Annotated in this window: 103 protein-coding genes and 4 pseudogenes (2 of these 107 cut by a window edge); 65 read left to right on the plus strand and 42 right to left on the minus strand. The window is 68.2% G+C overall.

Annotated elements, in window-relative coordinates; genetic code table 11:
- On the plus strand, positions 1–238 hold the end of the coding sequence (locus AC0685_RS15125; protein WP_478226054.1) for a hypothetical protein. It extends 392 nt beyond the left edge of the window; 238 of the gene's 630 nt are visible here — the last part of the coding sequence; its start codon lies off the left edge, out of view; it ends in the stop codon at positions 236–238.
- A 47-nt stretch (positions 239–285) separates the two neighbouring features.
- Here AC0685_RS15125 and AC0685_RS15130 read toward each other — a convergent pair whose 3' ends face one another.
- Genes AC0685_RS15130 through AC0685_RS15145 form a run of 4 tightly spaced genes read right to left on the minus strand, consistent with a single transcriptional unit; the run spans position 286 to position 4,831 of the window.
- On the minus strand, positions 286–1,689 hold the full coding sequence (locus tag AC0685_RS15130; protein ID WP_478226164.1) for a GH1 family beta-glucosidase: 1,404 nt from the start codon (positions 1,687–1,689) through the stop codon (positions 286–288).
- Positions 1,690–1,691: 2 nt separating this feature from the next.
- Entirely contained in the window at positions 1,692–2,549 is an 858-nt protein-coding gene (locus tag AC0685_RS15135) for a carbohydrate ABC transporter permease (RefSeq protein WP_034323760.1), read from the minus strand.
- Positions 2,546–3,526 (minus strand): carbohydrate ABC transporter permease, encoded by a 981-nt coding sequence (locus AC0685_RS15140; protein ID WP_125685060.1) that lies wholly within the window; start codon positions 3,524–3,526, stop codon positions 2,546–2,548. The genes AC0685_RS15135 and AC0685_RS15140 overlap by 4 nt, the downstream gene beginning before the upstream one ends.
- Positions 3,527–3,529: 3 nt before the next feature.
- Complete coding sequence (locus AC0685_RS15145; RefSeq protein ID WP_478226055.1) at positions 3,530–4,831, minus strand: ABC transporter substrate-binding protein; 1,302 nt, start codon at positions 4,829–4,831, stop codon at positions 3,530–3,532.
- Positions 4,832–5,055: 224 nt separating this feature from the next.
- Here AC0685_RS15145 and AC0685_RS15150 point away from each other — a divergent pair, with 224 nt between their 5' ends.
- The 15 genes from AC0685_RS15150 to AC0685_RS15220 all read left to right on the plus strand — a co-directional run bounded on the left by AC0685_RS15150 (position 5,056) and on the right by AC0685_RS15220 (position 27,856).
- Positions 5,056–6,102, plus strand: coding sequence for a LacI family DNA-binding transcriptional regulator (locus AC0685_RS15150; RefSeq protein ID WP_478226056.1), 1,047 nt, complete (start codon positions 5,056–5,058; stop codon positions 6,100–6,102).
- 108 nt (positions 6,103–6,210) lie between these two features.
- On the plus strand, positions 6,211–7,224 hold the full coding sequence (locus tag AC0685_RS15155) for a LacI family DNA-binding transcriptional regulator (protein ID WP_478226057.1): 1,014 nt from the start codon (positions 6,211–6,213) through the stop codon (positions 7,222–7,224).
- Positions 7,225–7,302: 78 nt separating this feature from the next.
- Positions 7,303–8,274, plus strand: coding sequence for an ABC transporter substrate-binding protein (locus AC0685_RS15160; RefSeq protein WP_478226058.1), 972 nt, complete (start codon positions 7,303–7,305; stop codon positions 8,272–8,274).
- 22 nt (positions 8,275–8,296) lie between these two features.
- Positions 8,297–9,799 (plus strand): sugar ABC transporter ATP-binding protein, encoded by a 1,503-nt coding sequence (locus AC0685_RS15165; protein WP_478226165.1) that lies wholly within the window; start codon positions 8,297–8,299, stop codon positions 9,797–9,799.
- Positions 9,796–10,833 carry an ABC transporter permease gene (locus tag AC0685_RS15170; RefSeq protein ID WP_478226059.1) on the plus strand — a complete coding sequence of 346 codons (1,038 nt, stop codon included), beginning with the start codon at positions 9,796–9,798 and terminating at the stop codon, positions 10,831–10,833. Before AC0685_RS15165 ends, AC0685_RS15170 begins: the two co-directional genes overlap by 4 nt.
- Entirely contained in the window at positions 10,830–11,813 is a 984-nt protein-coding gene (gene yjfF, locus AC0685_RS15175; RefSeq protein ID WP_478226060.1) for a galactofuranose ABC transporter, permease protein YjfF, read from the plus strand. The genes AC0685_RS15170 and yjfF overlap by 4 nt, the downstream gene beginning before the upstream one ends.
- Before the next feature lie 148 nt (positions 11,814–11,961).
- Positions 11,962–13,635 (plus strand): ribulokinase, encoded by a 1,674-nt coding sequence (gene araB, locus AC0685_RS15180; protein WP_478226061.1) that lies wholly within the window; start codon positions 11,962–11,964, stop codon positions 13,633–13,635.
- Positions 13,632–14,318: an L-ribulose-5-phosphate 4-epimerase gene (locus tag AC0685_RS15185; RefSeq protein WP_465364253.1), complete on the plus strand. Its 687-nt coding sequence runs from the start codon at positions 13,632–13,634 to the stop codon at positions 14,316–14,318. The genes araB and AC0685_RS15185 overlap by 4 nt, the downstream gene beginning before the upstream one ends.
- A complete protein-coding gene (gene araA, locus AC0685_RS15190) occupies positions 14,315–15,820 on the plus strand; it encodes an L-arabinose isomerase (RefSeq protein WP_478226062.1) in 1,506 nt (501 codons plus the stop codon). Before AC0685_RS15185 ends, araA begins: the two co-directional genes overlap by 4 nt.
- A gap of 26 nt (positions 15,821–15,846) precedes the next feature.
- Positions 15,847–16,974: a multiple monosaccharide ABC transporter substrate-binding protein gene (gene chvE / locus AC0685_RS15195; RefSeq protein ID WP_478226063.1), complete on the plus strand. Its 1,128-nt coding sequence runs from the start codon at positions 15,847–15,849 to the stop codon at positions 16,972–16,974.
- 4 nt (positions 16,975–16,978) lie between these two features.
- Entirely contained in the window at positions 16,979–18,502 is a 1,524-nt protein-coding gene (gene mmsA, locus AC0685_RS15200) for a multiple monosaccharide ABC transporter ATP-binding protein (protein ID WP_478226064.1), read from the plus strand.
- A gap of 3 nt (positions 18,503–18,505) precedes the next feature.
- Positions 18,506–19,753: a multiple monosaccharide ABC transporter permease gene (mmsB, locus tag AC0685_RS15205; RefSeq protein WP_478226065.1), complete on the plus strand. Its 1,248-nt coding sequence runs from the start codon at positions 18,506–18,508 to the stop codon at positions 19,751–19,753.
- A gap of 351 nt (positions 19,754–20,104) precedes the next feature.
- Positions 20,105–22,639 (plus strand): alpha-L-arabinofuranosidase C-terminal domain-containing protein, encoded by a 2,535-nt coding sequence (locus AC0685_RS15210; protein ID WP_478226066.1) that lies wholly within the window; start codon positions 20,105–20,107, stop codon positions 22,637–22,639.
- A 2-nt stretch (positions 22,640–22,641) separates the two neighbouring features.
- A complete protein-coding gene (locus tag AC0685_RS15215) occupies positions 22,642–24,099 on the plus strand; it encodes a family 43 glycosylhydrolase (RefSeq protein WP_478226067.1) in 1,458 nt (485 codons plus the stop codon).
- A gap of 22 nt (positions 24,100–24,121) precedes the next feature.
- On the plus strand, positions 24,122–27,856 hold the full coding sequence (locus AC0685_RS15220) for a glycoside hydrolase family 2 TIM barrel-domain containing protein (protein ID WP_478226068.1): 3,735 nt from the start codon (positions 24,122–24,124) through the stop codon (positions 27,854–27,856).
- Between the two features lie 70 nt (positions 27,857–27,926).
- Here the strand turns inward: AC0685_RS15220 and AC0685_RS15225 are convergent, their stop codons facing one another.
- Positions 27,927–28,562 (minus strand): hypothetical protein, encoded by a 636-nt coding sequence (locus AC0685_RS15225; RefSeq protein ID WP_478226069.1) that lies wholly within the window; start codon positions 28,560–28,562, stop codon positions 27,927–27,929.
- Positions 28,563–28,869: 307 nt separating this feature from the next.
- On the opposite strand from AC0685_RS15225, the gene AC0685_RS15230 reads away from it, so the two are divergent.
- A complete protein-coding gene (locus AC0685_RS15230) occupies positions 28,870–29,274 on the plus strand; it encodes a hypothetical protein (RefSeq protein ID WP_478226070.1) in 405 nt (134 codons plus the stop codon).
- A 26-nt stretch (positions 29,275–29,300) separates the two neighbouring features.
- Here AC0685_RS15230 and AC0685_RS15235 read toward each other — a convergent pair whose 3' ends face one another.
- Positions 29,301–29,837, minus strand: a complete 537-nt coding sequence (locus tag AC0685_RS15235; protein WP_478226071.1) for a hypothetical protein — start codon at positions 29,835–29,837, stop codon at positions 29,301–29,303.
- Between the two features lie 604 nt (positions 29,838–30,441).
- Positions 30,442–31,077, minus strand: coding sequence for a DsbA family oxidoreductase (locus AC0685_RS15240; RefSeq protein ID WP_478226072.1), 636 nt, complete (start codon positions 31,075–31,077; stop codon positions 30,442–30,444).
- A 285-nt stretch (positions 31,078–31,362) separates the two neighbouring features.
- Between AC0685_RS15240 and AC0685_RS15245 the strand changes: the two genes are divergently transcribed.
- Positions 31,363–31,500, plus strand: coding sequence for a winged helix-turn-helix transcriptional regulator (locus AC0685_RS15245; RefSeq protein WP_478226073.1), 138 nt, complete (start codon positions 31,363–31,365; stop codon positions 31,498–31,500).
- Positions 31,501–31,601: 101 nt separating this feature from the next.
- Positions 31,602–32,975 carry an MFS transporter gene (locus AC0685_RS15250; RefSeq protein WP_478226074.1) on the plus strand — a complete coding sequence of 458 codons (1,374 nt, stop codon included), beginning with the start codon at positions 31,602–31,604 and terminating at the stop codon, positions 32,973–32,975.
- A 231-nt stretch (positions 32,976–33,206) separates the two neighbouring features.
- Here AC0685_RS15250 and AC0685_RS15255 read toward each other — a convergent pair whose 3' ends face one another.
- From AC0685_RS15255 to AC0685_RS15280, 6 genes are read right to left on the minus strand one after another with little or no spacing between them, the layout of a single operon-like run.
- The gene (locus AC0685_RS15255; RefSeq protein ID WP_478226075.1) at positions 33,207–33,980 is read right to left on the minus strand and encodes an HpcH/HpaI aldolase family protein; all 774 of its coding nucleotides are present in this window, start codon (positions 33,978–33,980) and stop codon (positions 33,207–33,209) included.
- Positions 33,965–34,750: a 2-oxo-hept-4-ene-1,7-dioate hydratase gene (gene hpaH, locus AC0685_RS15260; protein WP_478226076.1), complete on the minus strand. Its 786-nt coding sequence runs from the start codon at positions 34,748–34,750 to the stop codon at positions 33,965–33,967. Before hpaH ends, AC0685_RS15255 begins: the two co-directional genes overlap by 16 nt.
- A 9-nt stretch (positions 34,751–34,759) precedes the next feature.
- Entirely contained in the window at positions 34,760–35,854 is a 1,095-nt protein-coding gene (hpaD, locus tag AC0685_RS15265) for a 3,4-dihydroxyphenylacetate 2,3-dioxygenase (protein WP_478226077.1), read from the minus strand.
- A gap of 31 nt (positions 35,855–35,885) precedes the next feature.
- Positions 35,886–37,391 carry a 5-carboxymethyl-2-hydroxymuconate semialdehyde dehydrogenase gene (hpaE, locus tag AC0685_RS15270; protein ID WP_478226078.1) on the minus strand — a complete coding sequence of 502 codons (1,506 nt, stop codon included), beginning with the start codon at positions 37,389–37,391 and terminating at the stop codon, positions 35,886–35,888.
- Positions 37,392–37,407: 16 nt separating this feature from the next.
- Positions 37,408–38,079: a GntR family transcriptional regulator gene (locus tag AC0685_RS15275; protein WP_125676801.1), complete on the minus strand. Its 672-nt coding sequence runs from the start codon at positions 38,077–38,079 to the stop codon at positions 37,408–37,410.
- Positions 38,061–39,542 carry a fumarylacetoacetate hydrolase family protein gene (locus tag AC0685_RS15280; protein WP_478226079.1) on the minus strand — a complete coding sequence of 494 codons (1,482 nt, stop codon included), beginning with the start codon at positions 39,540–39,542 and terminating at the stop codon, positions 38,061–38,063. The genes AC0685_RS15275 and AC0685_RS15280 overlap by 19 nt, the downstream gene beginning before the upstream one ends.
- Positions 39,543–39,689: 147 nt before the next feature.
- Between AC0685_RS15280 and AC0685_RS15285 the strand changes: the two genes are divergently transcribed.
- Positions 39,690–41,063, plus strand: a complete 1,374-nt coding sequence (locus AC0685_RS15285; protein ID WP_478226080.1) for an MFS transporter — start codon at positions 39,690–39,692, stop codon at positions 41,061–41,063.
- Between the two features lie 345 nt (positions 41,064–41,408).
- Here the strand turns inward: AC0685_RS15285 and AC0685_RS15290 are convergent, their stop codons facing one another.
- Entirely contained in the window at positions 41,409–42,098 is a 690-nt protein-coding gene (locus tag AC0685_RS15290; protein ID WP_478226081.1) for an IclR family transcriptional regulator, read from the minus strand.
- Between the two features lie 59 nt (positions 42,099–42,157).
- Here AC0685_RS15290 and AC0685_RS15295 point away from each other — a divergent pair, with 59 nt between their 5' ends.
- The 4 genes from AC0685_RS15295 (at position 42,158) to katG (ending at position 46,949) form a co-directional block, all read left to right on the plus strand.
- A complete protein-coding gene (locus tag AC0685_RS15295; RefSeq protein WP_478226082.1) occupies positions 42,158–42,691 on the plus strand; it encodes a flavin reductase family protein in 534 nt (177 codons plus the stop codon).
- A 31-nt stretch (positions 42,692–42,722) separates the two neighbouring features.
- Positions 42,723–44,180, plus strand: a complete 1,458-nt coding sequence (hpaB, locus tag AC0685_RS15300) for a 4-hydroxyphenylacetate 3-monooxygenase, oxygenase component (protein WP_478226083.1) — start codon at positions 42,723–42,725, stop codon at positions 44,178–44,180.
- Positions 44,181–44,250: 70 nt separating this feature from the next.
- Complete coding sequence (locus AC0685_RS15305; RefSeq protein WP_340681636.1) at positions 44,251–44,682, plus strand: Fur family transcriptional regulator; 432 nt, start codon at positions 44,251–44,253, stop codon at positions 44,680–44,682.
- Between the two features lie 32 nt (positions 44,683–44,714).
- Positions 44,715–46,949 carry a catalase/peroxidase HPI gene (gene katG / locus AC0685_RS15310; RefSeq protein ID WP_478226084.1) on the plus strand — a complete coding sequence of 745 codons (2,235 nt, stop codon included), beginning with the start codon at positions 44,715–44,717 and terminating at the stop codon, positions 46,947–46,949.
- 54 nt (positions 46,950–47,003) lie between these two features.
- Here the strand turns inward: katG and AC0685_RS15315 are convergent, their stop codons facing one another.
- The 4 genes from AC0685_RS15315 to AC0685_RS15330 all read right to left on the minus strand — a co-directional run bounded on the left by AC0685_RS15315 (position 47,004) and on the right by AC0685_RS15330 (position 49,895).
- On the minus strand, positions 47,004–47,393 hold the full coding sequence (locus tag AC0685_RS15315; protein WP_478226086.1) for a DUF4383 domain-containing protein: 390 nt from the start codon (positions 47,391–47,393) through the stop codon (positions 47,004–47,006).
- A 50-nt stretch (positions 47,394–47,443) separates the two neighbouring features.
- Complete coding sequence (locus AC0685_RS15320; protein WP_478226087.1) at positions 47,444–47,899, minus strand: ester cyclase; 456 nt, start codon at positions 47,897–47,899, stop codon at positions 47,444–47,446.
- Positions 47,896–48,792, minus strand: coding sequence for a hypothetical protein (locus tag AC0685_RS15325; protein ID WP_478226088.1), 897 nt, complete (start codon positions 48,790–48,792; stop codon positions 47,896–47,898). Before AC0685_RS15325 ends, AC0685_RS15320 begins: the two co-directional genes overlap by 4 nt.
- Before the next feature lie 92 nt (positions 48,793–48,884).
- Complete coding sequence (locus AC0685_RS15330; protein ID WP_478226089.1) at positions 48,885–49,895, minus strand: SdiA-regulated/phytase-like domain-containing protein; 1,011 nt, start codon at positions 49,893–49,895, stop codon at positions 48,885–48,887.
- Positions 49,896–50,087: 192 nt separating this feature from the next.
- Here AC0685_RS15330 and AC0685_RS15335 point away from each other — a divergent pair, with 192 nt between their 5' ends.
- From AC0685_RS15335 to AC0685_RS15350, 4 genes are read left to right on the plus strand one after another with little or no spacing between them, the layout of a single operon-like run.
- Positions 50,088–51,488 (plus strand): fatty acid desaturase, encoded by a 1,401-nt coding sequence (locus tag AC0685_RS15335; protein ID WP_478226090.1) that lies wholly within the window; start codon positions 50,088–50,090, stop codon positions 51,486–51,488.
- Positions 51,485–51,679 carry a ferredoxin gene (locus AC0685_RS15340; protein ID WP_007029462.1) on the plus strand — a complete coding sequence of 65 codons (195 nt, stop codon included), beginning with the start codon at positions 51,485–51,487 and terminating at the stop codon, positions 51,677–51,679. Before AC0685_RS15335 ends, AC0685_RS15340 begins: the two co-directional genes overlap by 4 nt.
- 2 nt (positions 51,680–51,681) lie before the next feature.
- Complete coding sequence (locus AC0685_RS15345; RefSeq protein WP_478226091.1) at positions 51,682–52,890, plus strand: NAD(P)/FAD-dependent oxidoreductase; 1,209 nt, start codon at positions 51,682–51,684, stop codon at positions 52,888–52,890.
- Position 52,891: 1 nt separating this feature from the next.
- Positions 52,892–53,518, plus strand: coding sequence for a TetR/AcrR family transcriptional regulator (locus AC0685_RS15350; RefSeq protein ID WP_478226092.1), 627 nt, complete (start codon positions 52,892–52,894; stop codon positions 53,516–53,518).
- On the opposite strand, the gene AC0685_RS15355 is transcribed toward AC0685_RS15350, so the two are convergent.
- Positions 53,492–54,073 (minus strand): AAA family ATPase, encoded by a 582-nt coding sequence (locus AC0685_RS15355; RefSeq protein WP_478226093.1) that lies wholly within the window; start codon positions 54,071–54,073, stop codon positions 53,492–53,494. The genes AC0685_RS15350 and AC0685_RS15355 overlap by 27 nt on opposite strands.
- A 101-nt stretch (positions 54,074–54,174) precedes the next feature.
- Between AC0685_RS15355 and AC0685_RS15360 the strand changes: the two genes are divergently transcribed.
- The gene (locus AC0685_RS15360) at positions 54,175–54,477 is read left to right on the plus strand and encodes a DUF1905 domain-containing protein (RefSeq protein ID WP_478226095.1); all 303 of its coding nucleotides are present in this window, start codon (positions 54,175–54,177) and stop codon (positions 54,475–54,477) included.
- A 3-nt stretch (positions 54,478–54,480) separates the two neighbouring features.
- Here the strand turns inward: AC0685_RS15360 and AC0685_RS15365 are convergent, their stop codons facing one another.
- Positions 54,481–55,461, minus strand: a complete 981-nt coding sequence (locus AC0685_RS15365) for an ArsR/SmtB family transcription factor (RefSeq protein ID WP_478226096.1) — start codon at positions 55,459–55,461, stop codon at positions 54,481–54,483.
- A 66-nt stretch (positions 55,462–55,527) separates the two neighbouring features.
- On the opposite strand from AC0685_RS15365, the gene AC0685_RS15370 reads away from it, so the two are divergent.
- A complete protein-coding gene (locus tag AC0685_RS15370) occupies positions 55,528–56,712 on the plus strand; it encodes an MFS transporter (RefSeq protein WP_478226097.1) in 1,185 nt (394 codons plus the stop codon).
- Here AC0685_RS15370 and AC0685_RS15375 read toward each other — a convergent pair.
- On the minus strand, positions 56,699–56,920 hold the full coding sequence (locus tag AC0685_RS15375; RefSeq protein ID WP_478226098.1) for a hypothetical protein: 222 nt from the start codon (positions 56,918–56,920) through the stop codon (positions 56,699–56,701). The genes AC0685_RS15370 and AC0685_RS15375 overlap by 14 nt on opposite strands.
- Positions 56,921–57,004: 84 nt before the next feature.
- On the opposite strand from AC0685_RS15375, the pseudogene AC0685_RS15380 reads away from it, so the two are divergent.
- Positions 57,005–57,761 (plus strand): annotated as a pseudogene (locus AC0685_RS15380) (MFS transporter); the annotation flags it as partial.
- On the opposite strand, the gene AC0685_RS15385 reads toward AC0685_RS15380, so the two are convergent.
- Positions 57,649–59,679 (minus strand): MMPL family transporter, encoded by a 2,031-nt coding sequence (locus AC0685_RS15385; RefSeq protein ID WP_478226099.1) that lies wholly within the window; start codon positions 59,677–59,679, stop codon positions 57,649–57,651. The pseudogene AC0685_RS15380 and the gene AC0685_RS15385 sit on opposite strands and share 113 nt — an antisense overlap.
- Before the next feature lie 106 nt (positions 59,680–59,785).
- Between AC0685_RS15385 and AC0685_RS15390 the strand changes: the two genes are divergently transcribed.
- Positions 59,786–60,259 carry a MarR family winged helix-turn-helix transcriptional regulator gene (locus AC0685_RS15390; protein ID WP_478226100.1) on the plus strand — a complete coding sequence of 158 codons (474 nt, stop codon included), beginning with the start codon at positions 59,786–59,788 and terminating at the stop codon, positions 60,257–60,259.
- A 12-nt stretch (positions 60,260–60,271) separates the two neighbouring features.
- Entirely contained in the window at positions 60,272–61,744 is a 1,473-nt protein-coding gene (locus AC0685_RS15395; protein ID WP_478226102.1) for an SDR family oxidoreductase, read from the plus strand.
- An 8-nt stretch (positions 61,745–61,752) separates the two neighbouring features.
- On the opposite strand, the gene AC0685_RS15400 is transcribed toward AC0685_RS15395, so the two are convergent.
- Positions 61,753–62,772, minus strand: a complete 1,020-nt coding sequence (locus AC0685_RS15400) for a LacI family DNA-binding transcriptional regulator (RefSeq protein WP_478226166.1) — start codon at positions 62,770–62,772, stop codon at positions 61,753–61,755.
- 90 nt (positions 62,773–62,862) lie between these two features.
- Between AC0685_RS15400 and AC0685_RS15405 the strand changes: the two genes are divergently transcribed.
- The 5 genes from AC0685_RS15405 to AC0685_RS15425 are packed head-to-tail and all read left to right on the plus strand — an operon-like array spanning position 62,863 to position 69,311.
- Positions 62,863–63,792, plus strand: a complete 930-nt coding sequence (locus AC0685_RS15405; protein ID WP_478226103.1) for a carbohydrate ABC transporter permease — start codon at positions 62,863–62,865, stop codon at positions 63,790–63,792.
- A complete protein-coding gene (locus AC0685_RS15410) occupies positions 63,792–64,655 on the plus strand; it encodes a carbohydrate ABC transporter permease (protein WP_478226104.1) in 864 nt (287 codons plus the stop codon). Before AC0685_RS15405 ends, AC0685_RS15410 begins: the two co-directional genes overlap by 1 nt.
- 23 nt (positions 64,656–64,678) lie before the next feature.
- A complete protein-coding gene (locus tag AC0685_RS15415) occupies positions 64,679–66,007 on the plus strand; it encodes an ABC transporter substrate-binding protein (protein WP_478226105.1) in 1,329 nt (442 codons plus the stop codon).
- 3 nt (positions 66,008–66,010) lie between these two features.
- Positions 66,011–67,555 (plus strand): alpha-N-arabinofuranosidase, encoded by a 1,545-nt coding sequence (locus AC0685_RS15420; protein WP_478226106.1) that lies wholly within the window; start codon positions 66,011–66,013, stop codon positions 67,553–67,555.
- Positions 67,548–69,311, plus strand: coding sequence for a glycoside hydrolase family 35 protein (locus AC0685_RS15425; RefSeq protein ID WP_478226107.1), 1,764 nt, complete (start codon positions 67,548–67,550; stop codon positions 69,309–69,311). Before AC0685_RS15420 ends, AC0685_RS15425 begins: the two co-directional genes overlap by 8 nt.
- Positions 69,312–69,483: 172 nt before the next feature.
- On the opposite strand, the gene AC0685_RS15430 is transcribed toward AC0685_RS15425, so the two are convergent.
- Positions 69,484–71,199, minus strand: coding sequence for a glycoside hydrolase family 6 protein (locus AC0685_RS15430; RefSeq protein ID WP_478226108.1), 1,716 nt, complete (start codon positions 71,197–71,199; stop codon positions 69,484–69,486).
- A gap of 196 nt (positions 71,200–71,395) precedes the next feature.
- Here AC0685_RS15430 and AC0685_RS15435 point away from each other — a divergent pair, with 196 nt between their 5' ends.
- The 3 genes and pseudogenes from AC0685_RS15435 to AC0685_RS15445 form a co-directional block, all read left to right on the plus strand.
- Entirely contained in the window at positions 71,396–72,073 is a 678-nt protein-coding gene (locus AC0685_RS15435; protein WP_478226109.1) for a response regulator transcription factor, read from the plus strand.
- Positions 72,066–73,460: an ATP-binding protein gene (locus AC0685_RS15440; RefSeq protein ID WP_478226110.1), complete on the plus strand. Its 1,395-nt coding sequence runs from the start codon at positions 72,066–72,068 to the stop codon at positions 73,458–73,460. The genes AC0685_RS15435 and AC0685_RS15440 overlap by 8 nt, the downstream gene beginning before the upstream one ends.
- A gap of 57 nt (positions 73,461–73,517) precedes the next feature.
- Positions 73,518–74,483 (plus strand): annotated as a pseudogene (locus tag AC0685_RS15445) (acyltransferase family protein); the annotation flags it as partial.
- A 165-nt stretch (positions 74,484–74,648) separates the two neighbouring features.
- Here AC0685_RS15445 and AC0685_RS15450 read toward each other — a convergent pair.
- Entirely contained in the window at positions 74,649–76,097 is a 1,449-nt protein-coding gene (locus tag AC0685_RS15450; protein WP_478226111.1) for a DHA2 family efflux MFS transporter permease subunit, read from the minus strand.
- A 220-nt stretch (positions 76,098–76,317) separates the two neighbouring features.
- On the opposite strand from AC0685_RS15450, the gene AC0685_RS15455 reads away from it, so the two are divergent.
- On the plus strand, positions 76,318–77,169 hold the full coding sequence (locus AC0685_RS15455) for a maleylpyruvate isomerase N-terminal domain-containing protein (RefSeq protein WP_478226112.1): 852 nt from the start codon (positions 76,318–76,320) through the stop codon (positions 77,167–77,169).
- A gap of 171 nt (positions 77,170–77,340) precedes the next feature.
- On the opposite strand, the gene AC0685_RS15460 is transcribed toward AC0685_RS15455, so the two are convergent.
- Positions 77,341–77,730, minus strand: coding sequence for a winged helix-turn-helix transcriptional regulator (locus AC0685_RS15460; RefSeq protein ID WP_478226113.1), 390 nt, complete (start codon positions 77,728–77,730; stop codon positions 77,341–77,343).
- Positions 77,731–77,828: 98 nt separating this feature from the next.
- On the opposite strand from AC0685_RS15460, the gene AC0685_RS15465 reads away from it, so the two are divergent.
- Complete coding sequence (locus AC0685_RS15465; protein ID WP_478226114.1) at positions 77,829–78,236, plus strand: RidA family protein; 408 nt, start codon at positions 77,829–77,831, stop codon at positions 78,234–78,236.
- A gap of 4 nt (positions 78,237–78,240) precedes the next feature.
- Here the strand turns inward: AC0685_RS15465 and AC0685_RS15470 are convergent, their stop codons facing one another.
- Both AC0685_RS15470 and AC0685_RS15475 read right to left on the minus strand, forming a co-directional pair.
- The gene (locus AC0685_RS15470; protein WP_478226115.1) at positions 78,241–78,813 is read right to left on the minus strand and encodes a cupin domain-containing protein; all 573 of its coding nucleotides are present in this window, start codon (positions 78,811–78,813) and stop codon (positions 78,241–78,243) included.
- A gap of 243 nt (positions 78,814–79,056) precedes the next feature.
- Entirely contained in the window at positions 79,057–79,488 is a 432-nt protein-coding gene (locus AC0685_RS15475) for a VOC family protein (protein ID WP_478226116.1), read from the minus strand.
- A 103-nt stretch (positions 79,489–79,591) separates the two neighbouring features.
- Here AC0685_RS15475 and AC0685_RS15480 point away from each other — a divergent pair, with 103 nt between their 5' ends.
- From AC0685_RS15480 to AC0685_RS15535, 12 genes are all read left to right on the plus strand, one after another.
- A complete protein-coding gene (locus AC0685_RS15480) occupies positions 79,592–80,248 on the plus strand; it encodes a GntR family transcriptional regulator (RefSeq protein ID WP_478226118.1) in 657 nt (218 codons plus the stop codon).
- 151 nt (positions 80,249–80,399) lie between these two features.
- Positions 80,400–81,713 (plus strand): ABC transporter substrate-binding protein, encoded by a 1,314-nt coding sequence (locus AC0685_RS15485; protein ID WP_478226119.1) that lies wholly within the window; start codon positions 80,400–80,402, stop codon positions 81,711–81,713.
- A complete protein-coding gene (locus AC0685_RS15490; RefSeq protein ID WP_478226120.1) occupies positions 81,713–82,669 on the plus strand; it encodes a carbohydrate ABC transporter permease in 957 nt (318 codons plus the stop codon). The genes AC0685_RS15485 and AC0685_RS15490 overlap by 1 nt, the downstream gene beginning before the upstream one ends.
- Positions 82,662–83,501, plus strand: a complete 840-nt coding sequence (locus tag AC0685_RS15495; RefSeq protein ID WP_478226121.1) for a carbohydrate ABC transporter permease — start codon at positions 82,662–82,664, stop codon at positions 83,499–83,501. Before AC0685_RS15490 ends, AC0685_RS15495 begins: the two co-directional genes overlap by 8 nt.
- A gap of 32 nt (positions 83,502–83,533) precedes the next feature.
- Positions 83,534–84,874, plus strand: coding sequence for a GH1 family beta-glucosidase (locus AC0685_RS15500; RefSeq protein ID WP_478226122.1), 1,341 nt, complete (start codon positions 83,534–83,536; stop codon positions 84,872–84,874).
- A gap of 291 nt (positions 84,875–85,165) precedes the next feature.
- Complete coding sequence (locus tag AC0685_RS15505) at positions 85,166–86,641, plus strand: amidohydrolase family protein (RefSeq protein ID WP_478226123.1); 1,476 nt, start codon at positions 85,166–85,168, stop codon at positions 86,639–86,641.
- Positions 86,638–87,780 (plus strand): M20 family metallopeptidase, encoded by a 1,143-nt coding sequence (locus AC0685_RS15510; protein ID WP_478226124.1) that lies wholly within the window; start codon positions 86,638–86,640, stop codon positions 87,778–87,780. The genes AC0685_RS15505 and AC0685_RS15510 overlap by 4 nt, the downstream gene beginning before the upstream one ends.
- Before the next feature lie 31 nt (positions 87,781–87,811).
- Complete coding sequence (locus AC0685_RS15515; RefSeq protein WP_478226125.1) at positions 87,812–88,696, plus strand: GNAT family N-acetyltransferase; 885 nt, start codon at positions 87,812–87,814, stop codon at positions 88,694–88,696.
- Positions 88,693–89,799: an o-succinylbenzoate synthase gene (gene menC, locus AC0685_RS15520; protein ID WP_478226126.1), complete on the plus strand. Its 1,107-nt coding sequence runs from the start codon at positions 88,693–88,695 to the stop codon at positions 89,797–89,799. Before AC0685_RS15515 ends, menC begins: the two co-directional genes overlap by 4 nt.
- Before the next feature lie 76 nt (positions 89,800–89,875).
- Entirely contained in the window at positions 89,876–91,546 is a 1,671-nt protein-coding gene (locus AC0685_RS15525) for a PucR family transcriptional regulator (RefSeq protein ID WP_478226127.1), read from the plus strand.
- Positions 91,547–91,687: 141 nt separating this feature from the next.
- Complete coding sequence (locus tag AC0685_RS15530) at positions 91,688–92,956, plus strand: MFS transporter (RefSeq protein ID WP_478226128.1); 1,269 nt, start codon at positions 91,688–91,690, stop codon at positions 92,954–92,956.
- 60 nt (positions 92,957–93,016) lie between these two features.
- The gene (locus tag AC0685_RS15535; protein ID WP_478226129.1) at positions 93,017–93,931 is read left to right on the plus strand and encodes a serine hydrolase; all 915 of its coding nucleotides are present in this window, start codon (positions 93,017–93,019) and stop codon (positions 93,929–93,931) included.
- Here AC0685_RS15535 and AC0685_RS15540 read toward each other — a convergent pair.
- Entirely contained in the window at positions 93,900–94,094 is a 195-nt protein-coding gene (locus AC0685_RS15540; protein ID WP_478226130.1) for a hypothetical protein, read from the minus strand. The two genes, AC0685_RS15535 and AC0685_RS15540, sit on opposite strands and share 32 nt — an antisense overlap.
- A 104-nt stretch (positions 94,095–94,198) precedes the next feature.
- On the opposite strand from AC0685_RS15540, the pseudogene AC0685_RS15545 reads away from it, so the two are divergent.
- Positions 94,199–94,595: pseudogene (locus AC0685_RS15545) on the plus strand (VOC family protein).
- Between the two features lie 739 nt (positions 94,596–95,334).
- On the opposite strand, the gene AC0685_RS15550 reads toward AC0685_RS15545, so the two are convergent.
- Both AC0685_RS15550 and AC0685_RS15555 read right to left on the minus strand, forming a co-directional pair.
- Positions 95,335–95,982: a response regulator gene (locus AC0685_RS15550; protein WP_478226131.1), complete on the minus strand. Its 648-nt coding sequence runs from the start codon at positions 95,980–95,982 to the stop codon at positions 95,335–95,337.
- Positions 95,970–97,169: a sensor histidine kinase gene (locus AC0685_RS15555; RefSeq protein WP_478226132.1), complete on the minus strand. Its 1,200-nt coding sequence runs from the start codon at positions 97,167–97,169 to the stop codon at positions 95,970–95,972. Before AC0685_RS15555 ends, AC0685_RS15550 begins: the two co-directional genes overlap by 13 nt.
- Positions 97,170–97,242: 73 nt before the next feature.
- Here AC0685_RS15555 and AC0685_RS15560 point away from each other — a divergent pair, with 73 nt between their 5' ends.
- Positions 97,243–97,569 carry a putative quinol monooxygenase gene (locus AC0685_RS15560; RefSeq protein WP_478226133.1) on the plus strand — a complete coding sequence of 109 codons (327 nt, stop codon included), beginning with the start codon at positions 97,243–97,245 and terminating at the stop codon, positions 97,567–97,569.
- Here the strand turns inward: AC0685_RS15560 and AC0685_RS15565 are convergent.
- Complete coding sequence (locus AC0685_RS15565; RefSeq protein WP_478226134.1) at positions 97,566–98,417, minus strand: alpha/beta fold hydrolase; 852 nt, start codon at positions 98,415–98,417, stop codon at positions 97,566–97,568. The genes AC0685_RS15560 and AC0685_RS15565 overlap by 4 nt on opposite strands.
- Before the next feature lie 121 nt (positions 98,418–98,538).
- On the opposite strand from AC0685_RS15565, the gene AC0685_RS15570 reads away from it, so the two are divergent.
- Positions 98,539–99,456, plus strand: coding sequence for an AurF N-oxygenase family protein (locus AC0685_RS15570; protein ID WP_478226135.1), 918 nt, complete (start codon positions 98,539–98,541; stop codon positions 99,454–99,456).
- Position 99,457: 1 nt separating this feature from the next.
- Positions 99,458–100,963 carry an FAD-dependent oxidoreductase gene (locus AC0685_RS15575; RefSeq protein ID WP_478226136.1) on the plus strand — a complete coding sequence of 502 codons (1,506 nt, stop codon included), beginning with the start codon at positions 99,458–99,460 and terminating at the stop codon, positions 100,961–100,963.
- Between the two features lie 7 nt (positions 100,964–100,970).
- Here the strand turns inward: AC0685_RS15575 and AC0685_RS15580 are convergent, their stop codons facing one another.
- From AC0685_RS15580 to AC0685_RS15615, 8 genes and pseudogenes are all read right to left on the minus strand, one after another.
- Entirely contained in the window at positions 100,971–102,200 is a 1,230-nt protein-coding gene (locus AC0685_RS15580) for a cytochrome P450 family protein (RefSeq protein ID WP_478226137.1), read from the minus strand.
- A gap of 148 nt (positions 102,201–102,348) precedes the next feature.
- A pseudogene (locus AC0685_RS15585) lies at positions 102,349–102,693 on the minus strand (hypothetical protein); the annotation flags it as partial.
- Positions 102,694–102,744: 51 nt separating this feature from the next.
- The gene (locus AC0685_RS15590; protein WP_478226138.1) at positions 102,745–103,698 is read right to left on the minus strand and encodes a PDR/VanB family oxidoreductase; all 954 of its coding nucleotides are present in this window, start codon (positions 103,696–103,698) and stop codon (positions 102,745–102,747) included.
- Between the two features lie 15 nt (positions 103,699–103,713).
- Entirely contained in the window at positions 103,714–104,463 is a 750-nt protein-coding gene (locus tag AC0685_RS15595; RefSeq protein ID WP_478226139.1) for an SDR family NAD(P)-dependent oxidoreductase, read from the minus strand.
- A complete protein-coding gene (locus tag AC0685_RS15600) occupies positions 104,460–104,954 on the minus strand; it encodes an aromatic-ring-hydroxylating dioxygenase subunit beta (RefSeq protein WP_478226140.1) in 495 nt (164 codons plus the stop codon). Before AC0685_RS15600 ends, AC0685_RS15595 begins: the two co-directional genes overlap by 4 nt.
- Positions 104,947–106,254 carry an aromatic ring-hydroxylating oxygenase subunit alpha gene (locus AC0685_RS15605; protein ID WP_478226141.1) on the minus strand — a complete coding sequence of 436 codons (1,308 nt, stop codon included), beginning with the start codon at positions 106,252–106,254 and terminating at the stop codon, positions 104,947–104,949. The genes AC0685_RS15600 and AC0685_RS15605 overlap by 8 nt, the downstream gene beginning before the upstream one ends.
- Before the next feature lie 5 nt (positions 106,255–106,259).
- The gene (locus AC0685_RS15610) at positions 106,260–106,631 is read right to left on the minus strand and encodes a hypothetical protein (protein WP_478226142.1); all 372 of its coding nucleotides are present in this window, start codon (positions 106,629–106,631) and stop codon (positions 106,260–106,262) included.
- Positions 106,632–106,669: 38 nt separating this feature from the next.
- Positions 106,670–107,809 carry an acyl-CoA dehydrogenase family protein gene (locus AC0685_RS15615; RefSeq protein ID WP_478226143.1) on the minus strand — a complete coding sequence of 380 codons (1,140 nt, stop codon included), beginning with the start codon at positions 107,807–107,809 and terminating at the stop codon, positions 106,670–106,672.
- 158 nt (positions 107,810–107,967) lie between these two features.
- On the opposite strand from AC0685_RS15615, the gene AC0685_RS15620 reads away from it, so the two are divergent.
- The 5 genes from AC0685_RS15620 to AC0685_RS15640 all read left to right on the plus strand — a co-directional run bounded on the left by AC0685_RS15620 (position 107,968) and on the right by AC0685_RS15640 (position 112,212).
- Complete coding sequence (locus AC0685_RS15620; RefSeq protein ID WP_478226144.1) at positions 107,968–109,455, plus strand: PAS domain-containing sensor histidine kinase; 1,488 nt, start codon at positions 107,968–107,970, stop codon at positions 109,453–109,455.
- A 70-nt stretch (positions 109,456–109,525) separates the two neighbouring features.
- On the plus strand, positions 109,526–110,041 hold the full coding sequence (locus tag AC0685_RS15625; protein WP_340681689.1) for a flavin reductase: 516 nt from the start codon (positions 109,526–109,528) through the stop codon (positions 110,039–110,041).
- A gap of 8 nt (positions 110,042–110,049) precedes the next feature.
- A complete protein-coding gene (locus AC0685_RS15630; protein ID WP_478226145.1) occupies positions 110,050–110,310 on the plus strand; it encodes a hypothetical protein in 261 nt (86 codons plus the stop codon).
- Positions 110,307–111,560, plus strand: coding sequence for an amidase (locus AC0685_RS15635; protein WP_478226146.1), 1,254 nt, complete (start codon positions 110,307–110,309; stop codon positions 111,558–111,560). Before AC0685_RS15630 ends, AC0685_RS15635 begins: the two co-directional genes overlap by 4 nt.
- Positions 111,561–111,570: 10 nt before the next feature.
- A complete protein-coding gene (locus AC0685_RS15640) occupies positions 111,571–112,212 on the plus strand; it encodes a response regulator transcription factor (RefSeq protein WP_478226147.1) in 642 nt (213 codons plus the stop codon).
- A gap of 236 nt (positions 112,213–112,448) precedes the next feature.
- Here the strand turns inward: AC0685_RS15640 and AC0685_RS15645 are convergent, their stop codons facing one another.
- Positions 112,449–113,012, minus strand: coding sequence for a nuclear transport factor 2 family protein (locus tag AC0685_RS15645; RefSeq protein WP_478226148.1), 564 nt, complete (start codon positions 113,010–113,012; stop codon positions 112,449–112,451).
- A complete protein-coding gene (locus AC0685_RS15650; RefSeq protein WP_478226149.1) occupies positions 113,009–114,331 on the minus strand; it encodes an MFS transporter in 1,323 nt (440 codons plus the stop codon). The genes AC0685_RS15645 and AC0685_RS15650 overlap by 4 nt, the downstream gene beginning before the upstream one ends.
- A gap of 160 nt (positions 114,332–114,491) precedes the next feature.
- Between AC0685_RS15650 and AC0685_RS15655 the strand changes: the two genes are divergently transcribed.
- On the plus strand, positions 114,492–115,343 hold the 5' portion of the coding sequence (locus AC0685_RS15655) for an amidase (RefSeq protein ID WP_478226150.1). It continues 621 nt past the right edge of the window; 852 of the gene's 1,473 nt are visible here — the first part of the coding sequence; the start codon lies at positions 114,492–114,494; the stop codon falls past the right edge of the window.

Below are 115,343 nucleotides of genomic sequence, written 5' to 3' on the forward strand. Positions count from 1 at the left end.
TTACGGAGGTCGAGGCGGCGGACTCAGCGTGTTCGATGACAGTCTCACGCTCGACGGCGGGACCGTCAGCGACAACGTCGCGGGCGAACCTGGGGCCGGGTTGAGTGGCAACCGGCCGGACAACTGCACTTCCACCGCGGACGTGCCCGGCTGCGTCAACGGGTTCCGGGCCGACGGGCAGGACCGGCGAGCCGCCGACCGTGTCTTCGCGGAACGCGCCGAGCGCTCCCGCGCGTAAAGGTCAGGAAAGGGTCGTCCTGAACGACCCTTTCCTGACACTTGCCCTCAGCCCAGCCCGTTGAGACTGATCGCCCGGGCGTACCAGAGCGCGCTCTGCTTCGGCGTCCGCCGCTGCGTCGCGTAATCGACGTGGACGAGACCGAACCGTTTGCCGTACCCCTCGGCCCACTCGAAGTTGTCGAGCAGTGACCAATAGAAGTAGCCGCGCAGGTCGACGCCCGCCTCGATCGCCTCGTACGCGGCACGCAGATGCGAGTCGAGGAAGGCGATCCGGTCGGTGTCCGCGATATCCCCGCCGATCAACGCGTCCGGATAGGACGCGCCGTTCTCGGTGATGTACAACGGGATCGGCCGATACTCGCGATGGACCCGGAGGAGGCACTCGGTGAGCCGCGATGGCTGGACCTCCCAGCCGGAGTCGGTGCGGGGCGCCGCTTCGTCGGGCACGAAATGGACGTCGGGGGAGCCTAGCCAGTCGGCGCCCGCCGGTTCACTGCCGGGCAGCGGGGTGCCCGCGACCTGGTAGCCGCGGTAGTAGTTGATGCCCAGCCAGTCGATCGGAGTGGCGATGGTCGCGAGGTCACCGTCCCGCACCAGCTCTCCGATACCGAGCGGCGCCAGGTCGGTCAGCAGGTCCTCGGGGTAGGAGCCACGAAGCACCGGATCCAGGAACAGCCGGTTCTGCAGGCCGTCGATCCGGCGCGCGGCTTCGGAGTCCACAGTGGACGAAGGATCGACCGCCGACACCGGGTACAGGTTCAGCGTTATCCCCGACGACGCGGCAGACGCGTGTCGCCGCAGGACGTCCATCGCCAGTCCGTGTCCCAGCAGCAGGTGGTGCGCGGCCGCGACGGCGGCGCGGGGTTCCTGCCTGCCGGGCGCGTGGATTCCGCGCGCGTAGCCCAGCATCGCCGCACACCACGGCTCGTTCAGGGTGGACCAGCGCGGTACCCGGTCGCCCAGGCGCGCCACGACCGTTTCGGCGTATTCGGCGAACCGGAAGGCGGTCTCGCGTGCCGCCCAGCCGCCCTCGTCTTCAAGCGACTGGGGGAGATCCCAGTGATACAGCGTCGCCCAGGGTTCGACTCCGGCCTCGAGCAGCTTGTCGACGAGCCGGTCGTAGAACGCGAGACCCCGCGGATTCGGCGCGCCGCCGCCGGGCCGGATCCGCGGCCACGACAGCGAAAACCGGTACGCGCCGAGCCCGAGCCGTCGCATCAGATCGACGTCTTCGGCATAGCGCCGGTAATGATCGGCGCCCGGCTCCCCGGTGTCGCCGCCGACGACGGCACCGGGACGGCGGGCGAAGACGTCCCAGATCGAGTCGGTCCGGCCGTCGGCGGCCGTCGCCCCTTCGACCTGGAAGGCCGCGGTGGCGGCGCCCCACACGAATCCGGGCGGGAACAGGAGCGCGGTCTTCGCCCGGACACTGTCGGGATGAGCGGACATGGTCACCCTTTCACGGCACCTTGCATGATCCCGGCCACGATCTGGCGGCCGAGGAGGAGGAAGACGATCAGGATCGGGATGGTGGCCAGGGTGGTCCCGGCCAGCACCAGCGAATAGTCGACGTAGTAACCGCTCTGCAGCTTCTCCAGCGCCAGCTGGACGGTGGGGTTGCCGGCGTCCAGCACCACGAGCGGCCAGAGGAAGTCGTTCCACGACGTCATGAACGTGAACATCGCCAGGATCGCCGCCGCCGGCCGGACCGCGGGCAGGCAGACGTTCCAGAAGATCCGGATCATGCTGCAGCCGTCGACGCGCGCCGCCTCGATCAGTTCGTACGGTACGGCGTCCACTGTGTACTGACGCATCCAGAAGACGCCGAACGCGGTCACCAGGTTCGGCACGATCACCGACTGCAATCCGCCTGCCCAGCCGAACTCCGACATCGCCATGAACAGCGGGATGATGCCGAGCTGGGTCGGTACGGCGAGGGTGATGACGATGAACACGAACAGCCCGTTCCGGCCGCGGAACCGCAGTTTGGCGAAGGCGAACCCGGCCAGTGACGAGAACAGCACCGTGGTGAGGGTGACCGTGCCGGACACGATCAGGCTGTTCGCGAGCGCCTTCCAGAACGGCACGGTGTCGAACACCCTCGCCGCGTTGGCGAAGAAGTTCCCGCCGGGCAGGAAGGGCGGGACCCGTTCGGTGAGCATCCCGCTGTCCCGGCTGGCGACCAGGAACGACCAGTAGAACGGGAAGAGCGAGCCCAGCACGAAGATGGTGAGCACGACGTAGGTCGCCCTGCGCGGCTTGCCCAGTGCCGAAACGCCTCGCTTGAGTCCACTGTGGATCACTGTCATTTCTTCTTCACCGCCGTGAGCCTGCCGGTAAGGAAGAAGTTCACCAGCGCGATGAGCACGATGATCACGAACAGCACCCACGCGATCGCCGAGGCATAACCGAGTTCGTAGTTCTCGAAGGCCGTTTGGTACAGGTACAGCGTCACGGTCTGGAACTGGTTGGACGAACCGCCGTTGTTCGAGCCCGGCATGGCGTCGAACAGCTTGGGCTCGGTGAAGATCTGCAGTCCGCCGATCGTCGAGGTGATCGTGACGAAGATCAGCGTCGGCTTCAGCAGGGGGAGCGTGATGCTGAAGAACCGGCGTGCGGCGCCCGCTCCGTCGATCAGTGCGGCCTCGTGCAGTTCCTTCGGGATGGCCTGCATCGCCGCGAGCACGATCAGCGCGTTGTACCCGGTCCAGCGCCAGTTCACCATGATCGCGATCGCGGCGTGGCTGCTGAACCGGCCTGCCTGCCAGTCGACCGGATCGAGCCCGATCGTCTGCAGCAGACCGTTGACCAGCCCGTACTTCGGCCCGAACAGATTCGCGAAGATGATCCCGAGCGCGACCAGGCTGGCGGCGTAGGGGAGTAGGACGCCGACGCGCCAGCCGGTCGCCCCGCGGAGCCTGGCGCTCAGCAGCGCCGCCAGGAGCACCGCGATGATCAGCTGCGGAACGCTGGAGAGCAGGAAGATGCTGACGGTGTTCTCGAGCGCGTTCCAGAACTGCGTGTCGGCGAACAACTCCTTGAAGTTGTCCAGTCCGATGAAAACCGGGTTGTCGTCACCCGCCTCCCAGCTGAACAGGGACACGTACGCCGTGTAGAGCAGCGGGAACAGCCCGACGATCCCGAACACGACGAAGAACGGGGCGATGTAGAGGTACGGCGAGACCTTGACGTCCCACCGGCTCAGCCGATGGCGGAGGGTGGGCCGGGGCGACGTGCGCACCCCGGCCTTCTCCTCGTCCGGCGCGATCTTGTCGACGACGGTCATCGGTCAGCGCGTGATCTTCTTCGCGGCGTCGAGCAGTTGCGTCCAGCCCTCGTCCGCCGACTTGCCCTGTTCGACGGCCTGCAGCGCCGGGCTCGACGCGTTCTCCTGGATCTGACCGTCGCCGGGGCCCTTGTACTGGGGCTTCGCGACCTTCTTCGCCTGCTCAGCGAACAACTGGCCGATCTTGGCGCCGCCGAAGTAGGCGTCGGTCTCGCTCAGCAGCGCCGGGTCTTCCAGTGCCTTGACCTGGCTGGGGAACGTGCCCTTCGCCTTGAACGCCTTGATCTGCTGCTCGGGCGCGGTCAGCCAGGCGGCGAGTTCGGCCGCCTCCTTCGGGTGCTTCGACTGCGTGGGCACGGTCAGGTACGAGCCACCCCAGTTCCCGCCGCCACCGGGGAAGGCGGCGGTGACCGCCCATTTGCCGGCGTTCTCGGGACCGGAGTGCTCCTCGATCACGCCGAGCATCCACGCGGGGCACACCTTCGTGGCGAAGGCGCCCTGCTTGAATCCGGAGTTCCACTCGTTGCTGAACGCGGTCAGCTTGGCCGACTGTCCCTTCGCGACGGCGCCGGTCACCTTGGTCCAGGCGTCCTTGATGCCCTGGTTCGATTCCAGCGTCGGCTTGTCGTCGTTGCCGATGTAGCCGGTGGGGAGCTGGTTGACCATGGCGTTGAAGTTCTGCGCGGCCGAGTCGAACCACGCCTTACCGCCGGTCTTGGTGACGTACTGTTCGCCGGCGGCGAAGTAGCTGTCCCAGGTCGCGAACAACGGCTTGACCGCTTCGGGATCGGACGGCATTCCCGCCGCTTGGAGCATGTCCTTGCGGTAGCACATGGCCAGCGGGCCGATGTCCGTTCCGTAGCCGATGACCTTGCCGTCCTTGGTCTTCGCCGCGTCGTACTTCCAGCCGAGCCAGCGGTCGGGGGACGCCTCCGCCGGGCCGATCTTGGGCAGGTCGTTGAACTTCGAGCCCTTGTCGAGGACGTTCGACAGATGCCCTTCCTCGACGGCGGTGACGTCGGCGAGGCCGGAACCCGCGGCCAGTTTCGTGATCAGATCCTGGTGGTACGGCCCGCCCTGGCCGGTCTTGCGGTGGGTGATCTTGATGTTCGGGTGCAGTCGTTCGTACTCGGGGATGAGCTCCTCGTAGCCGAACTCGGTGAACGTCGCCAGCGACAGCTCGACCTTGGCGTTCGGGTCCGACGCGGCGGGGGCCCCGCCGTCGTCACCGCCGCACGCCGCCAGTCCGAACGCCGTCATCGTGATACCCAGTGCCAGCACCAGGCCGTTCCGGATGCTTCTCACGGTTCTTAACCCCTTGCGCCGATGGGTTGGTGGACTCTTCTCACGTCTTTGTCCCTTGCTGATGGGGTGAGGAGAAAATGGGAGCGCTCCCAGGATGCGCAGAGTCTGTCGCCAAGGTATGGCCGTGTCAAGGGCTTGTAATGAGAGTGTTTCCATCAGGGGAGCGCTCTCAGTGTCGTCGCGCGCCGAGCACTAAGCTGTCGGTGTCCGGATGGAGTTGAAGAGTGAAGGTGGCGCGAGTGGGGCCTCGACCAGGGGAAGACGGCAGGCCGACACTGGAAGACGTCGCCGCGTCGGCCGGGGTCAGCCGGTCGACGGCGTCCCGTGCGCTGAACGACGACGGCTACGTCAGCGCGCGCTCCCGCGAGAAGGTCCAGGCCGCGGCGCGCGAACTCGGCTATTCCCCGAACCAGGCGGCCAGATCGCTGGTGACCAAGCGGACCGGCGCGGTCGCGGTCGTGCTTTCGGAGCCGGAGGCGCGGCTGCTCGACGACCCGTACCGCACCGCGGTCATGCGCGCGGGCTATCGCGAACTCGCCGACGTCGGCTGCCAGATGGTCTTGATCTTCAGTGACACCCGCGAGGATCTCGACCGCACGGTCAGGTTTCTCGACGGCGGGCACGTCGACGGCGTACTGGTCTTCGCGCCGCATCGGACCGATCCGCTGCCCAAGGCGTTGCGGCAGTTGAGGATCCCGGTGGTGTACGGCGGGCAGGCGGCCGGGTTGAAGCGTGGTGTCCACGTCGTCGACTTCGACAACGAGGGCGGCGCGAAGCTCGCGGTCGCGCATCTGGTCGAGGCCGGCCACCGCCGGATCGCCACGATCGCGGGCCCGCAGGACCAGAGCGCGGCGATCGACCGGCTCTCCGGCTGGCGCAAGACCCTCCTCGACGCCGGGCTCGACCCGGCGGACCTGATGGAGGAAGGCGACTTCACCCTGACCGGCGGCGCGAGGGCGATGGCGAACCTGCTCGCGCGGCGCCCCGACCTCGACGCCGTCTTCGTGGCCAGCGACATGATGGCCCTCGGCGCGCTCCGCACCCTGCATTCCGCCGGACGGCGGATCCCGTCGGATGTCGCCGTCGTCAGCTTCGACGACAACGCGACCCTCGCACCGGAGATGGACCCGCCGCTGACCTCGGTCCACCAGGACCCGCGGGAGCAGGTGCGCGTGATGGTCGAGACCCTGCTCGCGGTGATGGACGACCGGGATCTCAAGCCCCGCCAGCGGATCTTGCCGGTCTCGCTCACGCATCGCGCCTCCAGCTGATCCAGGGCTCCGTGACCCGACTGTGACTCGGGGAGCGCTTGACCCGGCTCGTGTTATCGCTAACACTTGCGGCACTCGTCACACGGTACCGGGATTGGGAGACAGGCGATGGCGCGCGAAACCACCGAGAGCAAGCAGGCCAGTCTCACCGACGTGGCCGCGCTCGCGGGTGTTTCGCATATGACGGTCTCGCGGGTCATCAATGGCACCGGGCCGGTCCGCGCCGAGACGCGCGTCCGCGTCAACGCCGCCATCGAGCAGCTGGACTACCGGCCGAACTCGGTCGCCCGCGCGCTGGTCACCGGCCGCTCGGGCACGCTCGGCGTGGTCGCGCTGGAGGCCAATCTCTACGGTCCGGCCAGTACCTTGAGCGGTATCGAGCACGCCGCCCGCGAAGCCGGGTACGCGACGACCATAACCAGCATCAGCCGTCCCGGCCGGTCGTCGATCACGGACGCGGTGGAGCGCCTGCGCCGCCAGGCCGTCGAGGGCATCGTCGTGATCGCGCCGCATGTCACCGCCGCACGCGCGCTGGAAGCGGCGCCCAGCGACGTGCCGCTCGTCGCGGTCGGCGGTGGGGAGAAAGCGCCGGTCCCGGTGATCTCGGTCGACCAGTACGACGGCGCGCGGCGCGCCACGGAGCACCTTCTCGGCCTCGGTCACGAGACGGTCTGGCATGTGGCCGGACCCGAAGACTGGCTGGAGGCGCTCGACCGCGAACGCGGCTGGCGCGAGACCCTGCAGCGGCACGGCGCACGGATCCCGCCCGTCATCCGCGGCGACTGGAGCGCGCGTTCCGGGTACGCGGCGGGGCGATCCCTCGTCGGCGAAAAGGGCCTGGACGCGGTGTTCGTGGCGAACGACCAGATGGCCCTCGGTTTTCTCCGTGCCTGCACCGAAGCCGGGGTGAACGTGCCGGGGGAGATGCGGATCGTCGGCTTCGACGACGTTCCCGAGGCGGCCTACTACACACCGCCGCTGACGACGGTGCGCCAGGACTTCGTCGAAGTCGGCAGGCGCACGTTCGACCTGCTCCGCCGCCGGATGAACGGTGGTGAGAACCGAGACCGCGACCTGGTGGTCCCCGAACTGATCGTGCGGGAGAGCACCGGTCTTTCGTAGCACACTGAGCCGTCTTCAAGGCTCGAGGCACAAGTGTTAACGCTAACTCAACTGATCAGTGCGGATCTAGGAGTCGATGTGGCAAGAAAACCGTGGACGGCGATCGTGGCCGGAGTGGCCGGGCTGCTCCTGCTCTCCGCGTGCGGCGGTGGCGGTGGAACGGGTGGCGGCGGCGCCCTCACCCTCGGCTTCGCCCAGGTGGGCGCGGAAAGCGGCTGGCGCACGGCGAACACGAAGTCCATCCAGGAGTCCGCGAAGGCGGCCGGGATCGAGCTGAAGTTCTCCGACGCGCAGCAGAAGCAGGAGAACCAGATCGCCGCGATCCGCTCCTACATCCAGCAGAAGGTCAAGGTGATCGCCTTCTCGCCGGTCGTGGAATCCGGCTGGGACACCGTGCTCAAGGAGGCGAAGACGGCGAACATCCCGGTGATCCTGACCGACCGGGCCGTCGATTCGCCGGACAAGTCGCTGTACAAGACCTTCCTCGGTTCGGACTTCGTCGCCGAGGGCAGGAAGGCGGGCGAGTGGCTGGCCAAGGAGTTCGGCTCGGCGGCAGGCGACGTCAGCATCGTGGAACTGCAGGGCACCACCGGCTCCGCGCCGGCGAACGACCGCAAGAAGGGTTTCGCCGACGTCATCGCGTCGAACCCGAAGTTCAAGGTCGTCGCGTCGCAGACCGGTGAGTTCACGCGGGCCAAGGGCAAGGAGGTCATGGAGGCCTTCCTGAAGTCCCAGCCCAAGATCGACGTGTTGTACGCGCACAACGACGACATGGCCCTCGGCGCCATCGAAGCGATCGAAGCCGCTGGGAAGGTGCCCGGCAAGGACGTCAAGATCGTCTCGGTCGACGGCGTCCGCGACGCCCTGCAGGCACTGGCCGACGGCAAGATCAACCACGTCGTCGAATGCAACCCGCTCCTCGGCCCGCAGCTGATGGACCTGGTGAAGAAGGTCGCCGCCGGTGAGCAGGTGCCCCCGCGCATCGAGACCACCGAGACCGAATTCGACCAGGCGTCCGCGAAGGCCGCCCTGCCGCAACGCCAGTACTGACCCGATGACAGAACCCCTCGCGATGCTGCGGATGAGCCACATCCGGAAGGAATTCCCCGGCGTGGTCGCCCTCGACGACGTCTCCTTCCGGATGTTCCCCGGCGAAGTGCATGCCCTGATGGGTGAGAACGGCGCCGGCAAGTCCACCCTGATCAAAGTGCTCACCGGCGTGTACGGGGTGGACGCGGGCACGATCGAACTCGACGGCTCCCGGATCGCGTTCAGCGGCCCGGGAGAAGCGCAGCGCTCCGGCGTGAGCACCGTCTACCAGGAAGTGAACCTCTGCCCGAACCTGTCGGTGGCGGAGAACATCTGCCTCGGCAAGGAACCGCGACGGCGCGGCCGCATCGACTGGCGTGAGACGCGCCGCCGGGCGGCCGCGCTGCTGGCCAGGCTGGACGTCGAGGTGGACGTTTCGGCCGAGCTGAGCAGCTGCTCGATCGCGGTGCAGCAACTGGTCGCGATCGCCAGGGCGCTCGACGTCGACGCGCGAGTCCTCGTGCTCGACGAACCGACGTCCAGTTTGGACGCCGGCGAGGTCGAGCAGCTGCTGAACGTGGTGCGTTCGCTGCGGGATCAGGGGATGGCGATCCTGTTCGTCTCCCATTTCATCGAGCAGGTCTTCGCCGTCGCGGACCGGATGACGGTGCTGCGCAACGGGAAGCTGATCGGCGAATACCGCACAGAGGAGATCACCCCGGTCGACCTGGTCACCAGGATGATCGGCAAGGAACTCGAGGCACTCGAAGACATCGAGGACTCGGGCCACAGCCGGTCCGACCTCGCCGGTGCGCCGGTGTTCCTCGAAGCGGGCGATGTCGGCCGCAAGGGCGGTGTCGCGCCGTTCTCGCTCGACATCCGGGCGGGCGAGGTCGTCGGCCTCGCCGGGCTGCTCGGTTCGGGCCGCACCGAACTGGCGCGGCTGTTGTTCGGCGCCGATCACGCGGACAGCGGTTCCGTGCGGATCGACGGCGAGCCGGTGTCGCTGAAGACGCCGCGGACCGGGCTCGACCATCGGATCGCGTTCTGTTCGGAGAACCGCAAGACCGAAGGACTCGTCGAGGAGCTCAGCGTGCGCGAGAACATCGTGCTCGCGTTGCAGGCCTCACGGGGCTGGGCGCGGCCGATCCCGCGGCGGCGGCAGGACGAGATCGCCGAGCGCTACATCGAGATGCTCGACATCCGGCCCGCGAACGCGGAAGCGAAGGTCGGCGACCTCAGTGGCGGCAACCAGCAGAAGGTGCTGCTCGCGAGATGGCTCATCACCGAACCCCGGCTGCTGATCCTCGACGAGCCGACGCGCGGCATCGACATCGGCGCCAAGACGGAGATCCAGCGGCTGGTCGCCCGGCTTTCGAGCGAGGGGATGGCCGTCGTGTTCATCTCCGCCGAACTCGAGGAGGTGCTGCGGTTGAGCCATCGGGTCGTCGTGCTGCGCGACCGCGCGGTGGTCGCCGTACTGGACAACGAATCGCTGACCGCGGACCGCGTCATGGCGACGATGGCCGAAGGAGTCGCACGATGACCAAGCATCGGTTGTTCTGGCCCGTCGTGGCGCTGCTGGCGCTGCTGCTCGGCGACCTCATCGTGCACCCGGCGTTCTTCGCGATCGAATTCCGCGACGGGCATCTCTACGGGAATCTGATCGACATCCTCAAGAACGGCGCCCCGCTGATCCTCATCGCGATCGGTATGACCCTGGTGGTGGCGACGCGGGGGATCGACCTCTCCGTCGGCGCGGTCGTGGCGATCAGCGGCGCGCTGGCGTGTCTCCACATCAGCGGACTCGGTGACCAGAACAGCCTCGGCGGGACGCTCGCCGCGGTCGGGATGGCACTGGGTCTGGCCCTCGCGCTCGGGGTGTGGAACGGCTGGCTCGTGGCGGTACTGGGCATCCAGCCGATCATCGCGACCCTGATCCTGATGGTCGCGGGCCGCGGTATCGCCCAGCTGATCACCGGCGGCCAGATCATCACCGTCAATTCGCATCCCTACGAGTGGATCGGCAGCGGGTTCACCTTCGGCCTGCCCAGCGCCATCCTCATCGCGCTGGCGGTGTTCGCCATCGCCGCGGTGCTGGTCCGCCGGTCGGCGCTGGGGCTGCTGGTCGAATCGGTGGGCGGCAACCCGGAGGCGGGCAGGCTCGCCGGGCTCCGGTCGGCCAGGCTGATCTGGCTCACCTACGTCTTCTGCGCGCTCTGCGCCGGCATCGCCGGGCTGATGATCAGCGCGAACGTGCACAGCGCCGACGGCAACAACGCCGGGCAGTTCATCGAACTCGACGCGATCCTCGCCGTCGTCATCGGCGGGACGCTGCTGACCGGTGGCCGGTTCTCGCTCACCGGCTCGGTGATCGGCGCACTGCTCATCCAGACGTTGACGACCACCGTGTACGCGCTGGGGATCGCGCCGCAGGCGATCATGCTGTTCAAGGCCGTGGTCGTGCTGGCGGTCTGCCTGTTGCAGTCGCCGGTGTTCCGCAAGAAGCTCGCCCGGCGGCGAAAAGCGGCCCCGCCGCCTGCCGCCGTCGTGCCGGAGAAGGTGGAGGCCGGGGTATGACGACACTCGACCGCATCAAGGGCTACCGGCCGCGGCAGCGGCATCTGCCGATCCTGGCGACGATGGCGATGCTCATCGGCGCGTACGTTTACGGCGCGTCGAGCTACACGGCGTTCGGCTCCGGACAGGTCGTGCTCGACCTGTTCATCAACAACGCGTTCCTGCTGGTCGTCGCCGTCGGGATGACGTTCGTGATCCTCACCGGCGGGATCGACCTGTCGGTGGGTTCGGTCGTGGCGTTGTCCACAGTGGTCTCCGCCGACCTGCTGCAGAACCAGGGCTGGTCGGTCATCGCGGTGATCCCCGCGGTCCTGGCGATCGGCGCGGCGCTGGGCTTCGGGATGGGCGTGCTGATCCAGGTCTTCGAGATCCAGCCGTTCATCGCCACCCTGATCGGGATGTTCTTTGCCAGGGGGCTGTGTTACACGATCAGCACCCAGGCGTACTCGATCGACGACCCGACGGTCGCGAGCCTCGCGCAGACGCAGATCCCGCTCGGCGGGGAGTTGCACATCTCGATCGGCGTGGTCGTCGCGCTGGTCGTGGTCGCCGCCGCCGCATACATCCTTTACGGAACACGATTCGGCCGGACGGTGTACGCGATCGGCGGGAACCCGAAGTCGGCGCTGCTGATGGGCCTCAACGTCGGCCGCACGCGGATCTCGGTCTACACGCTCAGTGGGTTCTGCTCGGCGCTCGGTGGCCTGCTTCTGGTGCTGTACAAGTCTTCCGGCGATCCGCTCAACGGCGTCGGGCTGGAACTCACCGCGATCGCGGCCGTCGTCATCGGTGGCACGTTGCTCACCGGCGGTTCCGGCTACGTCCTCGGGACGGTGCTGGGGATCATGGTGCTGGGCGTCATCCAGACCCTGATCACCTTCGACGGCACGCTGAACTCCTGGTGGACCTCGATCATCACCGGCGCGCTGCTGTTCGCCTTCATCGTCCTGCAACGCCTCGTCGGCAGGCGAGCAACGTAGGACGGAACTCGCGTGCTTGGAGCCGTAACTCGCGTGCTTGGAGGCGGAACACGCGTGATCCGCCTCCAAGCACGCGAGTTACGGCTCCAAGCACGCATGAACGTGGATTTCGACCAGAAATGTGAACGCTAACAGTTCGGGAGAAGAAGTGAGTACAGGGGAGCCGCTGGTCGTCGGCGTCGACTTCGGGACGCTGTCCGGCCGGGCCGTCGTGGTCCGCGTCCGCGACGGCGCGGAACTGGGCAGCGCGGTTTCGGAATACCGCCACGGCGTGATCGACCGGATCCTGCCGCAGACCGGGCACGGTCTGCCGCCGGACTGGGCACTGCAGGTGCCGTCGGACTACGTCGACGTGCTCCGCACCGCCGTGCCGGAAGCCATCCGGGCCGCCGGTGCGGACCCCGCCGACGTGATCGGCATCGGCACCGACTTCACCGCGTGCACGATGGTGCCGACCACGGCCGAGGGCACGCCGCTGTGCGAACTGCCCGAGTTCGGCGGGAACCCGCACGCCTACGTGAAGCTGTGGCGACACCATTCCGCGCAGCCGCAGGCGGACCGGATCAACGCGCTGGCACGAAAGCGCGGCGAGTCGTGGCTCCCGCGCTACGGCGGGCTGATCTCTTCGGAGTGGGAGTTCGCCAAGGCGCTGGAGGTCTTCGAAGAGGCTCCCGAGGTCTATGACCGGATGCGGCATTGGGTCGAACTAGCCGACTGGATCGTCTGGCAGCTCACCGGGACCTACGTGCGCAACGCGTGCACCGCCGGGTACAAGGGCATTCTCCAGGACAGCCGCTACCCGAGCGCGGAGTTCCTGGAGGAGCTCGCACCCGGCTTCGGGTCCTTCGTGGACGACAAGCTCGTCCATCCGCTGGGCGCTCTCGGCGCCAAGGCAGGCAGCCTGAGCGCACAGGCGGCGGAATGGACCGGGCTGCCGGAAGGGATCGCGGTCGCCGTCGGCAACGTCGACGCGCATGTCACCGCGCCCGCCGTCCAGGCGGTGGAGCCGGGCCAGATGGTCGCGATCATGGGCACCTCCACCTGTCACGTGATGAACGGCGCCGAACTGCGCGAGGTGCCGGGGATGTGCGGCGTCGTCGACGGCGGGATCGTTTCCGGGCAGTGGGGTTACGAGGCGGGCCAGAGCGGCGTCGGTGACATCTTCGCGTGGTTCGTCGAACACGGCGTCCCGGCGTCCTATGTGGACGATGCCAGGGAAGCCGGGATCTCCGTCCACGAACTGCTCACCCGGCTCGCCGCGGTACAGGAGATCGGCGAGCACGGTCTCGTCGCGCTCGACTGGCACAGCGGGAACCGGTCGGTGCTGGTCGACCACGAACTGTCCGGCGTCGTCGTCGGGCAGACGCTCGCGACGCGCGCTGAGGACACCTACCGCGCGTTGCTCGAAGCGACCGCGTTCGGCACCAGGACGATCATCGAGACCTTTGACCGCGCCGGGGTGCCGGTCACCGAACTGATCGTCGCCGGCGGCCTGGTCAAGAACCCCCTGCTGATGCAGATCTACGCCGACGTGACGAACCTGCCGCTTTCGGTGGCCGGTTCGGCGCAGAGTCCCGCTCTGGGCTCCGCGATCCACGCCGCCGTCGCGGCCGGAGCGCATCCGGACGTCCCGGCCGCGGCCCTCGCGATGGGCTCGGTCCGCCGCGCGGTCCACCGCCCGATCGCCGAGAACGTGAAGGCCTACGACGACCTCTACGCCGAGTACGCCGCGCTGCACGACTACTTCGGCCGCGGGACCAACGACGTCATGCACCGGCTCGCCGCCCGCCGCCGTGCCGCCAGGAAAGGACAGCACCGATGAGCCTCGCCGTGGAGATCACGGACACCTTCGAAGAACTGCGGGACACCGTCGCGCGGCTGCACAGCGAGCTGACCCGCTACGAACTGGTCATCTGGACCGCGGGCAACGTGTCGGCACGCGTCCCCGGGCACGACCTGATGGTGATCAAACCGTCCGGCGTGTCCTACGGCGAACTGACCGCCGACACGATGGTCGTCACCGACCTGTACGGCGAAGTCGTCCACGGTGATCTGGCGCCCTCTTCGGACACGGCCGCGCACGCCTACGTCTACCGGCACATGCCGGAGGTCGGCGGTGTCGTCCACACGCATTCGACCTATGCCACCGCCTGGGCGGCGCGCGGGGAGCCGATCCCGTGCGTGCTCACGATGATCGCGGACGAGTTCGGCGGGGAGATCCCGGTCGGGCCGTTCGCCTTGATCGGCGACGACTCGATCGGCCGGGGCATCGTCGAGACCCTGCGGTCCAGCCGCTCGCCCGCCGTGCTGATGCGCAACCACGGGCCGTTCACCGTCGGCCGCACCGCACGCGACGCGGTCAAGGCCGCGGTGATGGTCGAGGACGTCGCGAAGACCGTCCACATCGCTTCCGCGCTGGGAACCCCGGAACCACTGTCCGAACAGGACGTGGACCGGCTCTACGCGCGCTACCAGAACGTCTACGGCCAGCAGGGAGAGAAGTGAGCACACAGCGGAAGACCGAGGTCTGGTTCCTCACCGGGAGCCAGGCGCTGTACGGCGAAGAAACCCTCGAACAGGTCGCGGGTCAGTCGTTGCAGATCCAGCGGATGCTGGCCGACACCGGCCGGATCTCTGCCGGGATCGTCGCGAAGCCGGTGCTGACGGAGCCGTCGGCGATCCGGCGCGTGATGCTCGAGGCGAACGCGGACGACGCCTGTGTCGGCGTGATCGCGTGGATGCACACGTTCTCGCCGGCGAAGATGTGGATCACCGGCCTGGACGCGCTGCGGAAACCCTTGCTGCATCTGCACACCCAGCTCAACGAGGCGCTGCCGTGGCAGTCCATCGACATGGACTTCATGAACCTGAACCAGGCCGCGCACGGCGACCGCGAGTTCGGCTACATCCAGACCCGGCTCGGGGTGCCGCGCAAGACCATCGCCGGGCACGCGGCGGATCCGTCGGTCGCCGACCGGATCGACGCGTGGGTCCGCGCGGCGGTCGGCCGCCAGACGATCGGCTCGCTCAAGCTCGCGCGGTTCGGTGACAACATGCGCGACGTCGCGGTCACCGACGGGGACAAGGTCGAGGCGGAACTGAAGTTCGGCGTCTCGGTGAACACCTACGGCGTCAACGAACTCGTCGCGCTGGTCGACGCGGTGCCCGACGCCGAGGTCGACACGCTCGTCGAGGAGTACGCCGGCTCGTACGCGCTCGCGCCGGATCTGGCCGAGTCGGGGGAGCGGCACGAGTCGCTGCGCTACGCCGCCCGGATCGAGAAGGGACTTCGCACGTTCCTGGCGGACGGCGGTTTCGGCGCGTTCACCACGAACTTCGAGGATCTCGGCGGCCTGCGGCAGCTGCCGGGGCTCGCGGTACAGCGCCTGATGGCCGATGGCTACGGCTTCGGCGGCGAAGGGGACTGGAAGACGTCCGCGCTGCTGACCGCGGTCAAGGCGATGGGCCGCGACTCCGAGCGCGGAACGTCGTTCATGGAGGACTACACCTACCACTTCGGGCCCGGTGAACCGAAGATCCTCGGCGCGCACATGCTCGAAGTCTGCCCGAGCATTGCCGCCGCCCGGCCTTCGTGCGAGATCCACCCGCTCGGTATCGGCGGCCGCGAGGATCCCGTCCGCCTGGTGTTCGACGCCGCCGCCGGTGACGCCGTCGTGATCGGCCTCGCCGACCTCGGCGACCGATTCCGCCTGGTGGCCAACGAAGTCGAGGTCGTCGCACCGGACGAGCCGCTGCCGAATCTTCCGGTCGCGCGTGCGGTGTGGAAGCCGGCGCCGTCGTTGGCGACCTCCGCCGAAGCGTGGATCACCGCGGGCGGGCCGCACCACACGGTGCTCACGCAGGCCGTCGGCACCGAATCGATCCGGGATTTCGCCACCATGCTCGACGTCGAGCTGCTGGTGATCGACCAGGCCACGACGCCCGCCTCGATCGCCGACCGGATGCGCTGGAACCAGGCCTACTACCGGCTCGCACAAGGATTCTGATCGGTCCCCACCGGAGAGAAGGAACAATGAAGTTCACGAAACTGGCCACACTGGCCGTGGCGGTCGGCCTCGGTGCCGCGCTGACGGCCTGCGGTTCGAGTCAGAAGACCGTCGATCAGCAGGCGGTCGCGGGAGGTGCCGCCGGCGGCCTCGTCGGCGTCACCATGCCGACCAAATCGTCGGAGCGCTGGATCCACGACGGCGACAACATCAAGGCGGCGCTGGAGAAGCTGGGCTACCAGGTCGACCTCCAGTACGCCGAGGACGACATCCCCACCCAGGTGAACCAGATCGAGAACCAGATCACCAAGGGCGCGAAACTGCTCGTGATCGCCTCGATCGACGGCACCGCGATCACCACCCAGCTGCAGGAGGCCGCGGACAAGAAGATCCCGGTCATCGCCTACGACCGGCTGATCCGCAACACCCCGAACGTCGACTACTACGCGACCTTCGACAACTTCAAGGTCGGTGTGCAGCAGGCGACGTCGCTGCTCACCGGGCTCAAGGTCCTCAAAGAGGACGGTTCGCCCGGTGAGGGCAAGGGACCGTTCAACATCGAACTCTTCGCCGGTTCGCCGGACGACAACAACGCGACGTTCTTCTTCAACGGCGCCATGTCGGTGCTGAAGCCGTACCTCGACAACGGGACGCTGGTCGTCAAGAGCGGCCAGACCGCGTTCAACGTCGCGGCGATCCTGCGCTGGCAGGCCGCGACCGCGCAGCGGCGGATGGAAGACCTGCTGACCAAGACCTACAGCTCCGGCGACAAGGTGCAGGGCGTGCTCTCGCCGTACGACGGGCTCTCCATCGGCATCCTCTCGGCGCTGAAGAGCAACGGCTACGGCACCCCGGGCCAGCCGTACCCCGTGGTCACCGGCCAGGACGCCGAGGTCGCGTCGGTGAAGTCGATCATCGCCGGCGAGCAGTACTCGACCATCTTCAAGGACACCCGCAAACTCGCCGAGACCACGGTCAAGATGGCCGACGCGGTGCTCAAGGGCGGCAAGGCCGAGACCAACAACACGACCGACTACGACAACGGCCAGAAGGTCGTCCCGGCGTTCCTGCTGGAATCGGTGATCCTCAACAAGGGGAACTACCAGAAGGAACTCATCGATTCGGGCTACTACAAAGCGGAACAGCTGAGGTAGCGACGTGACCGACGAAATCCTTCGGATGCGGGGGATCACCAAGACCTTCCCCGGCGTCAAGGCGCTGCAGGACGTCAACCTGTCGGTGCGCCGGGGAGAGATCCACGCCATCTGCGGCGAGAACGGCGCGGGCAAGTCCACGCTGATGAAGGTGCTCTCGGGCGTCTACGCGCACGGCTCGTACGACGGCGAGATCGTCTTCGACGGCGAGCCGTGCGCGTTCTCCGCGATCCGCGACAGCGAACGCCGCGGCATCGTGATCATCCACCAGGAACTCGCGCTGTGCCAGCAGCTGTCCATCGCGGAGAACATCTTCCTCGGCAACGAGAAGGCCCGCGGCGGGCTGATCGACTGGAACCGGACCAACCAGCAGGCGGGCGAGCTGCTGCGGCGCGTCGGCCTGCGGGAGAACCCGGTGACGCCGGTGCTCGACATCGGTGTCGGCAAACAGCAGCTGGTGGAGATCGCCAAGGCACTGTCCAAAGAGGTCAAATTGCTGATCCTTGACGAGCCGACGGCGGCGCTGAACGACGACGATTCTGCGCATCTGCTCGAACTGTTGCGCGGCCTGCGCGACGACGGCGTCACCTGCGTCCTGATCTCGCACAAGCTCAACGAGATCGCCGCGATCGCCGATTCGATCACCATCCTGCGCGACGGCAGGACGATCGAGACGCTGGACGCGAGCACGGTGACCGAAGACCGGATCATCGCCGGGATGGTCGGCCGGAAACTGGAGAACCGGTTCCCGCCAAGGGAACCGCGGATCGGCGACGAGGTCCTCCGGATCGAGGACTGGACCGTGCACAGCCCGACTCAGCACGGCCGGATCGTCGTCGACGGCGCGAGCCTGACGTTGCGGCGCGGCGAGATCGTCGGGCTGGCGGGACTGATGGGCGCCGGGCGGACCGAGCTCGCGATGAGTGTGTTCGGCCGGTCGTACGGCAAGGACATCTCCGGGCGCCTGATCAAGGACGGCAAGGAGATCGAGGTGCGCACGGTCGGCGACGCCGTCGCCAACGGGATCGCGTACGCCACCGAAGACCGCAAACGCTACGGGCTCAACCTCATCGAGGACATCCAGCGCAACATCTCCGGCGCGGCGCTGGGCAAACTCGCCCGGCGCGGATGGGTGGACGAGAACGAAGAACACCGTGTCGCCGAAGAATTCCGCAAGAGCATGAACATCAAGGCACCGGACGTGCGCAGCGTGACCGGCACGCTTTCCGGCGGCAACCAGCAGAAGGTCGTGCTGTCCAAATGGATCCTCACCGATCCGGACGTGCTGATCCTCGACGAGCCCACCCGCGGCATCGACGTCGGCGCGAAGTACGAGATCTACACGATCGTCAACCGGCTCGCCGACGAGGGGAAGGCCGTCCTGGTCATCTCGTCCGAGCTGCCGGAGCTGCTCGGTCTGTGCGACCGGATCTACACGCTGTCGGCGGGCCGGATCACCGGTGAGGTCGGCCGGGCCGAGGCCACCCAAGAGGTCCTCATGCGGGCGATGACCAGGGAACAGGAGTAAGACATGAGCACCGCCTCCGCCGACACCGTCACCGGTGTCCCGGACCAGCAGGGAGCCGCGCCGGCCAGGGCGCCGCGCCGGATCTCGTTCAACCCGCGCGAGAGCGGCATCTACGTCGCGTTCGCGCTGATCGTCGTGTTGTTCTCGATCCTCACCGGCGGCGCGCTGCTGGAACCGCAGAACATCTCGAACCTGATCGTGCAGAACTCGTACGTGCTGATCCTCGCGATCGGCATGATCCTGATCATCATCGCCGGGCACATCGACCTGTCGGTGGGTTCCGTGGTGGCGCTGACCGGCGCGATCTCGGCCGTGCTGATGGTGAACATGGGCATGGCGTGGCCGGTCGCGCTGCTGATCACGCTGGCCGTCGGCGCGGTGATCGGGGCGTGGCAAGGGTACTGGGTCGCCTACTTCGGCATCCCCGCGTTCATCGTGACGCTGGCGGGAATGCTGATCTTCCGCGCCCTCACCCTCACCGTGCTCGGGAACCAGGGGATCGGCCCGTTCCCGGACGAGGTGCGGACGCTGGCGAACGGGTTCACCGGCGGCTACCTCGGCAACATCGGGCTCGGCCCGCTCGGCGGCGCCGACGTGGTCAGCCTGTTGGTGGGCGCACTGGCCATCGCGGGCGCGGTCGCGTCGCGCTGGCGCAAGCGGACGGCCCGGCTGAACTACCTGCAGGAGGTGGACCCGTTGCCGATGTTCCTGCTGAAGATCGTCGCGGCGGCCGCCGTGGTGCTGTTCGTGGTGGTGCAGCTGGCGCGGTACAAGAACCTGCCCTGGGTGCTGATCCTGCTGTCGGTGCTGGTGATCGGCTATTCGCTGGTGACGACGCGCGCGGTCTTCGGCCGTCACATCTACGCGATCGGCGGGAACCTCCAGGCGGCGACGCTGTCCGGGGTGAAGGTCAAGTCCGTGACGTTCTGGATCTTCGTCAACATGGGCGTGCTCTCCGCGCTCGCCGGGATCATCGTGGCCGGACGGCTCAACCAGGCCGGGCCGACCGCGGGCAACATGTTCGAACTCGACGCGATCGCCGCGGCGTTCATCGGCGGCGCCGCGGTGCAGGGCGGGGTCGGCAAGGTGGTCGGCGCGATCACCGGCGGTCTCATCATGGGCGTGATCAACAACGGCATGTCCCTGATCGGCGCGCCGACCGAGAGCGTGAACCTCGTCAAGGGGTTCGTGCTGCTCGCCGCCGTCGCCTACGACATTTGGACCAAGCGGCGGGCCCGCACCGCCGCCTGATGGTCGGGGACTTTCCCCTCATGTCAAGCGGTGAGGGGGACCTTCCCCAGCATCGCATGCGGGAAAGCGCCCTACAGCCCCCGCCACCGCAGTCCGGTGTCCCCAATGTCGCATTGGAGACACTCAGCGTCTCCAATGCGACATTGGGGACCTGGCCGGCTGCCGGCTCGCGTCCCGTATTCGGGGTGGAGCCCTGGGGCCGTGTCGCGAAAGCCACTTTAGACACCAGACGTCCCCAAAGTGGCTTTCGCGACACAGAACACTCCGCGGAACGCCGATCGTCATACCCCCGCAGAACACGAAGAACCTTCCTAACCCCGGTTTCCTCGCAACGTCGCGAAAGGAAGTGCTGTGCGCAGCAGATCCACCCGGATAAGTGTGCTGTCCCTGACCATCGCCGCCGGTGTCCTCGTGCCCGTTCAGACCGCTTCGGGCCAGACACCGACGACCGAGTACAGCCTCGCCGTGGACGCGGCGGGACGTGGTGCCACGATCGACCGTTCGATGTACGGCGTCTTCTTCGAGGACATCAACCGTGCCGCGGACGGCGGGCTGTACGCGGAGCTCGTGCAGAACCGGTCCTTCGAGTACGACAAGGCCGACAACGCGTCGTACACGCCGTTGACGTCGTGGGCGCCCACGTCGCTCAACGGGGGCACCGGCACGGCGACGGTGGCCGACGACGACCGGCGGCTCAACGAACGGAACCGCCGCTATCTCAAGCTCGACCTGGGCAGTGGCGAATACGGCGTCGCGAACTCCGGCTACAACTCGGGGATCCGGGTCGAGAAGGGCAAGCAGTACGACTTCTCGGTGTTCGCCCGGACCGATCGGGCGGCGGGCACTCCGCTCACGGTGGCCGTCACCGATCCCGCGGGCGAGGCGCTCGCCGATCCGCTGCGGGTGCAGGTCCGCGGCGACGGCTGGGTGAAGTACACCGGCGCCGTCCGGGCGCGGGAGTCGAGCGCGCTGGGCAGGCTCGCGCTGACCGCGTCCGGCGGTGGCACGCTGCGGCTGGACATGGTGTCGCTGTTCCCGCGCGACACCTACAAGAACCGTCCGAACGGCATGCGGGCGGATCTGGCGGAGAAGATCGCCGCGCTCAAACCCGGTTTCGTGCGCTTCCCCGGCGGATGCCTCGTCAACACCGGAAGCCACCAGGGTTACGAGGCGCCGAACTGGGAACGGAAGCGTTCGTACCAGTGGAAGGACACGATCGGCCCGGTCGAGCAGCGGGCCACGAACGCGAACTTCTGGGGCTACAACCAGTCCTACGGTATCGGCTACTACGAGTACTTCCAGTTCTCCGAGGACATCGGCGCGATGCCGCTGCCGGTGGTCCCGGCGCTGGTCACCGGCTGCGGGCAGAACAGGGCGACCGACGACCCGGCGCTGCTGCGGCGGCACATCCAGGACACCCTCGATCTGATCGAGTTCGCCAACGGCCCGGTCACCTCGACCTGGGGTAGGAAGCGGGCCGAGATGGGGCATCCGGCGCCGTTCAACCTGACCCATGTCGGCGTCGGCAACGAGGAGAACCTGCCCGACGAGTTCTTCGCCCGCTTCAGCGAGTTCCGCGAGGCGATCGCGGCGAACTACCCGGGGATCACGGTGATCAGCAACTCGGGACCGGACGACACCGGCACGACGTTCGACCGGCTGTGGGACCTGAACCGGAACGCGAAGGTCTCGATGGTCGACGAGCATTACTACAACAGTCCGCAGTGGTTCCTGCAGAACAATCAGCGCTACGACACCTACGACCGCAACGGCCCGAAGGTGTTCCTCGGTGAGTACGCGTCGCTGGACAACAAGTTCGGCAACGCGCTGGCCGAAGCCGCGTACATGACCGGGCTGGAGCGGAACGCCGACGTCGTCAAGCTCGCGTCGTACGCGCCGCTGCTGGCGAACACCGATTACGTGCAGTGGAAACCGGACATGATCTGGTTCGACAACCAGCGTTCGTGGGGTTCGGCCAGCTACGAGACGCAGAAGCTGTTCATGACCAACGTCGGTGACCACGTCGTGCCGAGCAAGGCGTCGGCCACGCCTGCCACGGTCGCGCCGATCTCTGGCGCGATCGGACTGTCCACCTGGGCGACGAGCGCGGCCTACGACGACGTCAAGGTCACGTCGGCCGACGGCGCGCAGCTGTTCTCGGACGACTTCTCCGGCGGCGATTCGCGCTGGTCGAAGGTGACCGGACGGGGTTCCTGGGCGGTGTCGAACGGCGCCTACGTCCAGTCGGACCAGGCCGCCGAGAACACCCTGGTGACCGCGGGTGATCCGTCGTGGAGCAACTACGACTTCTCGGTGAAGGCGACCAAGACCGGTGGCAGGGAAGGCTTCCTGGTCGCCTTCGGCGTCAAGGACAGCGGCAACAACTACTGGTGGAACCTCGGCGGCTGGAACAACACCGTCTCCGCCGTCGAGAAGACGGAAGGCGGGGGCAAGCAGACCCTGCTCCAGAACGACACCAAGATCGAGACGGGCAGGCAGTACGACCTGCGGGTCGAGGTCCGCGGCCGTCAGGTGACGCTGTTCCTCGACGGACAGAAGTGGGGCTCGTTCACCGACGACAAGGTCGCCGAGCCGTTCCGCCAGGTCGTCACCCGTGACGTCAAGACCGGCGAACTCGTGGTCAAGGTGGTCAACGCCCAGGCCACGGCCGCCCGGACCCGGGTCGATCTCGGTACCCGCGTCCAGCCGGGTTCCACCGCTCGCGTGACGACGTTGCAGGGGTCGCCGGACGACGTCAACACCGCTTTCAGCACGCCGATCGCGCCACGCGAGTCGCGGTTCTCCGGAGTGTCGAACGCCTTCACCTACACCTTCCCACCGAACTCCGTGACCTTCCTGCGGTTCCCGGCCCGAGTGAGGGGATGACCATGACCATCGACCGTCGTGACCTGTTCAGAGCCGGAGGCGGTCTCTTGGCCGTCACTGCCGTCGGCGGCCTGGCGCCGGGTACGGCCCAAGCCGCCGAGGCCGCTCCCGCGTCGTTGACCACCCGGAATCCGCTGGTCGAACAGCGGGCCGATCCGTTCATCACCCGGCCGGTGAACGGGATGTACTACCTGACCGGTTCGGTGCCGGAGTACGACCGCATCGTCGTGCGTGGCGCCGCCACGATCGACGGCCTGGCCACCGCGAGGGAGACGACGATCTGGCGACGTCCGTCGTCCGGGAAGATGGGCGGTCACATCTGGGCGCCGGAACTGCATCGGATCGACGGGCGCTGGTACGTCTACTTCGCCGCGGGTGACTCGGACGACGTCTTCCGCATCCGGACCTACGTGCTCGAGTCCACTTCGGATGATCCACGCGCGGGCACGTGGGTGCTGCGCGGGCAGATGGTGACCAAATGGGACACCTTCACCCTCGATTCGACGACGTTCGAGCATCGGGGCAAACGCTATTTCGCCTGGGCGCAGAGCGAACCCGGCATCGCGACCAACAGCAACCTGTACCTCGCCGAGATGGCCTCGCCACTGGCGCTCAAGGGTGAACCCGTCCGGCTCGCGGTGCCCACGCTGCCGTGGGAGATCCAGGGGTTCAAGGTCAACGAGGGGCCGGCGGTGATCGTCCGCAACGGGCGGGTGTTCATGACCTACTCGGCGAGCGCCACCGACGCGCGCTACTGCATGGGGTTGCTCACCGCGGACGAACGTTCGGACCTGCTCGACCCGCGGTCGTGGACCAAGTCACCTCAGCCGGTGTTCACCACGAACGAGGCCACCCGGCAGTACGGGCCGGGGCACAACTCGTTCACCGTCGCCGAGGACGGGTCCGACGTGCTCGTGTACCACGCCCGCGACTACCGCGACATCACCGGCGACCCGCTGTACGACCCGAACCGGCATACGAGAGTCCAGCGGCTGTACTGGAACGCCGACGGGACACCGAGTTTCGGTGTCCCGGTGGGCAAAGGCGGTCCTTGCGTGCGACTGTCCCCATTGGACGATCCGGCGTTGTACGTGCGGCACTACGAGTACCGGCTGACCGCCGGCGGCAACGTCCGCGAGCTCGCCGACTCGCAGTTCCGGATCGTCGCGGGGTTCCGCGGAGCGGGAACCGTCGCACTGCAATCGGTGAACTTCCCGGACCGCTACGTCCGGGTGGTCGATGCCTCGACCGTGCGGATCGATCCGTACGAGGAGAGCGACGCGTACGGCCGGGCGGCGAGTTTCACCCAGGTGCCGGGCCTTTCCGACCGGCTGGCGGTGTCGTTCCGCCTTGCGGGTGAGCCTGCCACCTATTTGGCCCACGACAAGGGAAGGATCTTGGTCTTTCGTCCCGGTACCGCGGTGCGGGATCGTCAACGGGTCAGCTTCCGGCTCAGCTGAACTCTCTGGGAGGTTGAACGCAGTGCTGCGAACACGCCCCATCGTCGTGGTCCTGGCGATGCTCGCCGGGACCCTCGTCGCGGCCGCCGCTCCGGCGGCCGCCGACGTCCAGTCCTATCTCGACGATCCACGAAAAGTCGCCGAAGGCCAGGAGCCACCGCACGCATTCCTACGTCCCTACGCCGACGTCTCCGCCGCGGCCCGCCGAGATGAACGCAGTCCGTACACGATGTCGCTCGACGGCAAGTGGCGGATCGCGATGGCGGACAACCCGTCGCAGGTCCCGGCGGGATTCCACGAGGACGGCTACGACGCGTCGCGCTGGCGCGAAGTGTCCGTGCCGCACACTTGGCAGACGGACGGTCTGGACCATCCGATCTTCCGCAACATCGCCACCGAGATCCAGCCCGACGACCCGCCGCGCGTCCCGCGTGACGTCAACCCGACCGGCGCCTACGTCCGTGACTTCACCCTGCCCGCGGACTGGACGGAACGCGAGACCTTCCTGCGCTTCGAGGGTGTCACGTCGGCGTACTTCGTCTGGGTCAACGGGAAGTACATCGGCTACGACCAAGGCGGCTACACGCCGGCGGAGTTCGACCTCTCCTCCGCGCTGCGACCGGGCTCGAACCGGATCGCCGTCCAGGTGCACCGCTGGAGCGCGGGCGCCTATCTGGAGGACGTCGACCAGTGGCGGTACTCGGGCATCTTCCGCTCGGTGACCCTGCATTCGGCGCCGCGTACGTTCATCCAGGACGTCGGGCTGACGACGGACCTCGACGCGACCTATACCGACGCCACCCTCAAGGCCGCGGTCGAGGTCGCCACCAAACCCGGCGGGACCACCGGCAAGCACCGTGTCGGGCTGAGCCTGCGCGACGCCGCGGGCAAGGAGGCCGGGGCCGCGAGCGGTGAGGTCGAGGCCGGTGGCAAGACCACGCTGAACCTGCCCGTCCGCAACCCGGCGAAGTGGACCGACGAGACACCGAACCTGTACACGGCGGTACTCACGTTGAGCGCGCCCGACGGCCGCGTCACGCACATCACCAGCGAGACGGTGGGCTTCCGCGAGATCGAGATCCGCGACGAACAGTTGCTGGTCAACGGGAAACGGGTGCTCTTCAAGGGCGTCAACCGGGCGGAGACCGACCCCGACCACGGCAGGCACGTGCCCCGGCGTGCGCAGGAACGCGACGTCGCGCTGATGAAGCAGCTCAACGTCAACGCGGTCCGCACCTCGCACTACCCGTCGGATCCCTATTTCTACGAGCTGGCCGACCGGCACGGGCTCTGGATCGACGACGAGATCGACATCGAGACCCACAACCACGAGAACTGCGCCCGGTACTGCCAGGCGAACGACCCGGCTTGGCGGGACGCGTTCTTCGATCGCATGATCGGCATGGTCGAACGGGACAAGAACCACCCGAGCGTCTTCCTGTGGGACACCGGCAACGAGGCGGGCCTCGGCGCGCATCACTTCGCGCTGGCGGAATGGCTGGACGCGAACGAACCGACCCGGCCGATCTACCACCAGTCGAACAGTCCGGACGGGGACGCGCCGTTCGCGGATGTGTGGGGGCCGCGATATCCGTCTCCGGAGAAGTTCGCCGAGCAGGCGAAGAACACCACCAAACCGCTGATCTTCGGCGAGTACGCCCACGCCATGGGCAACAGTCTCGGCAACTTCCGGGAGTTCTGGGATACGATCCGGGCGAATCCGCAGACTCAGGGCGGGTTCATCTGGGACTGGGCGGAGCAGAACATCCGGCAGCCGATCCGGATCACGCCCGATGCGTCGGGCAACGACATCTCGGCGCATATCAGTGGAAAGCCGGATCTGATCGAAGGTCATCGCGGCAAGGCGCTGGGACTGTCCGGGCTGGACGATTTCGTCGAGGTCTACCGCGACCGCAAACTCGACATCACCGGGAAGGCGCTGACCTTGGACGCCTGGGTGAAACCGGGGAAGTGGACCGGCGATTTCCGCATCCTCGGCAAGGGAGACCACCAGTACGCGCTCAAGATGAAGACGCAGGACACGCTGGAGTTCTTCATCCACAGTGGAACGTGGCAGGCGGTGCAGGCGAAGGTGCCCGCCGACTTCTACGGCAACTGGCACCGGGTGAGCGGTACCTATGACGGAACCGCCCTGCGGCTCTATCTCGACGGCAAGGAGGTAGCGAGCAAGCCGTTCACCGGCGCGATCGACTCGTCTTCGGCGGAGGTCAACATCGGCCGCGACTTCGAGACGTCGTGGAACGACCCGTCGAGCATCGGCTGGATGGGCCGCGGCGCCGTCGACGATGTCCGCATCTACGACAAGCCGCTGTCCGCCGCGGAGTTGTCCGGCTCCACACCGGCGGGCGGGGCTGTCTTGGCGCTGGACTTCGACAGTGTCACGGACCGGGGGAGCCACCTGTCGTACGGCTCCAGTCTGTCCGGTGTGGACGGTCTGATCGACTCGGATCGTTCGGCGCAGCCGGAGACCGCGCAGATGGCGTGGGCGCATCAGCCGCTCCGATTCGCCTATTCCGGTGGCACGGTGTCGGTGACCAACGAACGGCAGTTCAAGGGCACCGACGAGCTGAACCTGCGGTGGCGGATCCAGGAAGGCTCCCGGATCGTCGCCCGTGGCGAACAGCCGTTGCGGGTCGGCGCAGGGACGACCGGACGGGTCGCCGTTCCCGTGCCGCCGAATCCGGCTGACCGAGAGCGGTTCCTCTCCGTCGAGGCGGTGACGACGCAGAGCGAGCCGATGCTCGCGCGGGGACACGTCCTGGCACACGACCAGTTCTCGTTGGGCGGGAAGCGGATCCCGGGCCTGGACCGGACTCCGCTCGACGGGAAGTCCGTCGGGGTCGTCGAGGACGAGGGTTCGGTGACGGCGTCGGCGGCCGGGGTCACGTACCGGGTGGACAAGACCACCGGTGCGCTGGCGTCCATCCGGTACCAGGGCAAGGAACTGCTGACCGCAGGGCCGAAGCTCGACGCATGGCGGGCGCCCATCAGCAACGAAACCTTCGCCTGGGGCAGGGCAGAGGGTGAGGACTGGCGCAAGGCCGGCCTGGACCGGTTGAAGACCACGGTCACCGGAGTGCGGGTCGAGAAGGACGGCTCGCGAAGCGTGCGGGTGATCGTCGACAGCCGGGTCGCGGCGCCCGACGTCGACGGCGCGTGGTTCGACCAGACGATGACCTACACCGTCGACCGGACCGGGACGCTGAGCATGGGCAACCGGGTGGTGCCGCAAGGGAGTGTGCGCACACTGCCGTATCTGCCGCGGATCGGTGTCTCGCTCGCGGTGCCGGACCGATACGACCGGTTCGCGTGGTATGGGCGAAAAGCCGAGAGCTACGTCGACCGGAAGGACGGGACGCCGATCGGCGTGCAGTCGAGCACGGTGGATCAGCAGTACGTCGAGTACCACCGGCCGCAGGACCACGGCAACCACACCGACAGCCGGTGGGCGCTGCTCACCGACAGCCGGTCCGGTGGCTTGCTGATCGGCGGCGCGAAGGACGTCAGCGTGACGCCGTTCGACGACCTCGATCGGGCGGCGTACCCCTTCCAGTTGCAGCGCAACAAGGGCTGGTTCACGCTGCACGCGAGCCACGCGGTGACCGGGGTCGGGGACACGCCCAACCCGGTGCGGGAACGCAGTCAGGTCCGAGCTGACAGCACGTATGAGTACACGCTGTCGCTTCGGCCGCTGACCCAGCAGGAAGCGCGGGCGGGGGTGCCGACCGGCGGGTGACCTTGGACGTCGCGAAAGCCACTTTCACGACACTTGATGTCTCGAAAGTGGCTTTCGCGGCACCCGTCGGCTAGTTGAACAACTTGTAGTTGAGCACGATGTATCCGGAATTCTCGGCGATCTTGACATCGTTCGCGCTGAGCCATCCGACCGTTCCCTTGGATGTCCTCAGGCAATGTTGCCCACCGGCGAATATCACCTCGGGGCCGGGAACCGTTCCCTTTCCCTCGGAAACGATCTTCGGGCACTGCGCCTTGGCTTCCTGCTCGGTTCCGTAGTAATAGAACAGGCCCGATCGATTGGCGGTCAAATAGCTTCCGTTGAAATAGAGGTCTATGTCGCCGTTGGGGCCCGATGCGGACACCGGGGTGGCGCGGGACGCGTCGAGGTCGACCCCCATGTCCGCATCGAGCTTCACCTGCTCGGGGACGGCTTCAGCGGGTTTGTTCCCCTGTTGCTGCACGCTGGTGGCATCTTGCGACGACGACCCGGATGGCGAACCTCGGTCGTCGGCGCCTTTCGCCGGCTGTGCACTGGTGTTGATGAGTGCCACGACCACCGCGCCCACCAGGCCCAACACCGCGGTTATAACAGCCGCCAGAATCGCTCCACGTCGGCTGACAAGCGCCGCGGCCACTGCCGGATCCGAGGTTTTGACGTTTCTCGCCCGGTCGGTTTTTGACCGGCCATGATCGTTGTTCGCCACATGATCTCCCCTGTCAAAGATGCTGAAAGAGACTACAACAAGATCAAGAAGAGATAGGCTTCAGACTCAGCTCGCTTGGGAATTTTCGAGCGCGAAGTCATCAGGACCGGCTTTTGTTGCAGGCTCTCGCTGGACCTTGGGTGATCCGGTCGTAGGACCTAACGGCACCGTTTCACCCTGCAGGGCTAAAACTTCGGTGTCGGAACACGCGCGGGCCGCCGCTGTCCGGGTGATGTCGGGCCGAGGCCGGTCTCTTCGCCCGGGCAGTCGCTAGTCTTGATCTTCGACTGCGAGGGAGACTGAAATCATGGCGGAATGGGCCGATCTGGCCGCGTTCGTACGACACGAATATCGGGTCGTGAAGGACGAACCGGACGAAATTCGCATCCGCTTGTCCTACGGCGACGACGACTACGAAGAGCGGGCACAGACCGTGGTCATCGCACGGGAGATCTTCGACCGCCGCGAGGACTGGGTGCAGATCGCGACACCGTTCGCGCGGGTCAGCGAGGTCGACCTGGCGACCGTGCTGACCGAGGTCGGCAACACGATCGTCGTCGGGGGACTGGTGGTCATGGGGGAGCACCTGGTGCTGCGCCATTCCCTGCCGTTGGTGAATCTCGACATCAACGAGTTCACCGACCCGCTCGAACTCGTCGCCGGCTCGGCGGAACTACTCGAACAACAATTCACGGGTCGTGACGACTACTGATCATCCGGTCGTGAGCTGACGGAGTCCTACCGGCCGGCGGCGAGCGCGGTCACTTCGTCGAACGTGGTGACACGTTCGCGTTCGTCGTCGGTGAGCTTGTTGATCGCCGCCTTGAGGGCTTGTGCCTGTGGGGTGCCGGGCAGCCTGCCGTCGAGGAGATCTGGCAACCCGAGCTCGTATCCGCAGCGGACCCTCGGTGGGTAGCGGTGCCGTGTGCGCGCGACGCGGAGGCCGTGTTCGGTGCCCGGCGGGGTCGCGGGACGATCGACCTCTATCGCGGCGAAGCGGAACGCGTTCGCTTGATCGCACGGTTCGCAGCCTGATGGTCCGGAGCCGAGTTCGCTGCCGCACTCGGCGCACCGCAACCGTACTAGGGCGGCATCGACCACCCGCCACTCGAAGGACGACGGATCGGCCAGCACCGTTTCGGCGAGATCGATCTCATCGACGGTTCCCGCCGTGACGCCGTACTCGGCGAGATACTTCAGCCAGACAGCGTCGATACTCGCTTGGATGGTGGCCAGTGCCTCCGCGGGACGGCCGCCACGCGGAAGTGCGGGCATGATCAGGACCCTACTCCGAACCGGCCGAGCGCCGAATCGGCTCGGCGAGATGCCGGCGGGTCGAACGCGTCCTCGACGAACTCGGCCTCCCCAACCGCACCCGCATCGCCACCTGGGCCGCCGAGCACGGCACCGCCGCTCGTGCCGCGGGATCGGCTGACCAGCCAAACCGCCGCTGAGCTCCTCGTCCGAATCCGCATCCGGAAACCGGGCGGCGGTCGAATTCGCGACGCCGGTCGGAGATCAGGGCCAGATCGGCGGCCCGGCCGGGAGTGATCTTCGTCCGGGTGTCACGTGTTCGCATTCGACCCCGGTGAGCTTGGTGATCGCCACCCGGTCGGTCTGTGCTGGGCAGTTCGCCTTCGAGAAGGGCTCCGGAGCCCTGAACCGCGCACGTCGCCGTCGGCGTCGATGCGGTGATGGCCGTCGAAGGGAACGACCGTCAGCTCGTGGGTTTCCGTGGGGGAGGCCCGGCGTTGCGGGTTCGGCTCGATGGGCGGCCGGCCCACACGGTTAAGATCGTCTCCCCTTTCGCGCGCCGAAGCCATCGGCTTACCACTCGCGGAGCGGACGGGCGTTGCCACGACGGACGGGTTCCGTGGCTCTATCGTGATTGGTGTGCTTTTTCCAGCACGGAAAGGAATGTGACCGCGGACTGCACGCCGGAAACACCGTAAGCGCCGTTCAGCACGAAGAACGGCACTCCGTTGACGCCGATCCTGCGTGCCTCGGCGAAATCCACGTCGACCTCGCCCGCGTACTTCGTGCCCTCCAGTACTTCACGCGCCTCGTCCTCGGGGACGCCGACCTCGGTGCCGAGCCGGACCAGCGTGTCGAGATCGTCGACGATCTCGCCATCACAGAGATGCGCCTTGAGCAGCCGCTCGTGCATCCGATCGCCGAGCCCGTGCTGGTCGGCGAGATGGTTGAGGCGGTGGGCGTCGAGTGTGTTGACCGACACGGCGTTGTCGAGGTCGTACGTAAGACCCTCCGCGGCGGCGAGTTCGGTTACCTGCCGCGTCATCGCCCTGACCTGCTCGGGCGGTGCGCCGGTCTTCTTGGCGAGCATGTCGTGTACCGGTTCGCGGTGGCCCTTGGGGTGCGAGGAGTCGAGCTGGAAACTGTGCCAGCGCACTTCGACGTCGTCGGCGTGCCCGAACTCGCCGAGTGCGGTCTCCATCCGGCGTTTGCCGATGTAGCACCACGGACAGACGACGTCGGACCATACGTCGATGTACATCACCAGGAGCACATCCCGTCCGTGCGGGTCGGCGCGTATTCGGAGCCGAGGACGACCAGCTTCGGCTCGGCGGGCTCCGGTTGTTCGGGAGCTTCGTGTTCGGCAGGGGCAGTCATGACCGCTTCCGTTGGTTACTACTTGTTCGTAACCTCAACCTACGCCAGTATCGGCCGCGCCGGTGAGGAGGCACTTTCATGTCAGCTACGCACATCGATGTGCCCGTGCCCGCCGACCACGACTGCCCGACCCGCGAAATCCTCGACCTGATCGGGTGACAAGTGGAGCGTGCTCATCGTGGTCCTGCTCGGCAGGCGGACCTCTCGGTTCGGCGAGTCGCACCGCGGGATCGAAGGAATCAGCCAGCGGATGCTGACGCTGACCCTGCGCGCTCTGGTCCGGGACGGACTGGTGACGTTCCGTTGAGTGCGCTCGACGCTTGGGCGAACGCGCATCGGGACGACATCCTCGCGGCGCGGGAACGACACGATTCGGCCGGTTGACCGCCTACTGCGAACGGTGGACGCGTGACACACAAGTGGGGAGGACTCACGGCCCTGCTCGCGGGGTTCTTCGTGCTCCTGCTCGATACGACGATCGTCGCCGTGGCGAGCCCGAGCATCCAAGCCGATCTCGGCGGGGACGTCGCCGGGCTGTTCTGGGTGACGGCCGGCTATCTGCTGGCGTTTTCGGTCCCTTTGCTCATCGCCGGACGACTCGGAGACCTCTTCGATCCGAAGCGCGTCTACCTCTTCGGTATGGGAGGCTTCGCCGTCGCCTCCGCGTTGTGTGGGCTCGCGCCTTCAATCGGATGGCTTGTCGCTTTCAGAGTCCTGCAAGGCCTCGCAGCCGCAGCGATGTCCCCTCAGCCACTCACGCTGATTCGACGACTTTTCGCCGAAGACGAGCGCGGGCGCGCCTTCGGCATCTGGGGCTCGGTCGCCGCCGCTGCCACCTTGCTCGGGCCCATACTGGGCGGGCTGCTGACGGCGGGACTGGATTGGCGCTGGATCTTCTGGGTCAACGTGCCACTTTGCGGCATCGCCGTCGTCATGGGGATCCGCCTGATCCCAGGTAGCCATGGAGGCGTCACACGATTCGATCTCCTCGGTGCCGCGTTGAGCACAGCGGGTCTGAGCCTTCTCGTGTGGGCCCTGCTGTCCTGGCGTACCCTCTCGCTGCCCATGATCGTCACCGCTATCGCTTTGGCCGTGGCGCTGCTCGTCCTCTTTTGCCACCGCGAACGCAAAGAAGGGGCGGAAGCCCTCGCGCCACTGAGGCTCTATCGCTCGTCCGGATACCTGTCGGCAAGCCTCGCGATGGCGTCTCTCGGCGCGACGGTTCTCGCGATGGCCCTGCCGACCATGCTCTACATCCAAGAGGTGCGAGGTTTCGGGCCGGTCGAGGCCGCCGTGGTCATGTCGCCGGACGCTCTCGTGGCGGTCGTGTTGTCGCCACCGGCCGGCCGATGGGTCGACCGCGTGGGGGCGCGCAGGCCGGCGATACTCGGCATGGGCCTGCTCATGGTGAGCCTTTCGCTCATAGGCCTTGTGGTCGTGCTCGAACTGAGTCCCTGGTGGATTGTTCCCGGAGCCGCGATTCTGGGCGCCGCCAATGCCATGGCGTGGTCGCCTCTGTCCGCCATCGCGATGGCGTCGGTGGAACCGGGCGCCGCGGGTGGTGCCTCGGGTTTGTTCAATACCGTGCGACAGGTGGGCGCGGTGGCGGGGGTGGCGGTGACGGGCGCGGTTCTGGCGGGTCTCGAATCGAGCCCTACCTTGGCCTTCGGTGTTGTTTTCGGGTTCATCGGTGTTGTTGCCGCGGCCGGTGCCGTCGCAGCAGGTCGATTGCCGGTGGATCCGGTCGCTGATCGTGAGGCGCGGTCGATGAATCCGGCTTGAATCCACGGGCACGGATGTCTTCGGTCCAGGTGGTCGTGAGTGGCGATTCGGCCTCTAACCCGAAACGCCACTCACGACCACCCCGTAGGCGCGTCCACCGGAAACCCCGCGAGTCAGGAAAGTCCGTGAAGGCCTCCTTCCCTACCCTGAAAGTAGGGAAGGAGGCCTTCACGGACACGCCACCAGGACACGCCACCTTCGACGTCGCGAAAGCCTCGACCCACCGCCCGGTCATGAGTCCGGCGGATGCCGCCGCGCGAGCGCCTCCGAACCTTGTGCGAGCAGGGTGACATCGGCACCGACCAGCACGAACGAAGCGCCGGCGTCAAGATAGCGCTGAGCCTGCGCAGGGTCGAACGCGTTGACTCCCACCGGTTTCCCCTGAGCAAGGACGGCCTCGAAGGTGCTCAAGACGGCCGCGGTGACGTCGGGGTGCGTCTGCTTTCCGAGCAGGTCCATCGAGGCGGCCAGATCGGACGGCCCGACGAACACCCCGTCGACGCCGTCGACAGCGGCGATCTCGGCGGCCGCCGCGACTCCCGTCGTCGACTCGATCTGGACGAACAGCGACGTGAACTCTTCGGCCTTCGCGAGATAGTCCTCGACTCGGTTCCAGCGCGCCGACCGCGACAGGGCACTGCCGACACCGCGCACGCCACGTGGCGGATAGCGGACGGCCCGCACCACGGCTTCCGCTTCCTCCGCGCTGTCGACCATGGGCACCAGCAGGTTCTGCGCGCCCAGGTCGAGCAGTTGCTTCAGCGCGACCGCGTCACCGGACGGGGCGCGCACCATCGGCGTGATCGGATACGCGGCGATCGTCTGCAGCAACGACTGCACCGTCTCCAGCCCGGCGGGGGAGTGCTCGGTGTCGACGAGCAGCCAGTCGAGCCCGGAACCCGCGCAGATCTCCGCGACCACCGGGCTGCCCGACGTGACCCACATGCCGATCCGCGGCCGCTCGCCCAGCTGATCCCGGAACGGCGGAGCTAGACGAAGCGGCATGTGATCGCCCCCAGGTCCCGGTAATCGGCGGTCACGGTGTCGCCGGGGTGCACCCACATCGGCCGCGTGAACGACCCGGCCAGCACGATGTCACCCGGGTCGAGTTCGTCACCGTGCTGAGCGAGCTTGTTCGCCAGCCAGGCGACGCCGTTCGCGGGATGGTTCAGCACCGCGGCGGCGACGCCGGATTCCTCGATGGTTTCGTTGCGGTACAACAGCGCCGAAACCCACCGCAGGTCGACGGCGTCCACGGCGACCGGGTTACCGCCGTAGACCATCCCGCCCATGGCCGCGTTGTCGCTGATCGTGTCGACGATGGTCCGGCCGGCCATCTCGATCCGGGAGGACAGGATCTCCAGAGCGGGCACGACGTATTCGGTCGCCCGCACTACGTCGAACACCGTGGCGTCCGGCCCCGAAAGGGAATCACGGAGCACGAAGGCCAGCTCGACCTCGATGCGCACGTTCGAGAACCGGCTGTGCTCGATCACGGAACCGTTCTCGAACACCATGTCGGCGAAGATGGTGCCGTAGTCGGGTTCGGTGATCCCGGTGGCGGCCTGCATGACCTTCGACGTGAGCCCGATCTTGCGCCCGACCGGACGGCGCCCCGCCGCGATACCCCGGCGCCGCCATTCGTTCTGCACGGCGTACGAGTCCTCGACGGTCATGTCCGGGTAGCGCCCCGTCAGCAGCGGGATCGTTTCCCGGGCCTCCTCCGCGGCCGCCAGTTCGTCGGCGATCGCGGTGATCGTTTCCTGTTCGAGCATCTCCCCGCCTCAGAGCTGGTTGCCGAGTTTGTACTCGCCCTGTTTCCAGGCCGGCAGTTCGCCTTCGTCGTCACCTTTGCGGGTGTAGGAGAAGCCGTCGGCGCCGATGGTGACCTCCAGTTCGCTTTCCTCGGTCCTCGCTACCACCGGCTGCGGCTTGCCGTCGAGGTCGAGTACCAGCGAGGCGTCGGTGTACCAGGACGGGACCACCGGCGTGCCCCACCAGTCGCGGCGCTGGTTGTCGTGCACGTCCCAGGTGACGACCGGGTTGTCCGGGTCGCCGGTGTAGTAGTCCTGCGTGTAGATCTCGACGCGGTGCCCGTCGGGGTCGCGCAGGTACAGGTAGAACGCGTTCGAGACGCCGTGCCTGCCGGGGCCGCGTTCGATGTGGTCCGACATCCGGAGCGAGCCGAGTTTGTCGCAAATGGACAGGATGTTGTGCTTCTCGTGCGTGGCGAAGGCGACGTGGTGCATCCGCGGACCGTCGCCGCCGGTCATCGCGGTGTCGTGCACGGTGGGCTTGCGGCGCATCCAGGCCGCGTAGGTGACGCCCTGATCGTCCTGGATGTCTTCGGTGACCCGGAAGTTGAGGTCTTCCATATGCTTCACCGCCAGCGGGACGTCCGGCGTGACCTGGTTGAAGTGGTCGAGCCGGACCAGCGCGCCAGGGACGTGCAGGTCATAGCGCCAGCTGAGTCTGTCGACGTGCTGGACGTCGTGGAAGAACTCGAGCGGGAAGCCGAGCGGGTCCTGCACCCGCACCGAGTCCCCGATGCCCTTGGTGTAGCCGTCCGCACGACGTTCGACCCGGCAGCCCAGCTCCGTGTAGAACGCGACTGCCTTGTCCAGGTCCTCCGGTGACCGCACCCGGTACGAGAACGCCGCGACCGCGGCGACCGGTCCCTGGCGCAGCACGAGGTTGTGGTGGATGAACTCGTCGATCGTGCGGAGGCTGACCGTGGTCTCGTCCTCCTCGGTCACCGTCAGTCCGAGGACGTCGGCGTAGAACGCGCGCGAACGCGCCAGATCGGTGACGACGAGTTCCATGTACGCGCAGCGCAGGACGTCCGGCGGCGGCGATTTCGGGGTGGGGATCGGCTTCATTGCGTCATCCTTTGTGGACGGGGGAACGGGTTCAGCCCTTACCGAAGGCGGGGTTGTGCACCTCGCCGAGATTGATGTGCACCGCCTGCTGGTCGGTGTAGAAGTCGATCGAGCGGTAGCCGCCCTCGTGTCCCAGCCCGGAAGCCTTCACTCCGCCGAAAGGCGTGCGCAGGTCGCGGACGTTGTTGGAGTTGAGCCACACCATGCCGGCTTCGACGGACTGCGCGAAGTTGTGCGCCCGCTTGAGATCGTTGGTCCAGACGTAGGCCGCCAGCCCGTACTTCGTGTTGTTCGCCAGCGCCAGTGCTTCGTCTTCGCCGTCGAACGGCGTGATCGCGACGACCGGGCCGAAGATCTCCTCCTGGAAGATCCGGGCGTCCGGTTTGACGTCGGCGAACACCGTCGGGGTCACGTAGTTCCCGGTCGGGAAGCCGTCCGGGCGGCCGCCACCGGCGACCAGCCTACCCTCGGTCTTGCCGATCTCGATGTACTTCATGACCTTGTCGTAGTGCTCGGGGTGCACCAGGGCGCCGACCTCGGTCGCGGGGTCGCTCGGGTCGCCCACCTTGACCCGCTCGGCCTGCGCGGCGTAACGCTCGACGAACTCGTCGTAGATCGCGCGCTCGACCAGGATCCGGCTGCCCGCGGTACAGCGTTCGCCGTTGAGCGAGAACACGCCGAAGACCGTCGCGTCGATCGCGGTCTCCAGATCGGCGTCGGCGAAGACGATGGCGGGTGACTTGCCGCCCAGCTCCATCGACAGTCCTTTGAGGAACGGCGCGGCGTTGCCGAAGATCAGGCTGCCGGTGCGGCTCTCTCCGGTGAACGAGATCAGCGGGACGTCCGGGTGCTTCACCAGCGCGTCGCCCGCGTCCTCACCGAAGCCGTTGACGAGGTTGAACACGCCCGGCGGCAGCCCGGCCTCCTCGAAGATCTCCGCCCACAGCGACGCGGAAAGCGGGGTGAACTCGGCGGGTTTGAGCACCACGGTGTTGCCGGTCGCGAGTGCGGGCGCGAGCTTCCACGACTCCAGCATGAACGGCGTGTTCCACGGCGTGATCAGCCCGGCGACGCCGATCGGCTTGCGGTTGACGTAGTTGATCTGGCGGCCGGGCACCTTGTACGTGTCGTCGGCCTGCGCGACGATCAGGTCGGCGAAGAACCGGAAGTTCTCCGCGGCCCGCCGTGCCTGGCCCAGCGCCTGCGAGATCGGCAGGCCCGAGTCGAAACTCTCCAGCGCGGCCAGCCGCTTGTCCCGCGACTCGACGAGATCGGCGATGCGGTTCAGCACGCGCGAGCGCTCGCGCGGCAGCAGCTTCGGCCAAGGTCCCTCGGTGAACGCCTTCCGCGCGGCGGCGACGGCGCGGTCGATGTCGGCCTTCTTCCCCGCGGCGGCCTGGACGTAGACCTCGTTGGTGACCGGGTCGATCACGTCGAAGACGGCGCCGTCGGCCGAATCGGCGAGTTCGCCGCCGATGTAGTGCCGGATCCGCTCCGGGACACCGTCGGGGATCGGCCGGGGAGTCGTGGTGGTCAAGATGAGCCCTCCTCAGTCAGCGGTTCGCGCGCTCTCGAGCGTCCAAAAAGGCCTGCATGGTGGCCCAGCGGTGATTGCGCGCGGCGAATTCGATGTCGAGCGGGTCGGCCTTCTCGGTGATCAGCCGGAGGATCTCTTCATGTTCCTCGACCGAGCGGTGCGCGCGGTCGGGGACGAACGCGAACGTGGAGTCGCGCAGCCCGGACAGCCGGGTCCAGCCCTGGTGCACGAGGTCGAGGATCTGCGGGTTGGGGCAGCATTCGAAGAGCAGCGAATGGAACTGCTGGTTCAGCGCGGTGAACTCGTGCGCGTCGAAATGGTCCAGCAGCGCGATCATGCGCTCGTTCACCCGCCGCGCCCGCGCGATGTTCTCTTCGGACAGCTGAGGCGCGGACAGCGCGGTGGCGACGCCTTCGACGACGCCGAGGGTCTGCATGGCGTGGACGTACTCGTTCTGGTCCACCATCGCCACCCGCGCGCCGACGTTGCGCTCGAAGGTCACCAGCCGTTCGGCCTCCAGCCGCCGGATCGCCTCGCGCACCGGGACGACGCTCATGTCGAGCGCGCCGGCGATCTCGGCGAGCACCAGCCGGTAGCCGGGTCCGTACTCGTGCCGGGCGATCCGCTCACGCAGCCACTCGTAGGCGAGTTCGGATTTGCTGGTCGTCTTCACTGCTTCTTCTGCCATGCCTCATACCTTTCCCGCCACAACGGGTTCAGCGGGAAGAGCCCCTCGATCGGGCGGCCCTGTCCGACCTGCTCGGCGATCCAGGAGTCTTCGTCCTCCTGGGCGAGCGCCGCGTCGGCGATCTCTTCGGCCAGTGACGGCGGGATGACGACCACGCCGTCGTCGTCGCCGACGATGATGTCGCCGGGGAGTACGGTGGCACCGCCGCAGGCGACCGCGACGTCGGTGTCCCATGGCACGTGCTTGCGGCCGAGGACCGCTGGATGCGGGCCCTGCGAGAACACGGGAAGCCCTGTCGCGGCGACGGCCTCGAAGTCGCGGACTCCGCCGTCGGTGACCACCCCGGCCGCGCCGAGGTAACGCGCCCGCAGTGCCAGGATGTCCCCGAGGGTCCCGGAACCCTTGTCACCGCGGGCTTCGATGACGATCACCTCGCCGGCGCCGACCGAGTCGAAAAGGCGCTTCTGCGCGTTGTAGCCGCCGCCGTGGGACTTGAACAGATCCTCGCGGTTGGGCACGAAGCGCAACGTCCTCGCCGTGCCGACGATCTTCGAACCGGGCAGATTGGGACGCACGCCGTCGATCGCGACGTTGTTCAGCCCGCGTTTGCGCAGCTGAGCGGACAAGCCCGCCACAGGTGCGCGCAGCAGCTTGGCGCGAAGTCCTTCGCTGAGCGCGGGAGTGTCCTCTTCGACCTGTTCGACGGGCGTGCCCCAAGCCTCGGCACGTTGCTTGTCGTCGGCCTCGGGCAGGCTGCCGATGTCCGAAAAGGACCGGATGCCCTGGGTCACGGTGGTGTGGAGCCGTCCGCTGCTGACGGACGTGCCGGGAACGTCCACTTCGACGACGACGACGTCGCCGGGGGAGACCACCGTCGACCCGGCCGGGGTCCCGGTGAGGATGACGTCGCCCGGTTCGAGGGTGAAGTGCTGGGAGAGGTCGGATACGAACTGCGGTAAGGGGAACAGTAGTCCGGCAGTGGTGTCCTCCTGCACCAGGTCGCCGTTCACCCACGTGCGGACGCGCAGCGACGAGGGATCGACGTCGCGCGCGTCGATGAGGCCCGGGCCGAGCGGGGTGTAGCCGTCGCCGCCCTTGGAGCGGACGTTGGAGCCCTTGTCCGCGGCGCGCAGGTCGTAGAGGCCGAAGTCGTTCGCGGCGGTGACCGCGGCGACGTGCTCCCACGCCTGGTCCGCTTTGACCCACCGGGCCGCGGTGCCGATGACCAGCGCGATCTCGCCTTCGAAGGCCAGCAGTTCGGTCCCGGCCGGACGTTCGACCGTGCCACCGGACGTGCCGATCGAGCTCGACGGCTTGAAGAAGTACGACGGGTTCGCCGGACGCCGTCCGCGCTGCTCCGCGCGTGACGCGTAGCTGAGATGGACGGCGATGATCTTGCCCGGCCGGGTGCCCAGCGGACCGGACGTGCGGCCGGAAGGCGCTGATGCCTCGTAAGTGCCCATGTTCCCCTGAATCCTCGACCTTGCTTCGTATCTAATAACGTATATGATTCCGTGCCACAGTGGCAAGGCGGTCACCGAGTGGCCTTCGCCTCGCCCGGGATCCCTGCGGGCCGCCACTCGCGTCAGGCCTATGTCAAAGGAGTCAAGGTGTCGAATCCAGCGCAGGATGAACGCACGCCCGGCCGGACCGCCCCACCGTCTTCCGATCGGCGCCGGGTCGCGTTCGCGACCGTCGTCGGCACCACGGTCGAGTGGTACGACTTCTTCGTTTACGCGTCCGCCGCCGGTCTCGTCTTCGGCAAGCTGTTCTTCTCCGGTCTCGGTGCCAACAGCACGCTCGTCTCCTTCGCCACGGTGGGCGTGAGCTTCCTGTTCCGCCCGCTCGGGGCGTTCCTCGCCGGGCACTTCGGCGACAAGTACGGCCGTCGTGTGGTCCTGGTGCTCACCCTGATCCTGATGGGCGCCGCGACCACGCTGATCGGCGTGCTCCCCACGTTCGACCAGATCGGTGTCCTCGCGCCGGTCCTGCTGATCCTGCTGCGGATCCTGCAGGGCGTTTCGGCTGGTGGTGAATGGGGCGGCGCCGTGCTGATGGCCGTCGAGCACGCGCCGTCGAAGCGCAGGGGACTCTTCGGCGCCTCGCCGCAGATCGGCGTCCCGCTCGGGCTGTTGCTGGCCTCCGGCGTCCTGGCGCTGACCAGCCTGCTCGTCCCCGGTCAGGCGTTCCTCGACTGGGGCTGGCGCATCCCGTTCCTACTCAGTGTCGGGCTGATCCTGGTCGGCCACTACGTGCGGCGCCGCGTCGAGGAGAGCCCGGTCTTCCGCGAGATCGCCGAACGGCGTGAGCAGACCCGGACCCCGATCATCCAGCTGTTCCGCAAGCACGCCATGCTCGTCCTGGTGGCCGCGCTGGTATTCGCGGGCAACAACGCAGTCGGCTATATGACCACCGGCGGCTACATCCAGAACTACGCGACCAACCCGAAGGGGCCGATCGGCCTCGACCGCGGCCCGGTGCTGTGGGCGGTGACCGCGTCGGCGGCGACGTGGCTGCTCTCGACGTGGGCGGCGGGCGCGGTGTCCGACCGGTTCGGCAGGCGGCGCACCTACGTGGTCGGCTGGATCGCGCAACTCGCCGGCGTCGCGCTGCTCTTCCCCTTGGTGGACACCGGGAACATCGTGTTGCTGGCGCTGGGCTTGATCATTCTCAGCGTCGGGCTCGGGTTCACCTACGGCCAGCAGGCGGCGTTCTACGCGGAGCTGTTCCCCGCGTCGATCCGCTTCTCCGGCGTTTCGATCTCGTACGCGCTCGGTGCGATCCTCGGCGGCGCGTTCGCGCCGACGATCGCCACCGCGCTGGTCGACGCGACCGGCACGTCGGTGTCCGTGGCCGTCTATCTGGCCGGGATGACCGTCGTCGGTCTCATCGCCACCTTGCTGCTGCGTGACCGGTCGGGAATCCCGCTCGGACCGGACCACGAAGCCGAGCAGGCGGTGAGCCCGCTCCGGTTCGGCAAGTGACGAACGTGGCGTGATCGAGGCCCTGCGGCGCAGGCCGTCTTCGTCCCAGCGGCCCACGAGGTACATCGAGTCTGCTCCGTGTGCTGACAGGTGGGGTGAAGGCTCTCGGTCGTGGGTCGGGTTGGTCGTGAAATCGCTCATCCGGGCATCACTCGGACATTGAGTCAGCGAAAAGTGTCCTTGGTGGACACCCAGGGGCGCGGTCGGCTCCTGTCGGCCACGGCAACCGAGCGCATGACCTGCGGCAACCCTCACCGCTTACGATCAAGACCCCCATCCGTGGCATTGCGTTCTAAGCTTCTTTGCCACTCACGACAGAAGTGGACCCCCGGCCGTCCGTGACGCTCACCCGCCGAGAGCGTCACGGACGGCCTTCGCCGCCGCCTTGAGCCGCTCCGCGAGCTCGGCGGGAGTGCGCGTGCTGGACAAGTAGACGACCGCGAGCGCCGCGGGGGCGTGGCCGCGCAAGGGGAGCGGCACGGCCACCGAGCTGAGATTCTCGATCACTTCACCATGGCTGTCCGCGTAGCCGCGGGCAGCCACTTCCTGTACTTCCACGGGCCGGTCTTCCGGTGAAAGCTGGGAAAGGATCGCGCGGCCGGGAGCGCCCGCGGTGAACGGATGCCTGGACCCCGGGCGCTGCGCGACGGACGCGATGGCGTGCCGGGGTTCCACGCTGACCAGCGTCACGCATTCCTCGCGGTCCATCACCGCCACGAAGCAGGTCATGCCGAGTTCGTTCGCGACCGCGGTCAGTTCTGGCAGCGCCGCGGCCTGCAGATCGTGTTTGATCCCGGCCGCGAGCGCCGCCAGCCGCGCGCCGAGTTCGTACTTCCCGGCGGGTTCCCGTGTGAGGAGTCCGTGCTCTTCGAGGGTGCGGATGAGCCGGTACGCGATCGAGCGGTGCACCCCGAGCCGTTCGGCGATCCGGTCGACACTGAGCGGTTCTTGGGCGTCGGCAAGGACTTCGAGCACGCGGATGCCGCGGCTGAGCGTCTGGGACGTGCTCGCGGTCTTGCGGGACTCCGAAACCATCGTATACGATCCATTTCGATAGTTGAACTGGCTGTTCGATTATAGAACAGGAATCGACGATGATGTCACGCGAAACCAGTTTCTCGCCGGGTTCGAGCCTGTATCGGCCACCCGCGCAGTTCTTCCGAGGCTGTCTCGGCCGCTTCGCGACGGGAGTGGCCGTTGTGACCTTCGACGCCGCTGCGAAACGGCACGGCCTGACGGTGAACTCCTTCACTGCGGTCTCGATGGATCCACCGCTCGTCCTCGTTTCGATCCAGCGCAGCGTGAAGAGCCACGACCTGCTCGCCGGTCGCCCGTTCGCGGTCAACGTCCTCGGCGCGGAACAGGAGGCGCTGGCGATGAACTTCGCCGGCCGTCCGACCCCCGAAGGCGCGCCGACGTGGGTCGAAGGCGGGCACGCGCCGCGGCTCGGCGGCGTCCTCAGCTGGTTCGACTGCACGCCGTGGGCCGCCTACGACGGCGGCGATCACACCCTGTTCCTCGGCGAGGTGCGGGAGTTCGACTACCGCTCCGGTGACGCGCTCGGCTTCGTCAACGGGCAGTTCTCGACCATCCACGAATCCGCGCAAGGCCACGAATCCCTGTTCTGACAACGACGTCCACCCCGAAAAGGAGCACGACATGGGAGCCCGTACCGGACAGCAGTACCTCGACAAGCTCAACGCGATGACGCCGGAGTTGTACGTCGACGGAGAGAAGGTGACCTCGAAGGTCGCCGAGCACCCCGCTTTCCGCAACAACGCGCTGACCTACGCGAAGCTGTTCGACCTCCAGCACGACCCGGCGCACCGTGACGTCCTGACCTACGAATCGCCGACCACGGGGGAGCGGGTCGGAACCTCGTTCCTGGTGCCGCGCAGCGAGGAAGACCTCAAGCGCCGCCGCGCCGCCTTCTCCGTCTGGGCGAAGTATTCCAACGGCTTCCTCGGCCGCACCGGCGACTACATGAACTCGTCGCTCACCGCGCTCTCGACCGCGAAGAAGTTCTTCTCCCAGGCTGATCCCGTTTACGGCGAGCGCATCGCGAAGTACTACGAGATGGCGCGCGAGAACGACCTCCTCGCGACGCATACCCTGATCCCTCCGCAGGTCAACCGTTCGGTGTCAGGCAGCCGGCAGGGCGGTGGCAACCTGTCGGCGAAGGTGGTCGAGGAACGGGAAGACGGCATCGTCGTCCGCGGCGCGCGGATGCTCGCCACCATCGCGCCGATCGCCGACGAACTCCTGGTCTTCCCGTCGACAGTCCTGCGCGGTACTCCCGAGGATGCCCCGTACTCCTACGCTTTCGCCGTCCCGAACGACGCGCCCGGTCTCAAGTACTTCTGCCGGGCCGGAGTCGACCACGGCCGCTCGCACTTCGACGAACCGCTCGCCTCCCGGTTCGAGGAAATGGACGCGGTCGTGGTGTTCGACGACGTCTTCGTCCCGAGCGAGCGGGTCTTCCTGCTGGGGCACCCGGAGCTGTGCAACGCCTGGTACTCCGAGACCGGCGCCGGCGCGCTGATGACCCACCAGGTCGTCACGCGCACGCTGGCCAAGACGGAGTTCTACCTCGGCCTCGCCAGTGAGATCGCCGCCGCGATCGGCATCGGCGGTTTCCAGCACATCCAGCAGGACCTGTCGGAGCTGATCTCCTACGTCGAGATCGAGAAGGCCGTGCTGCGCGCTGCCGAGGCCGACGGAAAACTGAGCGAGGACGGCGTCTTCCTGCCCAAGTGGGAAGTCCTCAACGCCGCCCGGAACTGGTATCCCACGAAGGTCTCGCCGCGGCTGACCGAAATCATCCGCAAGTTCTCCGCCTCCGGGCTCATGGCCCTGCCGGGCGAAGCGGACTTCGAGGCCGAAGGGCGTCCTGACATCGACACGTACCTCCAGTCGGCCACGCTGCCGGCCAAGGACCGCGCGCGGCTGTTCAAGCTGGCGTTCGACGCGTCGGTCTCGAGCTTCGCCGGGCGGGAGTCGCTGTACGAGTACTTCTTCTTCGGCGACCCGGTGCGGATGGCGGGTGCCCAGGTGAACGCGTACCCGAGGGAGGCGCTGCAGGAACGGGTCCGGGAACTGCTGGCGCGGGAGGAGTGAGGGAACCGGGCCGGACACGCCCGGGATGCAAGAACTTGATTCATTCCAGAAAATGGGCCAGACTGCGGCCGTGCCCACGACCCCGGACTTCGAGCGGATGCTGCGCGGGGCCTCCCTGCGCGTGACGCGTCCCAGGGTGGCCGTGCTGACAGCGGTACGCGACCACCCGCACGCCGACACCGACTCGATCATCGGTGCCGTGCGTACGGAACTCGGAGAGGTCTCTCACCAGGCCATTTACGACGTGTTGCGGGCACTGACCGCCGCGGGTCTCGTTCGGCGGATCCAGCCGTCGGGGTCCGTGGCACGCTACGAGTCCCGGGTCGGGGACAACCACCACCACGTCGTGTGCCGAACCTGTGGTGCCATCGCCGACGTCGACTGCGCCGTCGGTCCCGCACCCTGTTTGACCGCGTCGAACGACCAAGGCTTCGTGATCGAAGAGGCCGAGGTCATCTACTGGGGCCTGTGTCCCGACTGTGCCGTTGAACCCCGTTCCTGAGCCCTGCAGTTCTGATTCCCGGAAGGATTCCCGTGTCTGACAGCCCGGACGCCGTCATCGGCGAAATGAACGAAGAGAGCGCGGGCGGCTGCCCCGTCTCGTCGGGCCGCCGCAACCACCCCACCGAAGGCGCGGGCAACCGTGACTGGTGGCCGAACCAGCTCAACCTGAAGATCCTCCGGAAGCACTCGGCGGCTTCCGACCCGATGGACGCCGGGTTCGATTACGCCGCCGAGTTCAAGACCCTCGACCTCGCCGAACTCGCCAAGGATGTCGACGCCGTCCTCACGACGTCGCAGGACTGGTGGCCCGCGGACTTCGGCCACTACGGCGGCTTCATGATCCGCATGGCGTGGCACAGCGCGGGCACCTACCGCATCGAGGACGGCCGCGGCGGCGCGGGCGCCGGCATGCAGCGTTTCGCCCCGCTCAACAGCTGGCCGGACAACGGCAACCTGGACAAGGCCCGCCGCCTGCTCTGGCCGGTCAAGAAGAAGTACGGCCGCAAGATCTCGTGGGCCGACCTGATGATCTTCACCGGCAACCGTGCCCTGGAGACCATGGGCTTCAAGACCTTCGGCTTCGCCGGTGGCCGCGCGGACGTCTGGGAGCCGGACGAGGACGTGTACTGGGGTCCCGAGCGCACGTGGCTCGGCGACGAGCGCTACACCGGCGACCGTGAGCTGGAGAACCCGCTGGCCGCCGTGCAGATGGGTCTCATCTACGTGAACCCGGAAGGCCCGAACGGCAACCCGGACCCGCTGGCCGCGGCCCGCGACATCCGCGAGACCTTCGGCCGGATGGCGATGAACGACGAGGAGACCGTCGCGCTGATCGCCGGCGGCCACAGCTTCGGCAAGACGCACGGCGCGGCCGACCCGGACAAGTACGTCGGCCCCGAGCCCGAAGGCGCTTCGATCGAGGAGCAGGGCCTGGGCTGGAAGAACACCTTCGGCAGCGGCAAGGGCCGCGACGCGATCACCAGTGGCCTCGAGGTTACCTGGACGCCGACCCCGACCCAGTGGAGCAACTGGTTCTTCCACAACCTCTTCGAGTACGAGTGGGAGCTGACCAAGAGCCCGGCGGGTGCCCACCAGTGGGTCCCGAAGGACGGCAAGGCGAAGAACACCGTGCCGGACCCCGAGGACGGCAAGCTCAACCGCGCGCCCGGCATGCTCACCACCGACCTGGCGCTGCGTTTCGACCCGGTCTACGAGCAGATCTCGCGCCGGTTCTACGAGAACCCGGACCAGTTCGCGGATGCCTTCGCCCGTGCCTGGTTCAAGCTGACCCACCGTGACATGGGCCCGATCCAGCGTTACCTCGGCCCGCTGGTGCCGCAGGAGACGCTGATCTGGCAGGACCCGGTGCCCGCCGTCGACCACGAGCTGATCGACGACGCGGACATCGCCTCCCTCAAGGAGAAGCTGCTCGCTTCGGGCCTGTCGGTCTCGCAGCTGGTCTCCACCGCTTGGGCGTCGGCCTCGACGTTCCGGGGCAGCGACAAGCGCGGTGGCGCGAACGGTGCCCGCATCCGCCTCGAGCCGCAGCGAGACTGGGAGGTCAACGACCCGCAGACGCTGTCCCAGGTGTTGCGGACCCTCGAGGGTGTCCAGGAGGCGTTCAACAGCGCCCAGACCGGCGGCAAGAAGGTCTCGCTCGCCGACCTGATCGTGCTGGGCGGCGTCGCCGCCGTCGAGCGGGCCGCGAAGGACGGCGGCCACGAGATCACCGTGCCGTTCACCCCGGGCCGCACCGACGCGACGGAGGAGCAGACCGACGCCGAGTCGTTCGCCCCGCTGGAGCCGACCGTCGACGGGTTCCGCAACTACCGCGGCAAGGGCCACCGTCTCCCGACGGAGTACCTGCTCCTCGACCGCGCGAACCTGCTGAACCTGAGCGCGCCCGAGATGACCGTCCTCGTCGGCGGTCTGCGTGTCCTCGGCGCCAACGCCCAGCAGTCCAAGCACGGCGTGTTCACCGAGAAGCCGGGGTCGCTGACCAACGACTTCTTCGTGAACCTGCTCGACATGGGGGTCCAGTGGACCGCCACGTCGGAGGACGCGGAGACCTTCGAAGGCCGCGACTCCGCGACCGGCGAGGTCAAGTGGACCGGTACCCGTGCCGACCTGGTGTTCGGGTCCAACTCCGAGCTTCGCGCGGTGGCGGAGGTCTACGCCAGCGACGACGCGAAGGAGAAGTTCGTCCGTGACTTCGTGTCCGCGTGGGACAAGGTCATGAACCTCGACCGGTACGACCTGGTCTGAAGCCAGCCGACCGAGCGTCCGGGCCCGTCGCTTCCGCGGCGGGCCCGGACGTTTTCACTGGCGCTGCAGATCCGGTTCCGGGTAGTCGCCGGCCTTGCGTTCGAGCGCGGTGGTGAGGACACCCAGCGCGATCATGCCGACGCCGAGGCCGAGATGCAGCCAGTTGTCGGCGACGTTGAACGGCAGGAAGTTCCCCGGGCTGCTCTGCGGGATCGCCAGGCCGATGATCCACAGCAGCAGATAGATCCCGCCGCCGACCATCAGGAAGACCCGGGAAGCGGCGCGGTTGCGAGCGGCGAGCACGCCCACCACGCCGAACAGCAGATGCACCAGGTTGTGCAGGATCGACACGGCGAAGACGCCGAACAAGCGGGCGCCGGACTGATGCCCGGCGAATTCGCGCTCCATGAGGCGGGCGTCGCGCACCGCCTCTGCTTCGTCCATGCTGGCCGGGTACCCCGGGTGCTTCGGGATAATCCTCGGCCGGCGTCGGCTCAGACGTCGCCGGACGCCAGGAGGGTCAGGAGTTCGGCGTGCCCGGCCTGGGTGATCAGGCTGGCGGCGTCGAAGTAGATGCGCTCGTTCGTGATCCGATCCTCGTCGAAGAAGAACACCGCGATGATCGGCACCCGGAACGCCTTGCCGGTCGGCGGACGGCCGTAGAACTCGCCGAGGTTGGTGCCGAGCAGGTCGAATTCGACGATGACCGACTCGTCGGCGAAGTGGTACCGGACGTTGTCGTGCCGCTGGTCCGGGAAGGCCGTGCGGGTCATGCAGTAGTACGCCATGACCTCTTCGTCGCCGTCGAAGATCTGGCCGGTCGCCATGATCTCGTAGTGCGGATGGCCGTTGAAGGTGCCCAGCGTGCGGTCGAACTCGTGGGCCACCTCGGTGTCCATGTGCTCTTCGATGATCTTGTGGCGGCGCTCGCGCAGGTCGTCGCTGATCACTGGGCCTCCGGGTCGTTCCTGGTCGCGATCCGGAGCCTACCGCCCGCGGCCTCGTCGTCGGTCCCGTAGAGCAGGCTGCCGCACGAGCGTGAAAGACAGGTCATGGCCTCGATCTTGTGGCCGGGGAAGTCGCCGATCCTCACCGGAACGGGGGAGAGGGCGATCGAACCGTCGGAGCGAAGCACCCCCGCCGCGTACACGGCCGAGTCGAACGGGCCTTCGTCACCGGGGTCCGAGGCGGCCGAGACCAGGACGCGGTCGTCCGTGGTGATCTCGACGTCCGAGGTGTGACGGACGTCCGTGGCCGGATACGGGACCCGGAACGGGATCGACTTCGGCTTCTTGAAGGACAGCTTCGAGACCGAGAACTCCGCGGTGTAGAGCGTGGCCGGGCGGGCGTCCTGGCCGCGGTCCGCCCAGACCGCGAACAATCGATCATTCATCTTTTTCAGCGCGAAACCCTCGTAATTGTCTTCCGGGTCACCTTTCGGCACCTGGAAAGTACCGAGCACTTTCAGCCGCTGGTCCTTCAGTTTGAAGTGAAAGCCCTTGCCGCCGCTGGCCAGCGCGATGAATTCGCCGGTCTTTCCCGGCACCGCTTCGGCCGCTTCCAGATCGACCGGGAGTTCGCCGGGCCAGTCGATCGAGTCCACCTTGGACACCTTGCCGTGATCGAGCCGGACCCGGACCGCCCGGTTCTCGCCGGGCTTCTTGTTGTCCCGTAGGACAAGCGCGTCGATCCGGTCGTCGTCCCGGTCGAGGACGGCGATGCCGCTGGCGCCCGAGGTCATCCCGGCGCCGATGGATTCCCAGCCGTCACCGGCGAGCGCCGCGGACGGCAGAAGCAGGGGAGCGGCCAGTGCGGGAAGAATCGCGAGAGAGGCGAATTTCATTCCGACAAACTAGTTCACGAGCGGGATGCAAGAAAGGCCGGAATCGGTGCATTCCATTCCGGCGCGGATTCGCGCCGGAATGGAGTACCGGTTCAGCCGCAGGAGAGGGTGCCGGCGCGGAGCGCGTGGCCGCCGTCGTTCCCGTCGTCGGCCCAGACCACCTGCTTGGTCCCGGAGGCGCACGTGGCCGAGATCGCGAAGCCTTCGTTGTTGTAGTCCGGCATCCCGCTCGGCCGGTCGTGCGTGGCCGTGACGGCGAACGCGCCCCGCGCGTCCACCGCGAACGTCGCCGAGTCACCGCCGCAGGTGTCGTCGCAGACCGCCCACAGCTTGCCGGTGGAAGCCTCGTACTCGAGTTCCATGATCGAGTCGAGCCCGCTCGCGAAACTCGCGACCCTGGTGTACTTCCCGCCCGCTTGGTCGAGCGCGTAGGCGTAGATCATCCCGTTGCTCTCGAGGCCGACGAGGTAGAGACCGGTCCCGTGGCCGGGGTAGCTGCTCGGGTTGTAGGCCGCCTTCGTGCGTTGGTCCACGAACCCCTTGGCGGTGAGGGCGCTGTCCGGGATCCACGAGACGGCTTCGAGGCCGTCGTTGGCCGATACCTTCGGCAGGTCCGCTGTCAGATCCCATTCGGCCTTGGCGGTGAGGGTCTTGGCCGTGCCGGAGACGTCGTACCGGAGCACCTTGAGCGCGCTCGTCTTGCTGTTGTCGCCGTCGCGTTCGGTGGCCGCGACCACGCCGTCCGGGGTGGCCACGACGGCTTCGGCGTCGGGGTCGCCCTCGCCGCTGCGATAGCGCAGCTGCTTGCCCGACGACCAGCCGTTGGCGGTGTCCGGCTGCCACTTCGAGCCATTGCGCACGAGGCGGTACAGCGTGCCGGGGCCGTTCTTGACCGCCCAGAGGACGTCCGGGCCGCCGAACGACAGGCCGCTCATGTTGCCGCCGAGGACATTCGAACCGTCGGCGTTCGTGACGGCCGAGCCGCCCGGCCACGGGCTGTTCGCCGTCGTGGTCGCGGTGGCGGTGGTGGCCGGCAGGACCAGCAGGGCCGCGGCGACGGTGGCCACGGCGGCAGGTCGGATTCGGCGAGGTGATCGGGGCATTCGCGCTCCTTCGGGGCGGACGAAGTGGGCCGCGGCGTGTCGTCACAAGTTAAGTAAGTTTCCTTACGAATACAAGATATCGCCAGGTTCTCACCGAATGAAGCAATGCTGGGTTTACAAAAGGTTACCTCTTGTCAAACTGGGTGTACATCACTTACATTTTTGTAAACCCAGCCAATGGAGGAGGGTGCGATGAGCGAGATGACGGGCACGATCCCGGCGGGCTCGACCGAACGCTGGACCGACGGCAAGCGATATCTGTGGCTGATCGGCCTGGTGGTGCCTTCGCTCGCGTTCCTGGCCATCGGGCTGCACGCGGCCACCGGCTGGGGAGTGTGGTTCTGGATCGGGCCGATCGTGATCTTGGCGATCGTGCCGCTGATCGACCTGGTGGCCGGGCTGGACCGCAGCAATCCACCCGACGACGTGATCGAACGGCTGGAGCGGGATCGCTACTACCGGTGGATCACCTTCGCGTTCCTGCCCATCCAGTACGCGGGTTTCGTTGTCGCGTTCTGGCTGATCGCCCGCGGTGACCTGTCCGTCTTGGACAAGGTCGGCCTGGCGATCTCGATCGGCTGCATCGGTGGGATCGGCATCAACACCGCGCACGAACTCGGGCACAAGAAGGAGAGCCACGAGCGCTGGCTGTCGAAGATCGCGCTGGCGCAGAGCTTCTACGGCCACTTCTACATCGAGCACAACCGCGGCCACCACGTCCGGGTGGCCACTCCCGAGGACCCGGCCAGCAGCCGAGTGGGGGAGAGCTTCTACCGGTTCTGGCCGCGCACCGTGTTCGGCTCGCTGAAATCCGCGTGGGGTCTGGAGCGCAAGCGCTACGCCCGGCGTGACCGGCATCCGTTCCGGATCGGCAACGACGTGCTCAACGCCTGGCTGATGTCGGCGGTGCTGTGGGCGGCGATGACCGTGTGGCTGGGGCCGGGGATCCTGCCGTACCTGGTGATCCAGGCGGTGATCGGGTTCTCGTTGCTGGAGGTCGTGAACTACATGGAGCACTACGGCATGCGGCGGCAGATGGTCGGCCCGCCGAACCGCCGCCGGTACGAACGCGTGGACCCCAGCCACAGCTGGAACTCCAACAACATCGCCACCAACGTGCTGCTCTACCACCTGCAGAGGCACAGCGATCACCACGCCAACCCGACCCGCCGCTACCAGACGCTGCGTGATTTCGCGGAATCGCCGGTGCTCCCGACGGGCTACGCCGGGATGATCGTGCTGGCGCTGATCCCGCCGGTGTGGCGGCGCGTGATGGATCCGCGGGTGCTCGCGCATTTCGACGGCGACATCTCCCGCGCCAACATCCAGCCGTCGAAGCGGGCCAAGGTGCTGGCGCGCTACGGAACGCGTGTCACCGCGCCGTCGCGGCACGTCGCCGACACGCACGGCGACGCGACCGAGGGCGGGATGTGCCCCGGCTGCGGTTATGTGTACGACGAGAAACTCGGCGACCCGCGGGAGGGCTTCCCCGCCGGGACCCCGTGGTCGGCGATCCCGGATTCTTGGTGCTGCCCGGACTGCGGGGTGCGGGAGAAGGTCGATTTCGTGGCACCGGGAAGGGTCGGAGCATGATGAAGATCGAGGCGGATCGCGCGAAATGCGACGGGCTGGGCATGTGCGAGGCGATGGCGCCCGACTTCTTCGAGGTGGGTGACGACGGCACGGTCGTGGTGCTCGACGAGCGACCCGGTGAAGAACACCGCCAGGACCTGTCGGCCGCTGTCGACGCCTGCCCGGTCCTCGCGCTGAAGCTGCGGGACTGACCATGACACTGGTTGTCGTGGGAGCGTCGCTGGCCGGGTTGCGCGCGGTGGAGGCGGCTCGCCGGGACGGATATCGAGGGCGGATCGTGCTGATCGGCGCGGAGGACCACCCGCCGTACGATCGGCTCCCGCTGTCGAAGTCGTTCCTCGACGCGGAAGGACCCGGCAAGGTCGAGCCGTTCCACGCCGAGGACACATTGCGCGACGAGTTCGGCGTCGAGCTGATGCTCGGCGCCCCCGCGGACGGGCTCGACACCACCGCCCGCGAGGTGTCGGTGGCGGGGACGACGGTTCCCTACGAGGCGCTGGTGATCGCGACCGGCGCCACCGCGCGGCGGCTGCCCGGAAGCGAGGGGCTCGCCGGGGTCCACACGTTGAGGACCGCCGAGGACGCGCTGGCGGTCCGTGCGGCGCTCGACGACGGGGCGCGCACGGTCGTGATCGGCGCGGGTTTCATCGGCTCGGAGGTCGCCGCCGCGGCACGGAAGCGCGGGCTGCCGTCGACGATCGTCGAGACGCTCGACGTCCCGCTCACCCGGTCCGTCGGCGCCGAGGCCGGTGCGGTGTGCGCCTCGCTGCACCGGGAGGCGGGCACTGAACTGCGGTTGTCCACCACGGTCACCGGCCTGGAGTCCGACGGCGGTGTGGTGACCGGTGTCCGGCTTTCGACCGGCGAGGTGCTGCCCGCGGATCTGGTGGTCGCCGGCATCGGCGTCATCCCGGCCACCGGTTGGCTGGCCGGAAGCGGGGTGCCTTTGCACGAGCGAGACGGCGGCGTGGTGTGCGACGCCACGCTCGCGACCGGGGTGCCCGGCGTGTACGCCGCCGGCGATGTCGCACATGCCGCGAACCCGTTGTTCGACGGTGAGCTGATGCGGCTGGAGCACTGGACGAACGCCGCGGAGCAAGGTGCCGCGGCCGCTCGTCACGCGCTCGCGCCGGAAGCGGCGAAGGCGCTGTCGCCGGTGCCGTACTTCTGGTCGGACTGGTACGACCACCGGATCCAGTTCGTCGGCACCCCGCGCGCGGACGAGGTGGTGGCCGCCGTCCCGGAGGCCGGTGGTTTCACCGCGCTGTACCGGCGCGGGGACCGGATCGTCGGGGCGCTGACCGTCGACCGGCCGCGCGAGATCATGAAGTACCGTCGCCATATCGCCGGGCGGGCGCCGTGGCCGGAGGCGCTGGCGTTCGCGGCGGGAACGGCGGCCTAGAATGACGATCATGAGTGAGGCGCCGGTCACGGGGGGTCCGTACCGTCAACCGATCGTCGCGTCGGCGATCGAGCTGACCGTACGCTCCGGCTGGTCCTCGGTGACGATGAGCAAGCTCGCGGAGATCGTCGGCGTCAGCCGCCAGACCGTCTACAACGAACTCGGCTCGAAGACCCAGCTCGCCGAAGCGATGATCTCGCACGAACTCGCCCGGTTCCTCGCGGTGGTCCGGGACGCCTTCGAACGGCATCCCGAAGACCTCGTCGAGGCGATCCACGACGCCGTCCGCGGTGTCCTCGAACTCGCCGACGACAATCTCCTGCTGCGCGCCATCGTCTCGGCCACGCACGGCGCCGACACCGAGTTGCTGCCGCTGCTGACAGTGCGGGCCGGCAGCCTGCTGAGCGAAGCGACCGTCATGCTGCGTGGCCGTGTCCGCGCCTACGGCCCGCCGCTGGATGCCGCGCAGCTGGATGTGGCGATCGACGTCGTGGTCCGGACCGTGCTGAGTCACATCATGCAACCGTCGGACACCCCGGCGCGCACGGCCGACGCCCTGGCATGGATGGCTTCGCGTGTGCTCGGCGCGACGACGACCCGGTCACTGCGGCATCCTTCGGAGAATTAGGGCCGCGGTCTCCGCCGGGGTCAAGCGGGTGTTGTCGATGCGCACGTGATCGTGCCGCTCGATCAAGTCCTGGGCGTAGGTGCGCCGCGATCCGTCCGTGTTCATCACGTAATCGCGGTCGAATTCGAGCAGATTGGCGCGGGAGAAGTCGAGGTCGCGCTTGCTGGGCTTGCGGTCGAGGCGGAGCTCGGTGGTGTTCCGCTCGAGTCGTTCGTCGAGATCCGCATACAGCTCGACGAACCGCGTCTGGCCGCCCCGCGACCGGACGATGTCGACGTATGAGCCGATGAGTTCGGTGTCCTCGGGGAGTTCGAGACCCCACACGTAGGTGTAGACGAGGCCGGGTAGCGCGGCGTCGGCCGCCTCCTCGATGACGCGGCGGCGGAACTCGTTGACGAGCTTGCCGAACGGCGGCGAGCCGAACGGGAAGATGCCCAGCACCGGCTCGATGGCCATGTGGTTGTGGAACAGCTTGAACCCGGTGAGCTTGCACAACTCCTCGCCGACGGTCATCTTGCCGACGGCGGGCGGTCCGAAGATCACGACGAAGTCCACTCGGCCACGGTAGCGGCTCCACCGCGGCATCGAGGCGAGGTCAGGGCCGGCAGGGAATCGGGCCGCGCGGAACTGTCGGTCCCGTGTGCGACGCTCCACCGATGATCGTCGTGTTCGATGCCGAGCTCTGGGTCTGGGACGCCCGCCGCGGGGAGACCTGGACCTTCGTCAGCCTGCCCCAGGACATCTCCGAGGAGATCCGCGAGATCACCGACGGACCGCGCCGCGGGTTCGGTGCGGTCCGTGTCGAGGTCGGTATCGGCGGCAGCAAATGGAAGACGTCGATCTTCCCGGACTCCAAACAGGGTGCCTATGTGTTGCCGCTCAAGAAAGCGGTCCGTAAGGCCGAAGGGATCGAGGAGGGTGATGTGGCGAAAGTGACCGTCAAAGTGATCGACCTCTGACCGTCAGAGCAAGCGTTCGCCGAGCGGCGTCGTCAGATAGAGGACGCTACGGCCGGAGCGTTCGCGAGCGACGAGTCCGCTGTCCCGCAGGACCTTGAGGTGCTGGGAGACGGCACTCGGCGTCACACCCAAGGCGCGCGCGAGGTCGGTCGTGGTCGCGGGGGAGGACAGCGCCGTCAGGAGAGTGGCTCGCATCCGGCCAAGGAGCCGCACCGTGCCGGGCCCGGGTGATCGAGTCCCGGTCGCCCACAGCGCGCCGGTTCCTCGCGCCGGGTAGCGGATCGTGGTCTGGGTCGAGGTGTTCTTCTTGATCAGGACATACGGCGACCCGAGGACGACCGGCATCAGCACGAGACCGCCAGGTCCTCGTGTGACGACACTGTGCCGATTCCGCCAGCGCTCGCCGGCGAGCGTCACCCGGTCGGCGCACCAGCGCAGATCCGGATGCAGATCCGCGAACAACCGCTCGGCACCGCCCGCGGCCAGTTGCCGCGCGCGGAACCCGACGTCGGCGTCCAGCACCGCCCGCATCCGCGGCCAGTGCGGCGCGACGAGGCGGTCGTGGGCTTCGCGCAGTTCGTCGGCGATCTCCCGCAGACCGGATCCGGGGTCGTCGGCCAGTGCCGCGGCGGTGCCGGGAAGTCTCGCGCCGAAGACCCGGTCGAGACTGGCCCTCACCCGGGCTTCGGGGGTTCGCCGCACCGCGTCGAGGTCGCTTTCGAGGGAAGCTCCCGAGCCCTGCGGAGCAGGGACGAGGAACTCCGGCCAGCTGAGCTTGCCGTTGACGAGCAGCGGCCAGGTCCAGGAAAGATCGAGCGGTTCGCGATCGAGTTCCTCCCGTGCCCACCGCAGCCAGGGCAGATTGACCGGATTCCGGTCGAGGCCGGCGATCTGCAGCAGGCACGCCACGGTCTCGGACAGCGGCGAGATCGCGAGCCGGGTCGCGGCCAGTTCGGCGACGCCCAGCTCGATGGTCATCGGCATCGCCCGAGTATGTAGGCCCGAGCTAAATGGTGTCTCCGGAACACCGGACCTCGCCACGATCCGACCATGCCCGACCTGCCCCGCGCCTACAGACGGCTGTGGTGGGCCACCGGGATCGACAGCCTTGGCAACGGCGTCTTCACGGCGGCGCTGCCTCTGCTGGCGGTGACGGTGAGCCATGACGCCAGAGACGTCGCCCTGGTCTCCGCCGCGACGTATCTGCCGTGGCTTCTGCTATCGCTTACCGCCGGCTCCGTCGTCGACAGGGTCGACCGAACAACCCTCATGTGGCGAACGCAGGCGCTCCAAGCCCTGACCGTCGGCGTCCTCACGGCGCTCGTCGCGGCAGGAGCCATCACCGTGCCCGTGCTCGTCCTACTCGCGTTCGCCCTGGGGGCGTGCGACGTCTTCTACGACAACGCGGCGCAAACGGCGGTTCCGGATCTCGTCCCGAAAGGCTTGCTGCATCAGGCGAACGGCAGACAGCAGGTTGCGACGGTCGTTGGCAGGCAGTTCCTGGGCCCGCCTCTCGGGGGCCTGTTCTTCGCACTCGCCTGGACGTTGCCGTTCGCCGTCGACGCCGCGTCGCTCGTCCTCGCCACGGTACTCCTGGCGAAGCTGCCCAGACGAGTTGGCCAGACGGAAAGCGTGAAGGTCTTCGATGGAGTCCGGTGGCTGATGAGGCACCGCCTGCTTCGTGCTCTTGCGTTGCTGTTGGGCATCAACACCTTCTGCGGTCAGCTCGGGAACGCGACTCTCGTCCTGTTCGTGACCGACGTACTGCATCTCGACGCGGGAGTGTTCGGTCTGCTGCTCGCCGGGGCAGCACTCGGAGGCGTCGTGGGCGGACTCGTGATCACGCGGCTGACCACCCGGCTCGGCGAACTCCGTGCACTCCTTGTCTCGCTCGCCGTGAACGCCGTCGTTTTCATCGGCATGGGGTTCAGCCCTCACGTCGCCGTGCTCGGTGGTCTCTTGGCGGTCAGCGGATTCGTGACGACGATCTGGAACGTCGTCACCGTCACCGTCCGCCAGCGGGAGGTGCCGTCGCACTTGCTCGGCCGTGTCAACAGCGTCTACCGGCTGCTCGGCTGGGGACTGATGCCGCTCGGCGCGTTGACCGGCGGGCTGCTCGCGCACAGGTTCGGGCTTCGCGTTCCCTATGCCGTCGCGGGTTTCATGCGCGGCCTCGCGCTCTTGGCCGCGCTTCCGGTGCTGATCACGGCGATGCGGGACGCTACTCCTCGGTGAGCTCGGCCAGCTGATCCGCGGCGTCCCGGTTCCCCCGTTCGGCCAGCCGCCGCAGTTCGTCCAGCGCGCCCAGTTCGGTGGCCGTTTCGATCAGCTGGTCCGCCGCGTCGCTGCTGCCGCCGTCGGCCAATCGCCGGAGTTCGTCCAGATCGCCGCGCTCCCCGGCGTCCTGGATCCGTTCGTCGATGGCGTCCTGGTCTTCGCTCATGGTCACCAGGTTACGGGCAGTTCGTACGCCCCATAGACGGAACCGTCGTGCTTGAAGTCGATCTCCGACAGGTCGGTTGCCAGCCGCAGCGGCGGACGGTTCGATCTCGTCGGCGCGGTGGGACTTTCGGCCGCGCTGGTCTGTCTCCTGCCGGCGATTTCCCAAGGTGCGCGGTGGGGCTGGGCGAGCGGGCGGACGCTGGGTCTGTTCGCGGCCGCCGCGCTCGTCCTGCTGCTGTGGGGCGGTTGGGATCTGCGGACGACCGTCCGGCGTCAGGTCCTGCTGACGAACCTGACGTCGATCGTGTTCGCGTTCGCCATGTTCGCGCAGTCGCTGGTGCTACCGCAGATCCTCCAGCTCCCCGCGGCCGTCCGGCGTGGTGTGATGCTGACCGCTCCACTGTCCGCGCGGATCACGAAAGCCCGCGGCCCCAAGGTGCGCTGATGCTCGGCGCGCTCGTCGTCGCCGCTGGTTACGGCCTCGGCACCGTCCTGATGGCGAGCGTGTGGCATCTCGTGCTGGTGTCCGCCACGATCGGCGCCGGCATCGGGCTCGCCTACGGTGCGATGCGCACGATCGGGACTTCGATCTCCAGCGCCGTCGCGGGCGTCATCTTGGCACTGCTGACCGTCCCTTCGGACCGCTGCAGGTCCCGTCCCAGGGTGGTTTCCGGCTGATCATGGGACTCGGCTCGGCGACCGTGCTCGTCGCGTTGGCGATCGCGGCGTTCACTCCCGGCCGGTCCTCGCCAGTTTCGACGGCCACCAGATCTTCCGTCCGACGTCCACCGCCAGAGCCGGTACCAGCAGCGACCGCACCAGGAGCGTATCGAGCAGGACGCCGAACGCGACGATGAAAGCCAGCTGTGCCAGGAAGAGGATGGGCAGGACAGCGAGAGCGGCGAAGGTCGCGGCGAGTACGACACCCGCGGACGTGATCACGCCGCCGGTGACGCGCAGGCCGCGCAGTGTCCCGTCCCGCGTGCCGATCCTGCCTGCCTCTTCGCGGACCCTGGTCATCAGGAAGATGTTGTAGTCGATCCCCAGCGCGACAAGGAAGACGAAGCCGAACAGCGGGACGACCGGGTCGGCACCGGGGAAGTCGAAGACGTGGTTGAACACCAGTGCCGAGATTCCCATCGTCGCGGCGAAGGACAGCACCACCGTGCCGATCAGCAACAGCGGCGCCAGCAGTGACCGCAGCAGCAGCGCGAGCACGAGGAAGATCACGACCAGGACGATCGGGATGATCACCAACCGGTCGTGCTCGGAGGTCTCCCTGGTGTCGAGCAGGGTGGCCGTGGGTCCGCCGACCTTGGTGCCGTCGACGGTGTGCACGGCGTCGCGGATCCGTTGCACCGTCGCGACGGCCGCGTCGGAGTCCGGGGGATCGGCGAGTACGGCGTCGATCTTCGTGAGCCCGCCGGATTCGGCGCTTTGGCGGACGTCCGAGACGCCAGGGACACGGGCCAGCGCGGTGACAGTCTGAGCCTGCCCGGCGGGGGTGATGATCACCGTGGGAGAGCCGGAACCGCCGGGGAAGTAGCGCGAGAGGACTTCCTGCCCCGCGACGGAATCGACCGGCGTGAGGAAGACGTCGGACTGCGCGGTGCCGGAAGCCTTGAGCTGGGGGAGGAACGCGCCGCCCGCGAGCAGGACGACGGTCGTGACGATCCAGATCGTGCGCGGTGCGCGGGCGACCCAGACCGACACGCGGCCCCAGAGACCGCCGGTCTCGTCGCGCGGCGGGACCACCGCCGGGCGGAAGGGCCAGAAGGCGTTGCGCCCGCACAAGGCCAGGACGGCGGGCAGGAACGTGATGGTCGTGAGGAAGGCGGCGCCGATGCCGATGGCGGCGACCGGGCCGAGTCCCTTGTTGGAGTTCAGGTCACTGAACAGCAGGCACAGCACGCCGAGGATCACGGTCCCGGCGGAGGCGGCGATCGGCTCGATGGTCGAGCGCCATGCCGTGCGGAGCGCGGTGCGGGCGTCGTCGGCCGCCCGGAGTTCTTCGCGATAGCGCGAGATCATCAGGAGCGCGTAGTCGGTGGCGGCGCCGAAGACGAGGATGAACAGGATTCCCTGGCTCTGCCCGTTCAGCGCCAGCACGTCGTGATCCGCGAGCAGGTACACCGCGAGACTCGCCGTTCCCAGCGCGAACACCGCCGACAGCAGGACGAGCAGGGGGAGCAGCGGGCTCCGGTAGACGATGATCAGGATGACCGCGACCACCGCGCCCGCGACCAGGAGCAGCAGCCCGTCGATCCCGCCGAACGCCTCCTTGAGATCGGCGACCTGCGCGGCGGGCCCGGTCACGAGCACTTTCAATCCGTCCGGGGTGTCACGGGCGAGCGCGTCTCGCAGTGCCTCGACGCCTTCGCCAGGATCACTCGTGGCGTCCAGGAGCACGACCACCTGCGCGCCCGCGTCGCTCTGCGGAGCCGGGACGAGTCGCGCGTTCGACGTCCTGTCGGCGAGGAACCGCTTGTCGTTCGCGGTCAGGCCCGACGGGCGCTCGGCGACGACGATCGCCGGGATGACGGCGGAGCTGGAGAACTGCTTCTGGAGCTCGCCCACTTCGGTCGCTTCGGCCGACGCCGGCAGAAAACTGCTGCTGTCGTTCTCCGTGACCAGGCTGAGCTTGCCCGCGTACGGGCCGCTGAAGCCGCCGAAGATCAGCCAGGCGACCGCGACCAGGGCTGGGAGCAGCCACCGCAGACGTGACCGCGTGCGGGCTGGGCGTTCGACTTCCGAGATCATGGACCGATGGCTCCCGTGACAGTGCTACTTCGACGAGTGAATAGTTCGACCATCGAAATAGTAGAGTGGTCACCCGGACGAGGCAACGCGAGGGGGGCTTCCCGACATGGCTGAGGACGCCGAACAGGTCACGGACGCCCTGCTCGTTCTCCTGCTGCGGCAGTTGACCGTCGAGTCGGACCGGTTCGCGGAGATGTTCGGTGAGGCACACGGCCTGCACCGGACCGACCTCAACGCGCTCGCGGTGATCATGGACGCCGCCAGGATGGGGACCCCGATGAGTCCGAGCACGCTCGCGAGCGCCTTGCACCTGAGCGCGTCGGCGACGACGTCGGTGCTCGACCGGCTGGAGCGGGCCGGGCATCTCTACCGGGACCGGAGCGCGACCGACCGGCGCAAGGTCGAGTTGCGGATGCACGAGAAGGCGCGGGAGATCGGCGCCGAGTTCTTCCTGCCCCTAGGTGAGCGCTACGCCGAAGCGTGGCGGGAGATGGGGGAGGACGAGCGGCGGACGGTCGCCCGGTTCCTCCGGAGCAGCATCGCCGCGACCGTCGAAGTGCGCGGCCGGCTGGCACGGTGAACACTCGGGAGCATGCGATGTGTGGTGCTCGGAGCGACGGGCTATGTCGGTGGACGGTTGGTACCGCAACTGCTCGAAGCGGGTCACGAGGTCCGCGTGGTGGCCCGCTCGCCGGAGAAGGTCGCCGAGGAGCCGTGGCGTGACCGTGTCGAGGTCGAACGCGGAGACGTCACGGATCCGTCCTCGATCGAGACGGCGCTGACCGGCTGCGAGGTCGTCTATTATCTCGTGCATTCGTTGGCGCGCAAGGACTTCGTCGACGTCGACCGGGAAGGAGCGAAGACGGTCGCCGAGGCGGCGAAGGCTGCGGGTGCGCGGCGATTGGTGTACCTGGGTGGCATCGTGCCGGACGACGAGGAGTTGTCGCCGCACCTGGCGTCGCGCGCCGAAGTGGGCCGGGTCCTGCTGGACTCCGGGGTGCCCGCGATCGTCCTGCAGGCCGCGGTGATCATCGGCTCCGGCTCGGCGAGTTTCGAGATGCTGCGCTACCTGACGGAGCGGCTCCCGGCGATGGTCACGCCGCGCTGGGTGCGCAACCGCATCCAGCCGATCGCGATCCGGGACGTGCTGCACTACCTCGTGCACGCCGCGGAACTGCCGTCCGAGGTGAACGGTGCGTTCGACATCGGCGGGCCCGACGTGCTGACCTATTTGGACATGATGCGGCGTTACGCCGTCGTGGCGGGCTTGCCGAGGCGTGCCGTCGTACCCGTGCCGGTGCTGACCCCGTGGCTGTCCGCGCAATGGGTCAATCTGGTCACGCCCGTGCCGAAAGCGATCGCGGTGCCGCTGATCGAGTCGCTGGTGCACGAAGTCGTCTGTCACGACCACGCGATCGCCGAGCACATCCCCGACCCGGCGGCGGGGCTGACCCACTACGAGCACGCCGTCGAACTGGCGCTGTCCCGGATCCGCAACGCCGACGTGCCGACCCGCTGGTCGGACGCGTCGGGCGACGCGGCGCCCTCGGATCCGCTGCCGAGCGATCCGGACTGGGCGGGCGGGACAGTCTACGAGGACAAGCGCGAGCAGCGGACGGACGCCTCGCCGGAGGCGCTGTGGGACGTCATCGAGTCCATCGGAGGGGAACACGGGTGGTATTCGTTCCCGCTGGCCTGGTCGGTCCGCGGCTGGGCCGACCGGCTCGTCGGCGGTGTCGGGTTGCGGCGCGGACGGCGGGATCCGCGACGGCTGCATCTCGGCGAGGCGCTGGACTGGTGGCGTGTCGAATACCTCGACCGGCCGCGGCTGCTGCGGTTGCGGGCGGAGATGAAACTGCCGGGACGCGCCTGGCTCGAACTCGGCGTCGAGTCCGATGAGGACGGTGGGACGATCTACCGGCAGCGCGCGGTGTTCGAGCCGCACGGGCTGGCCGGACACGCGTACTGGAAGGGGATCGCGCCGTTCCACGGTGTCGTCTTCGGCGGCATGGTCCGCAACATCTCCGGTGCGGCGCAGAAGGCGGCCGGTGCGCTCGGGAACTGAAAGGGACTTCAGCTTCGTCCGCGAGCCGGTGGGGCGGTGCTGGAGCGGACGACGAGCTCGGTAGGGACGCTGATCGCCTCCGCCGCCCCCTCGTCGGACATCCCGGCCAGAAGTGCCGCGACGGCTCGCTTCCCGACCTCGTCGAACGACTGCCGGACCGTGGTGAGCGGTGGCCAGAAGTGGGCGGCCTCGTCCATGTCGTCGAAGCCGACGACGCTCACCTCGCCCGGAACGGACCGGCCCTTCTCGTGGAGCGCTCGCAGCAGCCCGAGCGCCATCTGGTCGTTGGCGACGAAGACGGCGGTGACCGCGGGATCGCCCGCCAGCCGGACGCCGTGGTCGTACCCGGACCGCGACGACCAGTCGCCGGTGAGCGGCGGCGGTACCTTCCGTCCGGCGTCTTCGAGCGTCTCCTGCCACGATTTCCGGCGGCGTTCGGCCGCGTAGGACTCAGGCGGTCCGGCCACGTGCCAGACGGTCTCGTGGCCGAGGTCGAGGAGATGCCTGGTCGCGGCGGTGGCACCGGAGGCCTGGTCGAAGTCGACCACCGGATGGTCGCGCCGCCCGCCCGCGTCGATGACGACGACCGGGAGCCCGTGGGGCAGTTCGATCTCGCTCTGGTCCAGTTCGTGTTGCTCGATCAGGATGATGACGCCGTCGACGGCCTGTTCGTCCAACCTGCTGAAGGCCCCCGACACCTCGCCTTGGGACGGTCTGGTCACCGGCATGAGGATGATCGAGAACCCTTCGCGGGCGGCCGCGGACGCGACGGCGTCGAGGGTCCGGCTGTTGCCGAACGTCGAGAGCGCGGAGATGATCACACCGATGCTGCGGAAGCGGCCGTTGCGCAGCGCGCGGGCGGCGCTGTTCGGCCGGTAGCCCACTCGGCGCATGGCGGCGAGCACACGTTCGCGCGTCGCCCCATCGACGTTCGACCTGCCGTTCGCGACCCGGGAGACGGTCTGGCCGGACACGCCGGCTTCCCTGGCGACGTCGGCCATCGACGGCCCGCGGCCGCTCCTGGACATGTTCACGTCAACACGATAGCCTCCGCCGGTCTGATGTTGACGTAAACATCTCGCGAGCCGCGCCTTTCGCTCGGAGAATCCGGAGGGACGATGACGTCCACAGCGGTCGCGCCCACGCCGGCGCCACCCGGCCGTGCGGCCAGCGCGCGCCGCGCCCGCCGCGACTGGCGAGGCTGGCTCTTCGTCGCCCCGTTCATGCTGGTGTTCGCGCTGACGTTCCTGGCCCCGATCGGCTACGCGTTCGTCCTGAGTCTGTTCCGTGAACAGGCTTTCTTCGGGGGCACGACGTTCGTCGGGGTGGACAACTACGCGCAGGTGCTCGCCGACCCGAAGTTCTGGGACGCCTTCCAGCGGGTGCTGGTGTTCCTCGCCGTGCAGGTGCCGATCATGCTGGTGCTCGCGCTGATCGCGGCGCTGGCGATCGACAGTGCCCGGCTGCACGCCGCCGGTTTCTTCCGGGTCGTGATCTTCCTGCCCTACGCCGTGCCCGCCGTGGTCGCCGCGCTGATGTGGGGATTCCTCTACGGTGACCACTTCGGGCTGGCCGCCGACCTGAACCACCTGCTCGGCCGCGATGTGGTGAAACCGTTGTCGGACAACTGGATGCTCGCTTCCATCGGCAACGTCGTCACCTGGGAGTTCGCCGGGTACAACATGCTCATCTTCTACTCCGCGCTGAAGGTGATCCCCAAGGAGCAGTTCGAGGCCGCGGCGATCGACGGCGCCGGCGCGTTCCGCACCATCCTGAGTGTGAAACTACCCGCGTTGCGCGGGGCGATCGTCATCGCCACGATCTTCTCGATCATCGGCAGTTTCCAGCTGTTCAACGAGCCGAACATCATGCGCACCCTGGCGCCCAACGTGATCGGCACCTTCTACACGCCGAACATGTACGCCTACAACCTTTCTTTCGGCGCGCAGCAGTACAACTACTCCGCCACCGTGGCGATCGTGATGGGCGTGATCACCGCGGTCATCGCCTACGTCGTGCAGTTGCGCGGCTCCCGGAAGGGGATGTGATGGCGACGTTCTCGGTGACGAGGCCCCGGAAGTCGCGCGTCCTCACCGCCGTCATGGCGCTGTACCTGATCTACACGCTCGTGCCGCTGGTGTGGCTGGTGATCAACGCGACCAAGACGCAGCCCGCCCTGTTCACCACGTCGGGCCTGGCGTTCGGCGGGCCGTTCGCGTTGTTCGAGAACATCGGCGAGACCTTCACCTACGACAACGGGATCTTCCTGCGCTGGCTGGGGAACACGCTGCTCTACGTCGTGGCGGGCGCCGGGGGAGCGACCGTCCTCGCCACCGCGGCGGGATACGGCCTGGCGAAGTACCGCTTTCCCGGCCGTCGTGCGGTGTTCGCGGTCGTGCTCGGCGCGGTCGCCGTCCCCGGCACGGCGCTCGCGGTGCCGACCTTCCTGATGTTCAGCGAACTCGGCCTCACCAACACGCCGCTGGCGATCATCGTCCCGTCGCTCATCAGCCCGTTCGGCCTGTACCTGATCTGGGTGTACGCCTCCGACGCGATCCCCGACGAGCTGCTGGAGGCCGCGCGGATCGACGGCGCCGGGGAGATCCGGATCTTCCTCACCGTGACGCTGCGGCAGCTGGCGCCGGGGATCGTCACGGTGGCCTTGTTCACCGTGGTGTCCACTTGGAACAACTACTTCCTGCCGCTGATCATGCTCAGCGAGCCGAAGTGGTATCCGCTCACCGTCGGGCTCAACCAGTGGAGCGCGCAGGCCTCCGGGGCAGGCGCCCAGCCGGTGTACCACCTGGTGCTGACCGGTTCGCTGCTCACCATCGTCCCGCTCGTCATCGCCTTCCTGCTCATGCAGCGCTACTGGCAGTCCGGCCTGAGCGCGGGCAGCGTCAAGCAATGAACACCGTCCCGAAAGGACATTCGATGTCGCGAATCCACAGGCGCGTCAAGGCCGCCGTCGCCGTCACGCTGGCCGCGGCACTGGCCGTCGGCTGCTCGTCCGGCGCGGACGGCCCGGCCGCCGGGTCACAGGACTCGGTCGACGCCGCGCTCAAAGCGGGCGGCACGATCACGTACTGGAGCTGGACGCCGTCCGCGAAGGACCAGGTCGCCGCGTTCGAGAAGGAGTTCCCGAACGTCAAGGTCAACTACGTCAACGCCGGTACCAACAAGGAGCAGTACACCAAGCTGCAGAACGCCATCAAGGCAGGCTCCGGGGCGCCGGACGTCGCGCAGATCGAGTACTACGCGTTGCCGCAGTTCGCGCTCACCGAGTCGCTGGCCAATCTCGATCAGTACGGCTTCGGGGCCTTCGAAAAGGACTACGCGCCCTCGACCTGGTCCAGTGTCCGGGTGAATAACGGCCTATACGGCCTCCCGCAGGACTCCGGCCCCATGGCGCTGTTCTACAACAAAGAAGTCCTCGACGCCCACGGCATCGCCGTGCCGAAGACCTGGGACGAGTACGTCGCCGCGGCCAAGAAGCTGCACACGGCCGATCCCGGCAAGTACCTCACCTCCGACACCGGCGACCCCGGCTTCGCCACCAGCATGATCTGGCAGGCGGGCGGAAAGCCGTTCACCTCGGACGGGCGGAACGTCAAGATCGACCTGGCCGACGCCGGTACCAAGAAGTGGACCGCCACCTGGAACCAGCTGGTCGAGGGCAAGCTCCTCGCCCCGATCAAGGAGTGGTCCGACGACTGGTTCCGCGCACTCGGTGACGGCACCATCGCCTCGCTGGTCACCGGCGCCTGGATGCCGGGCAACTTCAAATCCTCGGTCCCCGGCGGCGCGGGCAAATGGGCGGTGGCACCGATGCCGACCTACGACGGGCAGCCGGTCACCGCGGAGAACGGCGGCAGCACGCAGTCGGTGCTGAAGCAGAGCGGCAACCCGGCGCTGGCGGCGGCGTTCGTCCGCTGGCTCAACCACGGCAACGGCGTCAAGCCGTTCATCGCCAGCGGTGGTTTCCCGGCGACGACGGCCGACCTGAACTCGCCCGCCTTCCTCGACCAGGCCGATCCCTACTTCGGTGGCCAGAAGATCAACCAGGTACTCAACGACGCGTCGAAGAACGTCGCGAAGGGCTGGAGCTACCTGCCGTACCAGACCTACGCCAACAGCGTGTTCAGCGACACCGTCGGCAAGGCCTACCTCGGCGGCACCTCGCTCGACGCCGGACTGAACGCCTGGCAACAGGCGATCGTGGACTACGGCAACCAGCAGGGCTTCACCGTCAGCGCGGGGTGAGGCGTGGGCATCGAGATCGAAGCCGACGTTTCCGACGTGATCGGACCGGTGCCGCGGCGGCTGTTCGGCTCGTTCGTCGAGCATATGGGCCGGTCCGTCCACACCGGGATCTTCGAACCGGGACACTCCACTTCGGACGGTCAGGGCTTCCGTGGCGACGTCCTCGGGCTGGTCCGCGAGCTGGGTCCGTCCGTGGTCCGCTATCCCGGTGGGAACTTCGTTTCCGCGTACCGCTGGGAGGACGGCGTCGGGCCGGTGGAAGGGCGCCCCGTCCGGCTGGATCCCGCGTGGCACAGCGTCGAGTCGAACCGTTTCGGACTGCACGAGTTCGTGGCGTGGGCGGAGGCCGCGGACGTCGAGGTGATGTACGCGGTCAACCTCGGCACCCGTGGCGTCCAGGAGGCCGCCGACGTCCTCGAGTACTGCAACCACCCTGGCGGAACGGAACTGAGCGAGCGGCGGCGCGCGAACGGTGCCGACCGCCCGTTCGGCTTCCGCCTGTGGTGCCTCGGCAACGAGATGGACGGACCGTGGCAGGTCGGCCACAAGACCGCGGACGAGTACGGCCGCCTGGCCGCTGAGACCGCGCGTCTCATGCGGATGATCGACCCCGGCGTCGAGCTCGTGGTCGCGGGGAGCTCGAACAGTGAGATGCCGACGTTCGGCGAATGGGAGCGCACCGTCCTGGAGCACACCGCGGGGCTCGTCGACCACCTCTCACTGCACGCCTACTACCAGGAACACGATGGCGACCTCGCGAGTTACCTCGCCAGCGCCGCCGCCCTGGACGGCTACATCCGGACCACCGGCGGGATCATCGACGACGTCCTCGCGAAGGCCGGGCTGGACAAGAAGATCGGCATCAGCGTCGACGAGTGGAACGTCTGGGATCAGCGACACTGGAACGAAGTCGAGCAGCGAGAACTGATCGACGCAGGCTGGCGTGAACATCCCAGGATCATCGAAGACGACTACACGGTCACCGACGCGGTCGTCGTCGGTTCCCTGCTCGGTTCCCTGCTGCGCAACGTCGATCGCGTCACGATGGCCAACCAGGCGCAGCTGGTGAACGTCATCGCGCCGATCCGGACCGAACCCGGTGGCCGGGCGTGGCGGCAGTCGACGTTCCACCCGTTCAGCCTCACCTCGGCGCTCGCCGGGGGGAACAGCCTCTGGCTCACCGTCACGGGTGACACCGTCCACACAGGACTTTGTGGCCGCGTGGACGTCGTCGACGCGGCGGCGACCTTCGACGACGACGGCCGCTGTGCCGTGTTCCTGACCAATCGCGCCACCGCGTCCGCGACCGGCGCGCGGTTGCGTATCCGCGGTGCCCGGCTGACGCTCGCGGAGACCTGGACCGTCGCGGTCCCGGACGGGCACGACCGTCATCTCACGAATTCCGCCGACGCGGAGCCGATCCGGCCCGTCCCGTTGCCCGGCGCGACCGCCGGGCACGATCCGGAAGGAACCACCATCACCGTCACCCTCCCACCCCTTTCCTGGACCGCGTTCCGGCTGACCGCGGAGGTGGTCCGGGATGCCTGAGTTCGCCATCGGGGAGACCGACTTCCTGCTCGACGGGAAACCGTTCCGGATCATTTCCGGGGCGCTGCACTACTTCCGTGTGCACCCCGATCTCTGGGCCGATCGCATCGACAAAGCCCGCCGAATGGGTCTCAACACCATCGAGACCTACGTCGCCTGGAACGCGCACTCGCCGGAGCAGGGAGAGTTCGATGTCACCGGCGGCCTCGACCTCGACCGGTTCCTCAGGCTCATCGCCGAGGCGGGGATGTACGCGATCGTCCGGCCAGGGCCGTACATCTGCGCGGAGTGGGACAACGGCGGCCTGCCGACCTGGCTGCTACGGGACACCGAACTTCGCGTCCGTGAGTTCGAACCGCGTTACCTCGCCGCCGTCCGCGGCTATCTGGACGACGTGTACCGCGTGGTGGCGCCGCACCAGATCGACCGGGGCGGACCGGTGCTGCTCGTGCAGGTGGAGAACGAATACGGCGCTTTCGGTTCCGACAAGCGGTACCTGTCCGCGCTGACCGACCACACCCGCGCCGCCGGGATCACCGTCCCGCTGACCACGGTGGACCAGCCGATCCACGAGATGCTGGCGAACGGCGGGCTCGACGGGGTGCTGCACCGGACGGCGTCGTTCGGCTCGCAGAGCACGGCACGGCTGAAGACCCTGCGGGAACATCAGCCGACGGGTCCCTTGATGTGCAGCGAGTTCTGGAACGGCTGGTTCGACCATTGGGGTGCGCACCACCACACCACTTCGGTCGACGGCTCGGCGGCGGATCTCGACGCGCTGCTCGCGGCCGGTGCCTCGGTCAACCTCTACATGTTCCACGGCGGCACCAACTTCGGACTCACCAGCGGGGCCAACGACAAGGGCGTCTACCAGCCATTGATCACCTCCTACGACTACGACGCCCCGCTCGACGAGGCGGGCGACCCGACGCCGAAGTACCACGCCTTCCGCGAGGTGATCGCGCGCTACCACAAGGTTCCCGACAGCGTTCCGCCCGAGGCCCGGCCGGCGCCGACGCCGGTCGCGGCACTGAGCGACCCCGCGTGGCTGCTCGACTCGCCACACCGCTGGGGGACCGCGCAGGAGCACCAGAGCCTGCCCACCTTCGACGAACTGACCCCGGCTCCGCGTCTGGCGTTCCTGCGGACGACCGTCGACGCCGGGAAGCCGGGCGTGCTCACCTTCCACGAGGTGCGGGACCGGGCGACGGTGTTCTTCGACGGTGATCGCCTCGGCACCCTCCTCCGCGAGCACCACGATCGCGCGATCCGGTTGCCCCGGGCCCGCGGTGAGCTCCTGGTCCTGGTGGAAGACCTGGGAAGGGTGAACTACGGGGAGCGGATCGGTGAGGCCAAGGGGATCATCGGCGGCGTGCGCCTGCACGGTGAACCCCTGACGGGCTGGGAGGTCATCCCCATCGACGTGCCCGCGCTGCCGGATCTCCTGCCCGGGGTCTCCGCGGGCGAGCGCCCGGCGGGGCCGTTGTCCGGCCCGGTGGCCGTGCGGGGCGGATTCGATCTCGACGAGCCAGCCGACCTCTTCCTGGATACCGGGCACTGGGGCAAGGGAATGGTCTGGATCAACGGGTTCCTGCTCGGCCGCTACTGGCGGCGCGGTCCACAAAGGACGCTGTACGTGCCGCGGCCGGTGGTCCGGGCCGGGCGCAACGACCTCGTCGTGCTGGAGCTGGACACGATGCTCGAACCCGAGGCGAGTTTCGTGCCCCGGCCGCTGTTGGGACATACGGAGGCTTGAGCCTCGCCTGAGGTACGTGAAGGCCTCCTTGCCTACCTTCAGGGTAGGCAAGGAGGCCTTCACCACCACCTGGGCCGGCCACTTCAGCTGACGTCGCGAAAGTGGCTTTCGCAACACGCCACCTTTGCCTTACCCCTCAATAACCGTCCTTACCACTCACGAGACCGGCCACCTATAGAGCCGGGTACGCGTTCTTCAGCAGCTCCTGGAACTGGGCGGAGAACCAATGCCCGGAAAGCGGCGCGTCGGGCAGGGCGCCAGACATGTTGTTCTGGTTCCGCGGGTTACCGGTGTACGTCGGATCGCACATCCGGTCGAAACCCTTGCCCTCGGTATTCGGGATCTCCTTGCTGGCGCCGTCGGATTCACCCGGCGGCTTGATCCAGACGTAGGCGTCGATCCCGGCTTCCGGCGCGGCCTTGGGGCGTTCGCCGAGCCCGGCGCCCGCCTGGTTGCACCAGTTGCCGAGGTGGATCCGGCGGTCGGTCCTGCCGCCGTTCACATAGGCGTCGACCGTGGTGGACGGTCCAGGACCGGACGGCCGCGCGGTGCCGCCCCAGCCGTTGCGCGAGGTGTCGATGAGCATGCCGACGTCCGCCGGGAAGCCCGCCCGGATCGCCTCCTGCCGGAACGCCTGGGCGTAGGACAGTTCGTCGACGTAGCGGTTCCAGTCCACCCACTTCGACGTCCGCACCGAAGTGCCGCCGACACTGTCGTTCACGGTGAAGTACGGCTCCCTGAGCGCCCCGTAGTTCGCGGTGTTCGCGATGAAGCCGTGCACGTTGGCCACTGTGCTGCCGGAACTCTTCGCGGCCTGTGCGAAGAGCGCGGCGGACGGGCCGAGGTTGTCGTCCCAACCGAGCCAGCCGTGGTGCCCGGCGTCGATGTAGTTGTAGACGTTGGGGATCGCGCCGAACTTCGCCAGGGCGTAGCCGACACCGGCGACGTAGTTCCCGTTGGCCTTCATGACGTCGCATTGGGGCGTGGCGGTCGGCCGTGGTGTCACGTTGGTGACGAGGTTCGGCAGGGAGTCGATCTCGATCACGGTCACCACCCGCAACGTCGCGTACTTCGGATCGGCGAGGATCGAGGCGATCGGGTCGATGTACTCGGCCTGATAGCGCGGGAGTTCGTCCGCCTTGAGCTCGCCGTTCGACGCGAGCGCGGCGCAGTCACGGCCGGGCAGGTTGTAGATCACCAGCTGGACGACCAGCGGTTTCCCGGCGGCCTGCTGAAGCGCTCCGTCGAGATGGGCGCGCAGCCCGCGGCTCGTGCTCGTGCCCTCGATGGCGGCGATCCGGTCGAGCCAGACTCCGGTCGGCTGGTTCGCGATTCTCGCGCCGCCAGGTTCGGCGGCGGCCTTCGCCGACCATTCCGGGTTCACGTACACCCCGGCGCCCGCGTAGGGGTTGTCCGCCTTGGGGCCGCCAGGACCGGGAGTCGTCGTGGTCGTGGTGGTGGGCGTGGTGGAACCGGTGCAGGTGGTGCCGTTCAAGGTGAAGACGGCGGGTTTCCCGTTGGTGCCGGAGTAGCTGCCGTTGAAGCCGGGTGAGACGGCGGCGCCGGTGCCGAGCGAACCGTTCCATCCCACGTCCCGGACCGTCACTCGCGTGCCCTGCTGGCCGAAGCTGCCGTTCCAGCCCTGCTGCACCTGCTGGTTTCCGGGGAAGTCCCAGCTCAGCGTCCAGCCGCCGCTGATCGGGTCACCGAGGTTGGTGACGGTGACGGTGGCCCCGAAACCGGTGTCCCATTGGTTGGTGATCGTGTAGTCGACCTTGCAGCCCGGTGCCGCTTCGGCGCTCGAGCCCAGCACCACCGGCACCGCCACCATCGCGAGTACCGCGCCGACGGCCGATGGTGCCGAAACACCCTTTCTGCGGAATCTCATGCGTCGCCTCCTTGCGACCGGAATCCGATTTATGGGAGCGCTCCCATTGGGACCGTAAAGGGGCGGCCGGGCCGTGACAAGGCCGGGCGAGCCAAAATGTGGGATCGCTCCCGGAATACGTCCTGACGGCGGCGAGCCTTCACCCGGACAGCGGGCGGTGACCGGAGATGGCGGGGCCGTGTGGGATCGTGAGCGGATGAGGATCTTGCTCGTGGAGGACGAGCGACGGCTGGCCGAATCGCTGCGCGCGGGGTTGAGCGCCGAGGGCTACGCCGTGGACGTCGCGCACAACGGCCGCGACGCGCTTTGGTACGCCGCCGAACATCCGTACGCCGCGATGGTCCTCGACATCATGCTGCCCGGACTGAACGGGTACCGCGTGTGCCGGAGGTTGCGCGAACGAGGCGACACCACCCCGATCCTCATGCTGACCGCGAAGGACGGCGAGGACGACGAGATCGAGGCGCTGGACACCGGCGCCGACGACTTCCTCCCGAAGCCGTTCTCCTACGGCGTCCTGCTCTCCCGGCTCCGGGCGCTGATCCGGCGCGGGGGAGCGACCCGGCCGGGCACGCTCCGGCTCGGCGACCTCGAACTCGACCAGGCGAGCCGTGTCTGCCGTCGTGGCACTGCCGAGATCCCGTTGACCACCAAGGAGTTCGCTCTCCTGGCGTATCTGATGAAACGACAGGGCGAGGTGGTCACCAAGGCCGAACTGCTGGAGAACCTCTGGGATTTCGCCGCGTCGGCGACCGCGAACCTCGTCGAGGTCCACGTGAGCGCGCTGCGGCGAAAGATCGATCTGCCGTTCGGGGCGGAGACCATCCGCACCGTGCGCGGCGCCGGCTATCACGTGGTGGGCTCCAGTGCCTAGGTTCTCGCGGTCGACCCGGTTCCGGGTCGCGATGACCGCTTTCCTGGCGTCGATCATCGCTCTGGCGGTCGTTTCTGCGTGGCTGGTGCTCGATGCCCAGAACCGGCTGGGCAACGGCGCCGCGCAGGTGGCGAGGGAGCGCGCGGCCGCGGTCGTCCAGGTACTGAACTCCGGCGCCGCCCCGGCCGATCTGCGGCTCCTCGTGCGGGCTTCGATCTACGAGGTGACCACCCAGAACGGCGAGCGGGTCGCGTCCTGCCCCGGCCTGCGTTCCGGGGCGATCGTCCCGGACGGAGGCTTCGAGTACGGCGACAGTGTCCAGAACCTCAAGCCTGGCGACGTCGACCTCGCCAGCCGGGAATCCGTCGGCTGCGCGAGTGCGCTCGGGGAAGATCCAGAAAGAAACGGACTCCGGCTGCACGTGGCGGCCACCGTGAGCGGCGACAGCAAGTACCGGATCTACGGCGCCGCCGTGGTCGACGAGTCCGGACAGGCGGCGCTCGACGCGGTGCGCGTGACGTTGCTGGCGGGTGTCCCGGTGATCGCGCTGCTGATCGGGGCGGTCGCGTGGCTCGCGGTACGCCGTTCGCTGCGGCCGGTGGAGGCGATCCGCTCGGAGGTCGCGGAGATCGGCGCGCACGACCTCTCCCGGCGGGTCCCGGCCCCGGACAGTGCCGATGAGATCGCGAAGCTCGCCGAAACAATGAACACGATGCTCGCCCGTCTGGACACGGCGGTCACCCGGCAGAGCCGTTTCACCTCGGACGCGTCGCACGAACTGCGCACTCCGCTGGCCTCCCTGCGGACCCAGCTCGAGGTGTTGCTCGCCCATCCGGACCGGCTGGACTGGCGCGACGCCTGCCGCAACGCGCTCCTCGACATCACCCGGCTGCAGGATCTCGTCGGTGACCTCGTGCTGCTCGGCAAGCTGGACAACGCGGGGCCGGAGCGGACCACGCCGGTGCGACTGTCCGAAGTGGTCGATTCCTGTCTCTCCGGGCGCCAGGGTGTCCGGGCGGAGATCGACGGGGATCCGGTGGTCCTCGGCGACCGCGGCAGGCTGGAGCGGTTGCTGCGCAATCTGGTGGACAACGCGCAACGTCATACCCGTACGGGCGTCGAGATTCGGGTGTCCACTGTGGACGAATTCGCCGTGGTCGCGGTCACCGACGACGGGCCGGGCATTCCCGCCGCGGACCGTGAGCGGGTGTTCGATCGCTTCGTGCGTCTCGACGACGGACGTGCGCGTGACGACGGTGGCGCGGGCCTCGGGCTGGCGATCGTCGCCGAGATCGCCGAGGCGCACGGTGGAACCGTCGAAGTCGCCGACCACGACGGCGGCGCCCGGCTCGTCGTCCGCCTGCCGTTGGCGAAAGCGCGAAGCTGAAGACGCCTTCAGCTTCCTTAAGCTTCGGTTCAGCGTCCGCGAACGAACCTTCGGGGCATGTTCGCTCCTGCACGCCGCTCCTGGTGGCGGCCCCTCGGCCACGCCGACTACCTGGCCTCGTCGTGGTTCCCCGGCCTCACCGGCGTACGCGCGCTCGCCGCCGTGGCCGTCGTCTTCTTCCACTACGGGGGCCCGGTCGTCGACCGCCTCCAAGGCTGGATCGCCGTGCAATTGTTCTTCGTGTTGTCCGGCTTCCTCATCACGACGCTGGCCCTGCGCGAGGAAGACCGTGACGGCCGGATCTCGTTGCGCGGGTTCTACCTTCGCCGGGTCTTCCGGATCATGCCGGTGTACTTCCTGTTGCTGGCGCTGACCACGGTCGCGGTCCTGCTCGGCGGGACCTACCAGAGCAGCAGGCTCGCCGACGCCATGCCGTACTACCTCGTCTTCGGCAACGAACTCGTCGACTTCAACACGCCCTATCCGACGTCGTGGTCGCTGGGCGTGGAGGAGAAGTTCTACCTGGTCTGGCCCGCGCTGCTGGTGCTGACTTCGTTCGCGCGAAGCGGGAGGGCGGTGCTGCGTCTGCTGCTGGGCGCGTCGGCCGTCCTGGGTGTCGTGCTGTTCGCGTTGCCCCTGGCGCCCTCGCATACCTGGGCGAGTCTTTCGGTGCACTATTGCTCGCTGGTCATCGGCTGCCTGCTGGCGATGACGCTCCACCATCCGCGCGGGTTCGCCCTCGTCCGGCCGCTGACCAGCCCGGTCGTCGCGACGGTCATCGGCTGCGGGTTCGTCGTGCTGCAGTTCTCCGTCGGCCCGCTGGCGAAGGCGCTGGGCGGGCATTGGCAGTTCGTGGTGCCGGTCTACGCGGCGGGCTCGGCACTGCTGCTCGTGGCCGTCGTGTCGCCGGGGCCGGTCCGGACGTTGCTCTCGAGCAGGCCGATGAGCTTCGTCGGAGACCGTTCGTACGCGCTCTACCTCGCCCAGACCGGCGCGGCCGGGGTCGCGGGCTGGCTACTGCCCAGCGGGCCGGCCAAGGCCGCCGCGACCACCGGCGTCGCGTTGCTGTTCGCCTGCGCACTGCGCCGCTGGGTCGAACAGCCCGCCATCGCCTACGGCCGGAAGGTGATCGGACGACACGCGCCCGCCGTGCCTCCGGTTGAGGCGACGGCGGGCGCGAGGCCGACGTCAGTGGTGCGCGGCGACCGCACCGGTGCCGGCGCTCTTCTTGACGAAGAGCGATCCGACGAACGCGGCCAGGCCTATGCAACCGGCGACGATGAACGTCGTGCGGATTCCGCCCGCGTCGGGACTGACCGCCCCGGCCGTGGTCGTGCTGGCCGTGGCCACCGCGATGAACATGGCGGTGCCGAGCGCGCCGGCGAGCTGCTGAAGGGTGGCGAGGATCGCGCTGCCGTGTGAATAGAGGTGCTCGGGCAGCGAACCGAGGGATTCGGTCATCAGTGGCGTCATCATGAGGCCGAGCCCGCCCATCAGCAGGACGTGGATGGCGATGACCGCGATCAGTGGTGATCCCGCGCCGAGCAGGGCGAACAGCCACAGCGAGATCGCCATCGCGGCCGCGCCGGGGATGACCAGCGGCCGGGGGCCGAAGCGGTCGTAGAGCGCGCCGACCGGGCGGCCGAGCAGCCCGAGGACCAGGCCGCCGGGAAGCACCGCGAGCCCGCTGACGAACGTGCTGGTGTGCAGGACGGTCTGCAGATACAGCGGGAGCAGGATCGCCGCGGCGCCGAGCAGGCACATGAACAGCAGGGCCGTCAGCACCAGGGAGACGACGAAACTGCGGTGGGTGAACGGACGCAGGTCCAGCAGCGCGCGGTCTTCCTTCTGGAGACGCAACTGGCGCCAGGTGAACACCACGAGTGCCACGGCACCGACGGCGATCGGCGCCCACGGCGGCACGGGCTGATGCCCGCCGGCGGATTCGCCGGACACCGACAGGCCGTACAGCACGCCGCCGAAACCGAGCGCGGACAGGACCACCGACAGGACGTCCAGCGGCACCTTGCGGGTGTCGCTGTCCAGCCGCAGCCGCACCATGCCGACCACCAGGGCGGCGAGCGAGAGCGGCAGCACGATCCAGAACATCCAGCGCCAGCCGAGCGACGACAGCACGGCGCCGCCGATGGTCGGGCCGATCGCCGGAGCGACCGCGATGACGATGGTGATCGTGCCCATCGTGGCACCGCGTTTCTCGACCGGGACGAGGCGCATCACCGTGGTCATCAGCAGCGGCAGCATCACCGCCGTCCCGCAGGCCTGGATGACGCGGCCGGTCAGCAGGAGGGCGAAGCCCGGGGCGAGCGCGCTGACCAAGGTGCCGGTGCTGAACAGGGTGAGCGAGGCCAGGAACACCTGGCGCGGGGTGAACCGCTCGAGCAGGAACCCGGTGGTCGGGATGACGACCGCCATGGTGAGCAGGAAGCCGCTGGTCAGCCACTGGACGGTGGTGGTCGGAACCTGGAGGTCGACGGTCAGGTCACGCAGCGCGACGCTCAGGATGGTCTCGTTGAGGATCATCACGAACGCGGAAAGGACCAGGACCCCGATCAGGAGCCCGGCTTTCGCCGGTGCCCTTTCCTGGTCGTGGGCGGTTTCGGGCAGGGTCTCGGTCATCAGTGAAGGGCTCCTGGAAGGGCGCGGGTCCGCGTGGCCACCTTCGGCGCCGGCGACGGTGACAGCGAAGGCGAGGCTGAGTCTTTCCGTTCAGTCTGCCCGTGTCGGTCGGTGTGTGTCACGTGAATTTCCGTAGTGAGTACGGTCACTGCGCTTTCGGGCAGTACGGAACCGCACGTGAGCGGAACGGTTTTCGGTGGCAGCACGATAAAATCGGCAGGTGACCAGAGCGATCACGGCGGATCGATGGCGTTCGGTGCGGCGAGCCTATCGGGTGACGGGCGCGCGATTCGCGGAACTGGTCGCCCGCGTTCCGGATCCGGACGCGATGGTCACCGCGGAGTGGACGGTGGCCGAAACGGTCGCCCATGTCGCGATGATCGCGAAGATGTACACCTCCCTGGTGCGGGCGGACGGCGCGTCGATTTTGGACGCCCGCGGGCAGAGCCAGGTCGAGAAGACCACTGTGGACACCGTTTCCGTGCTGAACTCCTTGGTGTTGCGAGATTTTCGCGAACGCGACATCCAGGTGCTCGTGACCGGATTGCTCGCGGACATCGGAGAAGTACTGCGGGTGACCGAGGACGCGGACCCGGGTGCCCCGCTGGACTGGCTCGGGGGTTCGAAGGTGCCGCTGGCCGGCGTCCTCGCGCACCTCGTCAACGAACTGCAGATCCACGGCTGGGACATCGCCAAGGCGCTGAAACTGCCGTGGACGATCCAGCCGGCTGACGCGGCGTTGTTCTTCGATCTGTTCTTGGTGGGTGTGCTGAGCCACGACATTGGGCACCTTCTCGACACCGACGAGCCGCCGCGGGATCGACGCATCGCCGTGGCGTTCCGGTCCGCGTACACGTCCCCGGTCGTGCTGGTGCTGCATCGGGGGCGGGTGACGGTCGAGGAGCCCGGCGGACCGGTCGACGTGCGGATCTCCTTCGACCCGCCGACGCTGAACCTGATGCTGTTCCACCGGGTCGGCAAGCCGCGTTCCGCGCTGACGCGCAAGATCGTCGTCAGCGGTCCGCGACCGTGGCTGTTACCCGCCTTCCTGCGGGTGGTCCGGCTGCCGTAGGGCTTCGGGTGGCATGAGTGTCAGGTGCCTACCGCCGTTGCCGAACCTCGTGAGTGTCGCCGCCGTGATCGAGACCCGTTGCGGAGCCGGGGATCCGCTCCGCCGGACGTCACGCGACGTGCATGGATCCGTACCGCGGCGAAGTGCACGGTGCGAGACCCCGCCAGGCCGTCAACCGTTGACAGGCGTGTCGAACCGGCGTCGCGAGTCTTCGATGTGGCCGAGGAACCGGTGGGTCCAGTCGCACATCCCGTCGACCGTGGCGCGCAGGCCGTGCCCCGCCTCGGTGAGGGTGTAGTCGACGCGCGGTGGCACCGTCGGGTGCACCGTCCGTTCGATCAGGCCGTTGCGCTCCAGCATGCGCAGGTTCTGGGTGAGCATCTTGTGACTGATGCCCTCGATGTCGTCGCGCAGTTCGGTGAACCGCCGGGTGCGGTCGCCGATCGTCTCGATGATCAGGAGCGCCCATTTGTTGGCGACGTCGGAGAAGATCTCCCGCGCCAGTGAATCCGCCCGCATCAGATCGGCGTCGTCCGAACCTTTGAGCTGCTTGGTCACCATGAGGTTCCCCAGTCACGAAAAAGTGCGTTCTTCCAGGTCGTCGCACACTCTCCTACAGTTCCTGGGTAACCACAAGTGACCATGAACGAGGAGTACGGATGAGCATCACCCTGGTGAACCCCGCTGGACTGCCGGAGATCCCCGCCTACCGGCAGGTGTCGATCGCGACCGGGTCGAAGCTGGTCTTCATCGCGGGGCAGGTGTCCTGGGACGCCGACGGTGTCCTCGTCGGCGAGGGTGACCTCGCCGCACAGGTCGAACAGTGCTACCTGAACATCGGCACCGCGCTCGCCGAGGCCGGCGCCACCTTCGACGACGTCGCGAAGATGACCGTCTACGTCGTCGACTGGACGCCGGACAAACTCGCGCTGTTCCTCGAAGGCGTGGACCGGGCGGCCGCGAAGCTGGGCGGCACCCCGGTCCCGCCGGGGACACTGATCGGCGTCGCGGCCCTCGACGTGCCCGAGCACCTCGTCGAGGTCGAGGCGACCGCGGTCGTCGACTGAGCAGTCACTGACCGCGCGCGGCGCGCCAGATCGGGCTGTCGACGTAGTGGTTGTCGTACTGCTTCGAGGACGCGGCGATCTCCGAGGGGTCGGCTTCACCGCGCGCGACCCGGTCGAGGAGCCGGTAGTAGTCGAAGCGGGCCATGCCCGGGGTGAAGGTGACCAGGACGTCGGCGTCCGAGCCGGCGGCGGGGCCGAACGCGTGCGGCACCTTGGGCGGCACGGCGAGGAAGTCGCCCTTCTTCAGCGTGTGCAGGGTTTCCTCGACGAGAACCTGGAGTTTCCCTTCGAGTACGAAGAAGAACTCGGTCGCCCGGACGTGGAAATGGGCCGGGGTGCCGAAGACGCCGTCCTTCAGGGTCGCGCGGTTCGCGGTGAAGCCCCCGTCGGTGGTGTCCGAGTCGGCCAGCAGCGTGATTTCGCTGCCCGGCGCGTCGCTGACGATCTCGGCGTCGGCGGCCCGGAGAAGGATGGGGTCGAACATGGTGGCGTCTCCCTGGTTTTCCGTGGTCAGCAGGCTCGCTGACAGGACCAGCTTCTCGCCGCGCCAGTCCTTGATCAACGCGGAAAGCGGCACCGAACGATAATGCCCAGGTTATCGATCGCTGGTGTGTCGTGAGTGCCCGCCCGCCGCGTCCGCGGCCGCTGTGGCTCCTGGTGCACCTCGGGTGAGAGCGGCGATCCTGAGGGTAGTGAAGGCCTCCTTCGCTACCCTCAGGGTAGGCAAGGAGGCCTTCACGGACCCGCGATCAGCCGCAGTCAGAATCCGGTAGGTGTCTAGGACGCCTTGGTTCGAACCCGAATCGACACTTCCGGCCGGTCAGGCGGCGAAGACCTGCGAGTCGTCGGCGAACGCCTTGAACTCCAGAGCGTTGCCCGCTGGGTCCAGCAGGAACATCGTCCACTGTTCACCGGTCTGACCCTCGAAGCGGACGTAAGGCTCGATGACGAACGAGGTGTCCGCCGCGCGCAGCCGGTCCGCGAGCTTCCGGAACTCCGGCACGGTGAGGATCAAGCCGAAGTGGGGCACGGGAACGTCGTGCCCGTCGACGGGGTTGTGGATCTGGCGCGGCCGCTCGGGCGCGAGGTGCGTGACGAACTGGTGGCCGTGGAGGTTCCAGTCGATCCACGTGTCGGAGCTGCGGCCCTGTTCGAGGCCGAGGACTTCGCCGTAGAAGGTGCGTGCGGCGGCGAGGTCGTCGACGGGCATGGCGAGGTGGAAGCGCGGGATGGGGGAGTCGAGGACGGTCATACCCAAGGGATCCTTTCCAGCGGTAGGTGCACGTGTCGTAATGTTAACATTAGGACAAAGTGCGTGGTCGCTACTATCGGGCGTTCCGGCGGGAGGGATGAGCATGAGCGAACCCGGCAGGGTGGTGCCGGCACGTCGTCGCGGGCTGGCGGACGAGGTCGCCGACAGGGTCAGGGACGCCATCTTCGGTGGCTCCTATCCGCCTGGCGCGCAGCTGCGCGAGGTCGAGCTTTCGGCGGCGCTCGGCGTCAGTCGTGGCCCCGTGCGTGAAGCACTGCTGAGACTGGAGCGCGAGGGTCTGGTCCGCAGCGAATGGCATCGCGGCGCGATCGTCACGACCCTGTCCGATGTGGACGTCGCGGAACTCGACAGCCTGCGGTCGGCGCTGGAGCAGCTGGCCGTCCGGCTCGTGGTCGCGAACGCGCCGGACGCGGACCTTGCCGCGCTCGACGAGGTCGTCGACCGGATGGGCCGGGCACGCGACGAGCACGAGATGGTCCGCTGTGACATCGACTTCCACGACGCGGTCTACGCGGCGTCCGGTCACCGGCGGCTCGTCGAAGCGTGGCAGGCGATCCGGTCGCAGGTGTACCTGTTCCTGCTGACCCGGATCGGTGTGAGCTCCGACGGCTACCTCGCGAGCATCCCGGCCGAGCATCGTCGGCTGGCGGCCGCTCTTCGTGCCCGTGACGGCGAGAAGGCGCTCGAACTGTTCGCCGTCCACCGCGGCGAGGCCTTCGCTGTGCTGACCGGGAAGTGATCGTGCCGGCATCCTCTGGCGCCAACGGGACGAAATGGTGCGCGGGTCTTGACGGCAAGGTTGACCAAGGCTTAACTCAAGCCCTGAAATAAGACGTGTCCCGGGTCACAGGCTCCGGACGCGGCTTGGCCACTCACCTCGAGGACCATCGATGCGAATCGGAAAGATCGCTCCCGCGCTCGTCCTGGCGCTGGCGGCCGCCGCCACGACGGCGTGCGGCGGCGGCGACACGTCGTCCAGTGCTCCCAAGGAGCTCGTGTACTGGGCGTCCAATCAGGGCACCAGTCTCGACAACGACAAAGCCGTACTACAGCCAGAACTCGACAAGTTCGAGAAGGCCTCCGGGATCAAGGTCAAGCTCGAGGTCGTCCCGTGGACGGATCTGCTCAACCGGATCCTCGCGGCCACCACCTCCGGCAAGGGGCCGGACGTGCTCAACATCGGCAACACCTGGTCGGCCTCGTTGCAGGCGACGGGGGCGTTCCTGCCGTTCGACGACGCCGCGCTGGAGAAGGTCGGCGGCAAGTCCCGCTTCCTCGGCCCATCGCTGGCGGCCACCGGGGCGAGCGGGCAGCCGCCGGTCGGCGTACCGCTCTACGGCCAGGCGTACGGCCTGTACTACAACAAAAAACTCTTCTCGGAGGCCGGTATCACCAAGCCGCCCGCCACCTGGGAGGAACTCGTCGAAGACGGCAAGAAGCTCACCAAACCCGACAAGGGCCAATGGGGGCTCTCGCTCCAGGCGGGTCAGGTCACCGAGAACAGCCACCACGCGGCGATCCTCGGCGCCCAGCACGGTGCGCAGTTCTTCACTCCCGAGGGCAAACCGCAGCTGGCCTCGGATCCGTCGGTCGCGGCCGTGCAGCAGTTCGTCGACCTGATGCAGAAGGACAAGATCGTCAACCCGGCCAACGCCGAGTACGCCGACACCGCCAAATCCCTCAAAGATCTGTCGGACGGCAAAGCCGCGATGTTCATGAACCAGGCCTCCGCGGGGTCGTTCAAGAACATCGGGATGGACATGGCGAACCTCGGTGTCGCGCCGATCCCGCTGCCCGCCACCGCGCCGCCGAACGGCCGCAAGGTGACCAGCTTCGTCGCCGGCATCAACATGGCGGTCTTCAAGAACACCAAGAACCCCGACGCCGCACTGGACTTCGTGAAGTTCATGGTCTCGGCGCCGGAGCAGGCGCTGCTCAACAAGACCTACGGTTCGCTGCCGACCGTCCAGGACGCCTACAGCGACACGGCGTTCCAGACCGAAGACGTCAAGGTCTTCCAGAACGTGCTCGCGAATTCGGCGGAGCCGATGCCCCAGGTCCCGCAGGAATCGCAGTTCGAGACCCTGATCGGCACCGCGATGAAGGCGATGTTCGCCGACGTCGCCGCGGGCAAGCCGGTCGACGGAACCAAGATCCGCGACCAGCTCGACCAGGCGGACCAGCAGATCGCGGCCGGTAGTTGATGCCGACCGCTCTCGACGACGCCCCGGCCGTGAAGGCGGCCGGGGCGCCCAGGCCGCGGCGTGCCCGGCGTAACCGGCGCCGGGTCGCGCTGCCGTATCTGCTCTTGCTGCCGGCGATCCTGCTCGAACTGCTCGTCCACCTGATCCCGATGGTCGCCGGGCTCGTGATGAGCTTCTTCAAGCTGACGCAGTTCTACATCCGTGACTTCTCGTCCGCTCCGGCGGCCGGGCTGGACAACTACAAGTTCGTCCTCGACTTCGACGCCGCGGCGGGGAAGGCGCTGCTCGGCTCGTTCTGGATCACCGTCCTCTACACGGTTCTCTCCGTCGGGTTCTGCTGGCTGTTCGGAACGTCGGCCGCCGTGCTGATGCAGAAGAACTTCCGCGGACGCGGCCTGCTCCGGACGCTGTTCCTCGTGCCGTACGCGCTGCCGATGTACGCCGCGGTGATCACTTGGTCGTTCATGTTCCAGAAGGACACCGGCCTGGTGAACGACCTGCTGGGCACCGACTCCTTCTGGCTCATCGGGGACAACAGCTTCTGGTCGCTCGTGGTGGTCTCGGTCTGGCGGAACTGGCCGTTCGCGTTCCTGATCGTGATGGCCGGGCTGCAGAACATCCCCGGCGAACTGTACGAAGCGGCGGCCATCGACGGCGCGGGCTGGTGGCGGCAGTTCCGGGCCATCACCCAGCCGATGCTGCGGCCGGTCAACCAGGTGCTGCTGCTGGTGCTGTTCCTGTGGACCTTCAACGACTTCAACACGCCTTATGTCCTTTTCGGAGCGTCCGCGCCGAAGGAGGCGTCACTGATCTCGATCCACATCTACCAGAGCTCCTTCGTGACCTGGAACTTCGGCCTCGGCTCGGCGATGTCGGTGCTGTTGCTGCTGTTCCTGCTCCTCGTCAGCACCGTCTACTTGGGACTGGCCGCGCGAAGGAGGAACGCCGTTGTCTGAGCCTCGCTGGGTCCCGTGGGCACGCCGATTCGTCCTCGGCTTCCTCGCCTTGTTCACGCTGGTGCCGCTGTACGCGATGGTTTCGTCGTCGCTGAAGCCGCTCGGGGACGTGCAGGGCACCTGGGAATGGGTGCCGACGACGCTGACCATCCAGCCGTTCTTCGACATCTGGGAGACCATCCCGCTCGCCGAATACTTCGTGAACAGCCTGGTCATCTCAGGCTCGGCCGCGATCCTCTCGGTGGTGATCGCGATCTTCGCGGCGTACGCCCTGAGCCGCTTCCGCTTCCGTGGCAAGAACTTCTTCAAGATGACCGTGCTGTCCACGCAGATGTTCCCCGGGATCCTGTTCCTGCTGCCGCTGTTCCTCATCTTCGTCAACATCGGCAACACCACCGGCATCGTCCTGTACGGTTCCCGGCTCGGGCTGATCATCACCTACCTCACCTTCTCGCTGCCGTTCGCCATCTGGATGCTCGCCGGCTACATCGACTCGATCCCCAAGGAGCTCGACGAGGCCGCGATGGTCGACGGCACCGGGCCGTTCGGCGCCCTGATCCGGGTGGTCGTCCCGGCGGCGATGCCGGGCATCGTCGCGGTGGGGATCTACTCGTTCATGACGGCCTGGGGCGAGATCCTGTTCGCGTCGGTGCTGACCGATTCGGGCACGCGGACCCTCGCGGTCGGTCTCCAGGAGTACTCGACCCAGGTCCAGGTGTACTGGAACCAGGTCATGGCCGCGTCCCTGATCGTCTCCGTCCCGGTAGTCGCCGGATTCCTGCTGCTCCAGCGTTATCTCGTCGCCGGGCTCACCGCCGGTGCCGTGAAATGACCAGCCCGTCGCTCCGTACAGAGAGGCCAGCCTTGAATCTGCACCTGCCCGCCGATTTCCTGTGGGGTGCGGCCACCGCCGCGTACCAGGTCGAAGGTGCCGTCGAAGCCGACGGCCGCCTCCCGTCCATCTGGGACGACTTCGTCCGGGTCCCGGGTGCCGTCCTGAACGGCGACACCGCCGACGTCGCGTGCGATCACTACCGGCGCTGGCCGGAGGATCTCGCCATCATGAAGCGACTGGGCTTGGACGCCTACCGCTTCTCGGTCGCGTGGCCGCGGGTGATCCCGACCGGCCGCGGCGCGGTCAACCCGGCCGGACTCGACTTCTACGACCGGCTGGTCGACGCGTTGCTCGACGCCGGGATCCGGCCGTTCGCCACGTTGTTCCATTGGGATCTGCCGTCCGCTCTGCAAGCGAAGGGCGGCTGGCCCGAACGCGACACGGCCTATGCCTACGCCGACTACGCCGCCGCCGTGGCGGCTCGGCTGGGTGACCGGGTGAAGGACTGGAACACGGTCAACGAACCGCTGTGCTCGGCCTGGCTCGGCTACCTCGAAGGGCGTTTCGCCCCCGGGATCAAGGATCTCAAGCAAGCGATCCACGCCTCGCACCATCTCCTGCTCGCGCACGGCCTCGGGGTCCAGGCGATCACCGCGAACGCCGCACAGCCCGCGAACATCGGCCTGGTGGTCAATCTCAGCGGGATCGAGCCGGCGTCGGATTCCGCCGCGGACGTCGAGGCGGCGGCGCGGATGGACGGACACGTCAACCGCTGGTGGCTCGACCCGTCGAACGGCCGCGGCTATCCCGCGGACATGATCGAGGTCTACGGCGTCGAACCACCCGTGGCGGGGAACGATCTCGAGGTGATCTCGGCCCCGGTCGGCTACCACGGGCTGAACTACTACTTCCGGCAGATCGTCGAGGACGATCCGGACGGTCCCGCCCCGCGCGCCCGGCAGGTTCCGGTCGAGGGCGCGGCCACCACCGCGATGGGCTGGGAGATCCACGGGCAGGGGCTGGCGGACCTGATCCACCGGCTCACCGACGAGTACGGCGCCCGTGCCATCTACGTCACCGAGAGCGGGGCGGCCTTCGACGACAAGGTCGCCGAGGACGGATCGGTCCATGACGCCGACCGCATCGCCTACCTGGAAGAACATCTGGGCGCGGTGGCGGGCGCCGCCGAAGCGGGCGCACCGGTGAAGGGCTACTTCGCGTGGTCGCTGCTCGACAACTTCGAATGGGACAGCGGGCTGAGCAAGCGGTTCGGGCTCGTGCGGGTCGATTACGACACTCAGGTCCGCACGGTCAAGGCGAGCGGGCACCGATACGCGGAGATCATCGCCGGGCACCGGCACCGCTCGTGAGTGGTAAGGACGGCTAGGGCCAAGGGTGTCTTGGCTACCTGCTGCCGATGCGCGTGATTGGATGGACGACTCGCGACGGAGCCCTGGCCGCGGTCGCGTCGTCCGGTCCGTCGCGTGAGAAGCCGGTCGGGTCTCGTGAGTGGTAAGGACGGTTCTAACCGTCCTTACCACTCACGAGCGGTTCGTGCGGGCGGATGGACCGAGGGGTCCGGATTCGTCGCGCGGAACGAACGGACGCCCGCCGAAACCTCCTAGGGTCGCCATGAACGAGGCGATCCTAGGAGGCGAAGCATGCGGACACTCTTGCGTGGCGGTCGTGTCATCGATCCGGCGACGGGGTTCGACGGCACGGCCGACGTGCTGGTATCCGACGGCGTGGTCACCGCCGTCGGGGAGGGATTGACCGCGGAGCCGGGCGACGTGGAGATCGACGTCTCCGGGCTCGTCGTCGGACCGGGCTTCATCGACTTGCACAGCCACGTGCACACCATCGCGGGCCAGCGGCTCCAGGCGATGGACGGCGTGACGACCGCGCTCGACCTCGAGGCCGGGTTGATGCCGATCGAGCGGGCCTACGCCGAGGCGGCCTCCACGGGCCGTCCGCTGCACTACGGTTTTTCCGCCTCCTGGGGTGCCGCGCGAGCGCAGGTGCTCGCCGGGATCGAGCCGGACGCGAATATCGACAGCGGGCTGGCGGTGCTCGGGAACCCGGCCTGGCAACGGTCTTCGTCACCGAAGGAACTGGCGGCCTGGCTGTCCCTTGTGGACGGTGAGCTGGCCGCGGGCGCGCTCGGTGTCGGCGTGCTGCTCGGCTACGCGCCCGACACCGACCCCGGCGAGTTCCTCGCGCTGGCCCGGCTGGCGAAGGAGGCCGGGGCGCCGACGTACACCCATGTCCGTGAACTGGTCGAGGTGAACCCGGAGACGCCGATCGACGGTTCGGCCGAGATCGCGATCGTCGCGGCCGAGACCGGTGCCGCGATGCACCACTGTCACGTGAACAGCACGTCCGGCCACCAGATCGAGCGGGTGCTCGCGGCGCTCGAAGCGGGACGGGCGGCCGGGTCGCGGGTGACCGTCGAGGCCTATCCGTACGGGGCGGGCAGCACGGGGATCGGCGCCGCCTTCCTTTCGCCCGAGCGCCTGAAGATGAAGGGGCTGTCCCCGTCCAGCGTGATCATGCTGGAGTCGGGTGAGCGCATCGCCGACGAAGGCCGCCTGCTCCAGGTGCGCGCGGAGGATCCCGGCGCGCCGTGCATCCTGGAGTTCCTCGACGAAAGCAGCCCGCACGACCTCGGTCTGCTGCGCCAGGCGCTCGCGTTCCCGGACGCCATCGTCGCCAGCGACGCGCTGCCCGTGTACTGGAAGAACGGCACCAGCGAGAGCACCGAATGGCCGCTGCCTCCTGGCGGCGCGACCCATCCGCGCACGGCCGGGACCTACGCCAAGACGTTGCGCTTGATGGTGCGTGAGAGCAAGGCCTGGACCTGGCTGGAGGCGTTCCGGCGCTGCTCCTACCTGCCGGCCCGGGTGCTCGACGAGGTCGCCCCAGGGGCCCTGGCGAAGGGGCGGCTGAACGCCGGTGCCGACGCGGACATCGTCGTGATCGACCCGCACGCGATCACCGACGCGGCGACCTATTTCGACTCGACTCGGCCCTCCGTCGGGGTCCGGCACCTGTTCGTCTCGGGAGTCCCGGTCGTCACCGACGGGAATCTGCGCACGGACGCGTTCCCCGGCAAGCCGCTGCGGGGTGAGCCGCGATGAGCGACCTGCTCGCCGACATCGAAACGCTGGTGCGCTGCGAGTCGCCGTCGTCGGATCACGAAGCGGTGGCCCGCAGCGCCGAAGTGGTGGCCGGAGTCGGCCGGAGACTGCTCGGCGTGGAACCGGAGAAGATCGTCGTCGACGGCGTCACCCATCTCCGCTGGAGCTTCGGCGCCGGACCGCCTCGTGTCCTGCTGCTCGGTCACCACGACACGGTATGGCCGCACGGTTCACTGGAGACCCATCCGTTCTCCGTGCGGGACGGAGTGTTGCGCGGACCCGGTTGCTTCGACATGAAGGCGGGGGTCGTGATGGCGTTGCACGCCGCCGCGACCGTGCCCGACCGCGACGGACTGTCCATTCTGGTCACCGGCGACGAGGAGATCGGCTCGCCGTCCTCCCGCGCGCTGATCGAGGAGACCGCGGCGCAGTGCGACGCCGCGTTCGTGCTGGAGGCTTCGGCCGACGGCGGCGCGCTGAAATGCCGCCGCAAAGGCGTTTCCCACTACCGGGTGGACGTGACCGGTCGCGCCTCCCACGCCGGGCTCGAACCGGAGAAGGGTGTCAACGCGGGAATCGAGATCTCCCACCAGATCCTCGCGGTGGCCGCGCTCGCCGATGCACAGGCGGGCACGAGCGTGACGCCCACCGTCGTCTCGGCGGGAACGACGGTCAACACCGTACCGGCCGCCGCGCGGGTGGCCGTGGACGTCCGTGTCTGGAACGAGGCCGAACAACTCCGTGTCGACCGGGCGATCCGGGAGCTCCGTCCGGTCCTGGACGGTGCCGAGGTCCGCGTGACCGGCGGGATCAACCGGCCGCCGCTCGAAGCGGGTTCGTCGGCGGGATTGTTCGCGCTGGCTCAGGATCTGGCAGGGGAACTCGGGCTCGGAGAACTGATCTCCGCGTCGGTCGGCGGTGCTTCGGACGGCAACTACACCGCTGGGATGGGCGTTCCGACGCTGGACGGCCTTGGCGCCGTCGGTGGCGGGGCGCACGCGGATCACGAACACGTCCTCGTCGCGGAACTGCCGCGCCGTACCGCTCTGCTGGCCGCGCTCGTGGAAAACGTACTCGCGAAGCGGGGTCCGTCCGGTGCGACGAATCCCGCGGGCGAATCTGGTACGGCACGACGGTGACTCGGCCGAGGTGCCGGGAAAGGATTGCCCCGTGACAAATCTTGCTGCGAACGCGGAAAGCCCGGCGTCGGTGGCGGTACGCGACGAGGCTGTCGCCGCCGCGCGGGCCGCGGCCGTGGCTTCGGGCGTCGAAATCCGCGAACTGACCGAAATCGCCGAGCTGGCCGCCGTGGTCGGCCTGTTCGAGTCGATCTGGCGGTCCGGGCCGAGCGGCAGACCGGTGAGCACGGAACTGCTCCGCGCGATGTCCACGGCCGGCAACTACGTCGCGGGCGCTTTCGAGAACGGTGAACTGCTGGGTGCCTGTTTCGGCTTCTTCGGGAGTCCGGGAAAGGCGAGCCTGCACAGTCACATCGCCGGTGTCGCCAAGGCGGGCGCCGGCCGCGGGATCGGGCACGCGCTCAAACTGCACCAGCGCGGGTGGGCACTGCTCCAGGACGTCTCGGTGATCACCTGGACGTTCGACCCCTTGGTGCGGCGCAACGCCTATTTCAACCTGTGCAAGCTCGGCGCGCGCCCGATCGGTTACCTGCCCGACTTCTACGGTCCGATGGAGGACGACATCAACGGTTCGGGCGACACCGACCGGCTGATGGTCGGCTGGGATCTCCGGAGCCCGGAGGTCCGCGCCGCCGCCTTCGGCGAACCGGTCCTCATCGACGCGGAAGCGCTGGGCGCGGCGAGGGCGCTCTCGGTCGGTCCCGACGGCGGTCCGAGCATCGGATCCGCGGACACGCCGACCGTGCTCGTCGCGGTCCCGCCCGACATCGAACGGTTGCGCCGCACCGATCCCGGTCGCGGCAGCGCGTGGCGCGTCGCCCTGCGCGAAGTCCTCGGCGGACTGATGGCGGACAACGCCCATGTCGCCGGTTTCGATCGTGCCGGCTGGTACGTGATCTCCAAGGAGCAGTCATGAAACTCAGCGGTGTGGAACTGCGCCGGGTCCGGATGCCGCTCGTGGCCCCGTTCCGGACGTCGTTCGGGACGCAGTCCGAGCGGGAACTGCTGCTCGTCCGCGCGGTGACCCCGGCTGGCGAGGGCTGGGGCGAGTGCGTCGCGATGGAGGCGCCGCTCTACTCGTCGGAGTACAACGACGCCGCCGAGCACGTGCTGCGGAACCATCTGATCCCCGCCCTGCTGGCGGCCGAGGACGTGACCGCGCACAAGGTGACGCCGTTGCTGGCGAAGTTCAAGGGGCACCGGATGGCGAAGGGCGCGCTCGAAATGGCGGTCCTCGACGCCGAACTCCGCGCGCATGACCGGTCCTTCGCGGCCGAGCTGGGGTCCACTCGCGACTCCGTGGCCTGCGGGGTCTCGGTCGGGATCATGGACTCGATCCCGCACCTGCTCGACGTCGTCGGCGGATACCTCGACGAGGGCTACGTCCGGATCAAGCTGAAGATCGAACCCGGCTGGGACGTCGAGCCGGTCCGCCGAGTCCGTGAGCGCTTCGGTGACGACGTGCTGCTGCAGGTCGACGCGAACACCGCGTACACGCTGGGCGACGCGCCCCTGCTGTCTCAGCTCGACCCGTTCGACCTGCTGCTGATCGAGCAGCCGCTCGAAGAAGAGGACGTGCTGGGCCACGCCGAACTGGCCAAGCTGATCCGGACGCCGATCTGCCTCGACGAGTCGATCGTCTCGGCCAAGGCCGCCGCGGACGCGATCAAGCTCGGCGCCTGCCAGATCGTCAACATCAAACCGGGCCGGGTCGGCGGCTACCTCGAAGCCCGCCGGGTGCACGACGTCTGCGCGGCGCACGGGGTCGCGGTGTGGTGCGGCGGGATGATCGAGACCGGGCTGGGCCGTGCGGCCAACGTCGCCCTGGCCTCGCTGCCCGGCTTCACGCTGCCGGGCGACACCTCGGCGTCCGGCCGGTTCTACCGCACCGACATCACCGAGCCGTTCGTGCTGGACGGCGGGCACCTGCCGGTACCGACCGGACCGGGGCTCGGCGTGACTCCGATTCCCGGCCTGCTGGACGAGGTCACCACTGAGAAAGCGTGGATCGGTTCGTAGCGTTCTACGAATTCCGGGGTTAGATTTGGTCGGATCGAACCGGTCGGTTCGACGACGCCGGGTTTAACTTCGGGGGGTGCTGACACCGGTGCCCAGCAAGCCGCACACGAGCTTGGGACGCGTCCTCGAAGACCTCGGGGACGTGCTCCTGGAGCCGGTCGCGGTCGGCCGGACCACCCGCAAGCAGCTCGGCGGGGTGGTCATCCACGATCCGCACGACGAATCCGACATCCCTGGCGGTGCCGTCGTGCTCGGCGTCGGGGTGCGGGACCAGGACGAGGTCGTCCGCCTCTTGCACGACGTGGGTGCGAGAGGCGCGGCGGCGCTCGTCGTCCGGTCTCCCGTCACCCCGGCGCCGGAACTCCGGCGAGCCGCGGAGTCTTCCGGGGTCGCCCTGCTGGGGCTCGCGCGAGGCGCGTCCTGGGCGCAGCTCGCCGCCATGCTCAGGACGTTGCTCGCCGAAGAGGACGTCGGCGAGGTCTCGCCGCAAACCCTCGGTGGAATGCCTTCGGGTGATCTGTTCGCGCTGGCCAACGCGATCGCCGCGCTCATCGACGCGCCGGTGACCATCGAGGATCGCAACAACCGGATCCTCGCGTTCTCCGGACGCCAGGACGAAGCGGACCCGTCCCGGGTGGAAACGATCCTCGGCAGGCAGGTTCCGGAGCGGTTCGCCCGCGGCCTCGAACAGGACGGCGTCTTCGAGAAGCTGTACCGAGACCAGGCGCCCGTGTACGTCGATCCGCAGCGGTACGACGACAGTGCCATCGCGCTGCCTCGCGTGGCGCTCGCCGTCCGCGCCGGCGACGAGGTGCTCGGATCGATCTGGGCCGCGGTCCGGGAACCGCTCAGCGGGGAGCGCACGCAGGCGTTGATCGACGCCGCCAAACTCGTCGCGTTGCACCTGCTCCGGTTACGCGCGGGCGCCGACGTCGAGCGGCGGCTGCGCGCGGATCTGGTGAGCACGGCACTCGAAGGAGGGTCCAGTGCGCCGGAGGCCATCGCCCGGCTCGGGTTGCTCGGCCAGCCGTCGATCGTGCTCGCCATGGGACTGCTCGGCGCACCCGACCCCGAGGACGACCTCCGGCTGGTCGCGGACCGCCAGCGGGTGGCCGACGCGCTGGCCATGCACCTGAGCGCCGTCCAGCCTCGTTCGGCCGTCGCGCTGGTCGGCGACGTCGCGTACGGCATCCTCCCGATGCCCGGCGGTCAGGCCGACTGCCAGGAGCGTTCGGTTCGGGTCGCGTCGACCTTTCTGGAGCGCACGGGACGCCGGGCGGCGGCCGCGATCGGCATCGGGCCGCTCGCGCTCGACGCGTCCGGTCTCCACGCCTCCCGCGACGGTGCGGACCGGGCGTTGCGCGTGCTGCTCACCAACGGCGGCGCCAAACGCGTCGCGACCGCCGAAGACGTTCACGTCGACGCGCTCATGCTGGAGCTGGCCGACCTCGCCGCGGCCAGGGGAGACGTCGCGACGGGGCCGGTCGCGCGGTTGCTCGCCTACGACGCTCAGCACCAATCACAACTGGTGCACACCCTTCGGTGCTGGCTCGACGCTTTCGGTGACATCGGAGCCGCGTCCGCGTCGGCCTACGTCCATCCGAACACCTTCCGCTACCGGCTGCGGCGCCTCGCCGAAGTCGGCGAGATCGACCTCGACGACGCGGGGGAGCGGTTCGCCGCGATGCTGCAATTGCGGCTGCTGCCCCGCGACGCGCGGACCGGGCCGCCCGGCACTGAAGACTGACCTTCGGTCTTCCGGCCCGAAACGACGGCCGATGTTCGTGTGATCGCACGAACCCCGCTCGGCTACCGCGTTTCAGAATGAGTGACCGGCGCCACGCTCGCGCCGTTCTCCCTTCTCTTCCGAAGATCCCGCGGAGGCGCCATGACGGCAGTGGTCAATGAGGACACCTGGACAGCACGGCGGATCAACCGGACCGCGCTCATCACGATGGTGGTGATGGTGTTCGCGTGGGCGGTCGACTACATCGACCGGTTCTCGATCGGGATGGCGCTGCCGATGATCGGCGCCGAATTCGAGCTCAGCAAGACCGAACAGGGCTGGCTCGTCACCGTGTTCGCGCTGGTGTACATGGTCTGCCAGATTCCGGCGGGCTTCCTCGCCGACCGGTACGGCTCGCGGGGGCCGATGCTGGTCACGCTGCTGCTCTGGTCGGCGTTCACCGCGATGACCGGGATGGCGGGCACCTTCGGCATGCTGCTCGTCGTCCGCGGCCTTTTCGGTGTGTGCCAAGGACTTTTCCCGGCGGCCTCGTTCAAGGCGATCGCCGAACGGACCACCCCCGGCAATCGCGCGACGGTGACCGGCGTGATGCTGTCCGCGGGCGGCATCGGCGCCGGCCTGGCGCCGCTGATCGTCGGCCCGCTGCTGATGGCGGTCGGCTGGCGGCACACGTTCTTCTGGATGGCCGGGATCGGCGCGCTCATCGGGGTGGCCGTCTGGACGATCCTGCCCAAGGCACTGCCCGAAAGGCTGAGCAGCCTTCCGCGCGACGTGGTGAAAACCCCTGAGGTATCCCGCAAACAGGTGCTGAAATCCCCGGTGATCTGGAAGTTCACCCTGCTGTTCTGCGTCACCAACATGCTCAACTACGGGATGATCACCTGGGTGCCCAGCTATCTGCTGGAGTCCAGGGGGCTGTCGTTGAGCCAGACCGGGATTCTGGCCGCGATCCCGATGCTGGTCAGCATCGGCACGACCATTCTCGGCGGCTGGCTGTTCGACCGGTACTTCCACGATCACGGCCGCTGGTACCTCGGCTCGATCGCGCTGGTGACCGTGGTGCTGCTGACGTTGATGGTGAACGCGGACAGCACGGCGGAGTTCACGCTCTACGAGACGCTCGCCCTCGCTGTCTTCGGCATGGCGACGATGGCGGTCTTCGGCCTTCCGCTGCGGGTACTCCCCACCGCGGTCACCGGGATCGGTATGGGAGTGATGAACTTCGGCGGCCAGGTGGCGGGTGCCGTCGCCCCGGTGGCGATGGGGTGGCTCGCCGACACCTTCTCCTACACCGCCGCGTTCGGTTTCCTGATCGGCACCACCTTCCTCACCGCCGTGATGGCGTTCTGGGTGCCGCAGAACCCGGCGCAGTTCTCTTTCGCACCGGCGGAATCCGGCACCGGCTCGTGAGTGGTAAGGACGGTTCTAACCGTCCTTACCACTCACGAGCCTCAAGCAGACAGGAGTCCCATGCGCACAGCGTCCGAAGTCATCGAAACGATCACCGAACGAGCGAAGGAGGCCGGCGTCCGGGTCCGGTTGCACGCGGCCGAAATCGACGGCACCCGGCGGATCGGCGTCGACGAGCACGCTCCCGTCGTCACGGCGTCGGTCTTCAAGGTCCCGATCGCGCTGGAACTGGCGAAGCAGGGCGCCGACGGCGGCCTCGACCTCGCCGAGCGGGTCACCGTCCCACCTGGACACCCGACGCCCAGCCCGTACGGCCTCGCCACCTTCCGGCACGAGATCTCGATGTCCTGGTACGACCTCGCGATCCTGATGATCGGGATCAGCGACAACGTCGCCACTGACCTGATCCTCGACCGCGTCGGGCAGGAATCGACGGAGAAAACCTTGCGTGGCCTCGGTTTCGAGCACACCACCGTGTCACAGGACTGCGGGGAGGTGCTCGGCAGTATCGGCGAGGACCTCGGGATCTCCTACGAGGACGACGAAAGGCTGCTGACCGAACTCCCGATGGAGCGGATCGCCGCGTTGCGCGCGCTCCAGCCCGAGCACACTTGTGCCACGACGGCCGAAGAGATCACCCGGTTGCTCGGGATGATCTGGCGTGACGAGGCCGCGTCGCCGTCCGCGTGCGCGGACGTCCGGCGCTGGATGGAACTGCAGGTGTGGCCGCATCGGCTCCGGTCCGGGTTCCCGGACGACGGAATCCGCGTCAGCGGGAAGACCGGGACACTTCCGTCGGTGCGCAACGAGGTCGGCGTCGTCGAATATCCGGATGGCGGCCGTTACGCGGTGGGGGTTTTCACCGACGCCGTCGACGCGCGGTCACGCGTGCCGGAGCGGGACGCGTTCATCGGGTTCGCCGCGGCGCGGGCCGTCGAATGGCTCAGGCTCTGCGCCGCGCGAGATGGCGAATGATCAGCAGCACGATGCACACGACCGCGACGGCGCCGGCGATCATGCGGAGGGTCCAGTCCACTCCTGCGAACTGGCCGATCGCGTTGGTGGCCGCGCTGACGAGGAGGACGAGCCAGAGGGAAGCGGTGACCAGTGCGCCGCTGGACTTTTCGGTGTCGTTCATGAGAAAGACGCTACGGTCGGGGAGCGCGGGCGACCAGGGGAGTGGCCCCCGTCGCGAGGTGGTGCTGGCGCTACCTCCGCGACCGCACCGAGCGCAACGTCCTCATCGTCGTCGAAGATCTCGACGCGGTCATCGCCTTCTTCGTCGAACTCGGAATGGAGCTGGAGGGCAAGGGACCACTCGATTATCGGGCTCGAAGACGTCCGCCAGGATGTCGCCATGCTGCGGATCCCGGACGGTCCCGGACGGATCGAGCCGGCGAAGTTCCACCGGCCGAAGGCCATCAGCCCCGAACCGAAGGAAGCGCCGTCGAACACGCTGGGCATCCGCCGTGTCATGTTCGCGGTCGACGACATCGAAGACGTCATCGCCCGTTTGCGTGCCCACGGCGCGGAACTCGTGGGTGGGCTGGAGCGGTACGAGAACAGCTATCTGCTCTGCTACGTCCGCGGTCCCGAGGGCATCGTCGTCGGACTGGCGGAAGAGCTCGGAGGCTCGTAGCTTAAGTTGATCTTGGGTGAGGTTGACAGGTGGGGTGAAGGCTCCCTTCGCTGCGTCTGATGTGACGAAGGGGCGTCTTCGGCCCTGGTGGTGGGTCGGGTTGGTCGTGAGTGGCGTTTCGGCTTATTGAGGGGATGGGCAAACGTGGCGTGATCGACTCCCTGTCACGCGGGCCGTCTTCGCCGGCTTCGTGATGAGATCGCCGCCCTGGGCAACAGGGTTCCGGACTGACTTGCCGGCCGACTCCGGCGTGAAGTGTCCTCCTGGGACGCTTCACGCCGATTGTGCGCCCGATTGATGTCATGATGTCCGCTTCTTGCCGGGGTCGTGAGCGGCAAAGACGGTTAGAACGATCATTGCCACTCACGACCCCCGCGCAAAGCACCCAAATCGGGCACGCGGGGGTGTCTTTGTGTCCCTTGCGGACAGCGGGGTCGCGATCAGCCCGGCAGGCCGGGCCTCCAGCACGCAGCACGCCACATTTGACCTTCCCCTCAATAACCCGAAACGCCATTCACGACCCCCTCGTGAAATCGCCCCTCCGGGCATCACTCAGGCATTGAGTCAGCGAGAAGTGTCCTTGGGGGACACTCAGGGGCCGCAGTCGGCTCCTGTCGGCCAGGGCAGCCGAGCGCGTGACCTGCGGCAATCCTCACTGCTTACGATCAAGGCCCCCATCCAAGATCAACTTAAGCTACGTGGCGTTGGGTTCTGACCGTCCTTACCACTCACGAGAACCTCAGCCCTTGCCGCCCAGGTAGGCCAGCACCGCCAGGACTCGCCGGTGCCCGCTGTCCTCCGGCAACCCGAGTTTCGCGAAGATGTTCCGGATGTGCTTGTGCACCGCGCCGTCGCTCACCACGAGCAGTTCGGCGATGGTCGTGTTGTTGTAGCCCTCCGCCATCAGCCCGAGCACCTCGCGCTCCCGCGCGGTCAGCCCGTCGAGCGGGTCGGTCGCCCGGCGGTGCGCCATCAGCTGGGTGATGACCTCGGGGTCCATGGCCGTCCCGCCCTTGACGACCCGGTCCAGCGCGTCGAGGAACTTCTCGACCTTCCCGACCCGCTCCTTGAGCAGATACCCGACGGCGCCCTTGCCGTCGGCGAGGAGTTCCGCCGCGTAGCCGGTTTCGACGTGCGCGGACAGCACGAGCACGGGCAGTCCGGGATACATCTTCCGCGCTTTGACGGCGGCGCGGAGCCCTTCGTCCGTGTGGGTCGGCGGCAGCCGGACGTCGGTGATGACCGCGTCGGGCCGGTCCTTGGTGACCAGTTCGAGGAACTCGTCCACGTCGTCCACCGCCGCGGCGACGTCGATGCCCGAGGTGTTCAGCAGCATCACCAGGCCTTCGCGCAGCAGCGCGTCGTCCTCGACGATCACGACCCGCATGGCAACTCCACTTTCAGTACGGTCGGCCCACCGGCGGGGCTGGACAGTTTCAAGGTCCCGTCGAACGCCTCTGCCCGTTTGCGGATCCCGGACAGACCGCTGCCCGCTGCTTCGTCGGCGCCGCCGTGGCCGTCGTCGCGGATCTCGATGAGCAGGGTGTCTGCGGTACCGTCGAGGGTGATCCAGGCGTGTTCGGCACCGGAATGTTTGGTGATGTTGGCCAGCGTCTCGGCGACCACGAAGTAGGCGGCCGCTTCGACGGCTGCGGGACGGCGGCTGCTGCTGCGCACGTCCACGGTGCACGGGACCGGGCAGCGATCGGCCAGCGCGGTGACGGCGCCGTCGAGGCCGCGGTCGGTCAGCAACGGCGGGTGGATGCTGCGCACGACGGTCCGGAGTTCGGCCAGCGCGCCGGTCGCGGTGTCCTGCGCCTTGCCGAGCAACTCCCGGGCGCGTCGCGGATCCTTGTCGAAAAGTGAATCGGCGATCCCCAGCTGCAGGACCACCGCGGCGATCCTCGCCTGCGTCCCGTCGTGCAGGTCCCGTTCGAGACGACGGAGTTCGGCGCCGTGCGCCTCCAGCGCGGCGGCACGCGACGCGGCCAGTTCGACGACGCGGTCGGTCAGCACGACTCCGGCCGCCGGCGCGAGCAGCCTGCGCGCGACGGTGGCCTGCCATCGGGCCACACGGGGGAACAGGAAGATCAGCGCGACCATGCCGACCCCGGTGATCGCGCTGAGTGCCGCCAGGGGCCACGACGTGACCACGAACCCGAGCGAGCTTTCCACCCCGCCGGGCACCGTCGGCCAGATGAACGCGGTGACGATCTGCCGGAGCCCGCCGAGCGGCAGGGCGATGGCGAAGATGCCGATGACGAAACCGCTGGCGCCGTGGAAGACGAGCCAGCCGAGGTCCCGTCGTGACGCCGGGTCGGTCACCGGGTTCCCGGACCGGTACGGCTCGGGGATCGGCTCGCCCAGCAGGCGGGCGGCCCGCCGTCGTTCGAAGTCGACCGGACGGCGGATCAGCCGGAGCGCGACGGGCAACGCCGGGATCCCGACGCCGAACGGGCACATCAGCAGCACGAACAGCATGCCGACGAGGACGAACCAGGCGACCATCGAGGAGGCCGCGCCGACCGCCAGGTACCGGATCGCGGACCAACAGGACCGGAGCCGGGTGATCACCCGGACAGTCTCCCATCCCGCCGCTCGCGGCTCTCAGCCCGTGGCGTGTGAAATCCTTTGCGATACTCGGGGCATGATCTTGATCGTCCTCAAAGCACGGATCCGTCCCGAGAAACGAACCGAGTGGCTGGCGGGTATCGACCGGTACACGCGGCAGGTGCGTGACGAACCCGGCAACATCTCGTTCGACTACTACCAGAACGCCGGTGACGAGAACGAATTCGTCCTCGTCGAGGTGTTCGCCGACAGCGCCGCCGGTGACGCGCACGTCGCGACCCAGCACGCCCAGGACTTCTTCCCGTTCATGTCGACCGTCGTCGCGGAGAAGCCCCGGATCAACTACCAGAACCTCGACGGCGACGCCTGGTCGGAGATGGCCGAGGTCACGCCGGTCGACTAGGCCGCCTCCGCGGCGGTGCAGTCGATGATGGCGGCCAGCGTCGCCGCGGCTTCTTCGGGCACCCAGTGGCTGACGCCGGTCAGGATTTCGAGCCGATAGCCGGCGTCGACGTACTGGCCGGCGAGTTCGGCACTGCGCCGGGACAGGGCCGTGTCGCCGTCGCTCCATACGTGCGTGGTCGGCACGGTGACGCGGGCACGCAGGGCCGCCGGGTGGTGCAGCGGCATCGCGCGGTACCAGTTCAGTCCGCCGGTGAGGGCTCCGCCGAGCACGATGTCCCGCCGGACCCGGTCGATCTGCGCCGGTGTCATCCCGGTGCCCGCCAGCGTGCGTTCCAGCACGCGTGGCCGGCGCCGGATGGCGAATTCGGGCAGCCAGGGGATTTGGAACAGGAACATGTAGTAGGAACGGATGAGCTGGTCGCTGGTGAGCATCGCTCGGAGGAACGCCCCGGGATGGGGGACCGACACGGTGGTCAGCGACCTGACCAGATCCGGCCGCCGGGCCGCCGTCGACCAGGCGGCAACGGCGCCCCAGTCGTGTCCGGTCAGGTGCACCGGCCCGGCTCCGACGGCGTCGATGAGCGCGACCGTGTCGGCCACGAGACGGCTCGACCGGTAAGCGAAACGGCCGCGTGGGCGCGCGCGGGGTGAGTAGCCGCGCTGGTCGGGCACGATCGTGCGGTATCCCCGCTGGTGGAGCAGGGTGGCGGTCTCCGTCCAGGAGGCGCCGGTCTGCGGGAAGCCGTGTAGCAGGACGGCGACCGGGCCGTCGAGCGGTCCGGTGTCGCGTACGTCGAAGGTGAGTCCGTCGTGGTCGAAGGAGTCGATACGGCGGGGCGCGGTCATGGGCGGATCTCCCATTCTTCGGTGGTCTGGCGGGGCCACTCGGCTATATGTTACCTTGAGTAACAGTGAATCGCGGTAACAGGTAGCCGCACACTCTGTCGACGTCGTCAGGGAGGTCCGTATGACCAGCACCGATGTGCCACGCACCGCGGCAACGGCCGGGGCAGGCAGCCACGAGACCGCGCAGCGGCTCCTCGATTCGTCCGCGATGCTGTCCTACGACCCCGCCACCGAGGTGGACTGGGAGACGCCGCTGGACAAGGACTTCCACGGCGCCAGCCCGGAGTGGAGCACTCTCTACGGCACGAGCTACTGGGCCGAGATGAGCACGGAGCAGCAGAAGGAGCTCACGCGCCAGGAAGCCGCTTCGGTCGCGAGCACCGGCATCTGGTTCGAGATGATCCTGCAGCAGATGGTGCTCCGCGACTTCTACGCCAAGGACCCGACCGACCCGGCGTTCCAGTGGGCGCTCACCGAGATCGCCGACGAATGCCGTCACTCGATCATGTTCGCCCGCGGCGCGGAGAAGCTCGGCGCGCCGCCGTACCGTCCGCGCAAGCTCGCCGTCGAACTCGGCCGGATCTTCAAGGCGACGGCCACCGGCGAAGCGGCGTACGCGGCCATTCTCGTCGCCGAAGAGGTCCTCGACGTGATGCAGCGCGACTGGATGCGCGACGAGCGCGTGGTCCCGTTCGTGCGCACCATCAACAACATCCATGTGGTCGAAGAGTCCCGCCACATGAAGTTCGCCCGTGAGGAGACGCGGGAGCAGCTGGAGGGCGCGGGTTTCGTGCGCCGCCGGATCAACGCGCTGGTCATCGCCATCGCGTCGTACTTCATCGTCAGCAGCATGATCAACCGCGACGTCTACAAGAACGCGGGGCTCGACACCAAGCGCGCCTTGCGCGAGGCGAAGGCCAATGAGCACCACAAGGCGATGATGCGGTCGAGCTGTGCCGGCCTGATGGAGTTCCTCGGCTCCTGCGGTCTGCTCACCCGTCCCGCGCTGGTGTTCTACAAGCGGGCGAACCTGATCTGACATGGCCTTCGCGATCACCCAGACCTGCTGCAACGACGCCACCTGCGTGTCGGTCTGCCCGGTCAACTGCATCCACCCGACGCCGGACGAGCCCGACTTCGGCACCACCGAGATGCTCTACGTCGATCCGGCCTCGTGCATCGACTGCGGGGCCTGCGCGGACGCCTGCCCGGTGGACGCGATCTTCCCGGCGGATCTGCTGACCGGATCGCTGAAGGTCTACGCGGGAATCAACGCGGCCTTCTACGCCGACCGTGAGGCCGTCCCCTCGGCGGATCCCGCGCCGAACTTCCACCAGTGGGCCCCGCCGACGTTCGACCGGGCCATCCCCAGCGATTTCGCGCCACCCGACATCGCCGTCGTCGGCACCGGCCCGGCCGGTATGTACGCCGTGGAGGACCTGCTCCTCCACACGAACGCGCGGGTCACCCTGATCGACCGGCTGCCGGTCGCGGGCGGGCTCGTCCGTTACGGCGTCGCTCCGGACCATCCCGCCACGAAGCGGATCGGCGAGACGTTCTCGCGCCTTCACGAGCACCCGCGGCTGCGGATGCGCCTGGGCACCGAGGTCGGCCGCGATGTGTCCGTGGACGAGCTGGCCGAGCGCCACGACGCGGTCGTCTACGCGGTCGGTGCCTCTTCCGCGCGCGGTCTCGGCCTCGATGGCGAGGAACTGCCCGGCAGCATCGCCGCGACCACCGTCGTCGCCTGGTACAACGGTCATCCGGACGTGCCGGTGAACGCGGTGGACCTGTCCGCGGAACGGGTCGTGCTGGTCGGCACCGGCAACGTCGCGCTCGACGTCGCCCGGATCCTGACCGCCGACCCCGACGACCTCGCCAGGACCACGATCGCCCCGCACGCGCTGGAACGCTTGCGTACCAGCAAGATCCGGGAAGTCGTGCTGCTCGCCCGGCGCGGGCCCGAGGACGCGGCCTACACCTCGCCGGAGTTGCTCGCGCTGGCGGGGCGCGCCGAGGTGCCGCTCGTCGTCGACGACGCGGACCCGCGCACCACGGCCGCGATCGACGCCGGCAACGGCAAAGCGGCCCTGCTGCGTGAACTCGGCCGCGAGACCGTCGACTGGACGGCGCCGCCGACCTCGGACGGACGCCGGATCGTCCTGCGCTTCCACTCAGCGCCCACCGCGATCATCGGCGACACGCAGGTGCGGGGCCTTCGCGTCACGGGCCGGGACGAGCCGGTCGAAATCGCGGCGGGTCAGGTCGTGCGCGCTGTCGGCTATCGAGGTGTGCCGGTGCCGGGTCTTCCGTTCGACGACGCCCGCGGCACGATCCCGAACACCGCCGGCCGCGTCGACGGACTCAGCGGCGCCTACGTGGTCGGCTGGATCAAACGCGGCCCCTCGGGCGGAATCGGCGCGAACCGGACTTGTGCGCGGGAGACCGTGGCGACGCTGCTGGAGGACATCACGTCCGGCAGGCTGCCGGTACGGGCGCGGCGGTCGCCGGTGGCCGCGCTGGCGGCGCGGTTCCGGCGGCGCTGACCCCAGGCTACGAGGCCGACACCCGCCGGTTCAGCAAGACCGGCAGTACGCGATGTCCGTTGGAAATGAACGAGTCGAGGTGCCGCATCGCGTCGGGGGTGGTCGCGAGGGTCATGTCCGGGAAGCGTGCGAACAAGGCCGGAAGGGCGATCGCGGCCTCCAACCGGGCCAGTGGAGCGCCGATGCAGTAATGCGCGCCGTAGCCGAACGCGACATGCGCTTTGTCGGCGCGGGTGACGTCGAACGCGTCGGCGTCGTGCCCGTGCACCGCCGGGTCGCGTCCGGCGGCCGCGTAACCCGCCAGAATCGCGTCGCCTTTCCGAATGACGACGTCGGCGACGGAGATGTCCTCGACGGCGTAGCGCAACGGCAGGTTGGCCACGGGTGCTTGCCAGCGCAGCGTTTCCTCGATCGCGTCGGCCCACGAGACCCGGCCGTCGCGGAGCATGGCGAGTTGGCCGGGATGGGTCAGCAGGGCGGTGATGGTCTGGTCGAGGAGATTGACGGTAGTTTCGTGGCCCGCCGAAATGAACAGGATCAGGGTGTCGAGGAGTTCCGTTTCGTCCAGCCGGGCGCCGTCGTCCTGGGTGTGCGCGGCGAGGAGGGCGGTGGTGAGGTCCTCGCCGGGGTTCGTCCGCTTCTCGGCGACGAGTTCGGTGAAGATCGAGTGGATGTCCTGGTAGGCGGCCAGCATGGCCTCCTGGCTCGCCGAGGTCCGGAAGAAGACGTCGACGGAGTGGCGCAGTCCGGCGCGCGCGGAGTCCGGTACGCCGAAGAGGTGGCAGATGACTTCGATGGGCACCGGATAGGCGAAATTCTCCCGCAGGTCAACAGGTTCGCCCTCGGGCAGGGCTTCGAGTCCGGTCAGGAGGCCGTCGACGATCCGGGTGATCCAGGGTTCCAGCGTCGCGATCCGGCGTGCCGTGAAAGCCTGCGTCACGAGCGAGCGCAGCCTTTTGTGGTCGGCGCCGTAGGCGGTGAACATGTTCCGCACCGAGACCCACACCAGCAACGGCCAGTCCGCGCTGACGTCGGCCAGTGCGGGCCAGTGCTGACGCGCGTCTTTGGACACGCGCGGGTCGCTGAGCAGGTCGCGCAGGAGTTCGTAACCCGTGACCGACCACGCCACCACACCGCCGGGTAACTCCACCCGGGTGATCGGGCCACGCTCGCGCAAGCGCTCGTTCTCGGCGTGGATGTCGTGGCCGTGCGGGTCCAGTACCAGGGGACGCGTCACCGGGGATCACCCTTTCTCGGCGGAGCGGACCGGATCCAGCGTGCCAGCGGAGCGGTCGCCCGGCTATTCGCCATTCGGGGCTGGCGACGACGAGCAGGATGGCCGCTCCGGCGAGCCGCGCCGGGCCGAGTGACTGACCGAGCAGGAGCCAGGCGAGCGTGGCTGCGACGACCGGCTCCGCGAGAGACAGCACGCTCGCCGGCGCCGAAGGCAGCGTGCGCAATGCCCACAGCCCGGCCAGATAGGGCAAGGCGGTGCCTGCCACGGCCGGCGTCAGCAGGGCCGGCCACACCGGGATCCGGAGGCCGCCGAGGACCGCGGAAGACCCGAGCAGACCGTAACCCGCGAGCGGCCACAGGTCGGCGCGACGGAACCGCGGCGCCCGTGGCCGCGGCACCGCGGCCGGGGACCAGCCCGCCTCCATCACCGCCTTGGCCAGCGGGCCGGAACTCGCGAACAGCACCCACGAGAGGAGGCTCAGCCCGGTCGCCATGCGTGCAGTGTCCCCTTAGGACCGCCCGGCCGCCCGGACACTGGTTTTCGCTCAGTACAGCTCGATGACGAGTCGGTCGGTGAGCGCTCGTGAGACGCAGAGCGCCATCTGGCCTTCGCGATCGGCGGCGGTCAGGCAGTTGTCCCGATGGTCCGGGGTTCCCTCCAGCACGCCGGACACGCACGAGCCGCAAATGCCTTCCTCGCAGGATTTGAAGACCTCGACGCCGTTGTCCTCGAGGACCGCCAGGATGGATTTCCCGGCCGGTACCTCGAACTCCTCACCGGTGTCGAGTTCGACGGTGAGCGGGCGGTCGGCCGACGTGTCCACCTCGGCGGCTTCGAAATGCTCGACGTGCACGTGGTCCGCGCCGACGACCGGGCCGAGCACGTCGCCGACCTGCCGCATGAAGCCGTCCGGGCCACAGGTGTAGACGTGGGCCGACGGCGTCAGGTCCTCGGCGATCGTCCGCAGGACGGCGGGCTGTTCGGCACGGGGCACGCCGAAACGCGGCCGCACCCGGTCGGCGAACTCCACCCGTTCTTCCAGCAGCTGCACGAACGCCGCGGTTTCGCGGGAGCGGGCGAAATAGTGCAGCTCGAATTCGCTGCCCCGGCTGTGGAGCTCGTAGGCCATCGACAGCAGCGGAGTGATACCGATACCGCCTGCCACGAGGACGTGCCGGTCGGCGTCCTCGGCGACCTTCAGCAGATTGCGCGGCTCGCTGATCTTCAGGTGATCGCCGACCGAAACCTCATGCATCGCCGCGGATCCGCCCCGCGAATTCGGCTCCCGTTTGACGGCGATCAGGATCGAACGCGGGTCGTCCGGGGCGCCGCACAGCGAGTACTGCCTCAGCACTCCCGTCGGGCCGATCACGTCGACGTGCGCCCCCGCCCGGTACCGGACCCGCAGTGGCTCGGCGTCCTGCCGGACCAGCCGCAGGGTACGGATTTCCGGCGTCTCTTCGGTGATTTCGACGACGCGGAAGAGGACGTTCGTCATCTGGGTGCCTCCTGGTCAGCGCATGAACAGGCCACCGTTCGCGTCCCAGCAGGCGCCGGTGACGGAGGCGGCTTCGGGGGAGGCGAGCAGCGCCACCATCTCGGCGATGAACGTCATGCTGCCCAGCCGGCCGACCGGGATGCCCGCCGTCAGCCGGTCGAGGTTCTCTTCGCCGACGATCCGGTGGACCATGGGGCTGTCCTGCGGTCCGGGGGAGACCGCGTTGACGGTGACGCCCCTGGCGGCGAGCTCGCGGGCGAACACCTTGGTCGCCGACAGGATCGCGCCCTTGGAGGACGCGTAGTGCCCGCCGGTCGCGGTGCCGCCGTTCTGCCCCGCGAGGGAGGCCATGTTGACGATCCGGCCGTACCCGGCTTCGGCCATGTGCGCGCCGAACAGCTGGCAGGCATGGAAGGTGCCGTTGAAGTTCACCGCCATCACCTCGTCGAGCTCCTGCGGCGTGATCTCCAGCAACGGCCGGGCCTGCGTGCGGGCGGCGTTGTTCACCAGTACCTGGACCCCGCCGAAGTCCCCGAGCACCGACGCGAGCAGCTGATCGATGTCGGGACGGCTGGCGACGTCGACGCGATAGCTCTGGGCGTGCGCCCCGCTCCGGTCCAGTTCGGTCGCGAGGCGTTTCGCGGCCGCTTCGTCGAGGTCGGCGATCGCCACCCGATGGCCGCCGTTGTGCAGGCGTCGCGCGATCCGCTCGCCGAGCCCGGTCGCCCCGCCGGTGATCACGGCGACCGGTGCGGTGCCGCTCACAGCAGGAATCCCGCGGCGGGAACGGCTTCGTCGGCGTCGACCAGCCGGACGACCTTGCGGGCGAAGCGATCCGCGTCGCCACCGGCGCCGAGGCGGACGACGTAGTCGACGTCCGCGGCCCAGAGGTCGTGACGGCCGCGTTTGTACGCCACGACGATCTGGGCGGCCTTGAGCGTGACCGACCGGTCGTCGACGTCCGTGGGGATGAAGCGAGAGACGGTCCGCACGGTGATCGCCGAGTCCACCGCGGCGATCGCGTAGCCCTCGGTCATCCGCCGCACGCGCGACCCGCGCATCCGGGCGTCGTCGTGGACCATGTTGAGGACGTCGTCGAAGTCCTCGGCGTCGCGCTCGATCGGGATGATGTACATCCCGTCTTCGGCGTAAAGCCGTTGCCAGGCCTCGTATTCCTTGGCGTCCAGCAGCGCGGCCTCGCGCCAGGCCAGCTCGATCGCGCGGACCACCCGCGGATCGGTGAGGGTCTCAGTCATCGCTCATCATCCGCTTCCATTGGGCGTACGCCGCCCGCATTCCGGTCTCGTCGGTGACGTGGCTGGTCGGCCAGCCCTCGGCGGAGGGCTTCTCGCGACCCAGACCGCGGTTGACCATGATCGGCAGCTCGGGTGCGCCCTGGGCACCGCGCTGCACCCGGTCCCAGCCCTCGGAGTCGTCCGGAGTGCCGAACCCGAACGGACCTTGGAAATGCTCGTGGGCGCGCAGCCGCTCCCGGTTGACGGGCCCGACGATCTCGGCCGGGCCGTCGCTGCCGAGGGCGACGTGTTCGATGACGGTCTCGTCGACACTGATCGGCCGCAGCACCCGGAAGAACGAGATCGACATCGACACGTTCGGGAACAGGTTGAGGTTGAACCCCGTGCCGTGCACGGCACGGACGAGCCTCCGGATCTCGGCTTCGTCCGCTCCGGCGGCTTCGAGCTGGGCGACCAGGCCGTCGAACCGCGGCTGGAGCGGCTCGCTGCCGTCGTCGGCGTCGAGATCGGAGTGTTCGGGGACCATCTGCATCACCGAGTGGCCGTTGCCGAGGTCGTGGGTGAGCGCGGTCGGATCGGTCATGAACGACATCATCTCGGCGGTTTCGGCGTCGACCGAGGCCATCCACGAGCGGTGCACGATGGGGAAGTGGTACCCGTCGGTGGTGTTCTCCAGCTGGATCTTCCAGTTGCCGCGGTAGGTGAACCGATGGGTGCCGAGCACCTTCACCGGATAGCCGCCACCCTGCGCCATGAAGCGGTCGATCCACGGTTTGACGTCGCCGAGGAAGTCGGCCAACGGCTCGGCGTCGGCGTTCAAGGTCGCGAAGATCATCCCGCCGTAGGACTCGGTACGCAGGGTCTTCAGCCCGAGATCGGCCTTGTCCATGACGCCCTCGTACCCGTCGGGGTACGGGATGCCGCGCAGTTTGCCGTCCAGGCCGTAGGACCAGGCATGGTATGGACAGGTGAATCCGTTGGCGTGACCGGTCTTCTTCTCGCAGAGTGACGCGCCCCGGTGGCGGCAGCGGTTCACGAGCGTGCGGATCTCGCCCTTGCGGTCCTTGGTCACGATGACCGGATGCCGTCCGACGTGGGTCGATTTGAAGCTGCCCGCCTTGGGCAGCTCCGATTCGTGCGCGACCCAGATCCAGGCCCGCTCGAAGATCTTCGTCATCTCCTGGTCGAAGATCGCCGGGTCGGTGTACATCCGGCCGGCGACCCGGTCGCCGAGGACGAGGTCCGCGGGCGGCAGGTCGTACACGGTGGCGGCGGTGAATGCTGTGCTTTCGATGGCCATCGCGATCAGCCCCGGTATTCGCGCGGAGTGAGAGCGCGGCCGATGCGCGCTTCGATCTTGGCGTACTTCCACAGCTTCCACGGACTGTCGCCGACCGGTGTGGTGCGCAGGAAGTCGCACGCCTTCTTGACGGTCTCCTGTGTGTCGACGTCGCAGAGCAGGTAACAGGTCCACGGCCAGCCGTCGGACGGGCCGACCATATGCGAGTCGTCGTCGATGTCGCCGATGAAGTCCACGCCGGGCAGGCCCTTGATGCCGTCCATCAGCGCGACGAAGGCGGTCCACACGTCGCTGGCGGCGACGCCGCCTTCGGGCAGGTCGAAGAAGTTCTGGTTGATACCGATGCAGAACAGCACGCGCAGCGGGGTATCGCTCATGGTGGTGGTCCAACTCCTCGTCAGCGGTCGGTGGTGGGTCACTGGAAGCCGGGAACGGTGGGCGGATGGCCCATCAGCACGGCACCCGCGGCGTCGTACATGGCCGGCCCCAGGAAGGCGTGCTGCTGGGGGACGAGGGCGTCGCCGAGCAGCCATTGCAACGGGTGGTCGTTGGCGATGGCGCCGGTCCCGGACAGGCCGATGACCCGGTTGACGGTCTCGGCGGCGGTCTTCGCGAGATGGGTCGAGGCCAGCCGGAGATGGGCGTTCTGGTGCGGCGCCACGGGATCGCCGTCCAGCACGGTCTGCCACGCTTCGTCGGTGACCTCGTAGAAGTACGCCCGCGCCGAACGCATCGTCGCCTCGGCTTCGGCCAGGCCCGTCCGGTAGTAGGCGCGGTCGGCGAGTTTCGGCGCGCCCGTGACGCCCGAACGGCCACTGCCGACCTCGGTCGCGAAGTCGAGCGCCGCGCGGGCGATACCCGCGCCGACGACCGCCAGGACCTGGGAGGCGTAGGCGAGGGTGGGGTAGCGGTACAGCGGCTCGTCGATGGTGGGTTCACCGCCGCGGATGAACGTCCATTCGCGCGGGACCTCGACCTTGTCGACGACCAGGTCGAAGGAACCGGTGCCCTTCATCCCGACGACGTCCCACTCCTGGATGATCTCGACCTGCTCGGGCCGCAGCAGCGCGGTGCGCGGCTTTCCGGCGGTCGTGTCGTCTCCGGGGATCCCGACGCCCAGGACGTCGGCGCCCATGCAGCCGCTCGCGAACTTCCAGCGACCGTCGACCAGGAAGCCGGAGGCGGTGGGTTCGGCTCGTTGGACGGGGAAGAGACCACCGGCGAAGCACACATCCGGACCGTCGGCGTACAGCTCGGCCTGCGTCTCGACGGGCAGCGCCGCGAGATAGACCAGCGCGGAACCGAAACTGGCCACCCAGCCGGTGGATCCGTCGACGACGGAGATCCGCTCCACCATCCGCAGGAATTCGGCCGGGGGCAGGGGCCTGCCGCCGAACCGTTCGGGGGTCGCGGACCGGTAGACGCCTGCTGCCTTGAGCCGGTCGACGAAGTCGCGGGAGACGTACCTCTGGTCCCGGAACTCCTGACGGCGCTCGAGGAGTTCGGCCAGGACATCGTCGAGTGTCACGGCCGGGCTCTCCTGGATCTGGGCCATCGGGCGCTCCTCGCGTCGTAGGGAAGATGTCTCCGACGCTAGGGATCACCGCCGCGCGTGGCCATTGGTCATTGCCTGCCGTCGGCGAGGGATTCCCACGCAGGGCGGTAGGGGAAATCCTTACCGGCCGCCCGGCGGCGAACTCCTATGCTGAGGCGGTGCAGGTCGATCCGATCGCGCCCGAGCTGGCCACCGGCGACTTCGTGGCGATGATGAACGCCTCGAAGGTGTGCGTGCTCGTCCACGACGCGGCGACCAAGAACATCCTGTGGGCCAATCCCGCCGCGTGCGAGATGCTCGAGTTCAGCCTTTCGGAGCTGCGCCCGCTCAAGGCCAACCACATGAGCAGCTCCGCCCAGCAGTACGACCGGGTGATCGGACGGGCGTGGCTCCAGGCGGCGGTGGAACACGGTTCGAGCCGCATCGTGTGGCACTACCGGAGCAAGTCCGGCCGCGTGATCCCCACGGACGCGGTGGCCATCCGGGTCGAGCTGGAGCGGGGACCCGCGGTGATGGTCCAGTTCCGCGACATCCAGCGCGCGGAGGAGGTCGAACGGGAGCTGAAGCTGACGACGTCGTACGTCGACGCGCTGGCGCGGCACACCTCGACCGTGGCGTTCATGCTCGACGCCGCCGGAGCGGTGCGGTTCGCCACGGACAGCGCGCTGACCTTCCTCGGCCTGACCGGCGACGACGACCGGCTGGCCGGTGAGCCGCTGACCGCGTACGCGCGGCTGTACCTGGGCGGCAGGCCGGTGCGCTGGACCGAGGTGGTGGCCGGCGCCGATCCGGTCGGGCCGGTGCAGCTGGAGTTGCCGGGGGAGAACGCGACCTGGCTGGAAGGGAGCCTGGAACGGCTGTCGGAGTCCGAGGTCGACGCGTATCTGATGATCCTGCACGACGTCTCCGAGCGGGTGCGCGGCGAAGCGCGGCGAGAACTGGAACTGCGGCACGAGAACTACCTGGCGCGCTACAACGCCATGGGGGACATGGCGATGGCGATCGCGCACGAACTCGGCCAGCCGCTGGCCGCCGCCGCGAACTTCATCGCGGGCATCCGGGCGCGTGCCGCCACGATGGCGGACGGTGGTGAGGTCCGTGAGCAGATGGGCTACGGCCTGGACAGCGTCGCCCGCCAGATCGACCGGGCGAAGGAGATCGTCGGTTCACTGCGCTCCTTCGTCGGGCATCTGGAACAGGTCGAGCAGGTGGTCGACCTGAACGAGATCGTCCGGGAGTGCCTGTACTTCATCGAGCTGAGCGCCGCGCCGCACGCCGTGGACGTCCAGGTCCGGCTCGATCCGTCGCCGGTGCCGGTGCGGTGCGAACGGGTCCTCACCGGGCAGGTGGTGATGAACCTCTGCCTCAACGCGATCGACGAGACCACCGAATGCGAACCCGTGCAGCGGCGGATCACGGTGGGCACCCGCGCCAAGGAGGGCGTCGGCGTCCTCACCGTCGACGATCACGGCCGCGGTATCGCCAGGGACCCCTTCGCCGAGTCGTTCACCAGCAAACCCGGCGGCAGCGGTATCGGGCTGGCGCTGAGCCACCGCATCATCACCCGGCAGCACGGAAGCATCTGGGCCGAGCGGCGCGAAGGCGGGGGCTCCCGGTTCGGGTTCGCCCTGCCTCTGGACACGTAAGGGAAATCCTCAGGCGGCGCGGTGGAACTCGGGATATCGCCGGTTTCGGCAACGGCTCTAGCGTCGAGGTATGCCCGATGAGCTGACCACGACCCAGCGACGGTTCCGCGCGGCGATGGCGAACCTTTCGACGGCTGTCAACATCGTCACCACCGACGGCGTCAGCGGCCGCGCCGGCATCACGGTGAGCGCGGTCTGCTCGGTCACCGACACGCCGCCGACCCTGCTGGTCTGCGTCAACCAGTCGAGCTACACGCACGACATCTTCCGGACGAACGGGCGGATGGCCATCAACGTCCTGGCGCCCCAGCACAAGGACCTCGCCCTGCAGTTCGCCGGTGCGACGGACGTGCCGATGCTCGACCGGTTCCGGTTCGAGGTCTGGGATCACGACCGGTTCCGCATCCCCGTCGTCCGCGACGCGGCCGCCGTCCTCATCGGCGGGGTCGGCGCCGAGTTCACCCAGGGCACGCACACCGTGCTCTTCGTCGAGGTCGAGGACGTCTTCGTCAACGAGGACGCCGGGGGTCTCGCCTACTTCCGGCGCGAATTCCACCGGATCGCGCCGACCGGCGCGAACGCGTGAGGAGCCGGATGAGCGAGCGCACCATTTTGATGTGTTACAACGACAACCACGGATACGGCTGGCGCCATGTGGACCTGTTCGTGCACGACGCCGAGGGCCGTGAGCTGGACTGGGTCCACTGGCAGGTCCCTGCCGACGGTCCCGACGCCGCCGACGAGGTGACCGCGTGGGTCGAGCCCCTGCTGAGGCGTACTTCGGAGTGGCGGCACGGGGTGAGCGCCGGCGGGGTCGACTATTGGGAAGCGGATGCCGCGTGGGAGGAGCAGTGAGGCTCGCGCGCCCGTGGCCGCTGCGGGAACTCGCCCGGGATCTGCGGCAGGGACGGACCACTCCGGAAGCGGCGTCGAAGCGGGCATTGGCCCGGATCGCCGAGACGGAAGCGGATCTGCACGCCTGGGTCGAACGGACGGCCTTCCTTCCGGGCGTGGGTGGGCCGCTCGGCGGCGTGCCGCTCGGGGTCAAGGACATCATCGATCTGGCGAGCGTGCCCACCCGCTGCGGTTCGGCGTTGCGCGCGGCGGCCGCTCCGGCGACCTCGGACGCGGCGATCGTGACCGCGTGGCGCGCGGCCGGCGCCGTGCCGCTCGGGAAAACGGTCACCACCGAGTTCGCGTTCTTCGCTCCCGGCCCGACCCGCAATCCCGCGGCTCCCGGTCGTACCCCGGGCGGCTCGTCGAGCGGATCGGCCGCCGCAGTCGCGTCCGGGCAGGTTCCGCTGGCGCTGGGCTCGCAGACCGCCGGATCGGTCACCCGTCCGGCGTCGTACTGCGGGGTCGCGTCGCTGGTCATGAGCCATGGCCGGTATCCGGTCACCGGGGTGACGGGGCTGAGCCCCAGCCTGGACAGCCACGGCGTCTTCGCGGCCACGGTCTCCGACCTCGCGATCGCCTGGTCCGCGCTGACCGGCGACGCCGATCCCGCCCGGGAGTCGAGGCCGCCGCGGATCCTGGTGTGGTCCGCGGACGCGCTCGACGTCGTCGAATCGCCGATGCGGCACGCCGTGACACAAGCGGCGCGGCGCCTGCGGGAGGCAGGGGCGACCGTCGAGCCGTTCCGGGACGAACGGCTGATGGCCGACCTCACCGATGCGCATCCGGTGGTGATGGCCTACGAGGCGGCCCGTGAAAGGGCCACCGAGCTCGCCGTGGCCGAGCGGTTGAGCGCTCCCTTGGCGCAGCTGCTCCGGACCGGCGCCGCGACTTCGTCCGACGAGTACGAAGGCGCCCGCGCGACCATCGCCGACGGTGTGGTCCGGCTCGCGGAGGTGTTCGGCTCCTACGACGTCGTGCTCGGCCCGGCCGCGCCCGGCGCGGCGCCGCGCGGACTGGAGGTGACGGGAAATCCCGTGCTGAGCCGGGGCTGGCAGGCGCTCGGCCTGCCCGTGGTCGCGCTGCCCGGGTTCACCGACGCGGCGGGTCTGCCGCTCGGCCTTCAGCTCGTCGGGCGTCGCGGCGGGGAAGCCGAACTGCTCGGGCACGCCTGCTGGGCGGAGCGGGTGCTCGCCGGGGATTCATGGTAAGGAGCTCTCCATGGTCACCACCGATTCCGCATCCGGCGGCGAGACGTCGCCGGTGGTCTACATCGTCGACGACGACGAGGCCATCCGCCAATCCCTGGTGTTCCTGCTGGAGAGCGTCGGCATCCAGACGCTCGTCTACCCGGACGGGCCGACGTTCCTGGAGGAGTTCGACCCCGACGAGCCGAGCGTGCTGATCATCGATGTCCGGATGCCGGGGCTCAGCGGTCTGCAGCTGCAGGAGAAGCTCGTCGCGCGCGAATTCCCTGCGCCGGTGATCTTCTGCTCCGCGCACGGCGACATCCCGATGTCGGTACGGGCGCTCCGGCTGGGAGCCGTCGACTTCCTCGAGAAACCGTACGAACCGCAGCGGATGCTGGAGGTCGTCCAGGCGCAGCTGGTGGTCGCGGCGGAACGGTTCTCGGCGGCCGCCTGCCGCAAAGCCGTCGCCGAGCGGATCGCGACCCTGACCCCGCGCGAGCGGGAGGTGCTCCGGCTGGTGATCGACGGCCTGCCCAGCCAGCTGATCGCGCGCCGGCTGGGCACCAGCGTGAAGACCGTCGATGTGCACCGGGCCCGGATCAAGGCCAAGACCGAGTCGGACAGCCTCGGCACTCTGGTGCGGGACGTCCTGCAGCACCAGGTCACCGTGTAGGTGCAGGTGGTCTCGTGAGTGGTAAGGACGGTTCTAGCCGTCCTTACCACTCACGAGGGACCTGGGCCAGCCTTAACGTGCCGTTGCCGGCGTTCTGGTGTCCGTGAAGGCCTCCTTCCCTACCTTGAGCGTAGGGAAGGAGGCCTTCACGGACCCGCGATCGACCGGCAGCCACCTCCGGTAGGTACGCAAGACACCGTTGGCTCTAACCGTCCTTACCACTCACGAGGTCCCTCTCACTGTCCGGTGCCCGGCGCCATCAGGACCGACGCCGCCGGGAAGTCCGACGCGAAACCGCCGGGCAGCGGGGCGATGAAGACGTTCTCGGTCCGCGTGCGGGTGATGAGCCAGTGGCCGTCTTGGCGCCGGAACGCGTTGTTGAGCCTGCTGGATCGCAGCAGGCCGGTGCCGTCGGCGTACAGCCACGGCTGGACATGGATCCATTGCCCCTCGGCCCGGTCGCCGTCGACGTGGATCTGCTCCGACGTCAGGTAGTGGGCGTTGAGGACCAGCGCCGGATCCCGCTTCTCGCCCCAGAACCGTTCGAAATGCGCCCGGATCCGGTCCTTGCCCACCGCGCGGCCGAACTGCCCGTCGTAGTGCTCGCCGACGCCCTCCCAGACGGCGTCCTCGGCGTACAGCTCGAGGATCAGCTCGATGCGGTGGTCGTCGCCGGTGACGCCGAACTCCGGGCACGGGGTGTCGCAGAGGAACATGTAGCGGGCCTGGATGCGGCGGATCTCGGCCTCGGCCTCCAGCACCTCGACGCGGTGACGCAGTTCGGCGAGTTCGTCCTTCATCGGTGGGTCCTCCCTGGCGCGGTTTCGGGAAGGGCCAGCAGGCAGACGACGGTCAGCGCCATCCCGCCCGCGAGGTAATGGCCGACCGACGTCGAGGAGCCGGTCCATTCGATGAGCCGGTTCGCCATCGATGGCGCGAGGCCACCGCCGAGCACCGCGCCGAGCTGGTAGGCCAACCCGGCGCCGGACTGCCGTTGCTCGGGTGTGAACAGCTCGGTCAGGTAGGTGATCAGCGGGCCGAACAGGAACCCGGTGAGGGCGAAACCGACGGCGATGGCGAGCGCCCATGCGGTCAGCGTGCCGATCTCCGCGATCGGGAACAGCAGGAACATGTAGGCCAGGACCGCGACGGCCGACGCGAGCATCACGGGTTTGCGGCCCAGTTTGTCGGAGAGCCGTGCGCCGATCACGACCGTGACCGCGTGGAGCGCGAGGCCGGGCAACGTGCACCACAGCACGTCCTGGATGTCCAGGCCGAGGCCCTTCGGCGCCGGACCGGCGGCATAGGAGAGCATGAATCCGGCCAGGACGAACATGACACCGTTGAGACCGGTGTTCGCGCCTGCCGCGAGCAGCAGCTTGCCCCAGTTGTCCCGGATGACGTTCCAGATCGGCAGTTTGACGATCTTCTCGTCCAGTTTGCTGGCCGCGAGCTCGTGGAACACGGGCGATTCCTCGAGGGCACGCCGCGCCCAGACACCGATGGCCAGGACGACCGCGCCCGCGATGAACGGGATCCGCCAGCCCCAGCTGGTGATGACCCCTTGCGGCAAGGAGAAGATCAGCACGAACGCGAGGTTCGCCAGCAGCGCACCCAGCGGCGACCCGAGTGCGACGAACGCGCCGAACGCCGCCCGCCGCGACGGCGGCGCGTGCTCCACGGCGAGTACCGACGCCCCGCCCAGTTCGCCGCCGCGCGAGAAGCCGTGCACCAGGCGCAACAGGACGAGCAGCAACGGCGCGGCCACACCGATCGTGGCGTAGCCGGGCAGCAGTCCCATCAGGACGGTGGCCGCGCCCATGAGGTAGAAGGTGATGAGCATGGCGCGGCGGCGGCCGTAGCGGTCGCCCACCCAGCCCATCACGATCGCGCCGAGCGGCGCGACGACGTAGCCGATCGTGTAGGTCGCCAGGCTCATGAACGAGGCGAACCAGGGATCGGTGTCGCCGGAGAAGAACACCTTGGGGAAGACCAGCGCGGAGGCGACCGTGTAGATCGAGAAGTCGAAGAACTCCAGCGATGTTCCGGCGCCCGCGCCGATCGCGAGCCTGCGGGTCTGGGCCGAGGTGGTCTTGGATGGAGCGGTGGATGCTGTCATGCGCTCTTCCTTGAACGGTGACGGGACGGTCGACGTTGCGCCCCTCCCCGGCAACGTTCGTCCCAACGTAGGAAGCTCCAGGTGCCCCGCCTAGTGGAGGAACCCGCTGCCGGACTGAAGGTTTTCCCTACCGAGTCACCGATATCGAGGAGGTCCGCGCGTGAGCGCGATCAACGATCTGCCCGCCACCACCCAGGCCAGGATGCTCGCCTCCGGCGAGTTGTCGGCGAGGGAACTGCTCGACGCCACACTCGACCGCGTTGCTGAGTTGAACCCGGTCCTGAACGCCGTCGTCAGCATCGACGAGGACAGGGCGCGGGCCGCCGCCGCGGCGGCCGACGAAGCACAGGCGGCCGGGCGCTCGATCGGGCCCCTGCACGGGCTTCCGCTCGCGGTGAAGGATCTCCACGCGACCGCCGGGATGCGCACCACCTTTGGCTCGCCCGCGTTCGAGGACAACGTTCCCGACGCGGACGAACTCGTCGTCGCCCGGATGCGGGCGGCCGGGGCGATCGTCTTCGGGAAGACGAACGTTCCCGAGTTCGGCGCGGGTTCGCACACCTTCAACCCGGTGTTCGGCCTGACCCGCAACCCCTACGCGCCGGACCGCTCCGCGGGCGGTTCGAGCGGAGGTGCCGCGGCCGCGCTCGCGGCGGGGCTGACGTCGCTGGCCGACGGCAGCGACATGGGTGGATCGCTGCGGAATCCGGCCTCGTTCTGCAATGTCGTCGGCCACCGCCCGAGTCCGGGCCGAGTCCCGGCGTGGCCGGCGAAAGACGCCTGGTTCACCTTCGGCGTCCAAGGTCCGATGGGGCGTACGGTCGCCGACGCGGCCCTGCTGCTGTCCGTGCAGGCGGGCCCGGACGAGCGCGCGCCGCTGTCGTTGCCCGACTCCGGCACCGTGTTCGCCGCCGGATTGCCGACCCGGCTGGACGGCCTGCGGATCGCGGTCTCACCGGATCTGGGCGGCCGGGTGCCGGTCGACGCCGAGGTCGCGGCGATCGTGGAAGAC

This window comes from Amycolatopsis sp. NPDC043889 (assembly GCF_056435645.1).

Coding starts and splice junctions, on each gene's coding strand:
- AC0685_RS15490 (WP_478226120.1), top strand. CDS start 81,713: ATGCCGACCGCTCTCGACGACGCCCCGGCCGTGAAGGCGGCCGGGGCG.
- hpaD (WP_478226077.1), bottom strand. CDS start 35,854: ATGAAGCCGATCCCCACCCCGAAATCGCCGCCGCCGGACGTCCTGCGC.
- chvE (WP_478226063.1), top strand. CDS start 15,847: ATGAAGTTCACGAAACTGGCCACACTGGCCGTGGCGGTCGGCCTCGGT.
- AC0685_RS15290 (WP_478226081.1), bottom strand. CDS start 42,098: ATGGTTTCGGAGTCCCGCAAGACCGCGAGCACGTCCCAGACGCTCAGC.
- AC0685_RS15590 (WP_478226138.1), bottom strand. CDS start 103,698: ATGACGAACGTCCTCTTCCGCGTCGTCGAAATCACCGAAGAGACGCCG.
- AC0685_RS15185 (WP_465364253.1), top strand. CDS start 13,632: ATGAGCCTCGCCGTGGAGATCACGGACACCTTCGAAGAACTGCGGGAC.
- mmsB (WP_478226065.1), top strand. CDS start 18,506: ATGAGCACCGCCTCCGCCGACACCGTCACCGGTGTCCCGGACCAGCAG.
- AC0685_RS15375 (WP_478226098.1), bottom strand. CDS start 56,920: ATGAGCGAAGACCAGGACGCCATCGACGAACGGATCCAGGACGCCGGG.
- AC0685_RS15240 (WP_478226072.1), bottom strand. CDS start 31,077: ATGTACATCGACGTATGGTCCGACGTCGTCTGTCCGTGGTGCTACATC.
- AC0685_RS15255 (WP_478226075.1), bottom strand. CDS start 33,980: ATGCCGCTTCGTCTAGCTCCGCCGTTCCGGGATCAGCTGGGCGAGCGG.
- AC0685_RS15295 (WP_478226082.1), top strand. CDS start 42,158: ATGATGTCACGCGAAACCAGTTTCTCGCCGGGTTCGAGCCTGTATCGG.
- hpaH (WP_478226076.1), bottom strand. CDS start 34,750: ATGCTCGAACAGGAAACGATCACCGCGATCGCCGACGAACTGGCGGCC.
- AC0685_RS15410 (WP_478226104.1), top strand. CDS start 63,792: ATGGCGACGTTCTCGGTGACGAGGCCCCGGAAGTCGCGCGTCCTCACC.
- AC0685_RS15135 (WP_034323760.1), bottom strand. CDS start 2,549: ATGACAGTGATCCACAGTGGACTCAAGCGAGGCGTTTCGGCACTGGGC.
- AC0685_RS15325 (WP_478226088.1), bottom strand. CDS start 48,792: ATGAAATTCGCCTCTCTCGCGATTCTTCCCGCACTGGCCGCTCCCCTG.
- AC0685_RS15155 (WP_478226057.1), top strand. CDS start 6,211: ATGGCGCGCGAAACCACCGAGAGCAAGCAGGCCAGTCTCACCGACGTG.
- AC0685_RS15400 (WP_478226166.1), bottom strand. CDS start 62,772: ATGTCCAGGAGCGGCCGCGGGCCGTCGATGGCCGACGTCGCCAGGGAA.
- AC0685_RS15340 (WP_007029462.1), top strand. CDS start 51,485: ATGATGAAGATCGAGGCGGATCGCGCGAAATGCGACGGGCTGGGCATG.
- AC0685_RS15610 (WP_478226142.1), bottom strand. CDS start 106,631: ATGAGCGATACCCCGCTGCGCGTGCTGTTCTGCATCGGTATCAACCAG.
- AC0685_RS15505 (WP_478226123.1), top strand. CDS start 85,166: ATGCGGACACTCTTGCGTGGCGGTCGTGTCATCGATCCGGCGACGGGG.
- AC0685_RS15565 (WP_478226134.1), bottom strand. CDS start 98,417: ATGACCGCGCCCCGCCGTATCGACTCCTTCGACCACGACGGACTCACC.
- AC0685_RS15275 (WP_125676801.1), bottom strand. CDS start 38,079: ATGGCAGAAGAAGCAGTGAAGACGACCAGCAAATCCGAACTCGCCTAC.
- AC0685_RS15480 (WP_478226118.1), top strand. CDS start 79,592: ATGAGCGAACCCGGCAGGGTGGTGCCGGCACGTCGTCGCGGGCTGGCG.
- AC0685_RS15605 (WP_478226141.1), bottom strand. CDS start 106,254: ATGGCCATCGAAAGCACAGCATTCACCGCCGCCACCGTGTACGACCTG.
- AC0685_RS15335 (WP_478226090.1), top strand. CDS start 50,088: ATGAGCGAGATGACGGGCACGATCCCGGCGGGCTCGACCGAACGCTGG.
- AC0685_RS15510 (WP_478226124.1), top strand. CDS start 86,638: ATGAGCGACCTGCTCGCCGACATCGAAACGCTGGTGCGCTGCGAGTCG.
- AC0685_RS15315 (WP_478226086.1), bottom strand. CDS start 47,393: ATGGACGAAGCAGAGGCGGTGCGCGACGCCCGCCTCATGGAGCGCGAA.
- AC0685_RS15450 (WP_478226111.1), bottom strand. CDS start 76,097: ATGACCGAGACCCTGCCCGAAACCGCCCACGACCAGGAAAGGGCACCG.
- AC0685_RS15435 (WP_478226109.1), top strand. CDS start 71,396: ATGAGGATCTTGCTCGTGGAGGACGAGCGACGGCTGGCCGAATCGCTG.
- AC0685_RS15465 (WP_478226114.1), top strand. CDS start 77,829: ATGAGCATCACCCTGGTGAACCCCGCTGGACTGCCGGAGATCCCCGCC.
- AC0685_RS15645 (WP_478226148.1), bottom strand. CDS start 113,012: ATGAAGGACGAACTCGCCGAACTGCGTCACCGCGTCGAGGTGCTGGAG.
- AC0685_RS15280 (WP_478226079.1), bottom strand. CDS start 39,542: ATGGGCACTTACGAGGCATCAGCGCCTTCCGGCCGCACGTCCGGTCCG.
- AC0685_RS15215 (WP_478226067.1), top strand. CDS start 22,642: ATGACCATCGACCGTCGTGACCTGTTCAGAGCCGGAGGCGGTCTCTTG.
- AC0685_RS15625 (WP_340681689.1), top strand. CDS start 109,526: ATGCCCGATGAGCTGACCACGACCCAGCGACGGTTCCGCGCGGCGATG.
- AC0685_RS15530 (WP_478226128.1), top strand. CDS start 91,688: ATGACGGCAGTGGTCAATGAGGACACCTGGACAGCACGGCGGATCAAC.
- AC0685_RS15365 (WP_478226096.1), bottom strand. CDS start 55,461: ATGCCGATGACCATCGAGCTGGGCGTCGCCGAACTGGCCGCGACCCGG.
- AC0685_RS15140 (WP_125685060.1), bottom strand. CDS start 3,526: ATGACCGTCGTCGACAAGATCGCGCCGGACGAGGAGAAGGCCGGGGTG.
- AC0685_RS15485 (WP_478226119.1), top strand. CDS start 80,400: ATGCGAATCGGAAAGATCGCTCCCGCGCTCGTCCTGGCGCTGGCGGCC.
- AC0685_RS15600 (WP_478226140.1), bottom strand. CDS start 104,954: ATGACTGAGACCCTCACCGATCCGCGGGTGGTCCGCGCGATCGAGCTG.
- AC0685_RS15405 (WP_478226103.1), top strand. CDS start 62,863: ATGACGTCCACAGCGGTCGCGCCCACGCCGGCGCCACCCGGCCGTGCG.
- AC0685_RS15560 (WP_478226133.1), top strand. CDS start 97,243: ATGATCTTGATCGTCCTCAAAGCACGGATCCGTCCCGAGAAACGAACC.
- AC0685_RS15330 (WP_478226089.1), bottom strand. CDS start 49,895: ATGCCCCGATCACCTCGCCGAATCCGACCTGCCGCCGTGGCCACCGTC.
- AC0685_RS15390 (WP_478226100.1), top strand. CDS start 59,786: ATGGCTGAGGACGCCGAACAGGTCACGGACGCCCTGCTCGTTCTCCTG.
- AC0685_RS15640 (WP_478226147.1), top strand. CDS start 111,571: ATGGTCACCACCGATTCCGCATCCGGCGGCGAGACGTCGCCGGTGGTC.
- AC0685_RS15170 (WP_478226059.1), top strand. CDS start 9,796: ATGACCAAGCATCGGTTGTTCTGGCCCGTCGTGGCGCTGCTGGCGCTG.
- menC (WP_478226126.1), top strand. CDS start 88,693: ATGAAACTCAGCGGTGTGGAACTGCGCCGGGTCCGGATGCCGCTCGTG.
- AC0685_RS15350 (WP_478226092.1), top strand. CDS start 52,892: ATGACGATCATGAGTGAGGCGCCGGTCACGGGGGGTCCGTACCGTCAA.
- hpaB (WP_478226083.1), top strand. CDS start 42,723: ATGGGAGCCCGTACCGGACAGCAGTACCTCGACAAGCTCAACGCGATG.
- AC0685_RS15360 (WP_478226095.1), top strand. CDS start 54,175: ATGATCGTCGTGTTCGATGCCGAGCTCTGGGTCTGGGACGCCCGCCGC.
- AC0685_RS15415 (WP_478226105.1), top strand. CDS start 64,679: ATGTCGCGAATCCACAGGCGCGTCAAGGCCGCCGTCGCCGTCACGCTG.
- AC0685_RS15430 (WP_478226108.1), bottom strand. CDS start 71,199: ATGAGATTCCGCAGAAAGGGTGTTTCGGCACCATCGGCCGTCGGCGCG.
- yjfF (WP_478226060.1), top strand. CDS start 10,830: ATGACGACACTCGACCGCATCAAGGGCTACCGGCCGCGGCAGCGGCAT.
- AC0685_RS15540 (WP_478226130.1), bottom strand. CDS start 94,094: ATGAACGACACCGAAAAGTCCAGCGGCGCACTGGTCACCGCTTCCCTC.
- AC0685_RS15385 (WP_478226099.1), bottom strand. CDS start 59,679: ATGATCTCGGAAGTCGAACGCCCAGCCCGCACGCGGTCACGTCTGCGG.
- AC0685_RS15130 (WP_478226164.1), bottom strand. CDS start 1,689: ATGTCCGCTCATCCCGACAGTGTCCGGGCGAAGACCGCGCTCCTGTTC.
- AC0685_RS15575 (WP_478226136.1), top strand. CDS start 99,458: ATGGCCTTCGCGATCACCCAGACCTGCTGCAACGACGCCACCTGCGTG.
- AC0685_RS15235 (WP_478226071.1), bottom strand. CDS start 29,837: ATGCCCGCACTTCCGCGTGGCGGCCGTCCCGCGGAGGCACTGGCCACC.
- AC0685_RS15165 (WP_478226165.1), top strand. CDS start 8,297: ATGCTGCGGATGAGCCACATCCGGAAGGAATTCCCCGGCGTGGTCGCC.
- AC0685_RS15570 (WP_478226135.1), top strand. CDS start 98,539: ATGACCAGCACCGATGTGCCACGCACCGCGGCAACGGCCGGGGCAGGC.
- AC0685_RS15535 (WP_478226129.1), top strand. CDS start 93,017: ATGCGCACAGCGTCCGAAGTCATCGAAACGATCACCGAACGAGCGAAG.
- AC0685_RS15550 (WP_478226131.1), bottom strand. CDS start 95,982: ATGCGGGTCGTGATCGTCGAGGACGACGCGCTGCTGCGCGAAGGCCTG.
- AC0685_RS15460 (WP_478226113.1), bottom strand. CDS start 77,730: ATGGTGACCAAGCAGCTCAAAGGTTCGGACGACGCCGATCTGATGCGG.
- AC0685_RS15395 (WP_478226102.1), top strand. CDS start 60,272: ATGCGATGTGTGGTGCTCGGAGCGACGGGCTATGTCGGTGGACGGTTG.
- AC0685_RS15230 (WP_478226070.1), top strand. CDS start 28,870: ATGGCGGAATGGGCCGATCTGGCCGCGTTCGTACGACACGAATATCGG.
- AC0685_RS15615 (WP_478226143.1), bottom strand. CDS start 107,809: ATGGCCCAGATCCAGGAGAGCCCGGCCGTGACACTCGACGATGTCCTG.
- AC0685_RS15370 (WP_478226097.1), top strand. CDS start 55,528: ATGCCCGACCTGCCCCGCGCCTACAGACGGCTGTGGTGGGCCACCGGG.
- AC0685_RS15630 (WP_478226145.1), top strand. CDS start 110,050: ATGAGCGAGCGCACCATTTTGATGTGTTACAACGACAACCACGGATAC.
- AC0685_RS15345 (WP_478226091.1), top strand. CDS start 51,682: ATGACACTGGTTGTCGTGGGAGCGTCGCTGGCCGGGTTGCGCGCGGTG.
- AC0685_RS15425 (WP_478226107.1), top strand. CDS start 67,548: ATGCCTGAGTTCGCCATCGGGGAGACCGACTTCCTGCTCGACGGGAAA.
- AC0685_RS15650 (WP_478226149.1), bottom strand. CDS start 114,331: ATGACAGCATCCACCGCTCCATCCAAGACCACCTCGGCCCAGACCCGC.
- AC0685_RS15475 (WP_478226116.1), bottom strand. CDS start 79,488: ATGACCGTCCTCGACTCCCCCATCCCGCGCTTCCACCTCGCCATGCCC.